The organism is Amycolatopsis ponsaeliensis, from assembly GCF_030182635.1.
Classification (GTDB): domain Bacteria; phylum Actinomycetota; class Actinomycetes; order Mycobacteriales; family Pseudonocardiaceae; genus Amycolatopsis; species Amycolatopsis ponsaeliensis.
In genome coordinates this window covers 1-115343 of the sequence record NZ_JAPZLD010000020.1, presented here as the reverse complement: position 1 = coordinate 115343, position 115343 = coordinate 1, and the positions used below count along the sequence as shown (strand labels likewise).

96 protein-coding genes (1 of these 96 running past the window's edge) are annotated in these 115343 nt (G+C 71.2%); 41 read left to right on the top strand and 55 right to left on the bottom strand.

The window, feature by feature from the left end:
* Together QQ657_RS28190 and QQ657_RS28185 are read left to right on the top strand one after the other, a co-directional pair.
* A protein-coding gene (locus QQ657_RS28190; RefSeq protein ID WP_434056787.1) for an HRDC domain-containing protein crosses the window boundary here: on the top strand, positions 1 to 832 show its 3' portion. Its footprint begins 389 nt before the window's first position; only the last 832 of its 1221 coding nucleotides appear in the window; its start codon lies beyond the left edge, outside the window; it ends in the stop codon at positions 830 to 832.
* Positions 833 to 958: 126 nt separating this feature from the next.
* Positions 959 to 2098: a toll/interleukin-1 receptor domain-containing protein gene (locus QQ657_RS28185; RefSeq protein ID WP_284745278.1), complete on the top strand. Its 1140-nt coding sequence runs from the start codon at positions 959 to 961 to the stop codon at positions 2096 to 2098.
* Here the strand turns inward: QQ657_RS28185 and QQ657_RS28180 are convergent.
* Positions 2095 to 2799 (bottom strand): TetR/AcrR family transcriptional regulator, encoded by a 705-nt coding sequence (locus QQ657_RS28180; protein WP_284745277.1) that lies wholly within the window; start codon positions 2797 to 2799, stop codon positions 2095 to 2097. The two genes, QQ657_RS28185 and QQ657_RS28180, sit on opposite strands and share 4 nt — an antisense overlap.
* Positions 2800 to 2939: 140 nt before the next feature.
* Between QQ657_RS28180 and QQ657_RS28175 the strand changes: the two genes are divergently transcribed.
* The 9 genes from QQ657_RS28175 (at position 2940) to QQ657_RS28135 (ending at position 16393) form a co-directional block, all read left to right on the top strand.
* Complete coding sequence (locus QQ657_RS28175) at positions 2940 to 4424, top strand: amino acid permease (RefSeq protein ID WP_284745276.1); 1485 nt, start codon at positions 2940 to 2942, stop codon at positions 4422 to 4424.
* A complete protein-coding gene (locus QQ657_RS28170; RefSeq protein ID WP_284745275.1) occupies positions 4421 to 5254 on the top strand; it encodes an urea amidolyase associated protein UAAP1 in 834 nt (277 codons plus the stop codon). Before QQ657_RS28175 ends, QQ657_RS28170 begins: the two co-directional genes overlap by 4 nt.
* Complete coding sequence (locus tag QQ657_RS28165; RefSeq protein ID WP_284745274.1) at positions 5251 to 5886, top strand: urea amidolyase associated protein UAAP2; 636 nt, start codon at positions 5251 to 5253, stop codon at positions 5884 to 5886. The genes QQ657_RS28170 and QQ657_RS28165 overlap by 4 nt, the downstream gene beginning before the upstream one ends.
* Complete coding sequence (uca, locus tag QQ657_RS28160; RefSeq protein ID WP_284745273.1) at positions 5883 to 9410, top strand: urea carboxylase; 3528 nt, start codon at positions 5883 to 5885, stop codon at positions 9408 to 9410. Before QQ657_RS28165 ends, uca begins: the two co-directional genes overlap by 4 nt.
* Entirely contained in the window at positions 9407 to 10996 is a 1590-nt protein-coding gene (locus QQ657_RS28155; RefSeq protein ID WP_284745272.1) for an allophanate hydrolase, read from the top strand. Before uca ends, QQ657_RS28155 begins: the two co-directional genes overlap by 4 nt.
* Before the next feature lie 145 nt (positions 10997 to 11141).
* Positions 11142 to 12269 carry a hypothetical protein gene (locus QQ657_RS28150; protein WP_284745271.1) on the top strand — a complete coding sequence of 376 codons (1128 nt, stop codon included), beginning with the start codon at positions 11142 to 11144 and terminating at the stop codon, positions 12267 to 12269.
* Between the two features lie 64 nt (positions 12270 to 12333).
* Positions 12334 to 12963: a DUF998 domain-containing protein gene (locus tag QQ657_RS28145; RefSeq protein WP_284745270.1), complete on the top strand. Its 630-nt coding sequence runs from the start codon at positions 12334 to 12336 to the stop codon at positions 12961 to 12963.
* An 85-nt stretch (positions 12964 to 13048) separates the two neighbouring features.
* Positions 13049 to 14281, top strand: coding sequence for a thiolase family protein (locus QQ657_RS28140; RefSeq protein ID WP_284745269.1), 1233 nt, complete (start codon positions 13049 to 13051; stop codon positions 14279 to 14281).
* Positions 14282 to 16393 carry a 3-hydroxyacyl-CoA dehydrogenase NAD-binding domain-containing protein gene (locus tag QQ657_RS28135; protein WP_284745268.1) on the top strand — a complete coding sequence of 704 codons (2112 nt, stop codon included), beginning with the start codon at positions 14282 to 14284 and terminating at the stop codon, positions 16391 to 16393. It begins immediately after the preceding gene.
* Here QQ657_RS28135 and QQ657_RS28130 read toward each other — a convergent pair.
* Positions 16390 to 16818, bottom strand: a complete 429-nt coding sequence (locus QQ657_RS28130; RefSeq protein ID WP_284745267.1) for a hypothetical protein — start codon at positions 16816 to 16818, stop codon at positions 16390 to 16392. The two genes, QQ657_RS28135 and QQ657_RS28130, sit on opposite strands and share 4 nt — an antisense overlap.
* A 115-nt stretch (positions 16819 to 16933) precedes the next feature.
* Here QQ657_RS28130 and QQ657_RS28125 point away from each other — a divergent pair, with 115 nt between their 5' ends.
* Positions 16934 to 18004 (top strand): alpha/beta hydrolase, encoded by a 1071-nt coding sequence (locus QQ657_RS28125; RefSeq protein WP_284745266.1) that lies wholly within the window; start codon positions 16934 to 16936, stop codon positions 18002 to 18004.
* Positions 18005 to 18148: 144 nt separating this feature from the next.
* On the opposite strand, the gene QQ657_RS28120 is transcribed toward QQ657_RS28125, so the two are convergent.
* Genes QQ657_RS28120 through QQ657_RS28110 form a run of 3 tightly spaced genes read right to left on the bottom strand, consistent with a single transcriptional unit; the run spans position 18149 to position 21488 of the window.
* On the bottom strand, positions 18149 to 19273 hold the full coding sequence (locus QQ657_RS28120; RefSeq protein ID WP_284745265.1) for a sensor histidine kinase: 1125 nt from the start codon (positions 19271 to 19273) through the stop codon (positions 18149 to 18151).
* Positions 19270 to 19947 carry a response regulator transcription factor gene (locus QQ657_RS28115; RefSeq protein WP_163046732.1) on the bottom strand — a complete coding sequence of 226 codons (678 nt, stop codon included), beginning with the start codon at positions 19945 to 19947 and terminating at the stop codon, positions 19270 to 19272. Before QQ657_RS28115 ends, QQ657_RS28120 begins: the two co-directional genes overlap by 4 nt.
* Before the next feature lie 35 nt (positions 19948 to 19982).
* Complete coding sequence (locus tag QQ657_RS28110) at positions 19983 to 21488, bottom strand: PucR family transcriptional regulator (RefSeq protein ID WP_284745264.1); 1506 nt, start codon at positions 21486 to 21488, stop codon at positions 19983 to 19985.
* 102 nt (positions 21489 to 21590) lie between these two features.
* On the opposite strand from QQ657_RS28110, the gene QQ657_RS28105 reads away from it, so the two are divergent.
* From QQ657_RS28105 to QQ657_RS28085, 5 genes are read left to right on the top strand one after another with little or no spacing between them, the layout of a single operon-like run.
* Positions 21591 to 23039: a sodium:solute symporter family protein gene (locus tag QQ657_RS28105; RefSeq protein ID WP_284745263.1), complete on the top strand. Its 1449-nt coding sequence runs from the start codon at positions 21591 to 21593 to the stop codon at positions 23037 to 23039.
* A 38-nt stretch (positions 23040 to 23077) separates the two neighbouring features.
* Positions 23078 to 24022, top strand: a complete 945-nt coding sequence (speB, locus tag QQ657_RS28100; RefSeq protein WP_284745366.1) for an agmatinase — start codon at positions 23078 to 23080, stop codon at positions 24020 to 24022.
* Positions 24019 to 25671 (top strand): thiamine pyrophosphate-binding protein, encoded by a 1653-nt coding sequence (locus tag QQ657_RS28095; RefSeq protein ID WP_284745262.1) that lies wholly within the window; start codon positions 24019 to 24021, stop codon positions 25669 to 25671. Before speB ends, QQ657_RS28095 begins: the two co-directional genes overlap by 4 nt.
* A complete protein-coding gene (locus QQ657_RS28090) occupies positions 25668 to 27026 on the top strand; it encodes an aminobutyraldehyde dehydrogenase (RefSeq protein ID WP_284745261.1) in 1359 nt (452 codons plus the stop codon). Before QQ657_RS28095 ends, QQ657_RS28090 begins: the two co-directional genes overlap by 4 nt.
* Positions 27023 to 28474, top strand: coding sequence for a purine-cytosine permease family protein (locus QQ657_RS28085; RefSeq protein ID WP_284745260.1), 1452 nt, complete (start codon positions 27023 to 27025; stop codon positions 28472 to 28474). Before QQ657_RS28090 ends, QQ657_RS28085 begins: the two co-directional genes overlap by 4 nt.
* Before the next feature lie 301 nt (positions 28475 to 28775).
* Here QQ657_RS28085 and QQ657_RS28080 read toward each other — a convergent pair whose 3' ends face one another.
* From QQ657_RS28080 to dxs, 3 genes are all read right to left on the bottom strand, one after another.
* On the bottom strand, positions 28776 to 29426 hold the full coding sequence (locus tag QQ657_RS28080; protein ID WP_284745259.1) for a class I SAM-dependent methyltransferase: 651 nt from the start codon (positions 29424 to 29426) through the stop codon (positions 28776 to 28778).
* Positions 29423 to 30628, bottom strand: coding sequence for a hypothetical protein (locus tag QQ657_RS28075; protein ID WP_284745258.1), 1206 nt, complete (start codon positions 30626 to 30628; stop codon positions 29423 to 29425). The genes QQ657_RS28080 and QQ657_RS28075 overlap by 4 nt, the downstream gene beginning before the upstream one ends.
* Positions 30629 to 31135: 507 nt before the next feature.
* A complete protein-coding gene (gene dxs, locus QQ657_RS28070) occupies positions 31136 to 33052 on the bottom strand; it encodes a 1-deoxy-D-xylulose-5-phosphate synthase (protein WP_284745257.1) in 1917 nt (638 codons plus the stop codon).
* 184 nt (positions 33053 to 33236) lie between these two features.
* On the opposite strand from dxs, the gene QQ657_RS28065 reads away from it, so the two are divergent.
* Both QQ657_RS28065 and QQ657_RS28060 read left to right on the top strand, forming a co-directional pair.
* Positions 33237 to 34706 carry an aldehyde dehydrogenase family protein gene (locus QQ657_RS28065; RefSeq protein ID WP_284745256.1) on the top strand — a complete coding sequence of 490 codons (1470 nt, stop codon included), beginning with the start codon at positions 33237 to 33239 and terminating at the stop codon, positions 34704 to 34706.
* 109 nt (positions 34707 to 34815) lie between these two features.
* On the top strand, positions 34816 to 35253 hold the full coding sequence (locus tag QQ657_RS28060) for a hypothetical protein (protein ID WP_284745255.1): 438 nt from the start codon (positions 34816 to 34818) through the stop codon (positions 35251 to 35253).
* A gap of 303 nt (positions 35254 to 35556) precedes the next feature.
* Here the strand turns inward: QQ657_RS28060 and QQ657_RS28055 are convergent, their stop codons facing one another.
* The 3 genes from QQ657_RS28055 to QQ657_RS28045 all read right to left on the bottom strand — a co-directional run bounded on the left by QQ657_RS28055 (position 35557) and on the right by QQ657_RS28045 (position 39369).
* Entirely contained in the window at positions 35557 to 36081 is a 525-nt protein-coding gene (locus tag QQ657_RS28055) for a TIGR03086 family metal-binding protein (RefSeq protein WP_284745254.1), read from the bottom strand.
* Positions 36082 to 36151: 70 nt separating this feature from the next.
* Positions 36152 to 37339 (bottom strand): class I SAM-dependent RNA methyltransferase, encoded by a 1188-nt coding sequence (locus QQ657_RS28050; RefSeq protein WP_284745253.1) that lies wholly within the window; start codon positions 37337 to 37339, stop codon positions 36152 to 36154.
* Positions 37336 to 39369 (bottom strand): APC family permease, encoded by a 2034-nt coding sequence (locus tag QQ657_RS28045; RefSeq protein WP_284745252.1) that lies wholly within the window; start codon positions 39367 to 39369, stop codon positions 37336 to 37338. The genes QQ657_RS28050 and QQ657_RS28045 overlap by 4 nt, the downstream gene beginning before the upstream one ends.
* 94 nt (positions 39370 to 39463) lie before the next feature.
* On the opposite strand from QQ657_RS28045, the gene QQ657_RS28040 reads away from it, so the two are divergent.
* Complete coding sequence (locus tag QQ657_RS28040; protein ID WP_434056784.1) at positions 39464 to 40129, top strand: potassium channel family protein; 666 nt, start codon at positions 39464 to 39466, stop codon at positions 40127 to 40129.
* On the top strand, positions 40126 to 40782 hold the full coding sequence (locus QQ657_RS28035; RefSeq protein ID WP_284745251.1) for a potassium channel family protein: 657 nt from the start codon (positions 40126 to 40128) through the stop codon (positions 40780 to 40782). Before QQ657_RS28040 ends, QQ657_RS28035 begins: the two co-directional genes overlap by 4 nt.
* 171 nt (positions 40783 to 40953) lie before the next feature.
* On the opposite strand, the gene QQ657_RS28030 is transcribed toward QQ657_RS28035, so the two are convergent.
* On the bottom strand, positions 40954 to 41679 hold the full coding sequence (locus QQ657_RS28030) for a DUF3159 domain-containing protein (RefSeq protein ID WP_284745250.1): 726 nt from the start codon (positions 41677 to 41679) through the stop codon (positions 40954 to 40956).
* Positions 41680 to 41688: 9 nt separating this feature from the next.
* Entirely contained in the window at positions 41689 to 42069 is a 381-nt protein-coding gene (locus QQ657_RS28025; RefSeq protein ID WP_072480405.1) for an OB-fold nucleic acid binding domain-containing protein, read from the bottom strand.
* A gap of 135 nt (positions 42070 to 42204) precedes the next feature.
* Between QQ657_RS28025 and QQ657_RS28020 the strand changes: the two genes are divergently transcribed.
* Positions 42205 to 42888: an alpha/beta hydrolase gene (locus tag QQ657_RS28020; RefSeq protein ID WP_284745364.1), complete on the top strand. Its 684-nt coding sequence runs from the start codon at positions 42205 to 42207 to the stop codon at positions 42886 to 42888.
* Positions 42889 to 42939: 51 nt separating this feature from the next.
* Here QQ657_RS28020 and QQ657_RS28015 read toward each other — a convergent pair whose 3' ends face one another.
* Both QQ657_RS28015 and dut read right to left on the bottom strand, forming a co-directional pair.
* Positions 42940 to 43602, bottom strand: a complete 663-nt coding sequence (locus QQ657_RS28015; RefSeq protein ID WP_284745249.1) for a DUF3710 domain-containing protein — start codon at positions 43600 to 43602, stop codon at positions 42940 to 42942.
* Positions 43602 to 44105, bottom strand: coding sequence for a dUTP diphosphatase (dut, locus tag QQ657_RS28010; protein ID WP_284745248.1), 504 nt, complete (start codon positions 44103 to 44105; stop codon positions 43602 to 43604). Before dut ends, QQ657_RS28015 begins: the two co-directional genes overlap by 1 nt.
* A 24-nt stretch (positions 44106 to 44129) precedes the next feature.
* Between dut and QQ657_RS28005 the strand changes: the two genes are divergently transcribed.
* Positions 44130 to 44612, top strand: a complete 483-nt coding sequence (locus QQ657_RS28005; protein WP_284745247.1) for a DUF3093 domain-containing protein — start codon at positions 44130 to 44132, stop codon at positions 44610 to 44612.
* A 137-nt stretch (positions 44613 to 44749) separates the two neighbouring features.
* On the opposite strand, the gene QQ657_RS28000 is transcribed toward QQ657_RS28005, so the two are convergent.
* Positions 44750 to 45058, bottom strand: a complete 309-nt coding sequence (locus QQ657_RS28000; RefSeq protein ID WP_086676737.1) for a DUF4193 domain-containing protein — start codon at positions 45056 to 45058, stop codon at positions 44750 to 44752.
* Between the two features lie 515 nt (positions 45059 to 45573).
* On the opposite strand from QQ657_RS28000, the gene cei reads away from it, so the two are divergent.
* Positions 45574 to 46257: an envelope integrity protein Cei gene (gene cei / locus QQ657_RS27995; protein WP_284745246.1), complete on the top strand. Its 684-nt coding sequence runs from the start codon at positions 45574 to 45576 to the stop codon at positions 46255 to 46257.
* Positions 46258 to 46339: 82 nt separating this feature from the next.
* Here the strand turns inward: cei and QQ657_RS27990 are convergent, their stop codons facing one another.
* Positions 46340 to 47158, bottom strand: a complete 819-nt coding sequence (locus QQ657_RS27990) for an inositol monophosphatase family protein (RefSeq protein ID WP_284745245.1) — start codon at positions 47156 to 47158, stop codon at positions 46340 to 46342.
* A gap of 64 nt (positions 47159 to 47222) precedes the next feature.
* Between QQ657_RS27990 and ppgK the strand changes: the two genes are divergently transcribed.
* Entirely contained in the window at positions 47223 to 47990 is a 768-nt protein-coding gene (gene ppgK, locus QQ657_RS27985; protein ID WP_434056786.1) for a polyphosphate--glucose phosphotransferase, read from the top strand.
* A 197-nt stretch (positions 47991 to 48187) separates the two neighbouring features.
* A complete protein-coding gene (locus QQ657_RS27980) occupies positions 48188 to 49591 on the top strand; it encodes an RNA polymerase sigma factor (protein WP_284745244.1) in 1404 nt (467 codons plus the stop codon).
* 57 nt (positions 49592 to 49648) lie between these two features.
* Here the strand turns inward: QQ657_RS27980 and QQ657_RS27975 are convergent, their stop codons facing one another.
* From QQ657_RS27975 to malQ, 11 genes are all read right to left on the bottom strand, one after another.
* Positions 49649 to 50842 (bottom strand): hypothetical protein, encoded by a 1194-nt coding sequence (locus tag QQ657_RS27975; RefSeq protein ID WP_284745243.1) that lies wholly within the window; start codon positions 50840 to 50842, stop codon positions 49649 to 49651.
* Between the two features lie 40 nt (positions 50843 to 50882).
* Entirely contained in the window at positions 50883 to 51275 is a 393-nt protein-coding gene (locus tag QQ657_RS27970) for a hypothetical protein (RefSeq protein WP_284745242.1), read from the bottom strand.
* 176 nt (positions 51276 to 51451) lie between these two features.
* On the bottom strand, positions 51452 to 53659 hold the full coding sequence (glgB, locus tag QQ657_RS27965) for a 1,4-alpha-glucan branching protein GlgB (protein ID WP_284745241.1): 2208 nt from the start codon (positions 53657 to 53659) through the stop codon (positions 51452 to 51454).
* 4 nt (positions 53660 to 53663) lie between these two features.
* Positions 53664 to 55037 carry a maltokinase N-terminal cap-like domain-containing protein gene (locus tag QQ657_RS27960; protein WP_284745240.1) on the bottom strand — a complete coding sequence of 458 codons (1374 nt, stop codon included), beginning with the start codon at positions 55035 to 55037 and terminating at the stop codon, positions 53664 to 53666.
* 5 nt (positions 55038 to 55042) lie between these two features.
* Positions 55043 to 56851 carry a maltose alpha-D-glucosyltransferase gene (treS, locus tag QQ657_RS27955; protein ID WP_284745239.1) on the bottom strand — a complete coding sequence of 603 codons (1809 nt, stop codon included), beginning with the start codon at positions 56849 to 56851 and terminating at the stop codon, positions 55043 to 55045.
* A 40-nt stretch (positions 56852 to 56891) separates the two neighbouring features.
* Positions 56892 to 58874 carry a maltotransferase domain-containing protein gene (locus QQ657_RS27950; RefSeq protein WP_284745238.1) on the bottom strand — a complete coding sequence of 661 codons (1983 nt, stop codon included), beginning with the start codon at positions 58872 to 58874 and terminating at the stop codon, positions 56892 to 56894.
* A gap of 231 nt (positions 58875 to 59105) precedes the next feature.
* Positions 59106 to 61253, bottom strand: a complete 2148-nt coding sequence (gene glgX / locus QQ657_RS27945) for a glycogen debranching protein GlgX (RefSeq protein WP_284745237.1) — start codon at positions 61251 to 61253, stop codon at positions 59106 to 59108.
* 50 nt (positions 61254 to 61303) lie between these two features.
* On the bottom strand, positions 61304 to 63016 hold the full coding sequence (gene treZ / locus QQ657_RS27940; RefSeq protein WP_284745236.1) for a malto-oligosyltrehalose trehalohydrolase: 1713 nt from the start codon (positions 63014 to 63016) through the stop codon (positions 61304 to 61306).
* Entirely contained in the window at positions 63013 to 65289 is a 2277-nt protein-coding gene (treY, locus tag QQ657_RS27935; RefSeq protein WP_284745235.1) for a malto-oligosyltrehalose synthase, read from the bottom strand. The genes treZ and treY overlap by 4 nt, the downstream gene beginning before the upstream one ends.
* Positions 65286 to 67406: a glycogen debranching protein GlgX gene (glgX, locus tag QQ657_RS27930; protein ID WP_284745234.1), complete on the bottom strand. Its 2121-nt coding sequence runs from the start codon at positions 67404 to 67406 to the stop codon at positions 65286 to 65288. The genes treY and glgX (QQ657_RS27930) overlap by 4 nt, the downstream gene beginning before the upstream one ends.
* A gap of 78 nt (positions 67407 to 67484) precedes the next feature.
* Complete coding sequence (gene malQ / locus QQ657_RS27925) at positions 67485 to 69437, bottom strand: 4-alpha-glucanotransferase (protein WP_284745233.1); 1953 nt, start codon at positions 69435 to 69437, stop codon at positions 67485 to 67487.
* A gap of 126 nt (positions 69438 to 69563) precedes the next feature.
* Here malQ and QQ657_RS27920 point away from each other — a divergent pair, with 126 nt between their 5' ends.
* Positions 69564 to 71006 carry an amino acid permease gene (locus QQ657_RS27920; RefSeq protein WP_434056785.1) on the top strand — a complete coding sequence of 481 codons (1443 nt, stop codon included), beginning with the start codon at positions 69564 to 69566 and terminating at the stop codon, positions 71004 to 71006.
* Here the strand turns inward: QQ657_RS27920 and QQ657_RS27915 are convergent.
* The 3 genes from QQ657_RS27915 to QQ657_RS27905 all read right to left on the bottom strand — a co-directional run bounded on the left by QQ657_RS27915 (position 70984) and on the right by QQ657_RS27905 (position 74710).
* Positions 70984 to 71766: a DUF6885 family protein gene (locus tag QQ657_RS27915; protein WP_284745231.1), complete on the bottom strand. Its 783-nt coding sequence runs from the start codon at positions 71764 to 71766 to the stop codon at positions 70984 to 70986. The genes QQ657_RS27920 and QQ657_RS27915 overlap by 23 nt on opposite strands.
* Before the next feature lie 48 nt (positions 71767 to 71814).
* Positions 71815 to 73173, bottom strand: a complete 1359-nt coding sequence (locus QQ657_RS27910; protein WP_284745230.1) for a type I glutamate--ammonia ligase — start codon at positions 73171 to 73173, stop codon at positions 71815 to 71817.
* Between the two features lie 730 nt (positions 73174 to 73903).
* Positions 73904 to 74710, bottom strand: a complete 807-nt coding sequence (locus QQ657_RS27905) for an EamA family transporter (protein ID WP_284745362.1) — start codon at positions 74708 to 74710, stop codon at positions 73904 to 73906.
* 342 nt (positions 74711 to 75052) lie between these two features.
* Between QQ657_RS27905 and QQ657_RS27900 the strand changes: the two genes are divergently transcribed.
* Positions 75053 to 75229: a DUF7455 domain-containing protein gene (locus QQ657_RS27900; RefSeq protein WP_284745229.1), complete on the top strand. Its 177-nt coding sequence runs from the start codon at positions 75053 to 75055 to the stop codon at positions 75227 to 75229.
* Between the two features lie 137 nt (positions 75230 to 75366).
* On the opposite strand, the gene QQ657_RS27895 is transcribed toward QQ657_RS27900, so the two are convergent.
* The 5 genes from QQ657_RS27895 to QQ657_RS27875 all read right to left on the bottom strand — a co-directional run bounded on the left by QQ657_RS27895 (position 75367) and on the right by QQ657_RS27875 (position 82739).
* The gene (locus QQ657_RS27895) at positions 75367 to 76548 is read right to left on the bottom strand and encodes an ROK family transcriptional regulator (RefSeq protein ID WP_284745228.1); all 1182 of its coding nucleotides are present in this window, start codon (positions 76546 to 76548) and stop codon (positions 75367 to 75369) included.
* A gap of 11 nt (positions 76549 to 76559) precedes the next feature.
* Positions 76560 to 78026: a sugar ABC transporter permease gene (locus QQ657_RS27890; protein ID WP_284745227.1), complete on the bottom strand. Its 1467-nt coding sequence runs from the start codon at positions 78024 to 78026 to the stop codon at positions 76560 to 76562.
* A 20-nt stretch (positions 78027 to 78046) separates the two neighbouring features.
* Positions 78047 to 78820 (bottom strand): ATP-binding cassette domain-containing protein, encoded by a 774-nt coding sequence (locus QQ657_RS27885; protein ID WP_247063508.1) that lies wholly within the window; start codon positions 78818 to 78820, stop codon positions 78047 to 78049.
* Between the two features lie 143 nt (positions 78821 to 78963).
* Positions 78964 to 80103, bottom strand: a complete 1140-nt coding sequence (locus QQ657_RS27880) for a sugar ABC transporter substrate-binding protein (protein WP_284745226.1) — start codon at positions 80101 to 80103, stop codon at positions 78964 to 78966.
* Positions 80104 to 81005: 902 nt separating this feature from the next.
* Entirely contained in the window at positions 81006 to 82739 is a 1734-nt protein-coding gene (locus QQ657_RS27875) for a DEAD/DEAH box helicase (protein WP_284745225.1), read from the bottom strand.
* 223 nt (positions 82740 to 82962) lie between these two features.
* Here QQ657_RS27875 and QQ657_RS27870 point away from each other — a divergent pair, with 223 nt between their 5' ends.
* Both QQ657_RS27870 and QQ657_RS27865 read left to right on the top strand, forming a co-directional pair.
* Entirely contained in the window at positions 82963 to 84126 is a 1164-nt protein-coding gene (locus QQ657_RS27870) for a YihY/virulence factor BrkB family protein (RefSeq protein WP_284745224.1), read from the top strand.
* A gap of 89 nt (positions 84127 to 84215) precedes the next feature.
* Positions 84216 to 87368, top strand: a complete 3153-nt coding sequence (locus QQ657_RS27865) for an efflux RND transporter permease subunit (RefSeq protein ID WP_284745223.1) — start codon at positions 84216 to 84218, stop codon at positions 87366 to 87368.
* Between the two features lie 106 nt (positions 87369 to 87474).
* Here the strand turns inward: QQ657_RS27865 and QQ657_RS27860 are convergent, their stop codons facing one another.
* Both QQ657_RS27860 and QQ657_RS27855 read right to left on the bottom strand, forming a co-directional pair.
* The gene (locus QQ657_RS27860; RefSeq protein WP_284745222.1) at positions 87475 to 88311 is read right to left on the bottom strand and encodes a hypothetical protein; all 837 of its coding nucleotides are present in this window, start codon (positions 88309 to 88311) and stop codon (positions 87475 to 87477) included.
* 167 nt (positions 88312 to 88478) lie between these two features.
* On the bottom strand, positions 88479 to 88721 hold the full coding sequence (locus QQ657_RS27855) for a DUF3039 domain-containing protein (RefSeq protein WP_284745221.1): 243 nt from the start codon (positions 88719 to 88721) through the stop codon (positions 88479 to 88481).
* 67 nt (positions 88722 to 88788) lie between these two features.
* On the opposite strand from QQ657_RS27855, the gene QQ657_RS27850 reads away from it, so the two are divergent.
* From QQ657_RS27850 to QQ657_RS27830, 5 genes are read left to right on the top strand one after another with little or no spacing between them, the layout of a single operon-like run.
* Positions 88789 to 89577, top strand: coding sequence for a sporulation protein (locus QQ657_RS27850; protein ID WP_284745220.1), 789 nt, complete (start codon positions 88789 to 88791; stop codon positions 89575 to 89577).
* Positions 89577 to 90068: a PPOX class F420-dependent oxidoreductase gene (locus tag QQ657_RS27845; RefSeq protein ID WP_284745219.1), complete on the top strand. Its 492-nt coding sequence runs from the start codon at positions 89577 to 89579 to the stop codon at positions 90066 to 90068. The genes QQ657_RS27850 and QQ657_RS27845 overlap by 1 nt, the downstream gene beginning before the upstream one ends.
* Entirely contained in the window at positions 90065 to 90682 is a 618-nt protein-coding gene (locus QQ657_RS27840; protein ID WP_284745218.1) for an HD domain-containing protein, read from the top strand. The genes QQ657_RS27845 and QQ657_RS27840 overlap by 4 nt, the downstream gene beginning before the upstream one ends.
* Positions 90683 to 90691: 9 nt before the next feature.
* Positions 90692 to 91597 (top strand): pseudouridine-5'-phosphate glycosidase, encoded by a 906-nt coding sequence (locus QQ657_RS27835; RefSeq protein ID WP_284745217.1) that lies wholly within the window; start codon positions 90692 to 90694, stop codon positions 91595 to 91597.
* The gene (locus QQ657_RS27830) at positions 91594 to 92466 is read left to right on the top strand and encodes a carbohydrate kinase family protein (protein WP_284745216.1); all 873 of its coding nucleotides are present in this window, start codon (positions 91594 to 91596) and stop codon (positions 92464 to 92466) included. The genes QQ657_RS27835 and QQ657_RS27830 overlap by 4 nt, the downstream gene beginning before the upstream one ends.
* Positions 92467 to 92477: 11 nt before the next feature.
* Here QQ657_RS27830 and QQ657_RS27825 read toward each other — a convergent pair whose 3' ends face one another.
* Positions 92478 to 92813, bottom strand: coding sequence for a DUF3099 domain-containing protein (locus tag QQ657_RS27825; protein ID WP_434056783.1), 336 nt, complete (start codon positions 92811 to 92813; stop codon positions 92478 to 92480).
* 17 nt (positions 92814 to 92830) lie between these two features.
* Positions 92831 to 94096, bottom strand: coding sequence for an amidohydrolase (locus QQ657_RS27820; RefSeq protein WP_284745361.1), 1266 nt, complete (start codon positions 94094 to 94096; stop codon positions 92831 to 92833).
* A 28-nt stretch (positions 94097 to 94124) separates the two neighbouring features.
* Between QQ657_RS27820 and QQ657_RS27815 the strand changes: the two genes are divergently transcribed.
* From QQ657_RS27815 to QQ657_RS27800, 4 genes are all read left to right on the top strand, one after another.
* Positions 94125 to 95627 (top strand): DUF7782 domain-containing protein, encoded by a 1503-nt coding sequence (locus tag QQ657_RS27815; protein ID WP_284745214.1) that lies wholly within the window; start codon positions 94125 to 94127, stop codon positions 95625 to 95627.
* Entirely contained in the window at positions 95624 to 96049 is a 426-nt protein-coding gene (gene dtd / locus QQ657_RS27810) for a D-aminoacyl-tRNA deacylase (protein ID WP_284745213.1), read from the top strand. Before QQ657_RS27815 ends, dtd begins: the two co-directional genes overlap by 4 nt.
* 289 nt (positions 96050 to 96338) lie before the next feature.
* Positions 96339 to 97367: a sigma-70 family RNA polymerase sigma factor gene (locus tag QQ657_RS27805; RefSeq protein ID WP_284745212.1), complete on the top strand. Its 1029-nt coding sequence runs from the start codon at positions 96339 to 96341 to the stop codon at positions 97365 to 97367.
* 550 nt (positions 97368 to 97917) lie between these two features.
* Positions 97918 to 99579 carry a fumarate hydratase gene (locus QQ657_RS27800; RefSeq protein ID WP_284745211.1) on the top strand — a complete coding sequence of 554 codons (1662 nt, stop codon included), beginning with the start codon at positions 97918 to 97920 and terminating at the stop codon, positions 99577 to 99579.
* Positions 99580 to 99636: 57 nt separating this feature from the next.
* Here QQ657_RS27800 and QQ657_RS27795 read toward each other — a convergent pair whose 3' ends face one another.
* From QQ657_RS27795 to QQ657_RS27735, 13 genes are all read right to left on the bottom strand, one after another.
* Positions 99637 to 100329 carry an SCO2207 family protein gene (locus tag QQ657_RS27795; RefSeq protein ID WP_284745210.1) on the bottom strand — a complete coding sequence of 231 codons (693 nt, stop codon included), beginning with the start codon at positions 100327 to 100329 and terminating at the stop codon, positions 99637 to 99639.
* A 164-nt stretch (positions 100330 to 100493) separates the two neighbouring features.
* On the bottom strand, positions 100494 to 101897 hold the full coding sequence (locus QQ657_RS27790; protein ID WP_284745209.1) for an MFS transporter: 1404 nt from the start codon (positions 101895 to 101897) through the stop codon (positions 100494 to 100496).
* A 66-nt stretch (positions 101898 to 101963) separates the two neighbouring features.
* Positions 101964 to 102401: an SRPBCC family protein gene (locus tag QQ657_RS27785; RefSeq protein ID WP_284745208.1), complete on the bottom strand. Its 438-nt coding sequence runs from the start codon at positions 102399 to 102401 to the stop codon at positions 101964 to 101966.
* A 14-nt stretch (positions 102402 to 102415) separates the two neighbouring features.
* Complete coding sequence (locus tag QQ657_RS27780) at positions 102416 to 102931, bottom strand: hypothetical protein (protein ID WP_284745207.1); 516 nt, start codon at positions 102929 to 102931, stop codon at positions 102416 to 102418.
* Between the two features lie 194 nt (positions 102932 to 103125).
* Entirely contained in the window at positions 103126 to 103635 is a 510-nt protein-coding gene (locus tag QQ657_RS27775; RefSeq protein WP_284745206.1) for a hypothetical protein, read from the bottom strand.
* Positions 103636 to 103675: 40 nt separating this feature from the next.
* A complete protein-coding gene (locus QQ657_RS27770) occupies positions 103676 to 104473 on the bottom strand; it encodes an ABC transporter permease (protein WP_284745205.1) in 798 nt (265 codons plus the stop codon).
* A complete protein-coding gene (locus QQ657_RS27765; protein WP_284745204.1) occupies positions 104451 to 105302 on the bottom strand; it encodes a 2-aminoethylphosphonate ABC transporter permease subunit in 852 nt (283 codons plus the stop codon). The genes QQ657_RS27770 and QQ657_RS27765 overlap by 23 nt, the downstream gene beginning before the upstream one ends.
* Positions 105299 to 106348, bottom strand: coding sequence for an ABC transporter ATP-binding protein (locus QQ657_RS27760; protein ID WP_284745203.1), 1050 nt, complete (start codon positions 106346 to 106348; stop codon positions 105299 to 105301). Before QQ657_RS27760 ends, QQ657_RS27765 begins: the two co-directional genes overlap by 4 nt.
* Positions 106345 to 107352 carry a 2-aminoethylphosphonate ABC transporter substrate-binding protein gene (locus tag QQ657_RS27755; RefSeq protein WP_284745202.1) on the bottom strand — a complete coding sequence of 336 codons (1008 nt, stop codon included), beginning with the start codon at positions 107350 to 107352 and terminating at the stop codon, positions 106345 to 106347. The genes QQ657_RS27760 and QQ657_RS27755 overlap by 4 nt, the downstream gene beginning before the upstream one ends.
* The gene (locus QQ657_RS27750) at positions 107349 to 108017 is read right to left on the bottom strand and encodes a phosphonatase-like hydrolase (RefSeq protein WP_284745201.1); all 669 of its coding nucleotides are present in this window, start codon (positions 108015 to 108017) and stop codon (positions 107349 to 107351) included. The genes QQ657_RS27755 and QQ657_RS27750 overlap by 4 nt, the downstream gene beginning before the upstream one ends.
* Positions 108014 to 109132, bottom strand: coding sequence for a TIGR03364 family FAD-dependent oxidoreductase (locus tag QQ657_RS27745; protein WP_284745200.1), 1119 nt, complete (start codon positions 109130 to 109132; stop codon positions 108014 to 108016). Before QQ657_RS27745 ends, QQ657_RS27750 begins: the two co-directional genes overlap by 4 nt.
* A gap of 105 nt (positions 109133 to 109237) precedes the next feature.
* Entirely contained in the window at positions 109238 to 109618 is a 381-nt protein-coding gene (locus tag QQ657_RS27740) for a DoxX family protein (RefSeq protein ID WP_284745199.1), read from the bottom strand.
* A 58-nt stretch (positions 109619 to 109676) separates the two neighbouring features.
* Positions 109677 to 110450, bottom strand: coding sequence for a GntR family transcriptional regulator (locus QQ657_RS27735; RefSeq protein ID WP_086681579.1), 774 nt, complete (start codon positions 110448 to 110450; stop codon positions 109677 to 109679).
* Positions 110451 to 110753: 303 nt separating this feature from the next.
* On the opposite strand from QQ657_RS27735, the gene QQ657_RS27730 reads away from it, so the two are divergent.
* Complete coding sequence (locus QQ657_RS27730; RefSeq protein WP_284745198.1) at positions 110754 to 111554, top strand: S1 family peptidase; 801 nt, start codon at positions 110754 to 110756, stop codon at positions 111552 to 111554.
* A 63-nt stretch (positions 111555 to 111617) separates the two neighbouring features.
* On the opposite strand, the gene QQ657_RS27725 is transcribed toward QQ657_RS27730, so the two are convergent.
* Both QQ657_RS27725 and QQ657_RS27720 read right to left on the bottom strand, forming a co-directional pair.
* A complete protein-coding gene (locus tag QQ657_RS27725; RefSeq protein ID WP_284745197.1) occupies positions 111618 to 112718 on the bottom strand; it encodes an NAD(P)H-dependent flavin oxidoreductase in 1101 nt (366 codons plus the stop codon).
* Between the two features lie 13 nt (positions 112719 to 112731).
* Positions 112732 to 114348, bottom strand: coding sequence for an acyl-CoA synthetase (locus QQ657_RS27720; protein WP_284745196.1), 1617 nt, complete (start codon positions 114346 to 114348; stop codon positions 112732 to 112734).
* 61 nt (positions 114349 to 114409) lie between these two features.
* Between QQ657_RS27720 and QQ657_RS27715 the strand changes: the two genes are divergently transcribed.
* The gene (locus tag QQ657_RS27715) at positions 114410 to 115198 is read left to right on the top strand and encodes a crotonase/enoyl-CoA hydratase family protein (RefSeq protein WP_284745195.1); all 789 of its coding nucleotides are present in this window, start codon (positions 114410 to 114412) and stop codon (positions 115196 to 115198) included.
* Positions 115199 to 115343 lie beyond the last annotated feature (145 nt).

The following is a 115343-nucleotide window of genomic DNA, read 5'->3' as shown; positions in this document are numbered from 1 at the left end:
GGTCGCACTGGGAACCCTGGTCGAGCTGCTGCTGGGCTACACCCTCGAGAAGGGGCACAGCGCCGCCGACTGGTCGAAGCGGCCGTTGCCGGTCGACTGGCTCAACTACGCGGCCCTCGACGTCGAGCTGCTCATCCAGCTGCGCGAAAAGCTGGAGGCGGAGCTGGGCGCCCAGGGCAAGCTGGAGTGGGCGCAGCAGGAGTTCGAGTTCGTGCGCACGGCACCGCCGCCGGGCCCGCGGGCCGAGCCGTGGCGCCGGACGTCCGGCGTGCACAAGATCCGCAACCCCCGCGGCCTGGCGGCGGTCCGCGAGCTGTGGCAGGCCCGCGACGAGCTGGCCCGCAAACGCGACCGCGCGCCGAGCCGCATCCTGCCGGACAGCGCGATCATCAACGCGGTGACGGCCGACCCGAAGACGGTCGAGGAGCTCCAGGCGCTGCCGGTGTTCAGCGGCCGGGTCCAGCGCAAGTACACGGCGAGCTGGCTGCGCCACCTGCAGGCGGCTCGCGCACTTCCCGCTTCCGAGCTGCCATCGCCGTCGCAGCCGACGGACGGCCCGCCCCCGGTCAACCGCTGGGCGGACAAGGACCCGGACGCGGCGGCCCGGCTGTCGGCCGCGCGCACGGCCCTGTCGGCGATCGCGGAGGACCGGCGGCTGCCGGTGGAGAACCTGCTGCTGCCGGATCTTCTCCGCCGCACGTGCTGGCGTCCCCCGGCGGAGACGGACGAGGAGTCGGTGGCCGCGGTGCTCCGCGCGGGCGGCGCGCGGCCGTGGCAGGTCGGGTTGACGGCCACGGCGTTGAGCAAGGCCCTCCAGACCACGGCTTCCTGACGCGGGTCGCCTTCCGAGCGGACAGATCCAGGACAGTTCCGGAGCACTCGCCGGAACTGCCCGGACCCGGTCCCGTGCCTGCTCTAGGCTGCGCCGGAAAACGCCGCGACGCCGCCGAAGGTACCGATGACCGATTTCCTGGGCGACCAGCCCGCTGTCCAGTGCTTCCTCAGTTTCACCCACGAAGACGACAGTTTCCTCAATTTCGTCACGCCCCTGAAGAATTCGCTGGAGAAGTTCTGCGCCTCGGCGCACGGGCGCAAGATCGAAGTGTTCGTGGATCGCGAGAGCATCGGCTGGGGTGAGGACTGGCGGACCAAGATCCAGGACGGCATCAACGCCGCGATGGTGTTCATCCCGGTCATCTCGATGAACTACTTCTACGAGAGCGGTGACTGCCGCGAAGAGCTCAACGCGTTCTACGCCAAAGCCAACGAACTCGGCCTGACCCAGCTGATCCTGCCCCTGATCGTGCTGGGGCACGAGCTCATCACCGCGCAGAGCGACGACGCCAACATCCGGATCATCGAGAAGCTGCAGTACGTCGACATCAAGGACGCCGTGCTCGCCGGTTCCGGGACCGCCGAGTGGCGCCGGACCATGGCCGTGGTCGCGGACAAGCTGATCCTGGCGATCCGTTCCGCGGAAGCCGCGCTGGAAAAGCTGAAGAAATGCGACCAGCTCCTCCTCGACGGTTTCGCGCCGGAAAAGGACGGGCCCGGACTCCAGGAATACAAGGAGAACCTGACGAAGATCGGCGAGCTCCTGGAACGGCAGTTCGACGCGATCAGCTACTCGCTGGACGAACTGGCGGAGGAAATGCGGCAGGTGACCGGGGAGGTCGCCGGGATGACCCCCGAAGCCATCAAGGCACGGGTCGTCCGGGCGGCCGACACCATCAAGCCGCCGGCGGTCACCATCCAGCAGGCCGGCACCGACTTCGAAGCCACCGTCGCCGAAACCGACTCCACGATCCGCTCGTACATGCGCCTGATGGACTCGCACATGACGCCGGAACTGCTGGACCGGGCCCGCCGGGAGTACGACGAGTTCGTGGAGATGCTGACCGGCATGATGGAGCTGGAAGCCCGGATCACCGAGTTCCTCACCCAGATCCGGCCCCTGGAAGCGTTCAACGCGCCCCTGCGCGCGGCGATCCGGCCGCTGCGCATCGGCGCCCAGTCGATCCAGCTGGGGATGCGCACGATGCGCGAGCTCTCCCGGATCATCAGCAACCTGCTGGAGCCCGTCGGCGGGCGCTTCTAGTCAGTGAGCGTCGCCAGCAGGGTGTGCGCCTCGGCGCGCAGCCCGTCCGTCGGCTCCGGCAGCCCCGCCAAGCGGACCACGCCATCCGCCCCCTCGCGCACGTGCGCCTCGACGTCCAGCTCCGGGTCGTCCCGGCGGATCACCGCGATGCTCTCCACCAGCCCGAACACCAGGTCGGTCCGGATCCCGACCGCTTCCGGTGAGACCCCGGAGGCCGCCACCAGCTGCCCGTACGCCGCCTTCAGGTCCGCGCGCTCGGCGCGGAAGCGGGCCAGGTTCGGGGAAGCCACCTCCGGCAGCAGGTACAGCGCGCCCAGGTTGTGGCGGGCGCTGCCGAGGAGGCGGATGTCCGCGTACGCCAGCGCCCACAACCGGACCGCCGCCGGGGACGGGCCCGCGACGAGCCGGGCCGCCAGGTCCAGTGACGGGCGGACCGTCTCGGCCAGCAGGGCCGCGAGGATGTCTTCCTTGGCCGGGAAGTGGTAGTAGAGCGACGCCTGGCGCAGCCCCGCGCGCTCGGCGATCGCCCGGGTCGTCGTCGCCGCGTAGCCGGCTCCGGTGAACAGCTCGCCCGCCGCGTCGAGCACGGCCTGGCGCGCGTCCGGGCGGTTCGCCGCCGCGCCGCTCGCCCTGGGTCTGCCGACCCCCGCCCCTTTGACCACGCCGTGATCTTGCCAGGTCCGCGCCACGAGCACCCGCACCGAGGTGCGGTTACGCCCGCATGTCGCTGTTGACGCGCGGTCGGCGCGGCCGTTAACGAGCCACTAACGCACCGGAGATCATCCCGACGTGCCCGGAACCTAGTTTCTGTCAAGCGATCGAAACCAGGTCAGGAGCGCCCATGTCCCCACCCGACGACCTCGCCGCCTTCGGCTACCGCCAGGAACTCCGCCGGTCCTTGGGCGGGTTTTCCGCCTTCGCCGCCGGCTTTTCGTTCGTCTCGATCCTCACGACAGTCTTCCAGCTCTTCGGCTTCGGCTACACCTTCGGCGGCCCGCTCTTCTTCTGGACGTGGCCGGTGGTGCTCGCCGGCCAGCTGCTCGTGGCCCTGACCTTCGCGGAGCTCGCCGCGCGCTTCCCGCTCGCCGGATCCGTGTACCAGTGGGCGAAACAGCTCACCAAGGGCTTCCTCGGCTGGCTCGCCGGCTGGATGATGCTGCTCGGCTGCGTCGTCGCGCTCGCCGCCGCGGCCATCGCGCTGCAGGTCGTGCTGCCGTCGGTGTGGAGCGGCTTCCAGCTCGTCGGCGGCGACCCCGCGGTGACGTCGCCGTCGGGCGCGGCCAACGCCGTCCTGCTCGGCACTGCGCTACTCGTCTTCACCACCGCCGTCAACGCCGGCGGCGTACGGCTGATCGCGCGGATCAACGACGTCGGCGTCGCGGCCGAACTGCTCGGCGTCGTGGTGCTGGTGATCGGCCTCGGCTTGTTCGCGGTCCGCGGGCCGCAGGTGGTCGCGCACGACGCTCCCGGCACGAGCGCCGGAATCGGCGGCGTGCTCGCGTCGGCGCTCATGGCCGCCTACGTCCTCTACGGCTTCGACACCGCCGCGTCGGTCGCGGAGGAGACGAAGAACGCGCGACGGGCCGCTCCACGCGCGGTGCTGCGAGCGGTCCTCGTGTCCGGGATCGGCGGGCTGGCCGTGGTGGTCACCGCGCTGATGGCCGCGCCGAGCCTCACCGACGGGCAGCTCGCCGGCCGCGGCCTGCCGTACGTGATCACCGCCGTCTTCGGCGATACCCTCGGCCGGGTCTTCCTCGCCGACGTCGCGATCGCCGTGGTCGTCTGCACGCTGACGATCCAGACCGGCACCGTCCGGCTGATCTACGCGATGGCCCGCGACGGCGCGCTCCCCGCGTCCACCCGACTTTCGTCGGTGAGTTCGCGCACGGGCACCCCGGTCGCGCCCGCCCTGGTGTCCGGTGGGTTCGCGATCGGGCTGCTGCTGCTCAACTTCGGCAACCCGACGCTGTTCAGCACGATCACCGGGACGTCGGTGGTGGTCGTCTACCTGGCGTATCTGCTGGTCACCGGCCCCTTGCTGGTGCATCGGCTGCGCGGGCGCTTCCCCGCCGAGCCCGGGCTGTTCTCCCTCGGCCGCTGGGGTGTCCCGGTGAACGGGGCGGCCGTTCTCTACGGCGTCGCGATGATCGTGAACATCGCCTGGCCGCGCCCGGAGATCTACGACGTGACCGGTTCGGGCGCCCCCTGGATGCTCTTGTTCCCGATAGAGTTCGTCGGCGGCGCACTGGTGATCGGCTGGCTCTGCCGGCCGCGCCCACGTCCCGCTCCCGCCCTCGAACCCGCGCTTGAGAGAGGACGTCCATGAGCACGACCGCCACCCCCTACGGCGCCCGCGACCACGCCCGCGCCCAGGCCGGCACCGTGGTCGAAACGATGCCGTCGATCCCGGCGAGCACGTGGCCGGCACCGCCACCCGAAGTCGCACCCGAGGCGCTGACCTGGGCCGAGACGGTGACCGGGGGCGGCTACACGCACAAGGTCCTCGCCCGGGGCACGCGGTTGCGGCTGACCGACGTCGACGGCGACGCCTGCGCGCACCTGCTGCTGTTCAACGCCGAGGGGCCGTGGGAACGGCTGAACGTCGCGGACACGGTGAAGGTGCAGTGGAACGCCTACCTCGGCGCGAAGGTGGCGCTGCTGTCGGACCAGGCGCGGGTGCTCGCGACGATCGTCGCGGATTCGAGCGAGCGGCACGACGCCCTGTGCGGGACGTCCACTGTGGACGGCAACACCGTGCGCTACGGCGACGGCGCCCCGCAGGGCCCCTCCCCCGCAGGGCTGCCACTGTTCACCTTGGCGGCGGCCAAGAACGGCCTCGGGCCGCGGGACCTGCCGCCGAGCCTGTCGTTCTTCCAGGGCGTGCGCGTCCGGCCGGACGGCGGCCTGGACTTCACCGGGTCCGCGGGCGCGGGCCGGTCCGTCGAGCTCCGGATCGAGCTGCCGGCGATCGTGCTGATCGCCAACGTGGCGCACCCGGTCGACCCGCGCCCGGACTACACCGTGACGAACCTCGAAGTGCTCGCCTGGCGCGACCGGCCGTCCACTCCGGACAGTCCGGAATGGACGCACTCGCCGGAGGCGCAGCGAGCCTTCGAGAACACCGCCGACTACCTGACCGCCCGGGGGATCGCATGAGCACGGCGTACCAGTCCCAGCTGGAGCTGACGTCCGACGTCGCCGCGCGCGCCCCGTTCTCGACCGTGCTGAAGCGCGGCAGCGAGCTGGCGATCATCGACCTGGGCGGCAACCAGGCCGTCGACTTCCTTTGCTACGACGCGAACGACACGGCGAAGCGTTACAGCGCGGCCGCGACGATCGCCGCGCAGCGCAACATCTTCCTGACCACGGGCAGCGTGCTGCGCACCCAGGAAGGGGCGCCGCTGCTGACCGTCGTCGCCGACACGTGCGGCCGACACGACACGCTCGGCGGCGCGTGCAGCAAGGAGTCCAACAGCCTCCGCTACGGCCAGCACACCCGCTTCCAGCACGCCTGCGTCGAGAACTTCCTCAGCGAGGGCGCGAAGTGGGGGCTGGGCAAGCGCGACCTGGTCAGCAACGTCAATTGGTACATGAACGTGCCGGTCGAAGAAGACGGCGCGCTCGGCATCGTCGACGGGATCTCCGCACCGGGGCTGGAAGTCCGGCTGCGCGCCGAGACCGACGTCCTCGTGCTCGTGTCGAACTGCCCGCAGATCAACAACCCCTGCAACGGGTTCGACCCGACGCCGGTCCGCCTGATCGTCACGTCTCCCGGAGGCGGCGAGTGAGGCTGCTCGTCGCCAACCGCGGCGAGATCGCGGTCCGGATCCTGCGCACCGCCAAGGAACTCGGCCTCGAGACCGTCGCCGTTTACTCCGACGCCGACCGCCTCGCCCCGCACGTGCGCCTCGCCGACCGGGCGGTGCGGCTCGGCCCGGCACCCGCCGCGGAAAGCTACCTGCGGGCCGGCGCGATCGTCGAGGCCGCGCTCGAAACCAGCTGCGACGCGGTCCACCCCGGTTACGGGTTCCTGTCCGAGGACGCGGCGTTCGCGCGAGCGTGCGAGGACGCCGGGCTCGCGTTCGCCGGGCCTTCACCCGAGCACCTGGAGGTGTTCGGCAGCAAGCACACCGCGCGCGAGGCGGCGATCGCCGCGGGCGTCCCGCTGCTCGCCGGCACCGGCCTGCTGTCCGATGTGGACGAGGCGGTCGCCCGCGCCGAGGAAATCGGTTACCCGGTGATGCTCAAGGCGACCGGGGGCGGCGGCGGGATCGGGATGCGCGCGTGCGCGACGCCCGGGGAGCTGCGCGAGGCGTGGGAGACCGTGCGGAGCATCGCGGCCAAGAGCTTCGCGAGCTCCGGGGTGTTCCTGGAGCGGCTGGTGCGCCGCGCCCGCCACGTCGAGGTCCAGGTGTTCGGCGACGGCCTCGGCGAGGTCCTGGCCCTGGGTACCCGCGACTGCTCCCTGCAGCGGCGCAACCAGAAGGTCGTCGAGGAGTGCCCGGCGCCGGACCTGCCGGACGCGGTCCGGAAGCAGCTCGTCGACTCGGCAGTCGCCCTGTGCTCGTCGGTGCGGTACCGCTCGGCGGGCACGGTCGAGTACGTCTACGACCCCGAACGCGAAGAAGCCGCGTTCCTCGAAGTCAACACGCGGCTGCAGGTCGAACACCCGGTCACCGAAGCGGTGTACGGCGTCGACCTGGTCGCCTGGATGCTGTGGCTCGCGCAGGGCGACCGCGCGATGTTCCGCGCGGTGCCGGTCGCGCGCGGGCACGCCGTGGAAGCACGGGTGTACGCCGAAGACCCCAGCGCCGGGCACCGGCCGAGCGCGGGGCTCGTCACGCACGTCGCGTTTCCGGCGGAGGCACGCGTGGACACGTGGGTCGAACCGGGCACGACCGTCACCACGCACTACGACCCGTTGCTGGCCAAGGTGATCTGCACCGGCACCGACCGCGCCGGCGCGCTGGGCCACCTGCGGGAAGCGCTCGCCGTGACCCGGGTCGACGGCGTGCGCACCAACCTCGGGCAGCTGCGCGCGGCGGCCGCCGACGCGGCGTTCGGCACGACCGCCCACGACACGTCCACTTTGGACGGCATCGAGGATGGCGAGCCCCGCGTCGACGTCGTGCGCGGCGGGACGATGACGACCGTGCAGGACTGGCCGGGCCGCACCGGCTTCTGGCACGTCGGGGTGCCGCCGAGCGGGCCGATGGACGACCGCTCGCTGCGGCTGGGCAACCTCGCCCTCGGCAACCCCGAAGGCGCGCCCGGCCTGGAGTGCACTGTGGACGGCGTGACCCTGCGGTTCTCCCACGCCGCGCAGGTGTGCGTCACCGGTGCGCCGACGACCGTGCTCGTCGACGGCGCCGAAGTTCCCTTGTGGACACCCGTCGAGGTACCCGCCGGCTCGACGCTCGACGTCCGCGCGTGCACGGCCGGGCTGCGCAGCTACGTGCTCGTCCGCGGCGGCGTCGACGTCCCGGCGTTCCTCGGCAGCGCGGCGACGTTCACCCTGGGCCGGTTCGGCGGGCACGGCGGCCGCGCGCTGGCCGCGGGCGACGTCCTGCGCACCGGGCCCGCCCCCGCGGACCCGGTCGTCGGGCCGGTGACCGACCGCCCGGGCTTCGGGTCGCACTGGACGATCGGGGCACTCGAAGGACCCCACGCGGCACCGGAGTTCTTCACCCCCGACGACGTCGACACGTTCTACGCCACCGACTGGCAGGTGCACTTCAACTCCGCCCGCACCGGCGTCCGCCTCGTCGGGCCGCGGCCACAGTGGACCCGGGCGGACGGCGGCGAGGCGGGCCTGCACCCGTCGAACATCCACGACACGCCGTACGCGATCGGCGCCGTCGACTACACCGGCGACCTGCCGATCCTGCTCGGCCCGGACGGGCCCAGCCTGGGCGGGTTCGTGTGCCCGGCGACGGTCGCCACCGGCGAACGGTGGAAGCTCGGGCAGCTGCGCCCGGGCGACACCGTGCGGTTCGTGCCGATCGACCCCGACCACGCGGCGGTGCTGCGGCAGCGCCCGGCCACCGCGGTGACCCCGACCAGGACGGCCCGGCACGACGGCGGTGTCCTCGGGCGGCTGTCCTCTTCGGACGACGAGCCGTCGGTCACCTACCGCCGCAGCGGGGACGACAACCTGCTCGTCGAGTACGGCGAGATGAAGCTCGACCTGGCCCTGCGGATGCGGGTGCACGCGCTCGGGGAACGGCTCGCGGCCGAGGGCGTGCCGGGGATCGTCGACCTGACACCGGGCATCCGGTCGCTGCAGGTGCACGTCGACCCGGACGCGCTGCCGGTCGGCAAGGCGCTCGGGCTGGTGCGGGAGCTGGAACGCGACCTGCCGCCGACGCACGCCCTCGAGGTGCCGAGCCGCAGCGTCCGGCTGCCGCTGTCGTGGGACGACCCGGCCACGCGCGAGGCGATCGAGCGGTACATGACCGGGGTGCGCGACGACGCGCCGTGGTGCCCGTGGAACATCGAGTTCATCCGGCGGGTGAACGGACTGTCCAGTGTGGACGACGTCTACCGGACGGTGTTCGACGCGGAGTACCTGGTGCTCGGCCTCGGCGACGTCTACCTGGGCGCGCCGGTGGCGACGCCGCTGGACCCGCGCCACCGGCTGGTGACGACGAAGTACAACCCGGCCCGGACGTGGACCGCGGAGAACTCCGTCGGCATCGGCGGTGCGTACCTGTGCATCTACGGCATGGAGGGGCCGGGCGGCTACCAGTTCGTCGGCCGGACCACGCAGGTGTGGAACAGCTGGCACGGCGGGGAACAGCCGTGGTGCCTGCGGTTCTTCGACCGGATCTCCTGGTACCCGGTGTCCGCGGACGAACTTCTCGACCTGCGCGCGCAAAGCGCGTCCGGGCAGCTGCCGCTGGACGCCACCGACGGCACCTTCAAGCTCGCCGAGTACCAGAAGTTCCTGGCGGACAACGCCGAAAGCATCGCCGGTTTCCGCGCGACGCAGGCGGCGGCGTTCGAGGCGGAACGACGTGCGTGGGCCGCGGCGGGCGAGTTCGACCCGAAGCCGGAACCGGTGGCGCGGCCGCCGAAGCGGGTCGAGGCGCCGCCGGGTGGCCACGTCGTCGAGGCGCCGTTCGCGGCAACGGTGTGGCGGGTGGACGTCGCGGCCGGCGAGCGCGTCGAGGACGCGCAGTCGCTGGTGACGCTGGAAGCGATGAAGACGGAGGCGCGGATCCCCGCGCCGGCCGGCGGTGAGGTGGTCGAAGTGCTCGTGTCCCCCGGTGACCAGGTCGCCCCCGGAACTCCCCTGGTGGTGCTCGGATGAGCATCCTCGAACGAGTGCGGGCCGCATACCGGCGGATCGAACAGGTCGACCGGCCGGAGATCTGGATCGACCTGCGGCCGGAAGCCGAGGTGCTGGCCGAGGCCGCCGCGCTGGACGAACGCGGGCTGCCGCTGTACGGCAAGCTCGTCGCGGTCAAGGGCAACATCGACGTCGCGGGGCTGCCGACGACCGCGGGCTGCCCGGCGTACGCGTACAAGCCCGAGGCCGACGCGCCGGTCGTCGCGCGGTTGCGGGCGGCCGGGGCGCTGGTGCTCGGCACGACCAACCTCGACCAGTTCGCGACCGGGCTGGTCGGGACGCGCAGCCCGTACGGCGCGGTGCGGGGCGCCGTCGACCCGGCGTACGTGTCGGGCGGGTCCAGCTCGGGGTCGGCGGTGGCCGTCGCGCTGGGCATCGTGGACCTGGCGCTGGGCACCGACACCGCGGGGTCCGGACGGGTGCCGGCGGCGTTCAACGGGATCGTCGGGCTCAAGCCGACGCCCGGGCTGCTGCCGACCGAGGGCGTCGTCCCCGCCTGCGCGAGCATCGACTGCGTGTCGCTGTTCGCGCGGACGGTCGAGGAGGCGGCGTTCGCGTTGACCTGCCTGGCCGAACCCGCGCAGGTCCACACGGGACGGTTCCGCATCGGCGTGCCCGATCGGCTCGGCCCGCTGGACCCGGGCTGGGCGGAGGCGTTCGAGGCCACCGTCGAGGAGTACGCGGCGGCCGGCGCCGAAGTGACCACTGTGGACATGTCGGCTTTCCTGGAGGCGGCGCGGCTGCTGTACGGCGGCGCGTTCGTCGCCGAGCGCTACACCGCCGTCGGCGAGTTCCTGGAGGCGCATCCGGACGCCGTGGACCCGGTGGTGCACGGCATCATCACCGGCGCCCGCGACATCCCGGCGCACCGGCTGTTCGCCGACCAGCGGACCCTGGCCGGGCTGCGCGCCGAGGCCCTCGCGGTGCTGGCCGGCGTCGACGCGCTCCTGACGCCGACGACGACCGAGCACCCCACGATCGCCGCGGTGGCCGCGGATCCGGTCGCGGTCAACGCGCGGCTGGGCCGGTTCACCAACTCGACCAACCTGTTCGGGCTGTCGGCGCTGGCGGTCCCGGCGGGGACGGTGGCCGGGCGCCCGTTCGGCGTGATGCTGGTCGGCGCCCCGCACGACGACCTGAAACTGGCCGCGCTGGCGGCGTTGCGCGGCGAGCGGGTCCCGATCGTGGTGGTCGGCGCCCACCTGCGGGGTCAGCCGCTGAACCACGAGCTGACGTCCCGCGGCGGCCGGTTCGTCTCGGCGGTTTCCACGTCGGAGTCCTACCGGTTGTACGCGCTGGACGCGGTGCCACCAAAACCGGGACTCGTGCGGGTCGCGTCCGACGGCGTCGCGATCGCGGCGGAGGTGTGGGACCTGCCGGTGCGGGGCTTCGGCGAGTTCGTCTCGCGGATTCCCGCGCCGCTGACGATCGGCAAGGTCGAACTGGCCGACGGTTCGCGCGTGTCCGGGTTCCTGTGCGAGCCGGCGGCGACCGAGGGCGCGGAGGACATCTCGGCGAAGGGCGGATGGCTGGCGCACCGGGGATAAATCGGGTGCGGGCCGGTGCGGCGCCACGCACACTGAGGTCGTGAACACCCTGCCTTGCGGCCATCCGGGCCGCATCGGCACCTTGCGTCTCTGCCCGCACTTGGCTGTCGAAGAACCTCCCCCGTCCGCGCGTCACTTGACCGGCGTGGGCACGCACTACGACCTGGCCTGCGCTCTCTGCACACCGGCCGCACTGGTCGAGGTCTGCGAGAGCTGCGCCGAGCGGGCCGACCAGCGGAGCTTTCCCTCGGGCTGGTACGGCGAGCCCGAGATCCTGATGCGGGACAAGGAACTCGCGGGGAGCTGGACGACCCGCCCCTGCCCGGTGCGGCCGCTGAACGACGGCTGCCTCGCCCCGATGCCGGACGGCTGGCTCGCGCTCACCGAGGAGGGGTTCGTCCGGATCGACGGCGACGACCAGTGGCTCGTCGGGCCGGTCGAGCTGCCGGAGGAGACCTACGAGGACATCCGGGACATCCCCGACCGGCCGCGCCGCTCCCTGCGCACCTCGCGCGACGGCCGGTACGCGGCCGTCGTCTCGGACTACGGCCAGTTCGCCACCGTCGTCGATCTGCTCGAGTGGTCGACGGTCCTCGACCTCGACCGGGACTGGAACGACAACGAGTTCACCCGGTTCCCGCTCGCCTTCCTCGGCGAAGGCGAGACGGCGAAGGTCGTCGCGGGCACCGACTGGAACCGCTTGGACGTCTTCACCCTGCCCGGCGGTGAGTTGCTGACCGGTCGCGAAACCGCGGCGCCGGACCACGAGCACTACCTCGACTACTTCCAGGGCGCGCTGCATGTGAGCCCGTCCGAGCGAGCGCTGGTCGTGGACGGCTGGGTCTGGATGCCGGTGGGCGCGCCGGTGGTTGTCGACGTCGCGGCGTGGCTCGACGGCGACCCGCACGCGGCCGAGCACGGGCGGAGCCTCACCTCGCGTGACTGGGTGTGGGACCGGCCGATCGCGTGGCTCGGCGACACGACCGTCGCTGTCCAGGGCATGGGCGAGAGCGACGACCGGATGCTCGACGGCGTCGAACTGTACGACGTCACGACCGGCCGCCGGACGGGGATGTTCGCCGGACCCGCCGGCCCGATGTGGGCGCACGACGGGCTGTTGTACGTGCGGGCCGAAGCGGGGCTGGAGGTCTGGGACCCGGCCGAAGGCGCCCGGATCGGGCTGCTGGCGGGATTCCACCCCGTCGCCCACGGCTCGGGCGCGTTCGCCGAACTGCGTAACGATCGGCTGAGGATCTGGGCACCCGTCGGGTAACGGCCCTCGCCCCGGGGCAGTGGACCGCCGATGACCTTGGTGAGGAACCCTCCCGGAGGCGGTCATGACCACGGCGACGAAATCCCCGCAGAGCACGCTCGTCCACTCCTACCTCTACCTGCGGCGCGCGATCGGGCTCATCGGCCTGGCGCTGCCCGTCGTGCTGATCCTGGGCCAGCAGCTCGTCCAGGGCGGCGACCTCATCGGGTCGCTCAGCGGCTACTACTACACCGATCTCGGGAACGTCTTCGTCGGCGCGATGTGCGCGGTGGGCGTGTTCCTGCTCGCCTACTACGGCCACGACTTCGTCGACAACGTGGCGAGCACGGTGGCGGGCCTCGGCGCGATCGGGCTGGCGCTGTTCCCGACGACCCCGGACCACGATGTGTCGTCGTGGGACCGCACCTCCGGTGTGCTGCACCTGGTGTTCGCGGCGGTGTTCTTCCTGATGCTGGCCTACTTCTGCCTGCGCCTGTTCCCGCACGACGGCGAGCAGCCGCCCGGGACCGGGGTCGTCTACCGCGTCTGCGGGGCCGTGATCCTGGCGTGCCTGGTGCTGATCGCGCTGACCAGCTGGCTGCGGCTGGTGCCCGAATGGCACCCCGCGCTGTGGCTGGAGAGCGTCGCGGTGTGGGCGTTCGGTGCCGCGTGGCTGCTGAAGGGGCAGACCCTGACGCCCAAGAGTGTGCCGTAGCCCACTCGACCGGGCCACAGCACTGGTTACCCACCGGTAACAAGGGCTATCGTGCGGCTATCACCGTCTACTTACTGGAGCATTCGTGGCCGCACCAGCAACGCCGCTTGCGCCGAACGCGCGAGGGGTACGCACCGTCGCCTTCGTCGAGGGGGTACGGACCCCCTTCGGCAAGGCCGGCGACAAGGGCATCTACGCCGGGACCCGCGCCGACGACCTCGTCGTCAACGCCATCCGTGAGCTGCTGCGGCGGCACCCGGAGCTGCCGCCCGAGCGCGTCGACGAGGTGGCCATCGCCGCCACCACCCAGATCGGCGACCAGGGCCTGACCATCGGCCGCACCGCCGCGCTGCTCGCCGGCCTGCCGAAGTCGGTCCCCGGCTTCGCCATCGACCGCATGTGCGCCGGTGCCATGACCGCCGTCACGACCACCGCGTCCGGCATCGGCTTCGGCGCCTACGACATCGCGATCGCCGGCGGCGTCGAGCACATGGGCCGGCACCCGATGGGCGAGGGCGTCGACCCGAACCCGCGGATCATCGCCGACAAGCTCGTCGACCCGACCGCGCTCGTCATGGGCCAGACCGCCGAGAACCTGCACGACCGGTTCCCCGCGATCACCAAGCTGCGCACCGACACCTACGCCGCGCGCAGCCAGGAGCGCTACGCCGAAGCCGTCAAGACCGGCAAGATCGGCCCCGAGCTGGTCCCGGTCGCCACCCGGTCGAAGGAACTGGGCTGGGGCCTGGCCACCGAGGACGAGCCGCCGCGCCCGGGCACCACGCTGGAGACCCTGGCCGGGCTGAAGACGCCGTTCCGCCCGCACGGCCGGATCACCGCGGGCAACGCGGCCGGCCTCAACGACGGCGCGACCGCCTCGATCCTGGCCGACGAGGACACCGCCCGCGAGCTGGGCCTGCCGGTCGCGATGCGGCTGGTCGGCTACTCCTTCGCCGGCGTCGAGCCCGAGGTCATGGGCATCGGCCCGGTGCCGGCCACCGAGAAGCTGTTCAAGCGCACCGGCCTGTCGATCGACGACATCGGCCTGTTCGAGATCAACGAGGCCTTCGCCGTGCAGGTGCTGGCCTTCCTCGACCACTTCGGCATCGCCGACGACGACCCGCGCGTGAACCAGTGGGGCGGCGCCATCGCCTGCGGCCACCCGCTGGCTTCCTCCGGCGTCCGGCTGATGACGCAGCTCGCGCGCCAGTTCGCCGAGCGGCCCGACGTGCGGTACGGCATGACGACGATGTGCATCGGCATCGGCATCGGCGGCACCGTGATCTGGGAGAACCCGGCGTTCGAGGGGGCGAAGTAAATGACTTTCACCGCTGAAGAGGCGAAGGCCGCGTTCCCCGACGAGGTCGTCACGAACGCCGTCACGCGGCTCGTGAAGGTACCCGGGCTCGAGAAGCCCGTCGCCCTGATCACGCTCGACAACGGCCACGACCACACCCGGCCGAACACCTTCGGCCCGCAGGGTCTGGTGTCGCTCAACGCCGCGCTGGACAAGGCTTTCGAGGCCGAGCCGGCCGCGATCGCCGTCACCGGCAAGCCGTTCATCTTCGCCGTCGGCGCGGACCTCTCGGGTGTCGAGTCCGTGAGCGATCCGAAGCTGGCGCGCGAGATCGCCCAGACCGGGCACGACGTGTTCCGCCGCCTCACCGAGACGAAGATCCCGACGTTCGGGTTCATCAACGGCGCGGTCATGGGCGGCGGCCTCGAACTGGCGCTGTCCTGCCACTACCGGACGCTCTCGGAGAACACCGCCGCGATCGCGTTCCCCGAGGTCTTCCTCGGCCTGTTCCCGGGCTGGGGCGGCACGCAGCTGCTGCCGAACCTCATCGGCGCGGACGCCGCCGTCACGGTGATCATCGAGAACGCCCTGGCGCAGAACAAGATGCTCAACGTCAAGCAGACGGCGGAGCTCGGCATCGTCGACGCCGTCTTCGGCTCGGCGGACTACCTCGAGCAGTCGCTGCTGTGGCTGGCTCGCGTGGTCAACGGCGAGATCACCCCGGCGCGGCCCGAGATCGACCGCGGTTCGGGATGGGACGCCGCGATCGCCCGCGCCAAGTCCCTTGTGGACGGCCGGACGCACGGTGCGTCGCCGGGCGCCACCAAGGCCGTCGAGCTGCTGGAGCTGGCCCGCGAGAACGATCTCGACCGCGGCTACGCGGCCGAGACGGACGGCCTCGCCGAGCTGCTCATGTCCGACGTCCTGCGCGCCGGGCTGTACTCGTTCAACCTGGTCAACAAGCGGGCCAAACGCCCTGCCGGTGCGCCGGACAAGTCCTTGGCGCGCAAGGTGAACAAGGTCGGCATCGTCGGCGCCGGCCTGATGGCCAGCCAGCTCGCGCTGCTGTTCGTGCGCCGCCTCAAGGTGCCGGTCGTGCTGACCGACGTCGACCAGGAGCGCGTCGACAAGGGTGTCGGGTACGTCCACGCCGAGATCGACAAGCTCCTGGCCAAGAGGCGGCTGTCGTCTGATGGCGCCAACCGGCTCAAGGCGCTCGTCTCCGGCTCGCTCGACAAGGCCGCGTTCTCCGACGCCGACTTCGTCATCGAGGCCGTGTTCGAGGAGCTGGGCGTCAAGCAGCAGGTGTTCGCCGAGCTGGAGCAGCACGTCTCCCCCGAGGCGATCCTCGCGACGAACACCTCGTCGCTGTCGATCACCGCGATGGCGTCGAAGCTGCAGCACCCCGAGCGGGTCGTCGGCTTCCACTTCTTCAACCCGGTGGCCGTGCTGCCGCTGCTGGAGATCGTCCGCGGCGAGCAGACCGACGACGCCTCCCTCGCGACGGCGTTCTCGGTCGGCAAGCAGCTGAAGAAGTCCAGCGTGCTGGTGAAGGACGCTTCGGCGTTCGTCGTCAACCGGCTCCTGCTGCGCTTCCTCGGCGAGGTGCTGGTGGCGGTCGACGAGGGCACGCCGTTCGAGGTCGCCGATGGCGCGCTCGAGCCGCTGGGCCTGCCGATGTCGCCGCTGACGCTGATGCAGCTCGTCGGCCCGGCCATCGCGCTGCACGTCGGCGAGACGCTGCACGAGGCGTTCCCGGACCGGTTCACCGTGTCCGACAACCTCGCGAAGTTCGTCAAGGCGGGCAAGAAGGGCGTCTGGGTCTGGGACTCCCAGGGGAACCAGTCGCCGGACCCGGAAGTCGTCGAACTGTGGACGCAGGGCGACAAGCCGTCGACCTCGGAGCAGGTGCGTGAGCGCGCTCTCGCGGCGATCGCCGAGGAGATCCGGATCATGCTCGACGAGGGCGTGGTCGCCGAGGCGCAGGACATCGACCTGTGCCTGATCCTCGGCGCCGGCTGGCCGTTCTGGAACGGCGGCATCACGCCGTACCTGGACCGCTCCGGCGTGTCCGAGCGCGTGAACGGCAAGCCGTTCCTCGCCCCGGGCGTCGCCTCGGTCCCGGCTTCCTAGTACTCGCCCTCACGAGGGCACTTCGGCGGCGGCGCGGTGAGTTTCAGCTGCGCCGCCGTCGCGTCGGCGTCGATGACCGTCACCCGCTCGGCGGTCCGGAACCGGGCGTGCAGCTCCTGCGCCCAGGCCTTCAGGTCGGTGCCCGGGACGGCGAGCAGGGAGATCGACGGCGGGTCCACGAACACCCGCCGTGCCGTGGGGTCGTCGTGGAAGGACGGCACGGCCGCCCGCATCTCCGCGTCGGAGGGGAAGACCAGGACGACCGCGGCGCACAGCGTGTGCCCGGACAGGGGTGCCGGGTTGGTGTCCACCGGCAGGTCCGGCGGGCGCTTCAGGGCCGCGACGCCGAAGGCCAGACCCACCCCGGCGGCCAGTGCCAGCGCGAAGACCGGGACCACCACGCGGACCAGCGGCTTTTCCGTCACGCCGAAGATCACAGCACAGGTTGGCCGCCGGGACACCGCCCGAACGTGCATGATCGGGCGGGCAAACCCGGTCGAGGACTTGTGCTTGTGCGCGACCCCCCATTGGGTGGGACGTGTGCTGAACGGAAGAGTGCTGCTCGTACGGGCGGTCATGGTCGGGTTGCGGTGGCTGCTGCGGCTGCCTTCGCCGGTGCTGCGCGTGCTGGCCGGCCACCCGGTGGTGGTGGACGGGCGGCAGCCGGTGCTCTCGGCCCGCGTGCTGATGCGGGTGTCGCGCCTGGCGCCGTTCGACGCGCCGCACCGGAACGGCAGCCTTTCCCGGGCCCGGGCCGAGCTGAACCTGGCGGGCGCGCTCGCCGGCGCCGGGATCTGCCGGGGCGTGCGGACGCGGGACTCGTCGTGGCCCGGGCCCGGCGGGCCGCTGCCGCTGCGGCTCTACGATCCGGCCGGGATCCCGGCGCCCGGGCCGGCGCTGGTGTACTTCCACGGCGGCGGGTTCGTGCTCGGCAGCCTGGACACGCACGAGGGCGCGTGCCGGCTGCTGGCCGAGGAGGCCGGCGTACGGGTGGTGTCGATCGGCTACCGGCTGGCGCCGGAGCACCCGTTCCCGGCGGCGGCATCGGACGCGGTGGCGGCGTTCGCGTACGTGTCTTCCCACGCGGCCGAGTTCGGCATCGACCCGGCACGGCTCGCGGTGGGCGGCGACAGCAGCGGCGGCAACCTCGCGGCGGTGGTGGCCCACGCGGCCGCCCGCGGCGAGCTGCCCCGGCCGGCGTTCAGCCTGCTGCTGACCCCGGCGACGGACGCACTCGGGGAATCGTTGTCACACCGGCAGTTCGGCTCGGGTTTCCGCCTCGACCGCGACGAATGGGCGTGGTACCGCTCGCAATACGTGCGTGATCCGGAGCTGTACCGGGACCCGCGGGCGTCGGTGCTGTACGACGACGCCCTCGACGGCCTCCCGCCGACGTACGTGGCCACGTGCGGCTTCGACCTGCTCCGCGACGAAGGCGAGGCCTACGCGGCCCGCCTGGCTTCGGCGGGAGTCCCGCTGGTGCACCGACGGCACGAAGGCCAGCTCCACGGCTTCGCCAACCGCGTCGGCATCGACCCGGACGCCCGAGCGGCGATGATCCACACGGCCGGGGTCCTCCGAGCCGGCCTCGCCCTCGGTCCTCACCCGTGATCAGAGGGACGACACGCGTGATTGAAGGGTCGACACTCGTGATCGGAGGGACGACACGGCGAAACTCGCTCGATCCGGCGTGTCGACCCCGCAATCACGCGAGTCGACTCTCCAATCACGCGTGTCGGCTGCTCGATCACGCCGTCAGCGCACGGGGAGGTGGACCGTCACGCCCAGGCCGCCGCCCACGATCGGTTCCGCCGCCACGCTTCCGCCGTGCGCCGCGACCGCCGCCCGGACGATCGAGAGCCCCAGACCCGCGCCGGACCGAGCCGTGCGCGCCACGCCCGCGCGGCGGAACGGCTCGAACAGCTCCGCCACCGTCGCCGGGTCCACCAGGCCGCCGGACGAGCGCACCCGCAGCATCGACCACTGCGGGCCCGGCTGCGTCACGACCTCCAGCCAGCCGCCCTCGACGTTGTGGCGGACCGCGTTCTCCAGCAGGTTGCCCGCGATCCGCTCCAGCAGCGCCGGGTCGCCGAACGCCGGCGCCGGCACCACCGCGAACGTCGCCCGGATCCCGCGTTGCTGGGCTTCCGCGCGCGCCGCGCGCCAGGCGCGGTCGATGACCGCCGCCAGGTCGACCGGCTCGCGGACCCCGAGCCCGGCGCCGTCGGTGCGGGCCAGCAGCAGCAGCGAGTTCACCAGCTGCCCGGCGCGCTCGGTCGCGTCGCGGACCACCCCGCCCATCCGGCGCAGCTCGGCTTCGTCGGCGTCGTCGTCGGCGAGGGTGACGTCGAGCTCGGTGCGGATCACCGCCAGCGGCGTCCGCAGCTCGTGGCTCGCGTTAGCGACGAAGTGGCGCTGCGCGTCGAACGCGGACTGGAGCCGGTCGAGCATGTCGTCGAACGTGCCGGCGAGCTCGGCCAGCTCGTCGCGCGAGCGCACTTCGCCGATCCGCTCGCCCAGCGACTCGATCGACAGCCGCCGGGCCGCCCCGGTGATCTCGCGCAGCGGCAGCAGCACGCGCGAGGTGAACGTCCAGGCGAGGATCGCCGCGGCCGCGACCACCAGCAGGAACGCGATCGACCCGAACAGCAGCATCCGGTTGCGGGCGTGCACGCGCAGGTGGTCCGCGAGCGTGGACGCGTCGACCTGGGCGCCGTCGACGACGACCGTGCTGCCCGGCGGCATCTGCGGGACCGCGTCGAGCGAGTCCCGGACGAGCGTCCAGGCCAGCCAGAGCAGCAGCAGGCTGACGGCGGCGACGAGCACGGTCGCCAGCAGGGTGATCCGGGCGCGGAGGCTGCGGGTGCCCGGCAGGTTCACGCGCGTGGCGCGCCGGGCTCCGGCACCCGGTACCCGGAGCCGACGACGGTCTCGATGATCCCGGGCTCGCCGAGCTTCTTGCGCAGCGTCATGACGGTGACCCGGACGGTCGTGGTGAACGGGTCGGCGTTCTCGTCCCACACGCGTTCGAGCAGCTCTTCACTGCTGACGACCGAACCGGCGGCCGAGAGCAGCACCTCGAGGACGCCGAACTCCTTGCGCGTCAGCTCGACCGGCCCGCTCGCCCGGCGCACGGTGCGCTTCGCCGGGTCCAGCTCGACGTCACCCGCGGTCAGCAGCGGCGGCGCGGCCGGGGTGGCGCGCCGGCCCAGCGCCCGCACCCGGGCGACCAGCTCGGGGAAGGCGAAGGGTTTGGCGAGGTAGTCGTCGGCGCCGAGGGACAGCCCCTCGACGCGGTCGGACACCGAGCTGCTCGCGGTCAGCATCAGCACCCGGGTGAGCTCCCCGGACGCGACGATCTCCCGGCACAGCTCGTCCCCGGACATCCCGGGCAGGTCCCGGTCCAGCAACACGACGTCGTACCGCGTGACGGCGGCCTTTTCGTGCCCGTCGTCACCCGTGAGCGCGACGTCCACCGCCATGCCTTCGCGGCGCAGGCCACGGGCGATCGCGTCGGCCAGGGGTTCTTCGTCCTCGACTACCAAAACTCGCACGAGACCACAATTCCATATTTTCCTGAGAGTGCCCTTTAAGGACCGTGTGCGTCCGGTGTGGCCCACCGCAGCGCGAACCACAGCCGCATGCGGACCTCCGGGTCCGCCAGGTCCACGTCCAGGGCCTTCTCCACCTGGGCGATCCGGTGCCGGACGCTGTTGCGGTGCACGCCCAGCTCCGCGGCCGTCGGTTCCCAGCCGCCGTGGTGGGACAGCCAGGCGCGCAAGGTCCGGACCAGCTCGCGATCCGTCCGGTCCCGGGAGACCAGCGGCGCCAGCAGCTTCGTCGCGTATCCGCGGGAGGCGCCCGGGTCGAGCAGCGTGTCGAAGTCGGGCGGCCCGCTCCCGGCGACGACCGGCCGGCCGAGCACCTGCGCCCGCGAAAGCAGCAGCTCCGCCTCCGCCACCGCCGTGGCCGGCCGCGCGACCGGCACCGGTGAACCCGCCGCCGCGAGCCAGCCGTGCGCGCGCAGGTCCTCCAGCTCCGGCACCGCGGGACCGACGATCGCCACGAACCGCGGTCCCGGCAGCACCTGGACCAGCGGGGTGTCGAGCCGGGCCCGCAGCCAGTCCGGCCGCTGCGCCACCTCGTCCGGGCCGCGCCGGTAGGAGGACCCCACGACCAGGCGGCAGCGGTCCGAGCCGAGCAGCTCGCGCGCCACCTCGCCGGCCGAAACCCGTTCGAGGAGCAGGCCGGTCGCCGCCGCGCCCAGCTCGGCCGCGTCCGAACCGGCGCGCCCGACCAGGCCCAGCAGCGCCGCGCCGACCGCTAGGATCGCCCGGTCGGCGCCGTCGAACCGCCGGGTGCGCCCGACGACCACCAGGTGCGACGCCGTCGCCTGCGGGTACACCGGCTGGACCACCACGAACTCGTCGCCGGCCTCGGTGGTCGCGCTGCGGATCCCGCTGCCCGCCCGCACGGTCGCCATCAGTTCCGCCACCTGGGGCGGCAGCGGCGTGGGCGCATCGTGCGCCGAGGCCAGGACGTCCCCGGCGCCGACCAGCGCGACCCACGACCGCAGCCGCGCCGCGAGCGACGACGTCAGCTCGCCCAGCCCGCCGCCCGCGGCCCGGGTCAGCGCCTCCCGCGCCGCCGTGATCCGCCGCTGCTCGCGCTGCCCCGCCTCGGTCAGCGCCACCGACACCGCCTGGTTGACCGCCAGGAACGGCGTCCGCGACGGCACCACCAGCAACGGCAGCCCGTGCCGCGCGCACGCCCGGCGCAGCGGTTCCGGCAGCGTCTCGTGCACCGTCGGGGTGAGCCCGAACCCCAGCGCCGTCACGCCGGCGTCGCGCAGCCCGCGCACGTACCGGTCGATCCGCTCCGGCAGGTTCACGCCCGCGGTGAGGATCAGCTCGCCGCCCACCAGGTAGGGCACGGGGTCCTGCAGCTCGCTCACGTGGGCCCAGCGCACGGGAAGGTCCAGTGCGCCCGGCCGCAGCGTCTCGCGGACGGCGTGCAGCGCCAGCTCCCGGTTGCCGACAACTGCCCGTAACGGGACATTCACTTCCGTGGACAACGGATCGACGTTCTGGGTCATCTCATCCCCGACTGTGTCGACTTGTGGACGAATCATCCCATGCCGCCGGGGTGGCGGCCGAACCTACGGTGACCCGAACACCACCGAGGCAAGGAGGACGCCGTGACCGGGGACTACGCCGTGATCGCGTTGTACATCGCGGGGATGCTCGGAGTCGGCTGGTACGGCCTCCGGCTCGCGAAGACGAAGTCCGACTACCTCGTCGCCGGGCGGCGGCTGGGCTGGTTCATGTACTCCGGCACGATGTCGGCCGTCGTGCTCGGCGGCGCGTCCACCGTCGGCGGCGTGAAGCTCGGCTACACCTACGGCATCTCCGGCATGTGGCTGGTCGTCAGCATCGGCGTCGGCATCCTCGTGCTGCACGCGCTGTTCGCGCGGCGGCTGGTGCGGCTGAAGGTCTACACCGTCGGCGAGATGCTCGACCTGCGCTACGGCGGCCGCACCAGCGCGGTGTCCGGCGTCGTCATGTGGGGCTACACCCTGATGCTCACGGTCACCTCGACGCTGGCCTTCGCGACCATCTTCAAGGTGCTCTTCGACCTGCCGAACTGGGCGGGCATCGCGATCGGCGGCTCGATCGTGGTCCTCTACTCGGTGCTCGGCGGCATGTGGTCGATCACCCTCACCGACATCGCCCAGTTCGTCATCAAGACCATCGGCATCCTGGCGATCCTGCTGCCGGTCGCGATCAGCTCCGCCGGCGGCTTCTCCGGCATGAGCGAAAAGCTCGACGCGAGCTTCTTCAGCTTCACCTCGATCGGCACCGACACGATCATCACGTACTTCGTCATCTACACCTTCGGCCTGCTGATCGGCCAGGACATCTGGCAGCGCGTGTTCACCGCCCGCACCCCGGCGATCGCGACGTCCGGCGGCATCACCTCCGGCGTCTACTGCCTGGTCTACGGCCTGGCCGGCGCCCTGATCGGCACCGCGGCGCACACGTTGTACCCGGATCTGGCCAGCGCGCAGGACGCCTTCGCGACGATCGTCGAACGCCTGCTGCCGACCGGCGTCCGCGGCCTGGTGCTGGCCGCCGCGCTCTCGGCGATGATGTCGACCGCGAGCGGCGCGCTCATCGCCTGCTCCACCACCACGACGTCGGACCTGCTCACCAAGATCGGCCTGAAGAAGGGCGGCGAGGTCCGCCGCAACCGGATCGCGACGCTGGTGCTGGGGCTGATCGCGATCGGCATCGCGATGGTCGTCGACGACGTCGTCAACGCCCTCACCATCGCCTACGACATCCTGGTCGGCGGCCTGCTGGTCGCGATCGTCGGCGCGCTGTTCTGGAAGCGCGGCACGCGGCAGGGCGCGTACGCGTCGATGATCGCCGGCACGGTGTCCGTGATCGCCTTCATGATCATCGACGGCGTCGACGCCAACACCCCGATCTACTGGGGCCTCGGCGCGAGCCTGGTCGTCTACCTGGCGGTCAGCTTCGCCACGCCCCGCACGGCCGACTCGATCCTCGCCGTCTGGACCCGCCGCCTGAACGGCGCCGGGACCGAAGAGCCGGAAGCGGCCACCCCCGCACCGGTCGAAGCCTGAACCCACCCCGAGAACAGGAGCGCCCAGCAGTGAACGACATGCCCCCGGTCGGCCCGCTCGACTCGTCCCGGGTCCCCCGGTTCGCCGGCTTCGCGACCTTCGCGCGGCTCCCGCGGATCGACCAGGTCACCCACGCCGACATCGCCGTCGTCGGAGTGCCCTTCGACTCCGGCGTGTCCTACCGGCCCGGCGCGCGGTTCGGCCCGGCGGCGGTGCGCGAGGCGAGCCGGCTGCTGCGGCCGTACCACCCGGACCTGGACGTCTCGCCGTTCGCCGAGAAACAGGTCGTCGACGCCGGCGACATCGCGGTCAACCCGTTCAACATCGGCGAAGCGATCGAAACGCTGCAACAGGAAGCCGAAGCGCTGCAAGCGAACGGGACGCGGCTGGTGACGGTCGGCGGCGACCACACCATCGCGCTCCCGCTGCTGCGGGCCGCGGCGAAGCAGCACGGACCGGTCGCCCTGCTGCACTTCGACGCGCACCTCGACACCTGGGACACCTACTTCGGCGAGCCGTACACCCACGGCACCCCGTTCCGGCGGGCGTCCGAAGAGGGCATCCTCGACACGAGCGCGCTGTCGCACGTCGGCACGCGCGGGCCGCTGTACGGCAAGCGGGACCTCGAAGAAGACCGGCGGCTCGGCTTCGGCATCGTCACCTCCGGCGACGTCCTGCGCCGCGGGGTCGCCGAGACAGTCGACGCGCTGCGGCAGCGCATCGGCGACCGGCCGCTCTACGTGTCGGTCGACATCGACGTGCTCGACCCGGCCCACGCACCCGGCACCGGCACCCCCGAAGCGGGCGGGATGACCAGCCGCGAGCTCCTCGAAATCCTGCGCGGGCTGCGCGATCTCAACCTGGTCGGGGCCGACGTCGTCGAGCTGGCCCCCGCTTACGATCACGCCGAGATCACCGCCATCGCGGCCTCCCACGTCGCCTACGACCTGGTGAGCCTGCTGTCCTTGGGAAAGAGCGAATGACCGATACCCGACGCATCGGCGGCGACGTCGTCGTGGAGACCCTGCGCGCGCTGGGCGCCGACACGGTGTTCGGCCTGCCGGGCCAGCACGCGCTGGGCCTGTTCGAGGCACTGCGGCGCGCCGGCGACCTGCGCGTGATCAGCGGGCGTGTGGAGAACAACCTCGCCTTCGCCGCCGACGGGCACGCCCGCGCCCGGCTCGCGGCCGACCCCGACGGCCCGGTGCCGGTGACGCCCCTGGTCGTCTCGACCGGCCCGGGCGCGCTGCTGACGTTGGCTTCCCTGCAGGAGTCCCGGGCCGCGTCGGTGCCGGTGCTCGGGATCTCCAGCCAGATCCCGGTCGCCGGGCTCGGCGGCGGACGGCACGGCTACCTGCACGAGCTGCCCGACCAGCAGGCGAGCTTCCGGGACGTCGTGAAGTCGGTGCACGTCGTGCGCCGCGCGAGCCAGATACCGACCGCGCTGCGCGAGGCCTGGACGTCGGCCGCGACCGCGCCGTACGGCCCCGTGTGGGTCGAGATCCCGCAGGACGTGCTGCTCGGCCCGGCCGGGATCCCGCCGATCACGTCGGTGGCGGCCACTCCCCCACTCCTGGAGCCACTGCCGGAGCTGGTCACCGAGGCCGCCGACCTGCTGGCCGCGGCTTCGAACCCGGTGATCCTGGCGGGCGGCGGCGCGCTGCGGTCCGGCGCGCACGCCGAGCTGACGGCCCTGGCCGAGGCGCTGCGCGCGCCGGTGATCTCGACCTTCGGCGGCAAGGGCGTCTTCGGCTGGGACCACGAGCTGTCCGGGCGGTCGTGGATGGAGGACTGGCACACGACGGAGTTCCTCGCGGACGCCGACGTGCTGCTCGTGCTCGGCTCCGGGCTCGGCGAGCTGTCCAGCAACTACCGCGAGTTCGCCCCGCGCGGCCGGGTGATCCAGGTCGAGGCCGACCTGGGCAAGCTGGAGTCGAACTACCCCGGCCTGGGCATCCACGCCGACGTCCGGCTCACGCTGCAGGCGCTGCTGGAGTGGGTGCCGATGCGGGCGTCCGACGGCCGGGCCGAAGCCGCCGTTTCGGGGTTGCTGTCCCGCGTCGAGTCGCGGTTGGCCGGTCAGGACCTGGCCGTCGAGCGCAAGCTGATCGACGACATCCGCGCGGCGCTCCCCGACGGCACGCAGACGTTCTGGGACATGACGATCGCCGCGTACTGGGCCTGGTCGGCGTGGAACCCCGAAGGCGCGCCGATCCACACCGCCCAGGGTGCGGGCGGGCTGGGCTACGGCCTGCCGGGCGCGCTCGGCGGCGCGGCCGCCGGGGCACCCACGCTCGCCGTGTCCGGCGACGGCGGTGCGATGTACGGCGTCGCCGAGCTGGCGACCGCGGTGCAGCACGGCCTCGACGTCACGTGGCTGGTCGTCGACGACGGCGGCTACGGCGTCCTGCGCGAGTACCTGACCGACGCGTTCGGCCACACCACGGCCACCGAGCTGGCCCGGCCCGACTTCGTGGCCTTGGCGTCGTCGTTCGGCGTGTCCGCGAGGTTGTCCTCTTTGGACACCGTGGGTGCGGACCTGGCGGCGGCGCTGCGCACGCCGGGGCCGTCCGTGGTCGTCCTCCCCGCCCTGCTGAAGCTGTTCGCGCCGACCCACCTGGAGCAGGCATGACCCGCACCCTCGACCTGACCGACCCCGCGACCGGCGAGGTGTTCGGCACCAGCGTCATCGCCGGGCAGTCCGATGTGGACCACGCGCTCGAATCCGCCGCGCAAGCGTTTGCGGTGTGGCGTCGCAGCACTCCGGCGCAGCGGCAGCTGGCCCTGCTGAAGATCGCCGACGCCCTCGAAGCGCGGGCCGCGGAGTTCGCCGACCTCGAAGTGCGCGAGACGGGCAAGATCCGGTCGGTCGTGCTGGAGGAGGAGATCCCGGAGTGCGTGAGCGCGCTGCGGTTCTTCGCCGGCGCCGCGCGGAACCTGGAAGGCACCGCGGCCGGGGAGTACACCCCGGGCCACACGTCGGTGATCCGCCGTGAGCCGGTGGGCGTCTGCGCGCAGATCGCGCCGTGGAACTACCCGCTGATGATGGCGGTCTGGAAGATCGCGCCGGCGCTGGCGGCGGGCAACACCGTGGTGCTCAAGCCGGCCGAGACGACGCCGTCGACCGCCGTGCTGCTGGCCGAGGTGGCCGCCGAGTTCCTGCCGGAGGGTGCGTTCACCGTGCTGACCGGCGACCGCGACACCGGCCGCGCACTGGTGCGCCACCCGATCACGGAGCTCGTCTCGATCACCGGGTCGACGCGCGCGGGCATCGACGTCGCCACCGTGGCGGCCGCCGACCTCAAGCGCACCCACCTGGAGCTGGGTGGCAACGCGCCGCTGCTGGTGTTCCCGGACGTCGATCTCGCGGCGACGGCGGAAGGCATCGTCGGCGCGGCCTTCTACAACGCGGGCCAAGACTGCACCGCGGGTAGCCGGGTGCTGGTGCACGCGTCGATCCACGACGACTTCGTCCGCGAGCTGACGAAGGTCGCGGCGACGCAGACGCCCGGCGTCGACTTCGGGCCGCTCAACAGCGCGGCGCAGTTCTCGCGCGTCGAAGGCCTGGTTGAACGCCTGCCGTCGCACGCCCGCCTCGAAACCGGCGGGACGCGGTTCGGCTCGACGGGGTTCTACTTCTCCCCCACCGTGGTTTCCGGGCTGCGCCAAGACGACGAGATCGTCCAGGAGGAGATCTTCGGGCCGGTCATCACCGTGCAGTCCTTTTCGGACGAAGGTTCGGCCGTGGAGCTGGCCAACGGCGTCCCGTACGGGCTGGCGTCGTCGGTCTGGACGAACGACCTCGGCGTTGCCGCGCGGGTGTCGGCCGGCCTGGACTTCGGCTGTGTGTGGGGCAACACGCACGGGCCGCTGGTCGCCGAGATGCCGCACGGCGGGTTCGGCCACTCCGGCCACGGCAAGGACCTTTCCGCGTACGCCTTCGCCGAGTACACCCGCGTCAAGCACGTGATGACGAGGTTCGCATGAGCGACAAGATCACCGAGGTCGAGCAGCACGGGATCGCGCCGATCCCGCCGGACGAACAGACGTCGCGCCCGCGTGACCTGTTCCGGATGGCGTTCGGCGGCGCGAACACGTTCGCCACGATCATCCTCGGCACGCTGCCGATCGCGTACGGCCTCAGCTTCCGCGACGCCGCGCTGGCGACGGCGCTCGGCGTCGTCGTCGGCGGCCTGGTCCTGGCGCCGATGGCGTTGTTCGGGCCGCGCACGCGGACCAACAACGCGGTGTCGTCCGGCGCGCACTTCGGCGTCGTCGGGCGCTGCGTCGGGTCGTTCCTGTCGCTGCTGACGGCGATCACGTTCTTCGCGATCTCGGTCTGGGTCAGCGGCGACGCGGTGGCCGGCGCGGCGCAACGGCTTTTCGGCTTCGACGGCGGCGCGACGCTGCGCGGGATCGCGTACGGCCTGATCGCGATCGCGACGCTCGTCGTCTGCATCTACGGCTACCGGTTCATGCTGCTGGTCAACCGGATCGCGGTGGTGCTCGGCACGGCGATCATGCTGCTGGGCATAGTCGCGTACGGCGGCTCGTTCGACCCGGGGTACGCGGGCACCGGGACGTACGCGCTGGGCACGTTCTGGCCGACGTTCACCCTGGCGGCCTTGACGGCCCTGGCCAACCCGATCTCGTTCGGCGCGTTCCTCGGCGACTGGGCCCGCTACATCCCTTCTTCGTTCAGCAAGCGCTCTCTGCTTGCGGCGCCGTTCCTCGCCCAGGTGGCGACGCTGCTGCCGTTCGGCTTCGGCATCGCGACGGCGACGCTGGTCGCCGACCCGGCCGACTACATCACCGGCCTGACGGCGGTTTCCCCGCTCTGGTACGCGATCCCGCTGATCGTGGTGGCCCTGATCGGCGGCCTGTCGACGGGCACGACGTCGCTGTACGGGACGGGCCTGGATTTCAGCTCGATCTTCCCGCGCCTGTCCCGCGTCCAGGCGACGCTGCTGATCGGGACGCTGAGCGTGGCGTTCATCTTCGTCGGCAACTTCGTGCTGGACATGGTGTCGAGCATCAACGCGTTCGCGACGCTGATCGTGCTGTGCACGTCCCCGTGGATGGTGATCATGATGATCGGCTTCCTCCAGCGGCGCGGGTTCTACGACGTGGCGGACCTGCAGGTGTTCAACGAAGGCCGCCGAGGTGGCCGGTACTGGTTCACCCGCGGGGTCAACTGGCGCGCGATGGCGGCGTGGATCCCGGCGACGACGCTCGGGTTGCTGTGCGCGAACACGCCGATGATCGCCGGGCCGCTGCGAGATGTGGCGGGTGGGGTGGACGTCAGCCTGCTGGTGACTTTGGTGACGGCGGCGGTGACGTATCCGGTGCTGGTGAAGCTGTTCCCGGAGCCCCCGGAGGTCTTCGGCTCCGTGCCGGCGCCCGCGGCCGTCCTCACGGTGCCCGCGGAGGCGTAAACGGCCGATCGTCTTGGGCTCCTACGACCGGTAGACAAGGCGCCAGAGACGGGCGGGCTGGAGAGGATCAGGGCCCAGAGGACCAGCGACGGAAGGTGATCGAAGGGTCGGCGCGCACCCTCGGCAAAGTACGGAAGACGGGCTGTCGATATCCGCAGTGCCAGAGAGAGCGGTTCCGGCGGCCGCGTGACCTAGAAAGTTGATCGAGTTGGGCGAGCGAGGGTTCAAGGTCCACTCGGCGCACGGCCAGCGAGCCTTGACCAGCCCAAATGACCGGCTCACCAGATGAGTGGCTAGTAAATTACGTCGGGCGTCTGGCTGAAATCCAGATCGCTTCATGGCGATGTGGCCCAACTAGCGGTGGATGTGATCCATCAAATTTCTCCACACTCCGCTCAAGGATGGTAAACCCTTGAAGATGCTCATCAACCTCTTTCACTGACGGAAGTTCGATACCCGGGGTGCAATGCTCGTCACCCATTGGCACGCCGTCCGTAAGAGAGCAAAACAAGAGAGTTCCACCTGGTCGTATGAGGTTCAGCAGGTGTTCATGCGTTGCGCGATCATTTTGCGGCAGGCAATGATAGAGGCCATATGAAACGAGGACATCGACTTCCAGACCGACTGGCCGCCAGGTTCGTACGTCTGCCACCGAGTAGCTTCCAAGCACCGGCCGACCATTCGAATGAAACCGTTCATGAAGAAGCTTAATGGCAACATCAGAATGGTCTATTCCTATAACGTCAAAGCCGAGACGCTCCAGATGGATTGCGTTTTTCCCATCTCCACAACCTGCATCCAGGGCGATCTTAGATTGACCTTGATAAGACAACCCGCCAACCAGACGCCCCGGCGAATCACCCCACAGCGGAAGCCCAGCTCGACTAAGATACAATCGATCATACGGACGCTGGGGCAGGCCAGCGCCCGAGGACGCTTCAGTAATGCTCATTGCTCTAGACCGAGCATCATTTGTGTTGCTCCAAGTACAAGAGGACGATTCAACTTGGGGTGAGCTGCGTGAGCCAAGGTCATTAGACACAGGCAGCTCCTATAGTGATCGAAACTAATCCCTGACTCCTCAGCAAAACGGCGAACTTCTTGCACGCCCTCAAGGACGCTTTTAACAACTGTCGCATAGGGCATATTGGAAGGCACTCGCACACCTTGGTAACTATTGCACAATTGCCATTCCAGACGAAGCATTTCACGAAGGTCTGCCTGCATAGGGATGGATAGATTCTTCAAAGAAACTTCAAGCATTACCAAGTCTACAACGAGACTGCCATCATCGCGGCACCAAGCGAAGTCAATAGGCCAGCACTCCCGACTCGTACTGTCGACAAGAACATTTTGCGAGTGCAGGTCGCCGTGCGAAATCGATAACGGGACATCAATGGAACGCTCGCGCATCACGGCAACTTGGTCGCCAGGTTCGCGCCACGGAACTTGACATATTTCCTCCACCCAATCCTGAAGATCACTCCACTCAGGCGGAAATATGGACGACGAGGCCCCCTTGGCAAGGTATGGATCAAGTAGCTTGCCAAGTTTTATTGGATGCAGCCCTCCTTGTATTCCCGGCTCATACCAGGGCGCAAGCCTCTCCCTGACAAGCCGAGCAATAATCTTGCTACCAGTTCGCGTGCTACGAATATAGTTCCGCAAACTCTCGACATTGGCATGTATCGAAAGTCCCCTTAACTCCTGCGCAATCAACCCGAGATGACTGCCGCGGCGACGAACTGGAAACTCGATTCCCGGCAAGTAAGGCGAACACAGTCTTTCAACCGCATCCGCCTCTCGGTCGATTTTCCTTGCAATATCAACTTTAACGACGAACTGCTTCGAAAAGCGTCCCGCTTCGTCCGAATACCTCGCCCGGAGAACCTTGGCGCCACTCAAGCCCTTATCCATTGGCGCCAACCATATCTGAGAAGCAGTTCTCGGCAATATGGACAGAATTAAGAGTGCTTCCTCTTCTCCAAGACCATCAAGTAGTATGGGGCCTTCCAACTGCTGCCGGACATCTGCAGGACGTCCGCCCGCACCGGGAAGAAAGCCTCGATGGTTATCGAATATATCCGAGATGATCAAATCGGTGAGCGCAGCAATATCACTTCTACCCATAGGAGGCTGATTTGCCACGATCACCCCTCGCCATCCCTCGCTGTTCGCTTATACGATGAAGCAATAGTAAACTGCTCGGGTGCCACTTGAAAAGCATCCACCATCATAAGGTTGGCGGCGTAAGTGCACCACGTCCATCGCCAGTACTCCAACCGTTCGACATCGATCAATTCGGCGAGTTCGACAGGCTCCTCCTGCCTGAGCTCGGCTGCCAGACGCCGGGTGATTCCTATAGCCCGCTCAACCGTCGTCTGCTCACGCTTGGCCTACCATGCCGGATTCAAAGCCCTCTGGCTAGCACGCGGCCGACAGTCACGCGGATATCCGCTGCGGTAGCCGCGTCGGTTGCGAAGGCAGCCGCAAGAGGAGGACGACAGACGGAGCTGCGCCGGCCCTCCCAGGCAGGCCGATGGTGGACTCGCCTTGCTCATAGGACGGACTACGAGCCACCTAGTCCCACATGGGACATGCTTCGGCGCACAGAGCCCGTCACAAGTAGGTAGCCAAATATGAGATCGCCTTCATCGCCGGTCAGCTGCGGTTCGCGTCCTTCTTTTCGGACGCGGGTTCCGAAACCGAGCCCAGTCGGGAAGCCCACTCCGTCACCCGGCGGGCCACATCCTGAGCCGTCAGCCCGATGCGCCCCAGAACCTCGTCCCGGCTTCCCAAGTCATGGAACGTCTGCGGCACCGCCAAATCCCGCAGCGGGACATCACACTCGGCGTCACGGAACATCGCCGCCAGCGCCGAGCCGAAGCCGCCGTGGCGCCCACTGTCCTCGACCGTCACCACCAGCTTGTGCTGGGACGCCAGGGCCACCAGCTCGGCCGGGACCGGCAGGACCCAGCGGGGGTCGACCACCGTCACGCCGATGCCCTGGTCGGCGAGCCGGTCGGCCGCCGCCAGGCCCAAGGTCGCGAACGGGCCCACCGTCACCAGCAGCACGTCGGCACCTTCGACCGGGCGCCGCAGCACGTCGACCGTGCCCAGCCGCTCGACCGCCGTGACGTCCGTGCCGACCTTGCCCTTCGAGAAGCGCAGCGCCGTCGGGCCGTCGGACACCGCCACGGCCTCGCGCAGCTCCTCGCGCAGCGTCGCCGGGTCGCGCGGGGCCGCCACGCGCATGCCCGGCACCATGCCCAGCAGCGACAGGTCCCACATGCCGTGGTGGCTCGGGCCGTCCGGGCCGGTGATGCCGGCGCGGTCCAGCACCAGCGTCACCGGCTGGCGGTGCAGCGCGACGTCCATCAGCACCTGGTCGAACGCGCGGTTGAGGAACGTCGAGTAGATCGCGACGACCGGGTGCAGCCCGCCCATCGCCAGCCCGGCGGCCGACGTGACCGCGTGCTGTTCGGCGATGCCGACGTCGTACCAGCGGTCCGGGAACGCCTCGGCGAACTTGTCGAGGCCGGTCGAGCGCAGCATCGCCGCCGTGATCGCGACGACGTCCTCGCGCTCGGCGCCGATCTTCGCCAGCTCGTCGCCGAACACACCGGTCCAGCTCGGGCCCTTCACCGGCGGCAGGCCGGTCTCGGGGTCGATCGGGTCGGTCTGGTGCATCTGGTCGTGCTCGTTGTTCACCGCGGGCGCGTAGCCGTGGCCCTTCTCGGTCACCACGTGCACGATCACCGCGCCGCCGAACGTCTTCGCGCTGTGCAGGGCCTTCTCCAGCGCCACCTGGTCGTGACCGTCGACCGGGCCGAGGTACTTCAGGCCGAGGTCGGAGAACATCGCCTGCGGGCTCAGCGCGTCCTTCAGCCCGGCCTTCGCGGCGTGCAGCGCGGCGTAGATCGGCTTGCCGACGACCGGGGTGTGCCTGAGGAGCTCGCGGCCGCCGTCGAGCAGCCGCTCGTAGCCCGGCTGCAGGCGCAGCGCGGCGAGGTGGTCGGCCAGGCCGCCGATGGTCGGCGAGTAGGAGCGGCCGTTGTCGTTGATGACGACGACGACCGGGCGCTCGCGGTGCGCGGCGAGGTTGTTGAGCGCCTCCCAGCACATGCCGCCGGTGAGCGCGCCGTCCCCGACGACGGCGACCGCGTGCCGCTCGCCACCGTCCAGGGCGAACGCCTTCGCCAGACCGTCCACATAGGACAGTGCGGAGGACGCGTGGCTGCTCTCGACCCAGTCGTGGTCACTCTCCGCGCGCGACGGGTAACCGGTGACGCCGCCGGTCTGGCGCAGCCGGTCGAAGCCGTCCGCACGGCCGGTGACGATCTTGTGCACGTAGGCCTGGTGCCCGACGTCCCAGACGATCGCGTCGCGCGGCGAGTCGAACACGCGGTGCAGCGCGAGGGTCAGCTCGACGACGCCGAGGTTCGGCCCCAGGTGCCCGCCGGCGCGGCGGACCTTGTCGACGAGGAAGTCCCGGATCTCGGCGGACAGTTCGCCGAGGTCCTCGACACTCATGCGCTTCAGGTCCGCCGGTCCGCTCACGGACTCCAGCAACGTCACTCGTCTCCACCTCACTTGGTCACCACGCCTCGTTCCGGCCAGTCTACGGAGGACGGCCACCGGCCTTCCGCCCGCCGCGTCCGGCGTCACAGGCGGAGTGCGATCGCCCGTCATCTCCCGGGGTGAACCTCGTCTCCCCGCCGTGCTGTGGCGGTCACGCGGCGTGGCCACGAGAATGGGACGCATGGCGGACTTCTTCATCGGCGGCGACTGGGTGGACGCGATCGGCGGCGGCCGGCGGGAGATCCGCTGCCCGGCCGACGGTTCCCTGGTCGCGACGGTCGCCGAGGGCACCGCCAAGGACACCGAGGCCGCCATCGCGGCGGCGCGCCGGGCGTTCGACACCGGCCCGTGGCCCGGCACGCCCGCGCACCTGCGCGGTGACCTGCTGCTGCGCACCGCGGACCTGCTGGACCGCGACGCGGAGGCGTTCGCCCGCGCCGAGTCGCTCGACACCGGCAAGCGCCTGGTCGAGAGCCGCTACGACATGGCCGACATCGCCGCCTGCCTGCGCTACTTCGGCAAGCTCGCGGCGCAGGACGCGGGCCGCGTCGTCGACACCGGCAACCCGGACGCGTTCAGCCGGATCGTGCACGAACCGGTCGGCGTCTGCGGGCTGATCACGCCCTGGAACTACCCGCTGCTGCAGACCGTGTGGAAGATCGCACCGGCGCTGGCCGCGGGCAACACGTTCGTGCTCAAGCCCAGCGAGCTGACGCCGCACACGTCGATCCTGTTCCTGAAGCTGCTCACCGAGGCGGGCCTGCCGCCCGGCGTCGCGAACCTGGTGCTCGGGGCCGGCGCCGAGGTCGGCGCGCCGCTGGCCGAGCACCCGGACGTCGACCTCGTGTCGTTCACCGGCGGGCTGGCCACGGGCAAGGTGATCGCCGCCGCGGCCGCCGGGACGGTCAAGAAAGTGGCCCTGGAGCTGGGCGGGAAGAACCCCAACGTGGTCTTCGCCGACGCCGATTTCGAGACGGCGGTCGACTACGCGCTGACGGCGGTGTTCCTGCACTCGGGCCAGGTGTGCTCGGCGGGCGCGCGGCTGATCGTGCAGCGGGAGTGGCACGACGAGTTCGTCGCCGAGCTGGTGCGCCGGGCCGAGCGGATCCGCCTGGGCGGGCCGTTCGACGAGCGCGCCGAGACCGGGCCGCTGATTTCGGCGGCGCACCGCGCCAAGATCGAGCGGTACGTGGCGGCGGCGCTGGCCGAGGGCGCGGTGCTCCGGACGGGCGGCCGCCGGCCGGACGACCCGGCGCTGGCCGACGGCTTCTACTACCTGCCCACCATCCTGGACCAGGTGAAACAGGGGGCGTCGGCGGTCGTCGACGAGTCGTTCGGGCCGGTGCTGACGGTCGAGACGTTCACCGACGAGGACGACGCGGTCCGCATCGCCAACGACACCCACTACGGCCTGGCCGGGGCGGTGTTCACGAACGACGCTTCGCGGGCGCAGCGCGTGGCCGGGCGGCTGCGCCACGGCACGATCTGGATCAACGACTTCCACCCGTACCTGCCGCAGGCCGAGTGGGGCGGCTACAAGCAGTCCGGCTTCGGCCGCGAGCTGGGCCCGACCGGCCTCGGCGAGTACACCGAGGCCAAGCACATCTACCAGAACCTGCGGCCGGCCCCGCAGCGCTGGTTCGCCGGCTGAGCCGGGTCCCCCGATCGGGATCCACCGAACGGCCCAGCGCCGGAAACGTGCTCGGAAAGCCGTTTCCGGCGTCTTATGCTGCGTCCACCCGCGACGCAGGGAGGCCGGAGTGGACCAGCACCGACCGGGGAAGCGGCTCCGCGGCCCGCGCGCCGTGGCGGTGGGGATCGCGGGGCTCGGCGTGATCGCGGGCCTGACCCTGCGCACGGCGGACTACGCCGGGATGCTGCCGCCGGGGACACCGGATCCGGAGCTGGACCTGGGCTTGCGTCTGGTCTGCGCGGCGGCGGTGCTGATCGCGGGCACGCTGGCGTACTTGACGTTCGCCCGCCACCAGGACGAGCCGCTGGCGATGGCATCCCTCCCGGGGTTGGTGGTGACGGGGGTGGTCCTGCGCCACCTGGTGGTGACGCTCCCGGGCGTGACGAGGATCCAACCGGCGGCGCGGGTGGTGCCGGGGGCGGGGTCCTGGGTGCTGCTGGCATCGGGAGTGGCGATGACGGCGGCCGGGTTGGCGGCGGCTTTCGCGGTGCGCCGGGCAGCCTGACTCGGGCACCGCAGCTGGACGCCACGACCGCAAGCGCGCCCGCCCAGCAGCGCAACACCGCGAACCCGGCGGCCGCTGAGTCGGACCCACGACCCGGACAACCGGCTCACAGTGCACCGGGCAGCCTGCCCCTGGGCGCCTGGCGACCACCCCGCCGAACCCCACGACCGCAGGCGGCTCGCCTGGCAAAAGTGTTCACGGTGCGCCGAGCAATCCGCCCCAGGCACCCCGGCGGCCGAGCCGGATCCTCCGCCGCGAGCTACCGAGCAGCACCCTGGCTCCCCCGAACCACGCCGCAGCCTCTCAGCCGCTCACCGCCTTCCGGCCCAGGAACGCCGCCAGCCGGTCCGCCGCCGTCGCCCCCGGACCCGCCTCCACCTCAGGCCCGAACGGCCCGCCCGGCGGCCGGGGCGCCGATCCGAACCGGGACCGCCACTGCTCCAGCGCCCCCTCCGCCAAGTCCGGCAGCAGGTCGGTCGAAGCACCGGTCGCGTCCGCGAGGTCCCAGCCGTGGGCCAGGTACTCGTTCACTCGCATGTGGACCAGGAACACGCCCGGCAGCTCCCCCAGCGGCGTCGACACCTTCCGCTCGAACAACCCCGGCTCGGCCAGCACCGCCCGCGCCGCCGCGACCGATGCCGCGAACGCCGGGACCGGAGCAGCACCCAGGTAGTCGTCGTCCGGAGCCGGTGGTCCCGAACCCGCCCAGAACGCCACCTTCGCGTTGCCGTGCGCCAGGTGGTTGACCACCGCGCGCACGTCCCAGTCCGCGCACGCCGTCGGCAGCGTCCACTGATCGTCGCCGATCGACGAGACCAGGCCGGTCACCGTCGAAGCCGCGGTCGAAGTCCTCGAGAGGAGTCATGCCGGCAGTGTGACGGCCACCACCGACAAAAATTCACGACAGCAGCGCCACGCACTCCACGTGGTGGGTCATCGGGAACGCGTCGAACGCCCGAAGGTCCGTCAGGCCATAGCCGTGCGAAGCGAAAGTCGCCAGGTCACGGGCCAGGGCCGCCGGGTCGCACGCCACGTAGACGATCCGATCGGGTGAACCCGCCACGATCGACTCCACCACCGGCCTGCCCGCGCCCTTGCGCGGCGGGTCCAGCACCACGACGTCCACCGGCTTCGGGGCCGACTCCAGCACGTGCTCGACGCGCCCGGCCTGCCAGGACACCTGCGGCAGGTCGGCCAGGTTCTTCTCGCCGTCGGCGACCGCGCGCCGGCCGGACTCGATCGCCAGCACCCGGCCCGACGAGCCGACCTGCGTGGCCAGCACCGACGCGAACAGCCCGACCCCGGCGTAGAGGTCCCAGGCCGACCCGCCCGCAGGCGCCTCTGCCCACTCGGCCACGACGGCGGCCAGCGTCGACGCCGCCGCCGGGTGGACCTGCCAGAAGCCGTGCGCGTCGAGGTGCCAGTCGCGCCCGGCCGCGTGCTGCACCGCCACGCCGCCGGCCAGCTGCCGGGCGCGGACCTTGCCGCGGACCGTCGACAGCTCGCGCACGTGGACACCGCCGTCGCCGTCGCTGGTGACCTCGAGCTCGCTGCCCGGCCGCCAGCGCCGCGCCAGGACGTCGTCGAGCTCGCCCGGGACCGCGATCGGGCAGTCTTCGAGGGCCACCACCCGGTGGCTGTGGTGGGCGCGCAGGCCCGCGCGCCCCTCGCGGTCGGCGACCAGCCGGACGCGGCTGCGCCAGTCCAGCGGACCGCCGTCGAGGGCCTCCACGACGACCTCGCGCTCGATGCCGGCCAGCCGCTGGAGCTGCTCCGCCACCACCGAAGCCTTCAACGAACGTTGGTACGCGGGCGAAGCGTGCTGCCAGTCGCAGCCACCGCAGCCGCCCGGCACGGCCTGCGGGCACGGCGGCTCGACGCGGGACCCCGAGGCCGACAGGACCTCGATCGCGTCGCCGCGGCAGAACGAACCGCCGTTGTCCTCGGTGACCTCGACGCGGACCTGCTCGCCCGGCAGCGCGTGCCGGACGAACACGACGCGGCCGTCGGCGCGCGCGACGCAGTGGCCGCCGTGCGCCACCGCGCCGACCTCGACCTCGAGGACCCGGCCCAGCCAGCTGGTCATTCGGCGGGCTCCTTGGGTTTCGGTGCGGACACCGGCTTGCCGTTGGGCGAGAAGCCGCGGCGGACGTCGCCGGCCGCGGGCCGCTCGTTGCGGACGCGTGCGGCCGCCTTGGCCGAGGACTCCAGCTGCCACGGCACGCTCGCCACGATCACGCCGGACTGGAACAGCAAGCGGCCCTTGAGCCGCAGCGCGCTCTGGTTGTGCAGCACCTGTTCCCACCAGTGCCCGACCACGTACTCGGGGATGAACACCGTGACCACGTTGCGCGGGTTGTCGCCGCGCACGCGCTTCACGTAGTCGAGGACCGGTTTCGTGATCTCGCGGTAGGGCGACTCGACGACCTTGAGCGGCACCTTGAAGTTGTGCGCGTCCCACTCGGCGGTCAACCGGCGCGTGTCCGCATCGTCCACATTGACCGTCACGGCTTCGAGGACGTCCGGGCGCATCGCCTTGGCGTAGGCCAGCGCGCGCAGCGTCGGCCGGTGCAGTTTGGACACCAGCACGATCGCGTGGTTGCGCGACGGCAGCACGGTCGGGGTGTCGCCCAGGTCCTTCAGCTCGTCGGCGACGCGGTCGTAGTGCCGCCGGATCGCGGTCATCAGCACGAAGATGGCGATCATCGCCGCGATCGCGATCCACGCGCCGAGCAGGAACTTGGTGATGAGCACGATCACCAGCACGACGCCGGTGCAGGTGAGGCCGACCGCGTTGACCGTCTGCGAGCGCCGCATCCGCCGCCGCACGCCGGGGTCGGTTTCCTTGGCCAGCAACCGGTTCCAGTGCCGGATCATGCCCGCCTGGCTCACCGTGAACGACACGAACACGCCCACGATGTAGAGCTGGATGAGCCGGGTGACCTCGGCGTCGAACGCGATGATCAGCACCAGCGCGAACGCCGACAGGAACAGGATCCCGTTGGAGAACGCCAGCCGGTCGCCGCGCGTGTGCAGCTGCCGCGGCAGGTAGCGGTCCTGCGCCAGGATCGAGCCCAGCACCGGGAAGCCGTTGAACGCGGTGTTCGCGGCCAGCAGCAGGATGATGCCGGTGGAGAAGGAGATGTAGTAGAACGCCGGCGGGAAGTCGGCGAACACGGCGTGCGCGATCTGCGCGACGATCGTCTTCTGCTCGTAGCCGGCCGGCGCGCCGGCGAGCTGCTCCGCCGGGTCCTCGGCGAACTTGACGTCGGTGATCGTCGCCAGCGTGATGATGCCGACCAGCATGGTCACCGCGAGCAGGCCCATCATCAGCAGCGTCGTCGCCGCGTTCTTCGACTTGGGTTTCTGGAACGCCGGGACGCCGTTGCTGATCGCCTCGACCCCGGTCAGCGCCGCCGCGCCGGAGGAGAACGCCCGCAGCACCAAGAACGCGTACGCCACCCCCGCGAAGGTCCCTTCGGCGTTCAGCGTGAACCCGGCGCTCTCGGCCTTCATCTCGGTGCCGGTGGCCGCCTGCACCAGGCCCCACACGACCATGACCAGGATGCCCAGGATGAACCCGTATGTCGGGATCGCGAAGGCCTTCCCCGACTCCCGGATGCCGCGCAGGTTCAACGACGTCAGCACGACCACGATGACGATCGAGGCCAGCACCTTGTGCTGCGCCACCCACGGCACCGCCGACCCGATGTTGGCCACACCGGACGAAGTGGACACCGCGACCGTCAGCACGTAGTCGACGAGCAGCGCGCTCGCCACGGTCAGGCCGAACTTCCCGCCCAGGTTCGTGTTGGCGACCTCGTAGTCGCCACCGCCGCTCGGGTACGCGTGCACGTTCTGCCGGTAGGACGCGACGACGACCAGCATGACCAGGGCGACCATGATGCCGATCCACGGCGCCAGCGCGTAGGCGGAGAGACCCGCGACGCTCAGCGTCAGGAAGATCTCTTCCGGCGCGTACGCCACGCTCGAGAGCGCGTCGGACGCGAAGATGGGCAGCGCGATGCGCTTCGGCAGGAGCGTGTGAGCGAGCCTGTCACTGCGGAACGGACGTCCGAGGACCAGGCGTTTCAGCACGGTCGGGAACTTCGACACCACGGAAGACTAACCGGCCGGGCGCACGGTAGGTTCGGCGCTGGCATGTCGGGGTAGGTACGGACGGGTCAACCCGCCGAAGAGGAGGCAGGGCGTGCACGTGGTGATCATGGGATGCGGCCGGGTAGGCGCGTCCCTGGCCGCTGCGCTGGAGCGGCTCGGCCACGAGGTGGCCGTCATCGACAAGAGCCAGCAGGCGTTCCGCCGGCTCGGCAGCGACTTCCACGGCCAGCAGGTCGTCGGGGTCGGGTTCGACCGCAAGGTGCTGATCGAAGCGGGCATCGAGCGGGCCGGCGCGTTCGCCGCGGTGTCCAGCGGCGACAACTCGAACATCATCTCCGCGCGGGTCGCCCGCGAGAACTTCGGCATCGAGCACGTCGTCGCGCGGATCTACGACCACAAGCGCGCGGCGGTGTACGAACGGCTGGGGATCCCGACGGTGGCGACCGTGCCGTGGACCACCGACCGGTTCCTGCGCACGCTCCTGCCGGACGGCGTCGCGTCGGCGTGGCGGGACCCGTCGGGCAACGTCGCGCTGCTGCAGCTCCCGCTGCACGAGGGCTGGGTCGGGCACTCCGTCCGGTCGCTGCAGGAGGCCTCCGGCGCGCGGGTGGCGTTCATCATGCGCTTCGGCACGCCGGTGCTGCCGGACACCAAGACCGTGGTGCAGGACGGCGACGACGTGTGGGTGGCCGCGCGCTCGGGCACCGTCAGCGACGTGTCCAGCGTGGCCAACCGCGAACCGGAGGACGAGGCATGAGGGTCGCGATTGCCGGTGCGGGCGCCGTGGGCCGCTCCATCGCCACCGAGCTGATCGACGGCAGGCACCAGGTGATGCTCATCGAGCGGGAGGCCGACCAGTTCGAGCCGCAGACCGTCGAGCAGGCCGACTGGGTGCTGGGCGACGCCTGCGAGGTGTCGATCCTGGAGGAGTCCGGGATCGAGCAGTGCGACGTCGTGATCGCCGCGACCGGCGACGACAAGGCGAACCTGGTCGTGTCGCTGCTGGCCAAGACGGAGTTCGCGGTGCGGCGCGTGGTGGCGCGGGTGAACAACCCGGCCAACGAGTGGCTGTTCACCGACGCCTGGGGTGTCGACGTCGCCGTGTCGACTCCGCGGATGCTCGCGGCGATGGTCGAAGAGGCGGTCAGCGTCGGCGACCTGGTGCGGCTGATGACGTTCCGGCAGAGCAACGCGAACCTCGTCGAGCTGACACTGCCAGCGGAGACGCCGCTGGCGGGCAAGCCGGTGAGCGACCTGGCGCTGCCGCGGGACGCGGCGCTGGTGACGATCCTGCGGGGCGACCGCGTGATCGTGCCGCAGCCGGAGGACCCCCTGGAGCCGGGCGACGAGCTCCTGTTCGTCGCGACGGCGGACGTCGAGCCGGAGATCCGGACGGCGCTCGGTTACTGAGATCACGAAGAAGGCCCCCGACGCGCGTCGGGGGCCTTTCTCGTGCCGGGCGGGTGCCGCTGGCGCCGCAGCGAACCCGCGACCGTCCCCACCCGCCGGTCAAAGGTCTTGAATGAGTCATTCAGGTCTTCGGAGGTCCTGAATGACTCATTCAAGACATCCGAGCGGGGGTCAGGCTTCGGGAGCCTGGGCGTACTTCTCGCGCAGCCGAGCCTCGACCTCGGCGTCGGTCTCCGGCTTCGGCGCGGTCTCCTCGAGGGCCTTGAGCCGCTTGTCCGAGCGACGCACCGCCCAGACCACCACCAGCAGGCCCAGCCCGTACAGCGGGTACCCCATCGCGATCTTCGCGAAGGCCAGCCAGCCGGTGTAGTCCTCCTGGTAGAGCCACCGCTGGACGACGAACCGGGCGGCGAACACCAGCGCCAAGGCCAGCGTCGCGATGTCGTAGGCGTAGCGGGACGGCTTGTCCTTGCGCCACGCCTGGCCGGTGCCGTTGAGCACGTTCCAGACGACGCCCGCGATCGGCCAGCGCACCACCACCGACAGCGCGAAGATGCCGCAGTAGACCAGGCTCGCGTAGATCCCGAAGAGGAAGAACCCCTTCGCGGACCCGGTGCGGTAGGCGATGAACGCCGCGATCGCGACGCCGAAGAACCCGGAGATCGCCGGCTGCAGGGGCTCCTTGCGGACCACCCTCAGCACGGTGATCGCCACCGCGCTGCCGACCGACGTCCAGATGGCCGCGGTCAGGCCGAAGAACGCGTTCGCCAGGACGAAGACGATCACCGGCACCGACGAGTAGATCAGGCCGGACACGCCGCCCATCTGCTCGAGCAGGGTCGGCTGCGGTTCTTCTTCCGCGTCGGTCTTCTTCTCGCTCGGGGCGGGTTCAGTCACGATAGGTGATCAACTCACTGGGCTCTGGAGCTCGTAATAGGGGTTGTACAGCACCTTCTGGCCGTCACGCTCGGCCATCCGGCCGCGCACCTTGATCGTCCGGCCAGGCTCGATGCCCGGGATCCGGCGGCGGCCGAGCCAGATTAGCGTCACGCCCTGTGTCCCGTCGAACAGCTCCGCCTCCAGCGTGGCGGCCTCGTTCGTCGGGCAGAGCTCCACGCTGCGGAGTCTCCCCATCACGGTGACCTCTTCGCCGGAACGGCAGTCACAGGCCCGCTGCGCGCCCTCGGCGCCGGACCTCATCGACATCTCGTCGGCGTCGAGCTCATCGACGTCGCTGGTCAGCTTGCGTACCAACCGGCTGAAGTAGCCGCCGTCTTTGGCGGACATAGGTGCTCCTGTGCTCCGGGGCCCCCGACAAACTGCTTGCGGCCCGTGCGATTCCAGCGTACTGCGGTCCCCGCCAGGGAAACGCCTTTGCGCAAAGATCGCAACGTGACGTCCGCGATCAGAGTTCCCGCCGCGGTGCTGCTGCCCGGCACCGGCTCGGACGAGGTGTTCGTCCGGGCGGTCTTCGCCGGCCCGCTGCGCGCCCTCGGTGTCCCGCTCATCGCGCCACCGCCGCCGCCCGGTGCGGCCCTGGCGGACGGCTACCTGGCGACGCTGGACGCGCTGGCGGACGAACACGGCGAACTGCTCGTAGGCGGCATTTCGTTCGGCGCCCACCTCGCCGCGGAGTGGGCCGTGGCCAATCCGGGCCGTTGCGGGGGCCTGCTGGCCGCGCTCCCGGCCTGGAACGGCGCTCCCGGCTCAGCACCCGCATCGCTGGCCGCGACGCTGTCCGCGGATCTGGTGGCCGGATCCGGGGTCGACGCCGCCCTGGCGCAGACGGCGGGCAGCCCGGACTGGCTGCGGGCGGAACTCGACCGGGCGTGGCGCCGGCACGGCGCCGGGCTGGCGGCGGGCCTGCGCGTCGCCGCGGGCCGCCCGTCCCCAACGCTCGGCGAGCTCTCCGCGCTGGCCGTCCCGGCCGGGATCGGCACCTGCACCGACGACCCGATCCACCCGACGAAAGTCGCATCGGAGTGGGCCGGCGCACTCCCCCGCGCGGCGCTCGGCGAGACGACGCTCACGGCGCTGGGCGCGGATCGCGAGTCCCTCGGCCGGGCGACCGTCCTCGCCTTCCTGCGAGCCCTCCGGACGCCATGAGGGGCACCTTCATGGCCTTAAGAGCCATGAAGGTGCCCCTCATGGAGCGAGTCAGCCCTGTTGCTGCTGGGCCGCGATGTGCTCGGCGACGGCGTCGGGCAGCGTGATGGTCAGCGGGGTGCGGACCGGCATCGGCGCGTCGCCGCGGTCGACGATCGTGCGGCGCACGATCCCCCGCAGCACCTCCACCGCCGCCGCGGCCTCCGACTGCGGCCCGGCGATGACGCCGCGCAGCATCCAGCGCGGCCGGTCGATGCCCACGAAGCGCAGCGAGACGTCGCCGACGATCGCCGAGATCTCCAGGCCCCACACGCCGCGGCCGATGTTGACCTTGGCGCCGTCGGCCCGCAGCTGCTCGGCCAGCTCGGTGCTGACCTCCCGCCAGAGCCCGCCGGTGCGCGGCGCGGCGTAGGCGCTGACCGTGATCTGGCCCTGCTCGGTGACGACGTGCACGGCACGCACGCCCCCGGTCTCCGGGTCCATCTCGACCTGGACCTGGGACCCGTCGGGCACCGGCACCTTCACCGAGCCGAGGTCGATCCGCGGGACGCCGTCGTCCTCGAAGTCCGCGACGTCGAACGGGCCGTCGGAGACGTCCGACAGCTCGTCGTCCTCGTCGTACGCCTCGTCCTCGATCGTGTCGTCGGCCTCGGGCGCGCCGTGCCTTCCGCCGGACCCGCCCTCGGTCCGCCGCTTGCGTCCGAAAATCCCCACTACTTCTCCGTTCCTTCCCCCGCGCCGGCGCTCGCGCCGGGCACGTCTGCTCCCAGTGTGGCGTGTCCGCCCGTGGAGCCGTAGCCTCCGGCGCCCCGTTCGGTGGCGTCGAGCTCGGCGACCTCGACGAACTCGGCGTGCTCGACCCGCTGCACGACCAGCTGGGCGATGCGGTCGCCGCGCGCGAGCTTCACCGGGTGCACCGGGTCGTGGTTGATCAGGCAGACCTTGATCTCCCCGCGGTAGCCCGCGTCGATCGTGCCCGGCGTGTTCACCACCGAGAGGCCGACCCGGGCGGCCAGGCCCGACCGCGGGTGGACGAACCCCGCGTACCCGGGTGGGAGGGCGATCGCGACGCCGGTGCCGACGACGCCGCGTTCCCCGGGTTTCAGCACGATATCCGAGGTCGTGACGAGATCGGCCCCCGCGTCGCCCGGCCGGGCGTAGGCGGGCAGCGGGACATCCGGGTCGAGCCGGGAGAGGAGTACCTGAACGCTGGACACGGGCGGCGAGATTACTCTCTACCCGTGGGTGAATCTGCGAAGACGGCCGCGAGTGCCGCGGTCCGGCACTCCGAGCGGCTCTACGTGCCGTGGTGGGGCTGGCCGCTGCCGGTGCTGGGCGCGATCCTGCTCGCGGCCGAGGTCGACATGGGCTACCCGGGCGTCCGGGCGTGGCTGCCGTACGTGATCGCGCTGCCGGTCGTCGTGGGGCTGATGCTGTCGCTGGGCCGGTCGAAGGTCCGCGTCACCGGCGGTGACGAGCCGGAGCTGTGGGTGGGCGACGCGCACCTGCCGCTGCGCTACGTCGGGCAGGTCGAGATCTTCGACAAGGACGCCAAGCGCAAGGCGCTGGGCCGCGACGGCGACCCGGCCGCCTACGTGCTGCACCGCGGCTGGGTCGGCCCGGTCGTGCGCGTCACGCTCACCGATCCGGCCGACCCGACGCCGTACTGGCTGTTCAGCACCCGGCGCCCCGAGCGCGTCGCCGAGCTGGTCAAGGGCGCCTGACCCGAGACATGGGAAGGGGGCCGGCCTGCCGGCCGGCCCCCTTGTCCCCAGCGCGCTTCGAGCCTCCCCAAGATGTCCCTCGAGGCTCTCCGCCGCGTCTGTTCGTCCCCTGAACCCTGTTCCGAGATCCCGCGCGGTCAGGCGCAGTCGCGGCAGATCAGGCGTCCGCCGCTCTCCTCGGCCAGCCGGCTGCGGTGGTGCACCAGGAAGCACACGGAGCAGGTGAATTCATCCGCCTGCTTCGGCACCACCTTCACGGTCATGTCCTCCCCGGAAAGCCCGGAAAGGTCGGCACCCGGCAGCTCGAAGTTCTCGGCGGTCGCGTCCTCGTCGACGTCGACGACGCCGGACTGGTTCTCGTTCCGCCGGGCCTTGAGCTCCTCCAACGAGTCTTCGGCCAGCTCGTCGGCTTCGCTGCGGCGCGGAGCGTCGTAGTCGGTAGCCATGTGTCCCTCACCCCTGCGATCAGCTTGTGTAGTCGTTTTCCCGGACTCCCGGATGCGCCCGTGAGTCCGCCGTGCCGCTGGTCAACGTTCCAGGGCCCTCGTTTGTGCCCGACGGCCGAAGTGACCGAGGTCTCTTCTTTATGGGCCTCTTCCTGCGGCCGGAGCCCGGGAAGGGTAGCTCACGCCCGCGACGGTTCTGCAACGAGTCAGACATTGCCCGGGAATCGTCACCCGACAGGGGGAACCCGCAGGTAAGACGCGTTGTCGTCCATTCGGGTTGCCCGCGGGTGGAGAACTTCACCGGCGGCCCGTGTCCGCTTGCCCCGCCCGTCCCCGCCGTGGTGCGATCGCCGCACGGGGATCGGTCGCGGGCGGGGTCCGCGGACCACCGGCGCGGGAGGAATCCGGCAGGGTGACCCGGGACGCCGGGCGCGGGCCGCGGCGCCTAGGCTGATCGGCCACGACGGTGCCGGGTTCGCACCGGTCGGTTCGGATGTTCGGGAAGGGACGGGCAGGTGGCGTCGGGGAACGGCATCGGGGACCGTGGGGCGCGGCCGTATCGCAAGCACAAGCCGCTGCCGGCGCTGATCGTCATCGGTGTGCTCGCGCTCGGCGCGATCATCGTCTGGATCAACGCGGCGGTCGGCAAGGGCGACGTCGACGCCGCGGTCAGGTGTGACCCGGCCGCGAGCCCGCCGCCGGGCGTCACGTTCAGCACCCTCCCCCACAACGCCCTCGACGACCGCGCGCCGGTGCCGCCGGACAAGGTCGCCGTGAAGGTGCTCAACGCCTCCAGCACCCGCGGCCAGGGCGGCATCGCCACCACCGCGCTGAAGGAGCTCGGCTTCACCGGCACCGGCGATCCGGCCAACGACCCCGCCTACGAGGGCCGCGAGGCCAAGTGCCGCGGCCAGATCCGCTTCGGCGAAAACGGCATCACCGCGGCCCGGACGCTCAGCCTCGTGGTGCCGTGCGCCGAGCTGGTCCAGGACAACCGCAAGGACGCGAGCGTCGACCTGGTCACGGGCACGCTCTTCGGGGACCTCCGGCCCCGCGCGGAGGCCCGCCAGATCCTCACGCAGCTCGCCGACTGGTCCAAGGCCCACCAGGGCGGCGGCTCGAACGAGCAGTCGGCCGGTGCGAAGGCCCCGGTCATCGACCAGACGCTGCTGGCTTCGGCCCGCGACGTCGGCTGCTGACCCGCCGCCGACCTGCTTCACCCCTTGCCATGAGGGGCACCTTCATGGCCTTTAACGCCATGAAGGTGCCCCTCATGGCAAGTCAGACCTCCGCCGCGCCGCAGTCCGCCAGCACCTTCCACAGCGGGTCGGCGATGGACGGCGCCGCCGCGTACGTCGCGTCCGCGCCCAGCTCCGGTGCCGATCCCGGCAGGTGCACCGCCGCGCCCGCCTCCGCCGCGATCAGCGCCCCGGCCGCCCAGTCCCAGCGGTGCAGCCCGTGCTCCACGTACGCGTCGAGCCAACCCGCCGCCACCGCGCACAGGTCGAGCGACGCCGCCCCGTTGCGCCGGATGTCCCGGACCCGGCCCAGCAGCTCCGCCGCGAAGCGCGACTGCCGCGTCCGCCGCTCCGCCGAATACGCGAATCCGGTCCCGACCAGCGTCAGCTCCAGCCGTGCGGGTGCCGACACCGCCAGCCGCCGGTCGCCCAGGAACGCGCCCTGCCCGCGCGCGGCCGACCAGACGCGGCCGCTCGCGGGCTCCACCACCGCGCCGGCCACCGACTCGCCGCCGACCTGCGCCGCCACCGACACCGCGAACCACGGCAGCCCGTAGAGGAAGTTGACCGTCCCGTCGATCGGGTCGACGACCCAGGTCACGCCGTCGCCGGCGGCCCCGCCGCCCTCCTCGCCGAGCACCGGTTCCCCCGGCCGCAGCGAAGCCAGCCGGGCGCGCACCAGCCGCTCCGACTCGTGGTCCACCGCGGTCACCACGTCGGTGTCCGCGGACTTCGTGTCCACGGCCACCGAACGTCCCCGCGCCATGCCCTCCCAGGCCTCGCGGACCAGTTCGGCGGCGTCCGTCGCGACCTGCACCGCGACGCTTTTCAGCAACGACTCGTCAACTCCCACGTCCGACATGTCACCACATCCGGTTAAAGTCTCCGAGGCAGGCTTCTGAATCGTGCGAGAAGGGACCACGTCCGTGGTGGAGGCGACCCGCCGAGGTTTCGGCATCGACATCGGCGGCAGCGGGATCAAGGGTGCCTTGGTCGACCTGGACAAGGGGCAGCTCATCGGCGACCGGATCCGGATCGAGACGCCGAAGCCGTCGACGCCGTCGGCGGTGGCCGACGTCGTCGCCGAGATCGTGGCGCAGGCGGGCTGGGACGGCCCGGTCGGCGTGACGCTCCCGGCGGTCGTCAAGAAGGGCGTCGCGCACACCGCGGCCAACATCGACAAGCAGTGGATCGGCACCGACGCCGACGCGCTCTTCGCCAAGCGGCTCGGCGTCGGTGTCGACCAGGTCGCGATGCTCAACGACGCCGACGCGGCGGGCATGGCCGAGATCCGCTTCGGCGACCCGGTCGCGCGCAAGGGCGTCACCGCCCTGCTCACCTTCGGCACCGGCATCGGCAGTGCGGTGTTCCAGGACGGCAAGCTCGTCCCGAACACCGAGTTCGGCCACCTGGAGATCGACGGCCACGACGCGGAGAAGCGCGCGGCCGCGTCGGTGAAGGACAACGAGGGCCTGTCGTACCCCGAATGGTCCAAGCGCGTGCACCGTTATCTGACCGTGCTCGAAAACCTGATCTGGCCGGATCTGTTCATCGTCGGCGGCGGGGTCAGCAAGAAGGCCGAGAAATGGGTGCCGCTGCTCGACATCCGCACTCCGGTGCTGGTGGCGACGCTGCAGAACAACGCCGGGATCGTAGGTGCCGCGGCGGCCGCGAGCGAAGGCATCCAGCACTAGATCCGGAGCCGATCCGGGCGCCGGAGCGGGCCGGAGGGTGATCGCTTCGCGACGCATGCGCGTACCGTCGTTACAATGGAACACGGCCCACGGCTGCGGAGGCGAAAACCGCAGGCCGAGGCGTGTTCCCCGAATGTGAGGCAGCAGTGGCCCCCGTGCCGTTGCTCGTCATGATCGACCGCTGCGAAAGGGCGTAAGTGGCAGCCGCAAGAACCGCAACCCGAGGCGGGACGAAGACCGCGACCGCAGCCGGCGAGCCGGCCGAAGAGGCAGCCACCGGGACGGCGAAGCCTGCGGCCCGCAAGACCACCACCGCGAAGAAGGCTCCGGCCAAGAAGGCTCCGGCGAAGAAGCCCGCGACCAAGGGCGCGAAGACCGAAGACGGCGACCCGGACGGTCCCGGCGAGATCGACGAAGCCGAACTCGACACGCCCGACCTCTCGGACCTGGAAGAGGTCGAGGTCGACGTCGTCGACGAAACGGTGAACGACGAGCCGGACACCGACTCGGCCGACGACGATGACGACGAGGAGTCGGACGAGGAGACCCCGGCGCAGCGCCGTCGTGGTGCCGCGGCCGACAAGGCGGCGGCCGCCAAGAGCTCCGACAACCCGGACTTCGTCTGGGACGAGGAGGAGTCCGAGGCGCTGCGTCAGGCGCGCAAGGACGCCGAGCTCACCGCGTCGGCCGACTCCGTGCGTGCCTACCTCAAGCAGATCGGCAAGGTCGCGCTGCTGAACGCGGAGGAGGAGGTGGAGCTGGCCAAGCGGATCGAGGCCGGGCTCTACTCCGCCGAGCGCGTGCGCACCGCCGAGGAGGAGGGCGAGAAGCTCGTCACCCAGATGCGCCGCGATCTCAAGTGGATCGTGCGTGACGGCGAGCGCGCCAAGAACCACCTGCTCGAGGCGAACCTCCGGCTCGTGGTGTCGCTGGCCAAGCGCTACACCGGCCGCGGCATGGCGTTCCTGGACCTGATCCAGGAGGGCAACCTCGGCCTGATCCGCGCGGTGGAGAAGTTCGACTACACCAAGGGCTACAAGTTCTCGACGTACGCCACGTGGTGGATCCGCCAGGCGATCACCCGCGCGATGGCCGACCAGGCCCGCACCATCCGCATCCCGGTGCACATGGTCGAGGTCATCAACAAGCTCGGCCGCATACAGCGTGAGCTGCTCCAGGACCTCGGCCGCGAGCCGACCCCGGAAGAGCTGGCCAAGGAAATGGACATCTCCCCGGAGAAGGTCCTGGAGATCCAGCAGTACGCGCGTGAGCCGATCTCGCTCGACCAGACGATCGGCGACGAGGGCGACTCGCAGCTCGGTGACTTCATCGAAGACTCCGAAGCGGTCGTCGCGGTGGACGCGGTGTCGTTCACGCTGCTGCAGGACCAGCTCCAGTCGGTGCTGCAGACGCTGTCCGAGCGCGAGGCGGGCGTGGTCCGGCTGCGCTTCGGCCTCACCGACGGCCAGCCGCGCACGCTCGACGAGATCGGCCAGGTGTACGGGGTGACCCGCGAGCGCATCCGGCAGATCGAGTCGAAGACGATGTCGAAGCTGCGTCACCCGTCGCGGTCCCAGGTCCTGCGCGACTACCTGGACTGAGTTTCCTTCGGTACCACGGAAGAACCCCGTCACGATCGTGGCGGGGTTCTTCCGCGTTCAGGCCCGGCCGGTGAGCGCCGTCCACGGGACGTGCACCGTGACGCGCTCACGCAGCTGCTCGTTGATCAGCCACAGCTCGCCCGTCGCCGGCCAGTAGGACAGGTTCTGGCTGTTCACCGGCGCCTGGCCGGCCAGCCTCGACGTCGAGACACCGCCGATCCCGCCGTGGAGGCAGGACGGGTGGTCGCCGGCCACCCCGGCGTACTCCGGGCAGACGCCGGTGAGCACGAAGTAGCCGCCCCGCGACACCGCGCCCTGCATCCCCCACACCGGCGAGGAGAAGCCTTCGACGGCGTGCACCAGGCCGTCCGCCGACGTCTTCAGCCGACCGGAAGCCGTGTCGAACGGCCAGCGCAGGATCCGGCCGCCCGCCGCCGCCGGGACGTGCTCGGCCGTGACGAACGTGGAATCGGTGTGGTCGAAGGAAAGCGTCGACAGGCACGGCCGCGCGCCGGTCGCCGTGGTGCACGCGCCGCCGCCCGGGTACCAGTAGGCGCCGACCTGCGGCATCGCGTAGTCGTAGTAGGCGGCGTGGTACTTGCCGTCAGTGCCGAGGCCGACGGTCGCGGAGCTGTCGTCGACCTTCCAGAAGTGCGTCGTGTCGAAGACGCGGATCAGGCCGCCGGTGGTCGCCACGAAGAGCAGGTTGCCCGACCACGTCATGCCGTGCCCGTGCCCGGCGACGACCGCGAAGTTCGTGTCCGACGTCGGTTCCACCAGCAGGACGTGCCGGTAGCCGAGACCGCTGGCGTCCACAAAGGACAGCCGGACCATGGTGTCGCCCGGCGTGTGCCACGACGTCGCCACGACGCGCTTGCCGCCGACAGTCCCCGTCGCCGGGTCGGCGTCGCCGGAGCCGGTGAGGCCCTGCGGGATCCAGTCGTTGGTCTTGTCGTCTCCGGCGTCCTCCCAGCAGAACCCGGCCGGCTTCAGCGCGGCGGCGAGGTACGTGCCGTGGCAGAGCGGGCGGGCCGTGCGGTTCGTGTCCCCGAGCAACGCCGGGAGCCCGCGCGGCGGGAGCTTCCGGTCCAGCGCGGCGATCCGGCTGCCGTAGGTGGCGAAGGTGTCGCCGGCGGTGAGCCGGTAGCCGTCGACGCTCGCCGCGTCGAGCCGGGGGAAATTCGCGGCGGCCTGGGCCGTCGCCGGGAGGCCGAGCAGCAGCAGCGCCACGAGGCCGAGCAGGAATCGCATGCCGGCAGCGTGCCCGGCGCGCGTACACGGCCCGTACAAGTCAGGGCACGGCCAGGCCTCGCTCCCGCAGCGACTCCTCGACGCGCAGGCGTTCGATCTCGCGGTCCATGCCCTCCGGTAGCTCGGCGAGCCGGTGCGGGACACCGACCTGGCGGCAGGCTTGGGTGAGGAGCTCGTCGTACGCCTGGCGCGTCCCGAACCGCCGCGCGGCCGGGGTGCCGGACGGGTAGCCGGCCAGCAGGCGGTGCACCCGCCGCAGATCCGCCGCGACTCGTTCGATCGGCGGCCCCGCCGGTTGTGGCTTCGCACGCTTCTCGAGAAGCCGGCGAAGCAGCTTCGGGGCGCGCAGCGCGCACCAGAAGAGCACCGTGGGAGCAATGCAGACCACGGCGAACAGGATCAGGTTCGCGAGGACGCCGCCGGCGCCGGCCATGCACTGATGGTAAGCCCGCGACACCCGCCCGGCGCAGTCTTTTTCGCCCGCCCCGCGTGATCGAAGACGTAACTCGCGTGATTGAGCACGTGACTCGCGTGATCAGAGCCGGAACTCGCGAGTTCCGGCTTCGATCACGCCGGATCCGGCTTCGATCACGCGAGTTCCGGTCTCGATCACGGGAGGGTCGAGGTCTCCGGGGTCTCTTCGGTGAGCCAGAGGACTCCGGCCGGGGGGAGCTGGAGGACTGCCGAGGCCGGCTGGCCGTGCCAGGGCGAGTCGGTCGCTTCCACGAGACCCAGGTTTCCGACGCCCGAGCCGCCGTAGGCCTCCGCGTCCGTGTTGACCACCTCGCGCCAGCGGCCGGCCGAAGGCAGGCCGACCCGATAGTCGTGGTGCGGCACGCCCGCGAAGTTCGCGACGCAGGCCAGCCGCGAACCGTCGGACCCGATGCGCAGGAAGCTCAGCACGTTGCCGCCGGAGTCGTTCGCGTCGATCCAGCGGAAGCCGTCCGGTGACGTGTCCTGGCTGAACAACGCCGGAGTCGACTTGTACACCGAGTTCAGCGACCGCAGCAGGTCCTGGACGCCGCGGTGCAGCGGCTCGTCCAGCAGGTGCCAGTCCAGGGACCGCTGCTCCGACCACTCCGCGGGCTGCCCGAACTCGCCGCCCATGAACAGCAGCTGCTTGCCCGGGTGCGCCCACATGAACGCCAGCAGCGAACGCAGCCCGGCCGCCTTGTTCCAGGCGTCGCCCGGCATGCGGCCCCACAGGGATCCCTTGCCGTGCACCACTTCGTCGTGCGAGAGCGGCAGCACGAAGTTCTCGCTCCACGCGTACACGAGCGAGAACGTCATCTCGTTGTGGTGGTACGCGCGGTGGATCGGCTCGTGCGACAGGTACCGGAGCGTGTCGTGCATCCAGCCCATGTTCCACTTGAAGCCGAACCCGAGACCGCCCAGGTGCGTCGGGCGCGTGACGCCCGGCCACGCCGTCGACTCCTCGGCCACCATCACGACGCCCGGGTGTCGCTTGTAGACGGTCGCGTTCAGCTCCTGCAGGAACTTCACCGCGTCCAGGTTCTCGCGACCGCCGTACTGGTTCGGCAGCCACTCCCCTTCCTTGCGGGAGTAGTCGAGGTAGAGCATCGAGGCGACGGCGTCGACGCGCAGGCCGTCGAGGTGGAACTCCTCGATCCAGTACAGCGCGTTGGCCACGAGGAAGTTGCGGACCTCGTTGCGGCCGAAGTCGAACACGAGCGTGCCCCAGTCGGGCTGCTCGCCGCGGCGCGGGTCCGCGTGCTCGTACAGCGCGGTGCCGTCGAACTTCGCCAGCGCCCAGCTGTCCTTCGGGAAGTGCGCCGGCACCCAGTCCACGAGCACGCCGATCCCCCGCTGGTGCAGGCGGTCGACGAAGTAGCGGAAGTCGTCCGGGGAGCCGAAGCGGGACGTCGGCGCGTAGTACGACGTCACCTGGTAGCCCCACGAACCGCCGAACGGGTGCTCCGACACCGGCAGCAGCTCGACGTGGGTGAAGCCGGTCTCGAGGACGTAGTCGCCGAGCTGGTCGGCCAGCTCCCGGTAGTCGAGCCCCGGCCGCCACGAGCCGAGGTGGACCTCGTAGACGCTCATCGGCGCCGCGGCCCACTCGGTCGCCTCGCGCTGGGCGACCCACACGTCGTCGTCCCACACGTGCCCGGACGTCGTCACGACCGACGCCGTCGCGGGCGGCTGCTCCGTGCCGAACGCCATCGGGTCGGCCTTCTCGTGCCAGTTGCCGTCGGCGCCGAGGATCCGGAACTTGTAGCAGGAGCCGGCGCCGACCCCCGGCACGAACAGCTCCCAGACGCCCGACGAGCCGAGCGAGCGCATCGCGTGCCCGCGCCCGTCCCAGCCGTTGAAGTCGCCGATCACGCGGATGCCGCGGGCGTTCGGCGCCCAGACCGCGAACGACGTCCCGTCGACGACGCCTCGCGGCGTCTCGTACGACCGGACGCGCGCCCCGAGCACCTCCCAGAGCCGCTCGTGCCGGCCCTCGCCGATCAGGTGCAGGTCCAGCTCGCCGACCGTGGGCAGCCAGCGGTACGGGTCGTCGGCGGTGACGGAGTGCCCGTCGTAGTCGATCTCCAGCCGGTAGTCGCCGGGGTGCTCGGGCACCGCCACGGCGAACAGGGCGTCGATGACCGGCTCCATCGGGTGCCGGTCCTCGCCGGTGATCAGGGCGACGGCCTTGGCGCCGGGCAGCAGCGCCCGGGCCGCGAAGCCCTTGCCGACCGCGTGCACGCCCAGCACCGAGTGCGGGTCGTGGTGCGAGCCGGCCAGCAGCCGGTCGATGTCCGCGGCCGCCGGGGCCGCGGCCGGGAGGCCTTCCGGAACCGCGTTCACGGCGTCATCCCTCTCCGTCGGTGATCCGGGCGATCGAGGCGAGCGGCACGCCCAGCCAGTCGGGCCGGTTCGCGTACTCGTAGCTCACTTCGTAGACCGCCTTGTCCAGTTCGAAGGCGCGCAGCAGCTCGCCCTGTTCGCGCGGGTCCGCCGCGATCGCGGCGTAGCCCTCGCAGAACGCCGCCCGGTTGCGCTGCGACCACTCCATGGCCCGCTGGGCCAGCGCCGGTTCGTCCGGCTGCCCGACCAGCATCTGCTGGGCCGCGTAGTCGAACGACCTCAGCATGCCCGCCACGTCGCGCAACGGCGAGCGCAGCGCGTGGCGCTCTTCCACCGGGGCCGCCGGTTCGCCCTCGAAGTCGATCAAGAGCCAGCCGGTGACCGTCCGCAGCACCTGGCCCAGGTGCAGGTCGCCGTGGATGTACTGCATGGTCACGGAGTCGGCGGGCAGCGTGCGCAGCGTCTCGAACGCCGTCCGCAGCCCCGGGGCGTGCTCGGCCAGCTCCGGCACCTGCCCGGCGACCGTGTCGAGCCGGTCGACCATCGCCTTCATCGAGCGCTCCAGCTCGTCGGCGTCGACCGGCTCGGTGCCGAGGGCCTCGGCCAGGTCCGCGTGGACCTCGGCCACCGCCCGCCCGAGCCGCTCGGCCTCGCCGGCGAAGTCGCCGCCGACCTCCTCGGCGTGCAGCTCCGGCGCGGCCATCAGGTCGCGGACGCTGGTGGTGGCCATCGCCCAGCCGTCGACCGCGTCCGCGACGAACTGCTGGAGCATGCCGACCGTGGTCGGCTCGCCGTCGAGGTCGCCGGTGATCGAGCCGAGCACCTGCGCGATGTGCTTGCTGCCCACGCCCTGCAGCGCCCGGTGCAGCAGCAGGTCCTTGTTCTTGCCCGGCGTCAGCTTCCGGAACAGCTTGAGGATGTACTGCCCGCCGTAGACCAGGGACGTGTTGCTCTGCTCCGAGGTGATCGGCCGCGCCCGCAGGCCGGTGTCCAGCTCGACGCCGGGCTCGTGCTCGAACACGAGCGAGCCCACGCTGTCCTCCCGCGCCATCAGGTCCAGCAGCACGCCGGTGACGTCGAGGTCACCCGACGCCTCGTAGGCGTTGAGGTCGCCGACCGCCCCGATCCAGCTGGTGGACGAGATCTCCGGCGGGTGCGTCCGCCGGCCGACGAGCAGCTGGTACGGCTCGCGCCGGTCGTCCTGGACGACCTCGACGACCACGTGCAGCAGCTGCGGGTCGCCGACGACCAGCTCGGTCACGCCGAGCGGCCGGACACCGGTCACCGGCCGGTCCTTGCCGGCGAACCAGCGCTGCTCCGGCAGCCAGCGCTTCAGGTCGTCGGTCAGGTCGTCGACCAGCTCGCGCGGGTCGGACAAGGGACTCACCTCGTTTCGCCTTCGTCTCCCGGGCTCGTCAGCTGGAACCAGTAGAAGCCGTGCCCCGGCAGCGTCAGCAGGTACGACAGGTCCCCGATGCTGGGGAACCGCACGCCACCGGTGAGCTCCACCGGCGTGCACCCGCGGTGCGCGGACAGGTCCAGCTCCACCGGCTGCGGGAACCGGGACAGGTTGTTCACGCAGAGCACGACGTCCTCGCCGCCGTCCGGGCGCCGCCACTGGCGCTTGTACGCCAGCACGCTCGGGTTCGACCCGCCGAGGTCGACGAACTCGCCTTCGGCGAACGCGTGGTGCTCCTTGCGCACCTCGATCATCCGCCGGGTCCAGTTCAGCAGCGAGGACGCGTTGTTCGACTGCGCCTCGACGTTCAGGCCCTGGTAGCCGTACACCGGGTCCATGATCACCGGCAGGTAGATCCGGCCGGGGTCGCAGGAGGAGAAGCCGGCGTTGCGGTCCGGGGTCCACTGCATGGGGGTGCGGACCGCGTCGCGGTCGCCGAGCCAGATGTTGTCTCCCATGCCGATCTCGTCACCGTAGTACAGAACGGGCGAGCCCGGCAGGGACAGCAGCATCGCGGTGAAGAGCTCCTGCTGGTTGCGGTCGTTGTCCAGCAGCGGGGCCAGGCGACGGCGGATGCCGATGTTGGCCTTCATGCGCGGGTCCTTGGCGTACTCCGCGTACATGTAGTCGCGCTCGTCGTCGGTGACCATCTCGAGGGTCAGCTCGTCGTGGTTGCGCAGGAAGATGCCCCACTGGCTGCCGCTGGGGATCTCCGGGGTCTGGGTCATGATCTCCGAGATCGGGAACCGCGACTCGCGACGCACCGCCATGAAGATCCGCGGCATCAGCGGGAAGTGGAACGCCATGTGGCACTCGTCGCCGCCGACCGCCGGGTCGCCGAAGTACTCGACCACGTCCGAGGGCCACTGGTTCGCCTCGGCCAGCAGGATCCGGCCCGGGTACTCGTCGTCGACGACCTTGCGGCAGCGCTTGAGGAACTCGTGCGTGCGCGGCAGGTTCTCGCAGTTGGTGCCCTCCTGCTCGAACAGGTACGGCACGGCGTCGAGACGGAACCCGTCGATCCCCAGGTCCAGCCAGAACCGCAGGGTGTCGATCATCGCGTCCTGGACGTCGACGTTCTCGAAGTTCAGGTCGGGCTGGTGGGAGAAGAACCGGTGCCAGTAGAACTGGCCGCGGACCGGGTCGTAGGTCCAGTTCGACGTCTCGGTGTCGACGAAGATGATCCGCGCGTCGGCGTAGCGGGAGTCGTCGTCGCTCCACACGTAGTAGTCGCCGTACGGGCCGTCGGGGTCCTGACGGGACTGCTGGAACCACGGGTGCGCGTCCGAGGTGTGGTTGAGCACCAGGTCGGTGATCACCCGGATGCCCCGCCGGTGCGCTTCGTTCAGCAGGAACACGAAGTCCTCGACGCTGCCGAACTCCGGCAGCACCGCGCGGAAGTCGCTGATGTCGTACCCGCCGTCGCGCAGCGGCGACGCGTAGAACGGCGGCAGCCAGAGGCAGTCGATGCCGAGCCAGGCCAGGTAGTCCAGCCGGCCGGCCAGGCCGCGCAGGTCGCCGGTGCCGTCGCCGTTCGAGTCGGCGAAGGCGCGCACCAGCACCTCGTAGAACACCGCGCCCTTGAACCACTCCGGGTTGCTCGGCGCCTGCTGCGCCGAGCGGAAGTCGCCGGCCTGGGGCTCGACGAGCATGCCGTCGGCGGTCATCGCCTCACCGGTGTGCGGCACGCCTTCCAGCCCGAGCGCCGCGTCGGGGCGGGCTTCCTCCGCCATGTGTTCCACCTCAGTCCTCGATTCGTTCTTCCTTCCCCTGCTAACCGGCCAGCCGCCGCCGGACGGACACCACGTGCGCCACGGCCCGCCAGGGCTCGAGCCGCACGAAGTTCGCCGGGCCCCAGTCCCAGGTGTCGCCGGTGACCTCGTCGTGGGCGATCAGCCGCTCGTGCGCCTCGAACCCGAGGGCCGCCGTGTCGAGCCACAGCGTGCCTTCCTGCGGCCCGTACGGATCGAGCGTGACGACCGTGACCACGGTGTCGCCGGTGGCCGGGTCCTGTTTGGAGTACGCCAGCAGCGCGTCGTTGTCGACGTGGTGGAAGTGCAGGGTGCGCATCTGCTGCAGCGCCGGGTGCGCGCGGCGGACGGCGTTCAGCTTCGCGATCCACGGCTCCAGCGAGCGTCCTTCGGCGAGCGCGCGCTCGAAGTCGCGCGGGCGCAGCTGGTACTTCTCGGAGTCGAGGTACTCCTCGCTGCCCTCGCGGACCGGGACGTGCTCGAACAGCTCGTACCCCGAGTAGACGCCCCACGTCGGCGAGATCGTCGCGGCCAGCGCGGCCCGCAGCGCGAACATGCCGGGCCCGCCGCGCTGCAGCGACTCGTGGAGGATGTCCGGGGTGTTGACGAACAGGTTCGGCCGGCCCTCGTTCCAGTGGTCCCGCAGGTCCACGGCGAAGTCGATCAGTTCCTGCTTGCCGGTCCGCCACGTGAAGTACGTGTAGCTCTGGGTGAAGCCGAGCCGGGCCAGGCCCCACAGCCGCGCCGGGCGGGTGAACGCCTCGGCCAGGAACAGGACGTCCGGGTGGGCGTCCTTCACCGACTGGATCAGCCAGGCCCAGAAGTCCGGCGGCTTGGTGTGCGGGTTGTCGACCCGGAAGATCTTCACCCCGTGCTCGACCCAGACCAGGATGACCCGCAGCATCTCCTCGTAGACGCCCTTGGGGTCGTTGTCGAAGTTGATCGGGTAGATGTCCTGGTACTTCTTCGGCGGGTTCTCCGCGTAGGCGATCGAGCCGTCCGGGCGGGTGGTGAAGAACTCCTGGTTCTTGAGCACCCACGGGTGGTCCGGCGCGGCCTGCAGCGCGAAGTCCAGCGCCACCTCCATGCCCAGCTCCTCCGAGCGGGCGACGAAGGCGTCGAAGTCGTCAAAGGTGCCGAGGTCCGGGTGGATGGCGTCGTGCCCGCCCTCGTCGGCGCCGATGGCCCACGGCGAGCCGACGTCGTCGGGCTTGGCGTCGAGGGTGTTGTTGGGGCCCTTGCGGTTCACGCGGCCGATCGGGTGGATCGGCGGCAGGTAGACGACGTCGAAGCCCATCTTCGCGACCCGGTCGAGCGCGGCCGAGGCGGTGGTGAAGGTGCCGTGCACCGCCTTGCCCTCGGCGTCGAGCCCGCCGGTGGAGCGGGGGAACAGCTCGTACCAGGAGCCGTACGCGGCCCGGCGGCGGTCGACCCACAGCTTGTGCGGCTTGCCCTTGGTGATCAGCTCCCGCACCGGGAACTCGTGCATGAGCTGGCGGATCTCGGGCGAGAGCGCGGGCCCGACCCGCTCGGCGAGGCTGCGCTCCCCGTCGCGCAACGCGGTCAGCGCGCCGGTCAGCAGCGCCTTTTCCGCGCGGCGGTCCGGGCGGCGCGAGACGCGCTCCAGCAGTCGGGCGCCGTTCTCGAGGTCGTTGGCGAGGTCTTCGGGACCCTGCCCGGCGGCGACCTTCACCTCGACGTTGTGCTCCCACGTCGCCCAGGGGTCGCCCCACGCGTCGATCCGGTAGGTCCACGTGCCGGTGGTGTCCGGGACGACCACCGCGGCGAACTCGTCGGGGTGGTCGGGTCCGCGCGGCACCATCCGCGTCTGGCGGGTCAGCCGGTCGCCGGGGCCGCGCCACGCGACGGTGGCCGCGACGGCGTCGTGCCCCTCGCGCCAGACGGTCGCGGTGACCGGGATGTGTTCCCCCACAACGGCTTTGGCCGGATAGCGGCCACAGCTCACGCTGGGGGAGACGTCGTCGATGCCGAGCCGGCCGGTCATGGGCAACGCCCCTCGGGAGTGTCGGTTTGTGCGCAGGCGTCGTCAGTCTGCCCGACTCGATCACGCACGATCGAGGCAGGTCTCCCTTGTTCTGTACCCACCCGCGTGCGGCTGAAACGCTTCCCCCGCAACGAATTTCCGGCAGATGTCCGGCAGGTTAAGCGCGCGCCGCGGCCCGCCGCCGGGCCCCGCCGGTGAACACCCGTACCCGAATGGACGACAGGCGGGTGATCAGTAGCCCTCCGGCGCGGGGTCCGCGGCCAGGCGCGGGGCACGCAGCAGGAGCAGTGACCGCGACTGCAGCGTCAGCCGGCTCTTGGCCTCCAGCGGGCCCGGGTTGGCCGGGCTGCCGTCCGAGGTGCTCGTGTCGAGCGTCGGCTTGAACGTCTCGCCGTACTCGCGGCCCGGCAGGACCACCTCGGCCGGCCCGTCCCCCGCGTGCAGCCACATCAGCCACGAGTGGTCGGGCACCAGCTCGCCGTCGCGGTTGCGGGCCTGGCTGTTCGAGCCGTCGACCCACATGCCGAGCGTGTGCCGGTCCTCGAACCAGTCGGTCTCGCCGAACTCCTCGCCGTCCGGGCGGAACCAGACCAGGTCCGGCTTGCCGGTCGGCGTCGTCCGGCCTTCGAAGAACTCCGGCTGCCGCAGCGCCGGGCTGTTCGCCCGCAGCCGCACGACCCGGCGGGCGAAGGTCAACATGGCCTCGGCCTCGGGCTCCTCCGGCGTCCAGTCCAGCCAGGACGTCTCGTCGTCGAGGCAGTACGCGTTGTTGTTGCCGCGCTGGGTCCGCCAGAACTCGTCGCCCGCGGTGATCATCGGGGTGCCGGTGGACAGCAGCAGCGTGGCGAACATGTTCCGCACCTGCCGCACGCGCAGCTCGCGGATCTCCGGGTCGGCCGTGTCGCCCTCGGCGCCGTGGTTCCACGAGCGGTTGTCGTTGCCGCCGTCGCGGTTGTCCTCGCCGTTGGCGTCGTTGTGCTTTTCGTTGTAGGACACCAGGTCCCGCAGCGTGAAGCCGTCGTGGGCGGTGACGAAGTTGATCGACTGCCACGGCCGGCGCAGGTTGTGGTCGTAGAGGTCCGACGAACCGGACAGCCGGTAGGCGAGGTCGCGCACGCCGGTCGCGCCGCGCCAGAAGTCGCGCACGGTGTCGCGGTAGCGGCCGTTCCACTCCGCCCACTGGGCGCCGAAGCCGCCCACGCGGTAGCCCTCGCCGGTCGCGTCCCACGGCTCGGCGATGAGCTTGCAGCGGGTGAGCACCGGATCGGTGGTGATCGCGGTGAGCAGCGTCGACGTGGGATCGAACACCCCGCCGCGGGCCCGGCCGAGCGTGCTGGCCAGGTCGAACCGGAAGCCGTCGACGCCCAGCTCCTGCGTCCAGTACCGCAGCGAGTCGGTGACCAGCCGGACCACGGTCGGCGAGCCGGCCTCCAGGGTGTTGCCGCAGCCGGTGATGTCGGCCATGTGGCCGCGCTCGGTGTGCAGGTAGTACACCGGCGCGTTCAGCCCGCGGAAGCTCAGCGTCGGCCCGTCGGGCCCGCCCTCGCAGGTGTGGTTGAACACGACGTCGACGATCACCTCGATGCCGGCCCCGTGCAGGGCGGCCACCATCAGCCGGAACTCCTCGACCTCGTGGCCGGGCTCGCTGGCGTAGCCGGCGTGCGGCGCGAAGAAGCCGAGCGGCGAGTACCCCCAGTAGTTGTGCCGCCCGGCGCGGACCAGCGACGGCTCGTCGAGGAACGAGTGCACCGGCAGCAGCTCCACCGACGTGACGCCGAGCCGGGTCAGGTACTCGATGGCCACCGGGTGGGCCAGGCCGAGGTAGGTGCCGCGCAGCGCCTCCGGGATGAACGGGTGCTGCTGGGTGAACCCCTTGACGTGCAGCTCGTAGACCACCGCCTCCTCGAACGGGACCTCCGGCTTGACCCCGGTGTCCGGCCCGCCCGGCGAGGACACCACCGACAGCGGCACGCTGCCCAGGGAGTCCACTGTGGACATCGGCCCGCGCTCGGGGTCGCCGGTGAAGCCCTGGGCCGCGCGCAGGTCGGTCAGCCCGCCGGTGATCTGCCGGGCGTACGGGTCGAGCAGCAGCTTGTGCGGGTTGCAGCGCAGGCCGCGGGCCGGGTCGTACGGGCCGTGGATCCGGTAGCCGTAGCGCTGCCCCGGCGTCACCCCGGGCACCAGGCCGTGCCAGACGCCGAAGGTGCGCTCGGTGAGCGCGATCCGTCGTTCGGACCCGTCGGCGTCGATCAGGCACAGGTCGACCGCGTCCGCGACGGCTGAGGTGATCGCGAACCGCACTCCGCCCGCCTCGGGGTGGGCGCCGAGCGGGAACGGGCGTCCGGCGAGGACGTGGTCGGCGGAGGGTCGTGTGGCCATTCCTGAATCGTCCCAGATCCGGGTCGCTTCGCGCGCGATGTGCGATCCGGTTATCGGGTTTCGACCAGAACGAAACCATCCGGCGGCAGCTCGGCGGCGCCCCCGTCCACGGTGGCTCCGGCCCAGGTCAGCAGGGTCGCCGTGGCGCCGAGCGGGAGCGTGACCGGACCGGGACCGAAGTTGACGGCCAGCCGGAGCCCGCCGCGGTGCAGCACGAGCCACGAGCCGTCCGGCGCGGTGTCCACCCGCAGGTCGGCGACCCACGGGCCGGCCAGCTCGGGGTGTTCGCGGCGCAGCCGGATGAGCGTCCGGTACAGCTCGAGCATCTCCCGGTGGCCGGGCGTGTCCGCTTCGGCCCAGTCGAGCCGGGAGCGCTCGGCCGTCGCCGGGTCCATCGGGTCGGGCACGTCGGCCTCGCCCCAGCCGTGCCGGCCGAACTCGCGACGGCGGCCCGTGCGGACCGCCTCGGCCAGCTCCGGGTCCGGGAAGGAGGCGAAGAACTGCCACGGCGTGCTCGCCGCCCACTCCTCCCCCATGAACACCATCGGCGTGAACGGCGAGCAGAACAGGATCGCCGCGCCGCAGGCCAGCCGGTCTTGCGAGACGGTCGCGGACAGCCGGTCGCCGGTCGCGCGGTTGCCGATCTGGTCGTGGTTCTGCAGGTAGGCGAGGAAGCGGTGGCCCGGCACGGTCCGGGTGTCGACCGGGCGGCCGTGGGTCCGCTCGCGGAACGACGACCAGGTCCCGGCGTGGAAGAACACCTCGCGCAGGACCTTGGCCAGCGCGTCCGGCGCGGCGAAGTCGGTGTAGTAGCCGGACGTCTCGCCGGTGAGCGTGACGTGCAGGACGTGGTGGAAGTCGTCCGACCACTGGGCGTGCAGGCCGTGGCCGCCGCGCTCGCGGGGCGTGACCAGCTTCGGGTCGTTGAGGTCGGACTCGGCGATCAGCGTCAGCGGCCGGTTCAGCGCCGCCGACAGCGCCCCGGTCTCGACGGCGAGCTGCTCGAGCAGGTGGATCGCCCGCCGGTCGAGCAGCGCGTGCACGGCGTCCAGGCGTAGCGCGTCGACGTGGAAGTCGCGGAACCAGCTCAGCGCGTTGTCCACGACGTACCGGCGGACCTCGTCCGAGCCGGCGCCGTCGAGGTTCAGGCCGGGGCCCCAGTCGTTCTGCCCGGCGAAGTACGGCCCGAACCGGTCGAGGTAGGCACCCGAGGGCCCGAGGTGGTTGTAGACGACGTCGAGCACGACGGCCAGCCCGCGCGCGTGGGCCGCGTCGACGAACCGCTTGAAGCCGTCCGGGCCGCCGTAGGGCTCGTGGACCGCGCCCCAGAGGACGCCGTCGTAGCCCCAGCCCGCGGTGCCGTCGAAGGAGTTGACCGGCAGCAGCTCGACGTGGGTGATGCCGAGCTCGACGAGGTGGTCGAGCCGGTCGATCGCCGCGTCGAAGGTGCCGCCCTCGGTGAACGTGCCGACGTGCAGCTCGTAGACGACCCCGCCGGGCAGCTGACGGCCGTGCCAGGCGTCGTCGGTCCACTCGAACTCGGCGTGGTCGTAGACGCGCGATTCGTGGTGGACGCCGTGGGGCTGCCACCGCGACCGCGGGTCGGGCACCGGCTTTTCGTCGTCGTCGAGCAGGAAGGCGTAGTTGATGCCGTCGGCCTCGGCGTGCCACCAGCCGCCGTCGCCGGCGGTCATCTCGTGCACCCCGGCGTCGACGCTCACCCGGACCCGGCGGGCCGCCGGGGCCCACACGCTGAACCTCATGCGTCTCCTCGCACCAGCAACGCCACGGGGTACCGCTCGAACAGGGTGGCCACGTCGCCGGTGACCTCGCGGCCGGTCAGGACGTCGGTCCAGACGCCGGCCGGCAGCGGGAGCACGGTGCCGCGCCAGCCGCCGGCGGCTTCGAGGCCGACCGGCAGCCGGGTCACCGCCACGGCGAGATCCGCGCTGCGCGTGTACGCCAGGACGTGCTCGGCGGCCGCGCCCTCGGCCCGCAGCGGCCGGTAGCCGCGGAACAGCGCCGGGTGCTCGCGGCGCAGCCGCAGCGCCTTGTGCACGACGAGCAGCTTCGCCGCGCCCGACGCGTCGATCTCCGGCAGCTCGCCGTCGATGACCCGCGCCAGGATTTCGCGCCGGACCGCGTAGTCGACCGGGCGGCGGTTGTCCGGGTCGACCAGCGAGAAGTCCCACAGCTCGGTGCCCTGGTAGACGTCCGGGACACCGGGTGCGGTCAGCTGCACGAGCTTCTGGCCGAGGGAGTTGGCGTACCCGGGCCGCTCGATCCGCGCGACGAACGCCTCGACGTCCGACGCCAGTTCGGCGTCGCCCATGACGTCTTCCGGCCAGGCGGCGACGTCGGCCTCGAACGCCTCGTCGTGGCTGGTCCAGCTGGTCCGGAGCTTGGCCTCCTTGGCCGCCTTGTCGAGGTAGTCCCGCAGCCGGGCGGGCTCGATCGGCCAGGTCGCGACCAGCGTCTGCCACGCGAGGAGGTTCAGCGACGGCTCGTCGATCCCGCGCCGCGCGGTCCACCGGCGGACGGCCTCGGCGAACTCGCCGGGCACCTCCGCGAGCACCGCCATCCGCGCGCGGGTGTCCTCCGAGCGCTTGGTGTCGTGCGTGGTCAGCGTCGTCATCGCGGCCGGGTAGCCGGCTTCGCGCTCGGCGGCCAGGCGATGGAACTCCTCGACGCCGAGGCCGAACCGGTCCGGGTTGCCGCCGACCTCGTTGAGCGCGGCGAAGCGCGTGTAGCGGTAGAACGTCGTGTCCTCGGTGCCCTTGGCCACGACCATGCCGGACGTCTGCTGGATCCGGGTGGCCAGCTCGCTCCCGGGATCGGCGCGCACGAAGGCATCGAGGATGGTCAGCGCCTCGGCCAGGTCGGGCCGGGCCCGGCGGGCCCCGTCGATCGCGGCCGTCCAGTTCGCCGCGCCTTCGGGGAGGTAGGAGCGGTAGACGGGGAAGGCGACCATCGTCTCGGCCACCGCCTGCCGCGCCGTTTCGGCGTCGACGTGGGGCAGCAGCGCCGCGATCCGCCGGACTTCGGCGACCAGGATGTGGTCGGTGACCAGGCGCCGGGCCTCCGCTTCGACGCGGTGGTAGCCGGTCTTCACGCCCAGCTCCGTGGCCAGCGCCGTGAAGTCTGGCTCGGCCGCCGAGTCGACGAAGACGCCGGCGATCTCGCGCAGGGCGTCGTAGCCGGTGGTGCCGTCGACCGGCCAGCTCTGCGGCAGCGGCTCGCCCGGGTGCAGGATCTTCTCCGCGACGATCCACGCGTCCGGCGCGTTCTCCCGCAGGCGCCGGAAGTAGCCGCCCGGGTCGGCGAGGCCGTCCGGGTGGTCGACGCGCAGGCCGGTGACGTCGCCGTCGGCGACCCAGCGCAGGACCTCCCCGTGCGTCTCGGCGAACACCGTCGGGTCCTCGACGCGGACCGCGGCGAGGTTCGTGATGTCGAAGAACCGGCGGTAGGTCAGCTCCGCGTTGCCGCGGCGCCAGCCGACCAGGCGGTAGTGCTGGCGCTCGTGGATCTCTTGCGGCGTCCCGCTTTCCGTGCCAGGTGCGAGCGGGAAGCGGTGGTCGTAGTAGACCAGCTCGTCACCCTCGACGGTCAGCTCCGAGACGGCGTCATCGTCGCCGAGCACCGGCAGCAGGAGCGGGCCACGGTCCCAGTCGACGTCGAAGAAGGACGCGAACTCCGAGTCGCGGCCGTGGGTGAGCACGTCCCACCACCACCGGTTGACCTTCGGCACCTCGACCGACATGTGGTTCGGCACGATGTCGACGACCAGGCCGAGCCCCAGTTCCTTCAGCTTCTCGCTCAGCGCCACCCGGGCGGTTTCGCCGCCCAGCTCGGGCCGTGCGCGCGTCGGGTCGACGACGTCGTAGCCGTGGGTCGAGCCGGGTGCCGCGTCGAGCACCGGTGACGCGTAGAGCGCGCCGATGCCCAGGTCACGCAGGTAGCCGGCGATGCCGGCGGCGTCGCTGAAGGGGAACTCCGGGCGCAGCTGCACCCGGTAGGTCGACTCCGGCACCGTCATGCGGGCTCCGTCCGCTGCAGCACGATCAGGGACCGGGCGGGCAGGGAGAACTGGCCGCCGCCTTCGAGGGGTTTCGCGTCGTGGGGCTCCACCTCGCCCGCCGCCGTGTCGATGACGACGGTCCAGGCTTGGCCGTAGCCGTTGCCCGGGAGCTTGGCGTCGATGTCCTCGTAGTGCGCGTTGAACGCGAGCAGGAACGAGTCGTCCTCGACGTGCATCCCGCGCGGGTCGAGGTCCGGGATCGCCTGGCCGTTGAGGAAGACGACGACCGCCTTGCCGAAGCCGTCGTCCCAGTTCTGCTCGGTCATCTCCTCGCCGGCCGGGGTGAACCAGGCGATGTCGCCGAGCTTCTCGCCCTTGCCGACCGGCCCGCCCTGGAAGAAGCGGCGGCGGCGGAACACCGGGTGCTGCTTGCGGAACGCGCTCAGCCCGCCGGTGAACCGGACCAGGTCGACGTGCTCGGTGGCCAGCGCCCAGTCCATCCAGGACAGTTCGGAGTCCTGGCAGTAGACGTTGTTGTTGCCCTGCTGGGTACGGCCGAACTCGTCGCCGTGCAGGATCATCGGCACGCCCTGCGACAGCATCACCGTGGCCAGCATGTTGCGCTGCTGCCGGATGCGCAGCTCGTTCACCTGCGGGTCGTCGGTGTCGCCCTCGACCCCGCAGTTCCACGACCGGTTGTCGTCGGCGCCGTCGCGGCCGTCTTCGCCGTTGGCCTCGTTGTGCTTTTCGTTGTAGGACACCAGGTCCCGCAGCGTGAAGCCGTCGTGGGCGGTGACGAAGTTGATCGACGCGAACGGGCGGCGGCCGTCGTCCTGGTAGAGGTCCGACGAGCCGGTGATCCGCGACGCGAACTCGCCGAGCGTCGAGGGCTCGCCGCGCCAGAAGTCGCGGACGGTGTCGCGGTACTGCCCGTTCCACTCCGTCCACAGCGGCGGGAAGTTGCCGACCTGGTAGCCACCGGGCCCGACGTCCCACGGCTCGGCGATCAGCTTCACCTGGCTCACGATCGGGTCCTGCTGCACGAGGTCGAAGAACGTGGACAGCCGGTCGACGTCGTAGAACTCGCGCGCCAGCGCGGAGGCGAGGTCGAAGCGGAAGCCGTCGACGTGCATCTCCGTCACCCAGTAGCGCAGCGAGTCCATGATCAGCTGCAGGGTGTGCGGGTTGCGGACGTTGAGGGAGTTCCCGGTGCCGGTGTAGTCCATGTAGTACTCGGGCTCTCCCTCCACCAGGCGGTAGTAGGCCTCGTTGTCGATGCCGCGCATCGACAGGGTCGGCCCGAGGTGGTTGCCCTCCGCGGTGTGGTTGTAAACCACGTCGAGGATGACTTCGATGCCGGCCTCGTGGAGGGCCTTCACCATGCCCTTGAACTCCTGGACCTGGCCGCCCTCACCGGGCATCGCGGCGTAGGAGTCGTGCGGGGCGAAGTAGCCGATCGTGTTGTAGCCCCAGTAGTTCGTGAGCCCCTTCTCCTCCAGGCCGTGGTCGGAGACGAACTGGTGCACCGGCATCAGCTCCACCGCCGTCACGCCGAGTTTCTGCAGGTGCTCGACGACGGCGGGGTGCGCCAGGCCGGCGTAGGTGCCCCGCAGCGCTTCGGGCACGAACGGGTGGTTCACCGTCATGCCCTTGACGTGGGCTTCGTAGATCACCGTTTCGTTGTACGGCCGCTTCGGCTGGCGGTCGTTGCCCCAGTCGAAGAACGGGTTCGCCACCAGCGAGTACGGCACCCGGCCGGCGGAGTCGGCGTCGTTGCGCTCGTCCGGGTTGGCGAACTGGTAGCCGAACAGCGACTCGTCCCACTTCACGCCGTGGGAAACGGCCTTCGCGTACGGGTCGATGAGCAGCTTGTTCGGGTTGCAGCGCAGGCCGCGGGCCGGGTCGTACGGGCCGTGCACCCGGAACCCGTAGCGCTGGCCGGGCTGGACGTTGAGCAGGTAGCCGTGGTGGACGAACCCGTCCACCTCTTCCAGGGCGTACCGCGTTTCGTTGCCGTCGTCGTCGAAGAGGCACAGCTCGACCCGCTCGGCCACCTCGGAGAAGAGGGCGAAGTTCGTCCCCACCCCGTCGTAGGTGGCGCCGAGCGGGTAGGGCGTTCCGGGCCAGGGCCGCACTGGGTTCTCCTCGAGCTTTCGCAGGTTGTGCCGGGTGTCCGTGCTGACGGACGGGAATCGCGCGCCGTGGGGTACCCGTTACCCGGGCAAGGGACGCGCCGCCGCCAGCGGCGCGATCGCGGCGCGCACCCCCTTCGCGGTGAAGAAGCCGTCGACACTGACGGGAAGGGGGATCCGCCAGTTAGGGTACTGGTCGACGGTCCCGGGCAGATTCGGCTGCCGCACCTGGCCCGAAACGTCGGCCGGCGAGGTCAGCACCAGCCGCGACGCGGCTCGCGCGAGGAGACTGTGCAGCGCGACGACCATGTCGTCGGCCGGGATCCCTTCCCGGGCAAGGAGTTCTCGCAGCGCTTGACGTTCCGCGGCGGCCGCGTTCTCTTCGGCTTCGACGCCCCGGTCCAGCAGGCCCAGCTCGGCGCGAACCCGGACGTGCTCGCCCCGCAGCCAGCCGGTGACGGTCGGCAGGTCGTGCGTGGAGATGCTGGCCATGGCCTCCGGATCCCACCCGTCCGGGCGGGTGAACGGCTTGCCCGGCGCGTCCCAGTCGCGTTCGAACCACAGGACGGCCGAGCTGAGCATGCCGCGCTCGTGCATGGTCTCGGTGACGGTGTCCTCGACGGTGCCGAGGTCCTCCCCCACGACGACCGCGCCGGCCCGGTGCGCCTCCAGCGCGAGCACGCCGACCATGGCCTCGGCGTCGTAGTGGACGTAGGTGCCGCGGTGCGCGGGCTCGCCCGGCGGGATCCACCACAGCCGCCAGAGCCCGGCGATGTGGTCGACGCGGATGCCGTCGGCGTAGCGCAGGACGCCGCGGATGACGTCGCGGAACGGCGCGTACCCGGCCTCGGCGAGCTTGTCCGGCCGCCACGGCGGCAGGTTCCAGTCCTGTCCCTGCTGGTTGAAGGCGTCCGGCGGCGCGCCGACGCGGACGTCGGCGGCGAAGACGTCCCGCACCGCCCAGGTGTCGGCCCCGCCGGGGTGCACGCCGACGGGCAGGTCGTGCACGATCCCGACGGTCATCCCGGCGTCGCGGGCGGCTTTGCGGGCCGTTTCCAGCTGCTCGCGGCAGAGGTGCTGCAGCCAGGCGTGGAAGCCGACGCGCTCTTCGAGCTCTTCACGGGCCTTTTCGACCTCGGGCCCGGCGGGGTCTTGGAGCGGCGCAGGCCACTCCCGCCAGTCGGCGCCGTGCTGTTCGGCGAGGGCGCAGAAGAGGGCGAAGTCTTCGAGGTCGGCGTCGTCCGGCAGGTCTTCGACCCGGTGCGGCCACAGCAGCTCGAGCGCGGCGCGTTTCGCCGTCCAGACGGCGTCGTAGTCGATGAGCTCGCCGTCGCGGTCCGGAGCCAGGGACCGCACGGCCTCCTGCGTCGCGGCATCGGCCTGCGCGTAGGTCTCGGTGGCGGTGACGCGCAGGTAGAGGGGGTTGGCGAACCGCCGGCTCGCGGGCGAGTAGGGCGACCGCTCGACGGGGTGGGCGGGGCTGAAGGCCTGCACGGGGTTGACCAGCAGCACGCCGGCGTCCAGCTCCGAGGCCGAGCGGGCGGCGAAGGTCGCGAGGTCCGCGTAGTCGCCGATACCCCAGGAGCCGGCCGAGTGCAGAGAGTAGAGCTGCAGCATCCAGCCCCAGGCGGGCGGGACGGCCGGCAGTGCCGCGGGCACGACGGCGAGCACGACGTCCTGCTCGGCGGTGACGACCCGGTGCCAGCCGAGCGGCAGGTCGTCCGGCAGTTCGCCGGTGACGGGCCGCCGGCTCCCGTCTTCGAGGACGACCTCGGCGTCGACGCCGAGCGCCCGGGTGCTGCCTTCTTTGACGACGATGGTGGGCGGCAGCTTCGCCGTGGTCTCGCGGGCGCCGAGGGCCCGGGCGATGGAGTCGTCGCTGGTGGCGTCGACCCCGAACTGCCCCAGAACGGCGACGACGACCTCGTCTTCGACTTCGACCCGGACCTGGTCGGCGTTCTCGTACCGGGTGGCGACGCCGTAGCGGTCGGCGAGCTGGTGCAGGGCGCTGCGGGCGGGGATCTCGTCGGGCACGGGCCCAGCATTCCGGTGCGGGGCCGTTCCCGCCATCCGCACGGCCCGACATCACCCCGGAGCCGTTCTGCGGAAACTTCCGTGACCTTTTAACTTCTTCTCATGGGTGTGCGGAGAACCTTGAACGTGGACGACGTCCTGAAGCGCCAGGAGTCCGGGGAGCTCAAGCGGCGGCTGCGCGGGCGGGACCTGGTCGGGTTCGGTGTCGGGATCATCATCGGCACCGGCATCTTCACCCTCGCGGGCGTGGAGGCGAAGACGCACGCCGGGCCCGCGGTGACGCTGTCGTTCGTGCTCGGCGCGGTCGTCGCGGGGCTCGCGGCGCTCTGCTACGCCGAGCTCGCGTCCAGCGTCCCGACGGCCGGAAGTGCCTACACGTACGCCTTCGCCACCCTCGGCGAGGTCTTCGCCTGGATCATCGGCTGGGACCTGCTGCTGGAGTTCGCGCTCGGCGCGGCCGTGGTGTCGCGCGGCTGGTCCGGCTACCTGGCCAACCTGCTCGGGCTGTCGCCGGAGTGGTTCGGCGAGGACGCGAAGGTGAACGTCGGGGCGGTGCTGATCATCGCGGTACTGACCGTCGTCGCCGTGCTGGGCATCAAGGAGTCCGCCTGGCTGACCAACGTGCTCGTCTGCGTGAAGGTCGCCGTCTGCGTGCTCGTGCTGGCGGTCGGCTTGTTCTTCGTCAAGGGCGCGAACCTGACGCCGTTCATCCCGCCGGCCCAGCCTCCCGCGAACGGCACGACGGTGCTGGAGCAGCCGATCGTCCAGGCCGCGCTCGGCCTGGAGCAGTCGGTCTACGGCATCGCCGGGATGGTCACCGCCGCCGCGATCGTCTTCTTCGCCTACACCGGTTTCGAAGCGCTCGCGAACCTCGGCGAAGAGACGCTGAACCCGCGCAAGGACCTCCGGGTCGGCATCCTCGGCGCGCTCGGCGTGTGCGCGCTGCTCTACATCGGGGTGTCGATCGTGCTGACCGGCATGATCCCGTTCACCGACATCGACACCGGCGCGCCGCTGGCCGACGCGTTCGACCGGGTCGGCCAGCACTGGGTCGGCGCGCTCATCTCGCTCGGCGCGGTGACCGGGCTGACGTCGGTGATGATGGTCGAGCTGGTCACGATCGGGCGGATCGGCTTCGCCATGGGTCGCGACGGCCTGCTGCCGAAGGCGCTCGGCGCCACGCACCCGCGCTGGGGCACCCCGCACCGGATGACCATCGGCGGTGCCGTGCTGATCGCCGTGCTGGCCGCGTTCATCCCGATCTCCGAGCTGGCCGACATGGTGAGCATCGGCGCGCTGTCGGCGATGATCATCGTGGCCGTCGCGGTGCCGGTGCTGCGCCGCCGCCGGCCCGACCTGGACCGGCCGTTCCGGGTGCCGTTCTCGCCGGTGGTCCCGATCCTGGCGGCGCTGGCGTGCCTGTACCTGATGCTCAACCTCAACGTGCTCACCTGGATCCGGTTCGCCGTGTGGCTGGTGATCGGCCTGGTCATCTACTTCGCCTACGGCCGCCGCCATTCGCGGTTCGCCCCCGAGAACGCCGAGGTCAGTCCCACAACGACGGAGTGAGGCCGGCGACGCGGGCCGCCTCGCGGGCCGTGGCGGCCTGGTCCGCGTCGACGACCACCAGCACGCCCAGCCCGGCCAGCGCCGCGGCGACCCACTCGACGGGCTGGTCGTGGATCCCGTTGTCCCCGAAGGACGAATAAGTGTCCACAACGGACAGCAGGGTGCCTTCGGCGCCGATGCGGACGCCCGCGACGAGCACGAAGTGGCCGCCCGGCGGACGCCAGCGGGACGTCCACAATGGCGGGACGCCGGTGTCGAGGTAGTCGAGCAGCGCGCGTTCCGGGGTGTCGTGGGCACCGAGCTCGGCGCCGTCGATCCGGGCGATCACCGCGACGCGCGGCACGTCCCAGAGTCCGAGCAGCAGGTCGAAGAGCGTCTCGGTCGTCCACTCCCCCGTCACCGGCACCGCCGCGAGGGCGCCGCCCGACAGCGCACCGATGGCAGTCGCCAGCCCGGAAACCCGCGTCCCCGCGGCGGCCGGGTCGTCGACGAGCGGCACGGGCAACCGGAACTCGGGACGGCCGGCCTCGCCCGGCGGGCGCACGACCGGCCCGCGCACGGTCCCCGCGGCCATCGCGACGGCGTCCTGGTCGGGCACGTCGAGCCCGGCCGCGCGCAGCGCCGCGAGCCCGCAGAACGCGGCGGCCAGGCCGTCTTTCTGGGGCAGCTCCGCCTGGGCGACCGCGGCCAGCCGGGCCCCGCCCGGCAGCCACCGCACCCCGGACAGGTCGAGCTGCCCGCCGTCGATCCCCGAAGACATCGGTCCTCTCAGTGGCTTCCCGGATTCGCTGAGGTCATCTTCCCAGCCTCAATAACGCCACAGGTGGGCTGCGACGATTTCGTCGGCCGTGCGGTCGGCCGCCCACGCGGCGTCGGACGCCCGGACCGCGCGGAAGGCCCCGAGCAGGTCATCGCCGAGCACGCCGGCGACGCGGGGCGAGGCCGTCAGGGCGGCGTCCTGTCCGGCGGTGTCCGCGGGCAGCCGGCGCACGCCGCGCGTCTCCCGCTCGCCTTCGGTCCAGCCGCCCGGGTCGTCGGCGATCGGCTCGGGCAGCGCGGCCGCGTCTTCGATGCCAGCCATCCCCGCGGCGAGCACCACGGCCAGGGCGAGGTAGGGGTTGGCGGCGGCGTCCGACGTCTTGAGCTCGACGTTCGCGTGGTCGGCGCCCAGCAGCGGCGAGCCCGGGACGTACCGCAGCGGCGCCTCCCGGTTCTCGACGCCCCAGAATGCGTAGGCGCCCGCGAAGTAGCCGGGACGCAGCCGCAGGGTGGACGGGACGCTCGGCGCCGTGATCGCGGTCAGCGCCGGGAGATCGCGCAGCAGGCCGGCGAGGTAGGCGGCGCCGTCGGCGGTGGGGACGCCGTCGCCGTTGTCGTCGAGGAGGTTGCGGCCCTTGCGGCGGACGGAGGTGTGCAGGTGCCAGCCGTTGCCGGCCGCGCCGAGCCCGATCAGCGGCGCGAAGCTGACGACGAGGCCGTGCGCGTGGGCGGCGGCGTGGATGGTCTGCCGGGCCAGCAGCTGATCATCGGCGGCGGCGACCGGATCGGTGGCGGCCAGCGAGAGTTCGACCTGCGCGACGCCGTACTCGGCGTGCAGCTGGCCGATCCGCAGGCCGTTGGCGGCGAAGTCGTGCAGGAGGGCGGCGACGAAGGCGTCGAGCCCGACGAGGGCGTGCGGGCTGTAGGCGGGCCCGGGGTGCCCGGGCGAGCTGACGACGTCCGTGCTGCCCGCGGGCGCGACGGCGAACTCGAGCTCATAGCCGGCGCGGAACTCCAGCCCCCGCCGCGCACCCTCGGCGACCTGCGCTTCGAGGACGGCGCGCTGGCAGTAGGGCCACGGATCGCCGTTTCGGGTGAGCTGCCGGACGGGCGCCCAGGCGAGCGCGGGCTGCCCGGCGAGCCGCCGCAGCCGGTCGACGACGGGCACGAGCCGGATGTCCCCAGAGGGCGTGGCGAGGCCGGCGTGCCCGTAGGTGATGGCGTCGTGGCTGTCGAAGACGGCGAAGAGCGAGGTGGCCCCGACGCCCCGCGAGGCGGCATCGGCAAGCCCCCCGATGGGCACGATGCGCGAGCGCGGGATGCCGTTGTTGTCCGCCCAGGCGAGGTGCACCCCACCCACCCCGGCCGCGGCGAAGTCCTTCGCCGCGGCAGACGCCGCCTTGGTCATGGCACCCACCTCCTCCGGCCCCGAGCAGACCCCACCCATCCCGGGGGACGAGCCCCGCTCCAGCGTATCGGGCGGGTCCGACGGAACCGCCGGGGAAAGCGGCCGGTGGGCCGGGTTGTCCACATCACGGTCGGCCTGTGGGTAACCCGGCAACGGTTGGACCGGCGGCCCCGCGGTTCCGGTAGCTCGGCAGCTCGAGAACCCGGGAGCTCGGCGGCCAGACAGCTCAGCTGGGCCGGCAACCTGGCAACTCGGCGGTCCGGCAGCTCCGGCGGCCCGGCAGCCCGGCAGCTCGGCGGGGCCCGGCGGGGCTCGGCGGCCCAGCAATTCGGCAGCTCGGAGGCCCGGCAGCTCTGGCGGCTCGGCAGCTGGCGACCTGGCGGCCTGAGAGTTCGCCTGCTCGGCGCTAGGCAACCCGGTAGCCACACAACCCGGCAGCTCAGCAGCTCAGCAGCTCAGCAGCTCAGCGGCTCGGCGGCTCGGCGGGGCTCGGAGGGCTCAGCAATTCGGCAGCTCTGCGACCAAACAGCTCGGCAATTCGGCGGCTCCGCAGCCCGGCATCCCGGCAAGCCAGCGGCGGCCCCGCACAGCGGCCATCAGCCCAGCAGCTCCTGGCACCAGCCAGCGGCTCCATAACCGAACCACAGACCGCCACCGAGCCCGACCACCAAGCACCCCAGTCAGCCCGCAACCAAAGCCACAGACCACCAACGACCCACCCCGGCCACCATCACCCAGGCGGCTCCGGCACCGGCCGCACCGCCTCATCCCGGCTCCGCAAAGCCACCCCGCCCACCACCGCCAACGTCCCCAGCGCCTCCGGCCACGAAGGCACCTGACCCAGCAGCACGAACCCCATCACCCCCGCCGTCACCGGCAGCAACGCCAGCAGCACCGCGAACCGCGCCTGCCCCAGCCGCCTCAGCACCACCTGGTCCAGCGCATACGGCACCACCGTCGACAGCACCCCCACACCGACCCCCAGCAGCAGCATCCGTGGCGAAGACCACACCTCGCCCGTTCCGAAGGCCAGCGGGGACAGCACCACCGTCGCCGCCGCGAAGCCGATCGCCAGGCTGTCGATCCCCGATCCCTCCGCCGAAGCCACCCTCTTGCCCAGGAGGATGTAGCCCGCCCAGGCCGCCGCCGCGCCCAGCGCGAACACCACTCCGAGCACCGACCCGGACAGCTGGACGTCCGCGATCGCCACCACCCCGCAGGCCACCAGGACCACCGCCAGCACGTCCCGCGGCGTCCGGGAGCCGAACGCCGCCACCAGGACCGGGCCGATGAACTCCATCGCCACCACCGTCCCCAGCGGCAAGCGGGCGATCGCCTCGTAGAAGAGCACGTTCATGCCCGCCGTCACGACCCCGAAGGCGATCGCCAGCGCCAGCCGGTGGCCTCGCCACGCCGCCCGCCCGGGGCGGCGCCAGGCCAGGAGCACCACCGCCGCGCCGAGGCAGCGCAGCCACGCCACTCCGGCGGGGGTCGCGTGGCCGAATAGGCCGACCGCGATGGCCGCTCCGGCGTACATGGAAATTCCGCTGAGAACGAACAACAGCGGGGCGGGTACCGCGGAAAGCCTCCTCGGCGAAGTCAACGTGCTCACGACCCCATGGTGCCTGACCACGGAAAACGTAACTCTCCGGGTAATCGTCTCCTGCAATGCGGGATGCGGTTACGGCATCCGGGGTAAATCGGCGTGACTCAGGTCCCACCGGCGCGGGAACACTTGCGAGCCGCGAAACGTCTGGAAGAGTGGAAGCACGAACACCGCGGAGCCGAAGGCGATCGCCGCCACCGGCATCAGTCCCGAAGTGGGCGTAGCTGGATCGATGGCACCGGGCAACCGGTGCCGGGACGGAGGGAGACCCCCATGACAACGCCGACGCTCACCCGCCCCGAACTGACCGCCGCCGACCGCTGTGACCGGTGCGGAGCAGCAGCTCAGGTACGAGCCATCCTCAAGGGTGGCGAACTGCTCTTCTGCGGGCACCACGCCCGCGAGCACGAGGCCAAGCTCAAGGAACTGTCCGCCGACATCCAGCGGTAACGACCCCGAAACGCCGAAGGCGGCCGGTGCGCACAGGCACCGGCCGCCTTCGTTTTCTGCAACTTGCAAAGTGCGTGGCGGTTATCACGGCAAGGCCACGGAAGATACCTATTCCGGACACGAAACCGGACAGGAAATCAGACAGAATCCAGCACGACTTCGAACGCCACTTCCGCGGCGCCCAGCAGCTTCACGTCGGCCCCCAGCGCCGAGCTGATGATCCGGGTGCCGCCGACCGCGCGGCTCACCAGGCTGCGCCGGCGGACCTCCGTGCCGACGTGCCGCAGCACCGCCTCCGGCAGCACCGTCAGCAGGTCGCCGAGGATCACCAGCTGCGGCCCGAGCAGGTTGACGACGTTGATCAGCCCCAGGGTCAGCCACTCGGCGAACTCCGCCAGCCGCGACAGCGCCAACTCCGGGTTCCGGCCCAGCTCGCGCAGCTCGAACAGGATCGCCCCGCGCGGGGTGTCCTCCGGCAGGCCGAGCGCCCGGCACAGCGCCGCCTCGCCGACCTCGGTCTCCCAGCAGCCGCTGCTGCCGCAGTAGCAGTCGCGCCCGTCCGGGCGGATCACCATGTGCCCGATCTCGCCGACGTAGCCGGAGCCGCCGCGCAGCGCCGACCCCTCGGCGATGACGCCGCCGCCGACCCCGACGTCCGCCGAGATGTACACCACGTCGGACGCCCCGCGGGCCGCGCCGCGCAGATGCTCGGCGACCGCGCCGAACTCGGCGTCGTTGCCGACCATGATCGGGATCTGCAGCACCCCGCCGAGCCGCTCGCCGAGGGCGACGTCGGTCCAGCGCAGGTTCGGGGCCTCGTGCACGTGCCCGTCCGACCGCCGGACGACGCCGGGCACCGACACCCCGGCCGCCACCGGGGTCACGTCGAGGTCGCCGGCCAGGATCGCCGTCGACTCGATGACGTGCGTGATGACCTCGTCGGGCTGCCCCATCCGGCCACGCAGGTTCCAGCTGTTGCGGCCGAGGATCTGGCCACCCAGCCCGACCAGGGCGATCGCGACGTGCTCGACCTGCAGGTCGACCGCCAGCACGACCGCCGCGTGCGGCTGGGGCAGGACCAGGAGCGAGGGGCGGCCCGCCCCTCGTCCCGGCCTCGGCACCTTCTCCTCGACGACGCCGGCTTCGGCGAGCCCGTCGACGAGGGTCTTGATCGTGCTCCGGTTGAGCCCCAGCTCGGCGGCCAGGGTCGCCCGGGTGCTCGGCCCGCCGACGTGCAGCAGGCGGAGCAGGGTCGTGCGGTTGTGCCGGCGCACCTCGTCCGGACGTGCAACGGGTGTGCTGGTCACGGGCCTGATCATTCCATGCTGGTTCAGCGAGTCGACGCAGCCGCGCGGCGCCGGGACAGCGCGTCGACCGTGGCGGCGAGCAGCAGGACCAGACCGGTGACGATGTTGACCACCGCGGCCGGCTGCTTGAGCAGGCCCAGGCCGTTGATGACCACGGCGATCACGAGGCCACCGACGACGGCGTCGGCCACGCGGCCCTTGCCGCCGAACAGCGACGTGCCGCCGATGACGGCCGCACCGACCGAGTACAGCAGCGTGTTGAGGCCACCGGACTGCGGGCTGACCGAGCCGACCTTCGACGCGGCGACGATGCCGCCGATGGCCGCGACCGCCGAACCGATGACGAACACGCTCGCCCGGATCTTCGGCACGTCGATACCGGCACGGCGGGCGGCTTCCTTGTTGCCGCCGACCGCGTAGACGTACCGGCCGTACTTGGTCCGGTTGAGCACGTAGGTCCCGGCCACCAGCAGCACCAGCATGATCGGGATGACGTACGGGATGCCCTGGATCGTGACGACCGCCTTGTTCGGCGAGCGGTTGACCGTCAGCAGCCAGGTGCCCAGCGCCGACAGCACCACGAGCGCGGCGACCTTGACGGCCACCAGCGCCGTCGGCTGGACGACCAGGCCGCGCTGGAGCCGCCGGAAGTGGCTGACCAGCGTGATCACCGCGAACCCGCCGGCGGCGACCAGGAAGAAGATCCAGCTGCCGAGGACGTTCAGGTTGCCGTTGGCGATCTTGTACAGGACGTCGGAGTTGGTGATGCCGATCGTGCCGCCCTCACCGATGAACTGCAGCAGGACGCCCTGCCACACGATGAACAGCGCCAGCGTCACGACGAAGGACGGCATGCCGATCTTCGACACCAGGAAGCCGGTGATGCAGCCGATCGCGGTGCCCACGCAGATGGCCAGCAGGATCTCCAGCCAGGCGTTGGCGGGGACGCCGATCGCCACGAGCAGCAGGCCGACCAGCGACAGCGCGGCACCGGCCCAGATCCGCTGGTAGGCCGACAGCAGCATGGCCGCGGCGAGGACCGCGATGAACGTGATGAACACGCCGGATCCCAAGGTGCCCAGCAAATTGCCCGCATGGACGTAGTGCAGGGCCATCACCGACGCGGCGGTGCCGGAGGCCACACCGGCGGCGAGGTCGATCTCGCCGAGCAGCAGCACGAAGACGATGCCCATCGCGATGATGATCACGCCCGCGCCCTGCGGGAAGACGTTGGCGATGTTGGCCAGCGTGAAGAAGTTGTCCGACAGCGCGCTGAACAGGATGACGAGCACGAGCAGGCCGAACAGCGACGGCAGCGAGCCGAGCTCGCCGGCCCGCAGGCGGGCGAAGTAGTCGCGGAGGGCTTCACCGGTTGACATCGATGTCGTGTCGATGCCGAAGTCGGTGATCGCCGCGGTGGGGTTCTGGGTCTGCGCGAGCGCTTCCGCGGCCGGGGTGTCGACCTCGTGCTTGGCAGGGGTTTCAGTCATTTCCGGTTCTTTCTTCCCGCTCACAGGACCACGGCTTCGGGCCGGGCCAGGCCGAGGTCACCGGAGCGCCCGGCGGTGATCAGCTCCACGATCTGGCCGTGGGAAACGTCCTTCGTGTGCACCTCGGCGACGAGCCGGCCGAGGTACAGCACCGAGATGCGGTCGGCGACCTCGAACACGTCGGCCATGTTGTGGCTGATCAGCACGACCCCGAGGCCCTGCTCGGCCAGCCGGCGGACCAGGTCGAGCACCTGCCGGGTCTGCGCGACACCGAGGGCGGCGGTCGGCTCGTCCAGCACGACGACCTTGCTGTTCCACAGCACCGACTTGGCGATCGCCACGGTCTGGCGCTGACCACCGGACAGCGAGGAGACCGGCGTCCGGACCGACTTCACGGTCCGCACCGACAGGGAGGCCAGCGTCTCGCGAGCGGCCTTCTCCATGCTGGCTTCGTCCAGCTTCCACGAGTTTCCGCGCTCGCGGCCGAGGAACATGTTCTGCACGATGTCGAGGTTGTCGGCCAGGGCGAGGTCCTGGTAGACGACCTCGATGCCGAGGTCGGCCGCGTCCTTCGGCCCGCGGATGTGGGCGTCCTGCCCGTTGAACCGCACGGCCCCCGAGTCGTACGGGTGGATGCCGGCGATGCACTTGACGAGGGTCGACTTGCCGGCGCCGTTGTCGCCGACCAGGGCGGTCACTTCGCCCGCACGCACGTCGAAGTCCACGTCGTGGAGGACGTGGACGGGGCCGAAGCTCTTGTTCAGGCCCTTGATCTCGAGGATGGGCTCACTCATGGATGGCAGTTCTCCGAATTTTCCGATGCCCTTTGCCGCCGCTAGGGCCAGGCGATCCCCGCGGGCGGGGAGTGGGGACCGGGCCGGGGCGCGCCGTCGGGGTGCGCGTCCCGGCCCGGCTGTTCATGGGTGCTGCGTGCGGCTCAGGAGATGCCGAGCGAGCTGCACTTGGCGGCGAGGTCGCCACCGCAGATCTCGGCGGCCTTCACGTAGCCCTGGGTGACGACGGTCTTGACGTCCTTCTCGAGGATCGTCGTCGGCGTGAGCAGCACCGACTTGATGTCGCGGTTGCCCTTCGGGTCGTGCAGCTTGCCGGTCGCGATGGCGTCGGCACCGGCGGTGTCACCCTTGGCCAGGGCGGCGGCCAGCTTGGCGGTGGCTTCGGCCTCTTCCTTGATCGGCTTGAAGACCGTCATGTACTGGTCGCCGCGCATGACCGCCATCAGGCCGTCGGCGGTGGCGTCCTGGCCGGTGACCGGGACCTTCCCGTTGAGGCCGTTCTTCTTGAGGATGGTGATGACCGCGCCGGCCAGGCCGTCGTTCGCCGCGACGACGCCGTCGACCTTGCCGCCGTTGGCGGTGAAGATCTGCTCGAACGTCGTGCCGCCGAGCTGGTTGTCCCAGTCGTTGATCGGCTGCTTCTGGATCCGCTTGAGCGTGCCCGCCGAGGCCAGCGAGTCGAGGACGGAGTCCTGGCCCTTGGTGAACAGCGTGGCGTTGTTGTCGGTCGGGGCGCCCTCGATCTGGACGAAACCCGCGCCCGGCTTGCTCTTCAGCGCGTCGGCCATGGCCTGGCCCTGCAGCTGGCCGACCTTCTCGTTGTCGAACGAGACGTAGTAGTCGGCGGATCCGCCGAGGCTCGGGCGGTCGTAGTCGATGACCGGGATGCCCGCGGTCTTCGCCTTGGCCTCGACCGCGGCACCGACGGCCGGGTCACCGGGGGCGATGACCAGGACCTTGACGCCGGAGCTGATGAAGCCGTCGGCCAGGGTGGCGAACTTCTGGTTGTCGCCCTGGGCGTTCTGGACGTCGACCTCGAAGCCCTGGGCCGTCAGCGCGGCCTGCAGCATCGGCTTGTCGAACGCTTCCCAGCGCGCCGAGGTGGCGGTCTCCGGGAGGATGACGCCGACCTTGCCGCTGGCGCCGCCGGCGGCGGCCGGGGCGGAGGAGGAGGCGGAGTTGCTCCCCGTGCCCCCGCTGTCTGAACTGTTGGCACCGCAAGCGGTCAGCACCAGGCCGGTGCTCACCGTGGCGGCGAGGAGGGTAAGGGTTCTGCTGCGCATCCTCGTTCCTTCCGGATCCAAGCATTGGTGACGAGTGGGCCGTCGACGTCGTCTCGGGCCCTGCGAGGCGGTGATCCGGAGGGTCCCGGCGCACCGTCGCGCATATGTTGTGGGCGACAACATATGCCGCTGAGCGGCTGCGGGGAAGATAGCTGGATCGATTAAATGACACCAATTGGACACGGTTCGGCAACACAGGCTGAGCGTCGCCCGGAAAGAGTAGATCCGCTGACGATGTGATCGCCAGCACTTACCGTGTGTTACATCCAGGTTTCTTGCGAAGGTGAAGATACTCCGCCGGTGTACACCGAGTGCGATCCGCCGCGAAGTGGTGGTGAACCCACGGCAAACGCGCGGGATTGGTCGCCGACTTGCGAACTTCGCACCCGAACGTGCCCGAAGCACCACCCGTCGGGGGACGCCCGGGCAGCCGGGAGACGACCGATCGGGCACGTAACGTCACGAAGTTGTGGAAGGTCCGGCGGAGCTCCGGCGGAACGGACGGTGACCGGCGGTTCAGCCTCCTGGGCGACACCGGTGGGTGGGACAAGCCCGGGGCGGGCGGGGTCGCGCGGGGCACGGTAAGGCGGGCTCGGCGGGCTGCTCGCGGCATCCGGTGGGCGAGGTTTGCGCGACTTCGCGACTTAGCCGGACGACCGCCGACCACGCGCGGGCTCCGCTGCGCACGCCGCCTTCGGCCCCACCGGGCTTAGTCCGAGCCAGCGAGGCAGTCCACGCACCTCGACCGGCCACCCACTTCGGCCCCACCAGGCTAGGTCCGAGCCAGCAGGCTGCCCACGCACCTCGACCGGCCGCCCACTTCGGCCCCACCGGGCCTGGTCCGACCGGGCTCTCCACACACCTCGGCCGACCGGCCCATCAACCCCTCGGGCCGCGGCGCCTCACCAGGTCCGCAGCGTGACGATCCGTTCCTCGAGCTGCTCCACGGTCGCCATGGCGGTCACCGGCCCACCACACACCCGCCGAAGCTCGTTGTGGATCGCTCCATGCGGCTTCTTCGTGCGGTGGTGGTACATCCCCACCAGCGCGTTCAGCTCCTTGCGCAGCGCGCCGAGCCGCTCGCTCACCGACTGGGGACGAGCCTGCGGGGCCGGCTCCTCCTTCGCGGGCTTGCGGCGCTTCTCGTCCGAGATCTGCTCTTCCTGCCGCTTCCGCAGCAGCGCGCGGACCTGGTCGGGCTCCAGCAGCCCCGGCAGGCCGAGGTACTCCTGCTCCTCGTCCGACCCCGAGAACACCGCCGTGCCGAACGAGTTGCCGTCGTAGATGACCTGGTCGAGCTCGGCCGAGGCGCCCAGCGACGTGAACGCCTTCTCTTCCTCGCCCGGCTCGTCCTCGGTGCGGTTGGCCTGGGCGAGGAGCTCGTCCTCCCAGCCTTCCTTCTCGCGGTGCGGCTTGCCCAGCACGTGGTCGCGCTGCGCTTCCAGCTCGCTGGCCAGCTCCAGCAGCACCGGCACCGACGGCAGGAACACGCTCGCCGTCTCGCCCTTCTTCCGGGCGCGCACGTACCGGCCGATCGCCTGGGCGAAGAACAGCGGGGTCGACGCGCTCGTCGCGTACACGCCCACCGCGAGCCGCGGGACGTCGACGCCTTCCGAGACCATCCGGACCGCCACGATCCAGCGCTCGTTCGTCTCGGAGAACTCCTTGATCCGGCCCGAGGCCTTCGGGTCGTCCGACAGCACCAGCGTCGGCATCTCGCCCGAGATGCGCTCCAGGATCTTCGCGTACGCCCGCGCCGACTCCTGGTCGGTGGCGATCACCAGGCCGCCCGCGTCCGGCACGCTCTGGCGCACCTGCGACAGCCGGGTGTCCGCGGCGTGCAGGACCGCCGGGATCCACTCGCCCGACGGGTCGAGCGCCGTGCGCCACGCCCGGGCGTTCTGCTCCGCGGTCAGCGGCTCGCCGAGGCGCGCGGTGAACTCCTCCCCTGCGCTCGTGCGCCAGGAGGCCTCGCCCGAGTACGCCAGGAAGACGACCGGCCGGACCACGCCGTCGGCCAGCGCGTCCGCGTAGCCGTACGAGTGGTCGGCCTTGCTGCGCTGGAAGCCGCCCGAGTCCGGCTCGTAGGTGACGAACGGGATGGCCGAGTCGTCGGACCGGAACGGCGTCCCGGTCAGCGACAGCCGCCGGACGGCCGGGGTGAAGGCCTCGCGGATCGCGTCGCCCCAGGACTTCGCGTCACCGCCGTGGTGGATCTCGTCGAGGATGACCAGCGTCTTGCGGTTCTCCGTGCGCACCCGGTGCAGCGTGGGGTGCGCCGCGACCTGCGCGTACGTCAGCGCGACACCGTTGTAGTCCGACGAGGTGACGCCGGTGGTGTTGCGGAAGTTCGAGTCGATCTGGATGCCGGCCGTGGCGGCCGCCGAAGCCCACTGGTGCTTGAGGTGCTCGGTCGGCGTGACGATCGTGACCGCCTCGATCGTGCGGTCGCTCAGCAGTTCGGCCGCGATCCGCAGGCCGAACACGGTCTTGCCGGCGCCGGGCGTCGCCACCGCGAGGAAGTCCTTCGGCCGGCGCGTCAGGTACTTGGTGAGCGCCCGCCGCTGCCACGCACGCAGCGGGCGCGCGGTCGAGTCCTTCTCCGCGGGAGGCGCCCCGAGCTGCGTCTCCGTCATGCCGGTCCCCCCTCGCTCAAGTGCCGCTCAAGTGCTTTGACGTGCGAAAACCCTCACTGTGGTACCGACTTCGGCGTCGATGACTGCGGTGAGGGCACTGGAGCGAGTCTACCGGCCGGGTCCGACACTTCCCGGCACCGGCACGGGTGATGTCCCCCGACACGCCCGGGTGCAGGCAGGGTGACGAGCCAAATCTGCACGGATGGACCATGCTGGACACGTCATGGGTGAGGTGCAGCCGTCGGGAGCGACGAAGGTGGCCCGCAAGGGGCCGTGGCGCCTCCTCACGCGCACGCTCGGCAAGGCCTGGGAGGGCAACATCTTCTCGGAGGCCGCCGAAGCGGCCTTCTGGCAGACGCTGTCGCTGCCCCCTCTGCTGCTGGGACTGCTCGGCAGCCTGGGCTTCGTCGGCGAGTGGTTCGGCCAAGATGTCGTCGCCCAGGTGCACGACCGGATCATCGGCTTCTGCAAGACGGTGTTCAGCAGCAACGCCGTCCAGGACATCATCGAGCCGACCGTGAACAGCATCCTCACCGTCGGCAAGGGCGAGATCGTCTCGGTCGGCTTCCTGATCTCGCTGTGGGCGGGTTCGTCGGCGATGTCGTCGTTCGTGGACGCGATCACCGTCGCCCACGACCAGTACGGCGTCCGCAACGACGTCTGGCAGCGGATCTTCGCGCTGCTGCTGTACCTGTGCGGCCTGGTCATCCTGGTGGTCGGGCTGCCGCTGCTGGCGATCGGCCCCGACCTGCTGCCGGAGTTCTTCCCCGCCGACTGGCGCCCGACGGTCACGTCGTGGGTGAGCGCGCTGTACTTCCCGACCCTCGGGGTGATGATCACCCTCGCGCTGACCACGCTGTACAAGCTCGCCCTGCCGCGGAAGCTGCCGTGGCACCGCGGGCTGCCCGGCGCGGGGCTCGCGATGGTCGTGTTCCTGCTCTCCTCGGTCGGCCTGCGCGTCTACCTGAACTGGATCACCAAAACGGGTTACACCTACGGCGCGCTGGCCGCCCCGATCGCGTTCCTGCTGCTGATGTTCTTCATCGGGCTGGCCGTGGTCGGCGGCGCGTACTTCAACAGCGCGATCCAGGAGCTGTGGCCGGCGAAGGCGACCCGGCGGCAGCGGCGCAAGTGGCGGCGGCTGGAGATGGAACGCGCTTCCGAGCGGCTGCGCACCGAAGAGGGCCGCAAGCTGTGGGAGCGCACGACCACGCCGCTGCGCCGCCCGCGTCCGGAAGACGTCTCCCCCAACGGTGACGCGCCGGAGGAGGCCACCGGACCGTCCGAAGAGGACGAGCCGTCACCGAGCGCGCCCGATCCGGCACCCAGCGCTGCTCAGGGTCGCGTCTCCTCCCAGGGGACGACCCGGAATCCACCCACAGACTGAGTCGCCCCTCAGGTCGGACATGGGAAGCTCCTCGGGTCACTGACGCAGGCGTCGGTCGCCGCGTCGTTCCCGAGGGGGTTCCCAGAGTCATGTCCGTGCTGGCCAGATTGAGCCTGCGCAACCGAAGCCTGATCGGCCTGCTCGCGCTCGTGGTCGTCGGTTTCGGTGCTTTCGCGCTGCCGCAGATCAAACAGCAGCTGTTCCCGTCGCTGCAGTTCCCGCAGGCCCAGATCGTCACCGCATACGCGGGCGCGTCGCCCGACGCGGTCGATCGGCAGGTCACCGAGCCCCTCGAAGGCGCGCTGCAGGGGATCAAGGGCCTCGAAGAGATCAACTCGACGTCGTCGGACGGTGTTTCGCGGGTCGTCACGCAGTTCGAGTTCGGCACCGACCTCGACGCGGCGGTCTCGCAGATCCAGCAGGCGGTGAACCAGGTCCGGCCCCGGCTGCCGCAGAACTCCGACCCGTCGGTGTCCGCCGGCAGCACCGACGACCTGCCGGTGGTGCTGGTCGCCGCGGGCACGGCCGGCGACCCGCAGAAGCTCGCTCCCGCGCTGACCGACCAGGTCGCGCCGGAGCTGCGGAAGATCGACGGCGTCCGCACGGTGACCGTCACGGGCGTGCAGCAGCCGCGCGTCACGATCACGCTGGACTACGCGAAGCTGGCCGCCGCCGGGGTCGATCCGGCGTCGATCGCGACCACGCTGCAGACGGCCGGCGCCGCCGTGCCGGCCGGCACGCTGACCGAAGGCGACAAGACGCTGAGCGTCCAGGTCGGCGGCGGGCAGACCACTGTGGACACCCTCCGCAACCTGTACCTCACGCCGAGCGCCGCTTCCGCCGCGTCCCGGCCGGGCACACCTGCGCGCGGGCCGGTGAAGCTGGGTGACGTCGCCGACGTCCAGACCGGCTTCGCGCCGGCGACGTCGATCACGCGCACCAACGGCAAGCCGAGCCTCGGCCTCTCGATCACCATGGTGGACAACGGGAACGCCGTCGCGATCTCCGACGCGGTCCGCGCCAAGCTGCCGGACCTGGCGAAGAAGACCGGCGCCGAGATGAGCGTCGTGTTCGACCAGGGCACGCCGGTGAAGGACGCGATCAGCGGCCTGACCACCGAAGGCCTGCTGGGCCTGGCGTTCGCCGTCATCGTGATCCTGCTGTTCCTGCTGTCGGTGCGCTCGACGCTGGTGACCGCGGTGTCGATCCCGCTGTCGGTGGTGGTCGCGCTGATCGCGCTGTGGACCGGCGACCTGTCGCTCAACCTGCTCACCCTCGGCGCGCTGACCATCGCGATCGGCCGGGTGGTCGACGACTCCATTGTGGTGCTGGAGAACATCAAGCGGCACCTGGGTTACGGCGAGGAGAAGCAGCGGGCGGTGCTCGACGGCGTCCGCGAGGTGGCCGGCGCGGTGACGTCGTCCACGCTGACGACCGTCGCGGTGTTCCTGCCGATCGCGTTCGTCGGCGGTTTCGTCGGCGAACTGTTCTCGCCATTCGCGATCACCGTCACGGTGGCGCTGCTGGCTTCGCTGCTCGTGTCGCTGACCGTGGTTCCGGTGCTGGCGTACTGGTTCCTGAAGCAGCCGGAGATCCCGGCGGACGCCATCGAGGCCGAGCGGGCGCGCGAAGCGGCCGTCGAGAAGGAGCGTCGCAGCTTCCTGCAGCGGGCGTACCTGCCGGTGATCCGGTTCGCGACCAAGCGGCGGCTGACCGTCGTGCTGCTGGCGCTGCTGATCTTCGCCGGCACCGTCGGGCTCGCGACGCGGCTGAACACGAACTTCCTCGACCAGTCCGGCGGCACCACGCTGAACATGACGCAGAAGCTGCCCGCGGGCACGAGCGTCGAGGCGAAGGAGAAGGCGGCGACGGCGGTCGAGCAGGCCCTGGCCGCCGAGCCCGCGGTGCAGACCTACCAGGTCAGCGTCGGCGGCGGAGGCGCGTTCGGCTTCGGCGGTGGCGGTACCTCGACGAGCATCTCCGTCACCGTCGCGAAGGACACCGACCTCAACGCGCTGTCGGACCGGCTGCGGTCGAAGCTGACCTCCCGGCCGGAGCTGGGCGAGATCAAGATCGGCGCGGACGCGTCCGGGTTCAACTCCGACCAGGTCTCGGTGACGGTGACCGCGCCGACGGAGGCCGCGCTGAAGCCCGCGTCCGACCAGGTCGTGCAGGCGCTGGGCGGGGTGTCCGGGCTGACCGAGGTGAGCAGCGACCTCGCCGTCGGCTCGCCGCGGGTGCAGGTCGAGGTGGACGACGCCGCGGCCGCCGCGCACGGGCTGTCGGCGAGCACCATCGGCCAGGTCGCCAACCAGGCGATCGCCGGCCGCACCGTGACGCAGCTGCCGGTCGGCGGCCAGCGCACCGACGTCGTGCTGCGCGCCGGCACCGCGCCGGTCACGGTCGACCAGGTGAAGGGCCTGCCGATCCCGGGTCCCGCGGGCGTCGTCCGGCTCGACGAGGTCGCGAAGGTGTCCACTGTGGACGGCCCGGCGTCGGTGCACCGCACCGGCGGCGACCTGAGCACCACGGTCACGGCCAAGAACACCGGCGACAACCTGAGCAAGACGACCGCGGACATCCAGTCCAAGCTGGACGGGCTGACGTTCACCGGCGGCGCGTCCTACTCGCTCGGCGGCGTGAGCCAGGACCAGCAGGAGGCGTTCTCGAACCTGTTCCTGGCGCTGCTGGCCGCGATCGCGATCGTGTTCCTGATCATGGTGGCGACGTTCCGCAGCCTGATCCAGCCGCTGATCCTGCTGGTGTCGATCCCGTTCGCGGCGACCGGCGCGATCGGGCTGCTGCTGGCCACCGGCACGGCGCTCGGGCTGCCGGCGCTGATCGGCATGCTGATGCTGGTCGGGATCGTGGTGACCAACGCGATCGTGCTGATCGACCTGATCAACCAGTACCGCGCCGAGGGGATGAGCGTCGCGGACGCGGTCACCGAGGGCGGCCGGCGCCGGCTGCGGCCGATCCTGATGACCGCGGCGGCGACGATCTTCGCGCTGGTCCCGATGGCGCTGGGCATCACCGGCCAGGGCGGGTTCATCGGCCAGCCACTGGCGATCGTGGTGATCGGCGGCCTGGTCAGCTCGACGCTGCTGACGCTCGTGCTGGTCCCGACCCTGTACACGATGGTCGAGACCCGCAAGGAGCGCCGGAAGGCTCGCCGCGAAGCGAAGCGACACCCGGTCGAAGCGCCGGAGTCGGAGTCCCTGGACCCCGCCACCACCGCCTGACCACGTAACTCGCGTGATCCGAGCCGGATCTCGCGTGATTGGGGCCGTAACTCGCGAGTTACGGCCCCAATCACGTGAGTCACGGGTCTGATCACGCGAGTTACGGCTACTGCTTGAAGCGGTAGGTCATGCTGTCGAAGAGGATGCAGATGCTCGGCGACATCACGATCACGCGCAGGGTGTTGTCCCGCTCGTCGAAGTCGATGCCCTCGACCTCGAAGTTGCCGCTGCAGCCGCTGCGCAGCGGCAGCTGACCCAGCGACGTCACGTGCCCCGCGACGTCCGAGCCGGACAGCGGACCCGCGAGGTCGACCTGCAGCAGCGGCTTCGTCGTGCCGAAGAGGCTGCCGTCCGGGTCGTCGGACGCGCAGAGCAGGCGGGTCGCCGTCTGGAAGTCGCAGCCCTGGACGTCGCGGACCTGGTGGTCGAGGCGGATCGTGCCCGCCAGGGGCAGGTTCTGCGCCGGGTCGGTGGCCGCCACGCCGGGCATCGGGTGGACCAGGAGGCGGTCCATCGTGCCCCACTCCCCCGCCACCAGCCAGCGCGCGTCCGGCGACACCGCGGCGAACGAGTTGTTGTTCGCCTCCCACGACTCGAGGTTGTGCTTGTAGTTCGCCCACGAGCCGTCCGGGGCCTGGACGCGGAAGAGCTTCGCGCCCCGGTCGTCACGCTGGTAGGGCTCGACGTACCAGCCCTGGGCCGAGCCCGGGTCGCCGACGTGGTTCCAGCCCTGCGAGTTGAGGTCCGCCGGGATGGTGCTGATCCCGGTGTAGCGGATGGTGGTGCCCGACGGGCGGACGATCGTGGCGAGCCCCTGGCTCTCGTCCAGGGCGCGGGCTTGGTCCCGGCCGACCTCCGACCAGCCCGTGACGGCTTGCGCCAGCGCAGGGGCGAACACGGTCAGCAGGGCGGCTACGGCGACGACGATCCCGGTTCTGCGCATGTGCGACTCCGGTGGGTGAGGGAACCTGGCCCGCTGGATTTACCAGGTGTCCTGCCCCGCGCGCACCCGTCTTATGAAGGGTTTTCACGTTTGTCCCGGTGATCTGTCCCTTTCCGGACAGCACGGAACCCCGGCCGACGGTCGTCAGCCGGGGTCCGGGGCCGGGGTCACTCCCCCGGGCGCAGCCCGTCGAAGATCTTCTTGCAGTCCGGGCAGACCGGCGACCCGGGCTTCGGCGACTTCGTCACCGGGAAGACCTCGCCGCAGAGCGCCACCACGAAGTTGCCCATGACCGCGCTTTCGGCGATCTTGTTCTTCTTCACGTAGTGGAACATCTTCGGTGTGTCGTCGTCGGCGGTCTCCGTGCCCTCGGGCGTGGTTTCCGGCTTCGTCAGCGTCTCGGTGCTCACCCGGCCATTGTGCCCCAGTCCCGCGGAAGCTCGTACGAAAGCCCCTCGACCTGGCAGGATCGGCGGCATGTTCCAGAAGGTGCTCGCGACGTTCGGCTCGGGCGGGGCGAAGATCGACGCCCGCCTGCTCGACCGGACCGCATCCCCCGGCCGTCCCCTGCACGGCGAGGTGCTGCTGGCCGGCGGCGAGGTCGACCAGGAGATCAAGGGCCTCGCGGTGACGCTGCTGGCCCGCGTCCAGGTCCCCGGCACGGACAAGACCGAAGACCTCCCGTTCGGCACCCAGCACCTGGTCGGCGCCGAGACGATCCGGGCCGGCCAGCAGGTGCGCCTGCCGTTCGAGGTGCCGCTGCCGTGGGAGACGCCGGTCACGAGCGTCTACGCCAAGCCGCTGACCGGGATGGCGGTCGGCGTGCGGGCCGAGCTGGACCTGGCCGCGGCCGTGTCCGACCCCTTCGACGCCGACGCCGTCGCGATCGAGCCGCTCCCCGCGCAGAAGCGGGTCCTCGACGCGCTGAGCCGGACCGGCTTCACCTTCCGCGAGGCGATCCTCGAGCAGGGCCGGATCAACGGCGCCCAGCAGCAGCTGCCCTTCTTCCAGGAGATCCGCTTCACGCCTTCGCCGCGCTTCGCGAGCGCGTTCTCCCAGCTCGCGGTGACGTTCCTGGCGTCGTCGAGCCGCACGGACGTCGTCCTGGAGGTCACCAAGCGGGTCCGGGTCAGCAAGACCGGCGGCTTCGGCGGGCGCGGGCAGGACTTCCTCGGGATGTTCACGATGAAGCCGGACGTGAACTGGGAGAAGCAACTCGAAGACTGGCTCGACCAGGTCGCCCGCCCACGCGGCATCTTCGACTGATGCCCACGCCCCGCGCGGAGCGCCCGCACATGCCCGGCTACGGGATCGCGGCCGATCCCTCGGGGCTGCTGCCCTGGTCGTGGGCCGAGACGCGGCTGCGGGAGTCGCACGACTTCTGGCTGGCGACCGTCACGCCGGCGGGGCGCCCGCACCTGATGCCGGTCTGGGCGGTGTGGACCGGCGAGGTGCTGTGGTTCTCGTCGTCGCTTCGATCGGCCAAGGCGCGGAACGTCGCCGCGGGCTCGGCCGTGTCGATCGCGACGGACGACCCGTACGAACCCGTCGTCGTCGAAGGGACGGCCGAGATCGTCACCGACCCGGCGGCATTGCGCTCGTTCCTCGACGCGATGAACGAGAAGTACTCGACGGCGTACGAAGAAGACTTCCTCGACCCCGCCGCCAACGCCTCGATGCGGCTGCGGCCGGAGAAGGCGTTCGGGTTGCGGGAGAAGGACTTCACGGGCACGCCGACGCGCTGGACGTTCCCGTGAAGTGGGACGAAGCGATCGCCGTGCTGGGCGGCGTGCCCGATGCCTGGCCGCGGCTCGAAGCCCGCTACGGCGAACCGCACCGCCGCTACCACACGCTCGACCACGCGGCCGCCGTCGCGCGCGACTCCGCCTGGCTGGCCGAAGGCCTCGGCGACGTCGACCGCGCGATCGTCGCCGTCGCGGCCTGGACGCACGACGTCGTGTACGACGCGAAGCCCGGCGAAGACGAACGCGCCAGCGCGGACTGGGCCCGCGAAGCGCTGGCGGGGGTCGCCGAGCCGCACATCGAGCGCGTCGAAGGCCTGGTCCTCGCCACGATCAAGCACGACGCCCCGGCCGGCGACGCCCTCGCCACCGCGCTGCTCGACGCCGATCTCGCCATCCTCGGCGCGCCGGAACCGAAGTACGCCGTGTACGCCAAGGCCGTGCGCGAGGAGTACGCGAAGTACCCCGACGACGTCTGGCGCGAAGGCCGCATCGCCGTCCTCGAAGGCATGCTGACCAGGACGCTCTACCGCAGCGAAGCCGCGCGGACACGCTGGGCGACCGCCGCGGCGGAGAACCTCACCGCCGAGCTGACCCACTGGCGCCGGGAGCAACCCGATCACCGATGATGGTTCCTCGTGACCACCCCACTCACCCTGCACGAAGAGGTCGCCTCGGCGCTGCGTGACGGGCACCCCGTCGTCGCGCTGGAGAGCACCATCCTGTCCCACGGCCTGCCGCCGGGCCGCAACCTCGCCGTCGCCCACCGCCTCGAGCGCGTGGTGCGCGACGGCGGCGCCGTCCCGGCCACCATCGCGGTGCTCGACGGCCGCGTCGTCATCGGCCTCTCCCCCGCCGAACTCGAGCGCGTCTGCGCGCCGGACGCCGGCCTGGACAAGCTGTCGCTGCGCGACCTCGGCCCGGCCGTCGGCCTCGGCCGCTCGGGCGCGACGACCGTGGCGAGCACGTCGGCGCTGGCCGCCGCGGCCGGCATCGGGATGTTCGCCACCGGCGGGCTCGGCGGCGTGCACGTCGGCGCCGCGCAGTCGTGGGACATCTCCGCGGACCTCGGCGTGCTCGCGAAGGTGCCGACCGTGGTCGTCTGCTCCGGCGTGAAGTCGGTCCTCGACATCCCGGCGACGCTCGAGGTGCTGGAGACGAACTCGGTGCCGGTGCTCGGGTACCGCACCGACGACTTCCCGGCGTTCTACCTCCGCTCGTCCGGCCACGCGGTCGGCTGGCGGGTCGACGACCCGAAGCAGGCCGCCGCCGTGGTCACCGCGCACCGCGCGTACGCGGATTCCGGTGTCCTGCTGGCGAACCCGATCCCCGAAGCGTCCGAAATGGACAAAGAACTGCACGACCGGCTGCTCGCCGAAGGCCTCGCGCTGGTCGCCGAGCGGGGCGTGCACGGCGCCGACGTCACGCCGGTGCTGCTGGAGCACTTCCACACCGCGAGCGCGGGCGTGAGCATCGACGCGAACGAAGCACTGGTGCTGAACAACGCGAAGCTGGCGACCGAGGTGGCGGTGGCGCTGGCATGAACGGCATCGTGGTGGTCGGCGACGCCGCCCTGGACGTGATCGCCCGGCACGACAAGCCGTTGCCGCACGGCGGCGACGCCCGCGCGAAGATCCGGTTCACCGGCGGCGGCTCGGGCGCCAACACGGCGCTGTGGCTGCGGCACCTCGGCGCGGAGACGACGTTGCTCGCGCGGATCGGCGACGACCCGGGCGGCCGGCTGATCCGGGCCGAACTGGAGGCGGCGGGCGTGCGGTGCGCGTTCGCGGTCGACCCCGAGGCGCCGACGTGCTGCGTCGTGGTGATGGTCGACGGTTCCGGGCAGCGGAGCATGCTCGCCGACCGCGGTGCGAACCAGCGCTTCGCCCCCGAGGACGTCACTCCCGAGTCCCTGTCCGGGGCGGGCCACCTGCACCTGTCCGGTTACGTGCTGCTGGACCCGCCGTCGCGCGCGGCCGGGCTGGCCGCGCTGGCGGCGGCTCGCGAACAAGGGCTGACGACGTCGGTCGACCCGCAGGCGGCCGCGCACATCACCGACCCGGCCGCGTTCCTCGACGACGTCCGCGGCGTCGACCTGCTGATGCCGAACACCGAAGAGCTGGTGGCGCTGACCGGTTCAGCGGACCCGACGTCGGCGAAGGAACTGCTCGGCACGGTCGGCGCGGTGGTCGTGACCGCCGGCCTGGACGGCGCCAGCTGGGTCGACGACGGCGGTGTCACGAGCGTGCCCGCGGTGGCGGCCGAGTGCCTCGACTCGACCGGCGCGGGCGACGCGTTCGACGCCGGGGTGCTCACCGGCTGGCTGGCCGGCGAGTCCACTGTGGACGTCCTGCGCCGCGGGACGCGGCTCGGCGCGCTGGCCGTCGGGAAGGTGGGCCCGCAGCCGGGGTGAGCCGGAGCTTGTCAACCGTCGATGACGCGGTGGCTGGTGCTTTCGATCGCCTTCGCCTCGTGCTGGTAGGTCGAGACGTTCTCGGACTTGCGGGGCGGGCGGTCGTTCGCGATCAGGACCGCGATCCACGGCAGCGGCACCGAGATCGCGAGGAACCCCAGCGCCAGCCACCACGTGTGGTAGGTCAGCCCGGCGAGGATCAGGCACGGGATGCGGCACGCCATCATGATCACGTACTTGCGCTTGCGCGCCTTGAACTGCTCTTCGTACGACGGGGCCGCCCCGGTGATCAGCACCGGGTCCGAGTCGTTGGCGGGCATGGTCACTGCACCACCTCCGTTCCCCATCGTCCCACCTGTGGCGCTCATGCGTCACCTGGGTGGGACAACCGGCTGAGCGCCGCCGTCACGAGCGTTTCGATGCCCGTGCGCAGGGTCGGGTGCAGCACCGGGGCGAAGCGCGGCGAATGGTTGGACGGGATGTCGCGCTCGAACCGGCCCTCGGTCATCGCCGTGATGACCGTCTGCGGGTCGAAGCCGCCGACCAGCCAGAACACCGACGGGACGCCGGCCGCGCGGCCGAACTCGCTGAAGTCCTCGCTGCCGGTGACCAGCGGCGCCGGCAGCACGACGTCGGCGCCGAAGTGGCCGCGGAAGACCTCGGTGAGCGCGTCGTTGGCGGCTTCGTCGTTCTCGGTGATCGGGTAGGAGCCGGACCGGACGATCTCGGGCGGCTTCGGCGCGCCGGCCGTCGCGGCCTCGCCGTTCACGATCCGCTCCACCGCGGCGAGCACGCGCTCGCGGACGGCCTGGTCGAACGACCGGACGTTCACCTCGAGCACGGCGTCGTCGGCGATGACATTGCTCGCGGTGCCCACGTGCAGCGAGCCGACGGTGACCACCGCCGAGTCGGTGGCGGCGATCTCGCGCGAGACGATCGTCTGCAGCTTGAGCACCACGCACGCGGCCAGCACGGCCGGGTCGACGGTCGTCTCCGGGCGCGAGCCGTGGCCGCCGCGGCCGTGCAGGGTGATGCGCAGGGTGTCGGTCGCGGCCATGATCACGCCGGGCCGGGTGAGCACCCAGCCGGCGGGGCCGGGCACCAGGTGCTGGCCGAACACGACGTCCGGCGTGCCGGCGCGGTCGAAGAGGCCGTCGCGGACCATCCGGACGGCGCCGCCCGCGCCCTCCTCCCCCGGCTGGAAGACCACCTGCAGCGTGCCGGACCAGGTGTCGCGGCCCTTCGCGAGCAGCGCCGCGGCGCCGGAGAGCCAGGTGGCGTGCATGTCGTGCCCGCACGCGTGCATGACCGGGACGTCCGTGCCGTGCTCGTCGGTGCCGCGGGCGGTGCTCGCGTACGACAGCCCGGTCTTCTCCTCGACCGGCAGCGCGTCGATGTCGGCGCGCAGGAGCACCGTCGGGCCCTCGCCGTTGCGCAGGACGCCCAGCACGCCGGTACCGGCGATGCCGGTGTGCACCTCGTAGCCGTCGTGCTCCAGCCGCCGGGCCAGCTCGGCCGCCGTCCGGGTCTCGGCGAAGGACAGCTCGGGATGGCGATGGAGGTCGATGTAGAGCGCTTCGAGCTCGGGCAGCGCCGCGTCGAGCGGGGTGAGGACGTCTTCGAGGGTCACAGGGGCCATCGTGGCAGCATTACCCACCGTGAGCACGCGAAGCGTACTGCCCGACCTGTCCGACGACGTCTGCGCGCGGCTGCGCGAGGCCTTCCGGCGCACCTCCTACGACGCCGACGGCGTGGTGGCCGCCCTCGGCGGGGCCGCGCACGCGGCGCTGGGCCGCGGCGAGCCGGTGCCGGCCGAGCGCGCGAGCCGGGACGCGGGCGACCTGGGCACGCTGATCCGGCTGTTCCTGCTGGGCGGCGTCGAGCCGGAGACCGCGGTCAAGGCCGCCTTCGCCCCGCTGACGCCGGAAGACGCCGTCGCCGCGGGCGTGCTGAGCGCGGCCCAGGACGGCTACCGCGCCGCGCTCGACATCCGCCCCCACGGTGACGAAGAAGGCTCCTGGTGGGTCGTCTCCGACCTCGACGCCGACGTGCTCGGCACCACCGTGCCCGAGGACCACGTGCTCGGCGTCGGCCACGCGTCGCTGTCGCTGATCCGCGCGACCAGCCGCCGCCCGGTCGGCACCCTGCTCGACCTGGGCACCGGCAACGGCGTCCAGGCGCTGCACGCGACCCGGCACGCGCAGCGCGTGACCGCCACCGACGTCTCCGCACGGGCGCTGGCCCTGGCCGCGGCGACGTTCCGGCTCAACGAGCTGGACGTCGAGCTCGTGCGCGGCGAGTGGTTCGCGCCGGTCGCGCGGCGGAAGTTCGACCAGGTCGTCTGCAACCCGCCGTTTGTGGTCGGCCCCGCCCGGGTGGACTACACCTACCGCGACTCCGGGCTGGCCGGCGACGACGCGAGCGCGCTCGTCATCCGGCAGCTGCCCGGCTTCCTCAACGAGGACGGCGTCGGCCAGCTGCTGGCCTCCTGGCTGCACACCGGCCGCGAAGACTGGGCCGACCGGGTGAGCCGCTGGCTGCCCGCCGAGACCGACGCCTGGTTCGTCCAGCGCGACGTCGCCGACCCGGCGCTCTACGTCGGCACCTGGCTGCGGGACGCGGGCCTCGACCCGCGTTCGCCGGAGGGCCGAGCGAAGGCGGCGGCATGGCTCGACTGGTTCGCCGCCCACGACGTCCGGGGCATCGGCTTCGGCTTCGTGACGCTGCGGCGCGCGGCCGGGCGCACGCCGACCGTGGTGTGCGAGGACCTGCGGCAGGCCTACGACGACCCGCTGGGCCCGGAAGCGGCCGGCTGGCTCGACCGCGTGGAATGGCTGCGGGAATCGGGAGATTCGTTACTTGATGTCCGTTTTGTGGTCCCGGACACGGTTTTGCTGGAAAGCATCGAGGAACCCGGTGACGAAGGCTGGGCGACGACCGTCCGGCGGCTGCACCGCACCGACGGGCCGGGCTGGCAGCACGAGGTCGACGACCTGGCCGCGCGGCTGCTCGCCGGCTGCCGCGGCGCGTTGCCGCTGGAGGACCTGATCGAGCTCCTGGCGGCCGCGCAGGGCATGGAGGCCGCGGAGCTGGCGGCCGCCGCGCTGCCCGTCGTCCGGGAGCTCGTCCGGCACGGCATGCTCGTCCCGGCGGGCCGGTGAGGGCGGTCGCGGCCCGCGTCACGCGGGCGGACGTGACGGTCGACGGCGAGGTCGTCGGGGCGATCGACGGACCGGGTTTGCTGGTGCTGCTGGGAATCCACGTCGGCGACGACGCGGCGAAGGCCGCCGTGATGGCGCGCAAATTGCACGAGCTGCGCGTGTTGCGTGACGAGGAATCATGCGCCACGGCGAATGCGCCGCTGCTCGTGGTGAGCCAGTTCACGCTCTACGGCGAGACGAAGAAAGGGCGCCGGCCGTCGTGGACGCAGGCCGCCCGGCCCGAGGTCGCCGAGCCGTTGGTGGACGCCGTCGTGGCCGAGCTGCGTGGTCGTGGCGCGACCGTCGCGACGGGCCGTTTCGGGGCGATGATGGCGGTCTCGAGCGTCAACGACGGTCCTTTCACTGTTCTCGTGGAGGTCTAGACCATGCTGGGACGGTTCACTTCCTGACCCGATTCACATGGGATTCTCAGGTTCTCCGGTCACGGACCGTTCTCAGCAAAAGCTCAGCAATGGTGGAGCAACCGGAGCGCGCCGGCAGCCGTCTCCTTTTCAGGCGAGCCGGGAACGTTTTGGGAACCCGGAGCGTTGTGCCAGATGTCCAGCCAAGCCGGCCGGACCGGCGTACCGGGCTCCACAGGCCCCGGTCCGCGGGTACGCACCCGGTGGGACGACCGCAGCAACACGTTCAGCCCGTGACCGGGGAGGCAGAATGTCAGTCCAGACTCTCGAACGCGAGTCGCGCGGGATTCGCGAGCGCATCCCGGCTCAGGTGTCCGAGGAGCCGGTGAGCGTGGGGACGCTCGCCGACGGCGACCTCGACGCCCCGAGCCCCGCCGCCGACCTCGTGCGCGTCTACCTCAACGGCATCGGCAAGACGGCGCTGCTGTCCGCAGCCGACGAGGTCGAGCTCGCGAAGCGCATCGAAGCCGGCGTCTTCGCCCAGCACATGCTGGACACCGGGGAGAACCTCACCCCGAAGCGCCGCAAGGAGCTGTCCGCCCTGGTCCGTGACGGGCACGTGGCCAAGAACCACCTGCTGGAGGCCAACCTCCGCCTGGTGGTCTCGCTGGCCAAGCGCTACACCGGCCGGGGGATGCCGCTGCTCGACCTGATCCAGGAGGGGAACCTGGGTCTGATCCGCGCGGTGGAGAAGTTCGACTACTCCAAGGGGTTCAAGTTCTCGACCTACGCGACCTGGTGGATCCGCCAGGCCATCACCAGGGGGATGGCCGACCAGGGGCGCACCATCCGGCTCCCGGTCCACCTGGTGGAACAGGTCAACAAGCTGGCCCGCATCAAGCGCGACCTGCACCAGCAGCTCGGGCGTGACGCGACGCACGAGGAGCTGGCGGCCGAGTCGGGCATCCCGGCGCACAAGATCTCGGACCTGCTCGACCACTCGCGTGACCCGGTAAGCCTGGACATGCCGGTCGGCACCGAGGAGGACGCCCCGCTGGGCGACTTCATCGAGGACTCCGAGGCGACGGACGCCGAGAGCGCCGTGATCTCGAGCCTCCTGCAGGACGACCTGCGCCGGGTCCTGTCGACGCTGGACGACCGCGAGCAGCAGGTCATCCGGCTCCGCTACGGCCTCGACGACGGCCAGCCCCGCACGCTCGACCAGATCGGCAAGCACTTCGGGCTGTCCCGCGAGCGCGTCCGCCAGATCGAGCGCGAGGTCATGTCGAAGCTCCGCCAGGGCGAGCGCGCGGACCGGCTCCGCGCTTACGCCAGCTGATAACTCTCTGCCGAAGGGGCGGGTGCGTTGCGCACCCGCCCCTTTCGCATGCCCACGACCAGCAGTTCCGCGGTTCGCGGGGCAGTCCTGGAAAATTCTCCACGAAAAAGGGGTTTCGCCGGTGAAGGGCCGGGGTAGCAACCTCTCGCCGACACCCGTTCGGCCGCGTTGACTTATGACCTTCGTCACGCCACATTCGTGGAGCGGCTTTTACGGCGCCGGCACTGACCACGCGATCGGGTGTGCACGCACCCGGCCGCTCTCCCCGGGAGGTCGGGTCCGTCGGGGTGGACCCGGCCTCCCGACCATTTGTGCCGCGAGGGTCGGCTCGCGTACCCAGACAGTCGGCTCACGTACCTAGACAGTCGACTCGCGTACCCAGACGGTCGGCTCGTCAGCCGACTCTCCAGGTACGCGAACCGACCCTCCAGGCACTCGGGCCTCCCCGGAACCCGCGTGGGGTGGCCCACAGTGATCGGGTGCATATGTCCGGTGCCCGGACAGCGTGCGTAGGGTGGACCGATCCCGGAGCTGGCAAAGGAGCCTGGCAGTGCCGTCCACCACCACGTTTCAGCACACCGAAGTCCTCCCCCTCGGCAAAGACACCACCACCGAGTACCGGCTGGTCACCGACGAGGGCGTCGAGACCGTCGAAGCCGCCGGGCGGAAGTTCCTGAAGGTCGATCCCGCCGCGCTGACCACCCTCGCGCGCACCGCCATCAAGGACATCCAGCACCTGTTGCGCACGTCACACCTCGAGCAGCTGCGCGCGATCGTGGACGACCCCGAAGCCAGCGGCAACGACCGCTTCGTCGCCATGGACCTGCTGCGCAACGCCGCCATCTCCGCCGGTGGCGTCCTCCCCATGTGCCAGGACACCGGGACCGCCATCGTGATCGGCAAGCGCGGCGAGGGCGTTCTCACCGGCGGTGACGACGAGCGCGCGCTCTCGCAGGGCATCTTCGACGCCTACCAGCAGCTGAACCTGCGGTACTCGCAGATGGCGCCGGTCAACTTCTGGGACGAGCGCAACACGGGCACCAACCTGCCGGCCCAGATCGAGCTCTACCACAAGGACGGCCAGGACGACCCGGCCTACGAATTCCTCTTCATGGCCAAGGGCGGCGGCAGCGCCAACAAGACGTTCCTCTACCAGGAAACGAAAGCCGTCCTGAACCCGAAGCGGCTCGCGCGCTTCCTCGACGAGAAGCTGCGCAGCCTCGGCACCGCCGCGTGCCCGCCCTACCACCTCGCGATCGTCGTCGGCGGCATGTCGGCCGAATTCAACTTGAAGGTCGCAAAACTCGCTTCCGCGCGTTACCTCGACAACCTGCCGACCGAGGGATCCGAGCTGGGCCACGCCTTCCGCGACCGGGACCTCGAGCAGCAGGTCCTCGAGATGACCCGGCAGTTCGGCATCGGCGCGCAGTTCGGCGGCAAGTACTTCTGCCACGACGTCCGCGTCATCCGGCTCCCCCGCCACGGCGCGAGCTGCCCGGTCGGCGTCGCCGTGAGCTGCTCCGCCGACCGCCAGGCCAAGGCGAAGATCACCGCCGACGGCGTCTTCATCGAGCAGCTCGAGCGCGACCCGGCCCGCTTCCTCCCCGACGTCACCGAGGAGGACCTCTCCGACGACGTCGTGAGCGTCGACCTCAACCGGCCGATGGCCGAGATCCGCGCACAGCTCTCGCAGCTGCCGGTCAAGACGCGGCTTTCGCTCACCGGGCCGCTGGTCGTCGCCCGCGACATCGCGCACGCGAAGATCGCCGAGCGCCTCGACGCCGGCGAGGAGATGCCGGACTACCTGAAGAACCACCCGGTGTACTACGCCGGTCCCGCGAAGACGCCGGAGGGCTACGCGTCCGGGTCGTTCGGGCCGACGACGGCCGGGCGGATGGACTCCTACGTCGAGCAGTTCCAGGCCGCCGGCGGCTCACTCGTCATGCTGGCCAAGGGAAACCGCTCGAAGCAGGTCACCAGCGCGTGCCAGTCGCACGGCGGGTTCTACCTCGGTTCGATCGGCGGCCCGGCCGCGCGGCTCGCGCAGGACTGCATCAAGAAGGTCGACGTCCTCGAGTACGCCGAGCTCGGCATGGAAGCCGTCTGGAAGATCGAGGTCGAGGACTTCCCGGCGTTCATCGTCATCGACGACAAGGGCAACGACTTCTTCGCCAGCACCGGCGACCCGGTGCTGCAGATCAGCTTCCGTTAGCACGCAAGGGAAGGGGACACCGGCCCGCCGCCGGTGCCCCCTTTCTTCCCTGCTCCCTCAGCCGACGCGCTCGATCCGTGCGCGCCGGATGAGGAACTTTCCGGGTTCCCGAACCTGTTCGAAGGCCGCGTTGTTGAGCAGCGTGCAGCTGCCCGACACCGAGGTCACCTCGACCGTCGTGGACTTCGAGTTGTCCAGGTTGGTCACCTTCAGCTTCGTCCCCGCCGGGAACTGGTTGCTCGACGCGGCCGGGGCGCCGCCCTCGCCCGAGAGCGTCACGGTGGAGCCGGCGCACACGACGTCGCCGGTCGCGCCCGTGTCCCCCGCGTTGGCCTGATCGCCCGCGGCGGCGCCGTTCTGGTCCTGCTGGGCCGGCGCCTGCTGCGCCGGAGCTTGCTGGGCCGGGGCCTGCTGGGCCGGCGCTTGCGCGGCCTGGCCGGTGTTCGCGGCGACGTTCGCCGTGCAGCCGGCGACCTGCCGCCGCTGCTGGATCAGGTCGACGACCGCCTGCCGGTTGGCGATCCGCGCGGCCGACTGCGCGTCCGGGTTCGCCTGCTGGCCCGCGATGAAGTTCAGGTTGTTCTGCAGGGCGGTGTCGAGCCCTCCGCAGTTCTCCTTCGGCGCTTCGGCCGCGTTGCCCGCGGGACTGCTCAGCGCGATGGCGGTCGCGGTGACGCCGGCGACCCCCAGCAACGCGGCCAGGCCGACCGTCGCCTGCTTGCGGTGCCGACCACTGCTCAACCGGGGCATGGGCCCCTCCTTTCTGATCACCACCTCACTCATGGATACGGCTCGGTAACAGCGGTGGTTCACCGGAATCCGGACGAGTTTTCGACGGCTTCGACCGCGGAGTGGTCGCACTGGTCCGGACCACTGGCCGCACGGGTGGCGCTCAGCAGGGAGTTCCGCCGAGGTCAGCTCACCGGGGCGTCGTCATGGTCCGGACCATTCACGCGCGCCGCGGTCGCCATGGCCCAGCGGCCCGTCGTCACCAGGCCCAGCACGAACACCAGCACACCGCAGCCCGCGACGATCAGCCACACCACCCGGCCCGTGCCCGGCGGCGTCCCGACGCTCCCCGCCACGACCGCGCCGACGACCGCCACGCCCAGCGACGTCCCGACCTGGCGGCTCGTCGACGCCACCGCCGCCGCCAGGCCGGCCTGCTCGCGCGGCATCCCGGACACCGCCGCGTTCGTGATCGGCGCGTTGAGCAGGCCGTAACCGATGCCGAAGCACACGAAACCCACCACCAGCACTGAAATCGGCGTCTCCGGGCCGATCCCGGCCAGCACGACGCCGGACGCGGCGATCCCCGCGCCGGCCACCAGCAGGGGCAGCCGCGGCCCGCGCGCCCCGGTCATCCGGCCCGACAACGGCGCACCCACCGCGGTCAGCACCGCCATCGGCAAGGTCAGCAATCCCGCGTGCAGCACTGAAAAGCCGCGGGTCTCCTGGAGGTAGAGGGTACTGAGGAACAGGAACCCCGACAGCGCCGCGAAGCCGGCGACCGCGGTGAGCGTCGCACCCGAGAACGGCACGCTGCGGAAGAACCTGAGTTCCAGCAACGGATCCCGGCGCCGGCGCTCGTACGGCAGCAGCACCGCCAGCGCCGCCGCGGCGATCGCGAAGCAGCCCACCATCACCGGCGCACCCGAACCGCGGCCTTCGATGATCCCGTACGTCAGCGAGGCCAGCAGGACGATCACCAGCAGCTGCCCCACCGGATCGAGGCGGCGCGGCCGCGGGGCGCGGGACTCCGGGACGAACAGCGCCGTCAGCACGATCGCGGCCACGCCGACCGGGACGTTGATCCAGAAGATCGAGCGCCAGCCCGCCCAGGCGACGAGCACGCCGCCGAGCACCGGCCCCACCGCCAGGCTCAGCCCGTTCACCCCCGCCCAGACGCCGATCGCGCGGGCGCGGTCGCGGGGGTCGGTGAAGACGTTGGCGACGATGGACAGCGCGACCGGGTTGAGCATCGACCCGCCGATCGCCTGCAGCGCCCGGAAAGCGACCAGCAGCCCGATGTTCGGCGCGAGCCCGCACAGCAGCGAACCGAGGCTGAACAACGCGAGCCCGGTCTGGAACGTCCGGCGCCGGCCGATCCGGTCCGCGGTCGAGCCGGATAGCATGAGCAGACTGGCCAGCACGAGCGTGTACGCGTCGATCGTCCACTGCAGACTCGAGACCGACGCGCCGAACTCACGGCGGATCGACGGCAGCGCGAGGTTCACGATCGTGTTGTCGAGCCCGACGATGAACAGGCTCAGGCAGCAGATGGCCAGGACCAGCTGCCGCCGCACCGGCTGCGGCACCGCACTCCCAAACCAGTTGCACGGACAATATTAAGCACTGTACAACTAATTCGGGTGGGGCCCTCGTCAGGCCGGGAACAGCTCCCCGAGCCGCGCCAGGGTCTTCTCGATGCCGTCGGCGTTCTTGCGCGGGAACGGGCTGAGGCTGATGGCGAGCGGGAACTTCGCCGTCGACCAGTCGAACGTCTCGGTGACCTCGGTGCGGCCGTCGTCGAGGGGCTCGAGGCGCCAGCGCCAGCGGTGCCCGTTGAAGTGGCGCCAGGCGATCAGCCTGCCCTCTTCGAACTCGACCACGGTGTTGAGGATCTTGTACGACGCGCCCATCTTCATGTCCATGCCGAACTTCGCGCCGAGCGTGAGCCGGTCCGGGCCGCCGGACTGGGCGGCCCGGACCGTGCCGGATCCGTCGATGAGCGGGTGCTGGGCCGGATCGGCCAGGAGCCCGAAGATCTTCTCCGGGGTAGTGGCGACGATCGCGGTGCGTGAGACCTGGCGGCTTCCCATCACCCGACCCTAGATCATTTGGTCGTCTTCAACACGACGGTGCGCTGGTCCAGCGGCGCGGCCAGCGCGACCGAGATCACCGGGTACCGGATGTCCATGGTGCACATCTGGCCGGTCTGTGCCTTGGTCTCGCTCAGGTTGACCACGACGCGGTCGCCCGCCTGCTCGGTCGCCTCGCCGAGCGCGTGACCGCAGCCACCTTCCTGGGCGCGGATGTTGAGGATGGTGCCGCCGTTGGCCGTCCAGACCTCGTGCGGGTAGTTGGCGGGCAGCGCGGCGGCGTCGACCTTGTCCGGCGGCACCGGGGTACTGCCCTCGGGCACGGTCAGCCGGGGTTTGCCCGGCGGGTTGGCCGACGGCGTCCCCGGCAGCACCGACTCACTCGGCGACGGCGACGTCGAAACGCTGCCGGTCGGTGCCGCGGAGGTCCCTCCGGCGGCGGGCTGGCTGATGGGCACGTTCTGGCCGGCGCAGGCTGTCGCCATCAGCAGCATCGCGCCTGTCCCGACCACCTTCGCTAAGTACCTCATGTCCCGAAGACGGAACGGGGGCGGCGAGGGGTTGCACGAAAGATCGATTCGCCGGGAGAGGGTTCCCGAGCGGCACTTTCACGTGAAAGTGCCGGGGTCACGCGAGCGGCACTTTCACGTGAAAGTGCGAAACGTGGTCTGGGAGGGCGGCTCCGGGCATCCCGGAGCGGCCCTCCCAGCGTCCTCGAGGCGGGTCAGCCCTGGCGGAGGACGACCGTGCGCGTCCCGAGCGGCTCCGCCAGCGCCAGGGGGATCGTGATCTCCCTGATGTAGTCCGGGCACATCTGGCCCTTCTTCGCCGCGGTGACCGCGATCAGCACGGACACCTGCTGCGCCGTCTGCTCGCCGACGTGGGCGGAGACGCGGCGGCAGCCGCCTTCCTCGGCCTGCAGGGTCAGCGTCTTGCCGTCCACGCTCCGGACCAGGGTGCGCGGGTAGCCCTCCGGCAGCGTGCGGGCGTCGATCTGCGTCTCGGCGATGGCGTCGTCGCCCGGGGCGATGCCCTGCGTCGGGCGGCCGACCGTCTGGGACGGCGGCGGCGCGATCGTGGGCGAACCGGACACCGGCGGCGAAGCCGACGTAGTCGGCGTCTCCGGTCCCGTACTGCTCGCGGCCGGAGCCCCCGCGCCGCTCGTCGCGGCCCCGCAGGCCGTCACCGCGAGCAGCAGCAGGCCCGTTCCCAGCAGTTTCACCGTCGTGCGCATACCTGCCAGACGGAGCGGACCCCCACCAGGTTGCATCCCGCTAGCGATGGGCCGCCCGGCCGCGCACCAGGCCCAGCAGCACCACGCCCGCGAGGGTGACCCCGAGCAGCACGACCGTCGCCGCCGACGCGAGGAACACCTGGCCGCGGTCGGTCAGCGCGAAGATGCTCGCCGGCAGCGTGCGCCAGTCCGGCGGGTACAGCATCATCGTCGCGCCGAGCTCCCCCATCGACATCGCCAGCGCGAGGCTCGCCGACGCCGTCATCGCCGGGAGCAGCACCGGAACGCGGACCCGCAGCATCACCCGCGCGGGGGACGCCCCGAGCGAAGCCGCCGCCTGCGCGAGCTGCGGGTCGACGCGGGCGAGCGCCGCCGTCACGGTGCTGTAGGCGAACGGCAGCAGGATCAGCAGGTGCCCGAGCAGCACGATCCAGCGCGTCCCGTTGAACGCCAGCGGCGGCCGGCTGAACGCCACCAGCAGGGCCAGCCCCAGCACCACCGACGGCACCGCGATCGGCAGGTGGAACAGCGTGTCGGCGACGTGGCGCACCCGCCGCGGCGCGGTCTCGGCCGCCAGCGCCGCCCAGGTGCCGAGCAGCACCGCAGCCGTACCCGCGAGCACGCCGGTCTGGATGCTGACGGACAAGCTGGCGAACGTCTCCCCCGACAGCGCGTCCGCGTAGTGGCCGAACGTCGGCCCGCCGGGCAGCACCCCGGTCCAGTGCCCGGCGAACGACGCGAGCACGATCATCACCAGCGGCGCCGCGACGACGACGGCGAACACCACGCCGAACACCAGCCACAGCAGCACCTTGCTACGCCGCGTCCACAGCAGCACCGCGCCCCCTCCCCGCCAGCACCCGGTAACTCCCGTACAACAGCAGCGAAATCGCGACGTCGACCAGCGCGACGACGCTCGCCGCCGGGAAGTCGAACGTGACGATCCCCTTGCCGTACACCAGCATCGGCAACGTCGTGACGCCTTTCGCGCCGAGGAACAGCACGATGCCGAACTCGTTCAGCGCGAGCAGCAGTGTCAGGCACGCGCCCGAGGCCAGCGACGGCAGCGCCGCGGGCAGCACGACCCGCCCCAGCACCCGCCAGGGACGCGCGCCCAGCGACGCCGCGACGTCCAGGTGCACCCCCGGGACCTGGCCGAACGCCGCGAGCGCCGGGCGCATCACGAACGGCGTGTAGAACGTGATCTCGGCCAGCAGCACGCCCCACGGCGAGTACAGGAACCCGCCCGCGCCGAAGACGCCCGCGCTGCCGTAGAGGAACGTGAAGGCCAGCGCGATGAGGAACGACGGGAACGCGAGCACCGTGTCGACCAGCCGCGACAGCGTCCGCGCGCCCGGGAACGGGACGAACGCGATCACCAGCGCCAGGAACGTGCCGAGCAGCACGCACCCGGCCGTGGCGCCCAGCGCGAGCAGCACCGTCTGCCCGGCCGCGTCGCGGAACTCGGCCGAGCCGAGCACCTCCGCCCACACCGCCAGGCCGAACCCGGTGTCCGTGGTCAGGGACTGCCCGGCCACCAGGACCAGCGGATACCCGAAGAACACGGCCACGACCACCACCGGAGGAAGCAGCCAGACCAGACCCCGTCGTGAGTGGGAAACAGGGTTAGAACGCGGCTCACTCACGACGGCCGGTGCGACGCTCATGTGCCGACCCCGACCAGCGGGCAGCCGTCCGGGATCGACACGCCCACCGCCGCCCCGACGGCGAAGGTCTCGGACACCTCGGCCCGGATCGTCGCGCCCCCGGCCAGCTCGAGGTCCAGGCGGTAGCCGGTGCCGCGCCACTGCACGGCCCGGACCAGCGCCGGGAGGGTGTCCGCGCCGGGCGCGCCGACCCCGACGCGGTGCGGGCGGACGCCGAGGGCGACCGGCCCCGGGCCGAGGGCCCCGGTCGGCTCGGCCGTCAGCACGTGCTCGCCGAGCCGGACCGTCGCCGGTGTCCCGTGGCTGACGAGGTCGACCGGGATGAGGTTGGCCGCGCCGAGGAAGCTCGCGGTGAACTCCGACGCAGGACGCCGGTAAAGCTGCTCGCACGAGCCCGCCTCGACCAGCCGCGCGTCGCGCATGACGGCGATGCGGTCGGCCAGCGCCAGGGCCTCGCCCTGGTCGTGGGTGACGTAGACGAGCGTCGTGTCCGGCAGTTCGGCGCGCAGCCGCAGCAGCTCGGCGATCATGTCCTCGCGCAGCGCGGCGTCCAAAGCGGACAGTGGCTCGTCGAGCAGCAGCACGCCGGGCCGGATGGCGAGCGCCCGGGCGAGCGCGACCCGCTGCTGCTGCCCGCCGGACAGCTCGCGCGGGAACCGCCGGGCGTAGGCGCCCATGCCGACCAGCTCCAGGACTTCGGCGACGCGAGAAGCCACCTCGGCCCGCGGCACCCGGCGGGCCTTGAGCCCGAACGCGACGTTGGCGTCGACGCGCATGTGCGGGAACAGCGCGTAGCTCTGCACGACCACGCCGAGGCCACGGCGGTGCGGCGGCAGGTCCGTGACGTCCTCGCCGTCGAGGAACACCCGGCCCGCGTTCGGCCGGACGAACCCGGCGAGGGCCTTGAGCGCCGTCGACTTACCGGAGCCGGACGGCCCGAGCAGGGCGAGGGTTTCGCCGCGGGCCACCGTGAGGTCCAGGGATTCCAGGGCCCTCGTCCGTCCGAAGTGGACGGAGACGCCGCGGAACTCGACGGCCGGGGTCATCGGCCGACGGCCTTCTTGTACGCGGCCAGGTCGGCGTCCAGCTTGCCGAGCACGGCGGTCCAGTCCGGCTGCCAGATCTCGACGCCGTCGAGTGCGGCCTTGATCTTCGCCGCGTTCGGCCCGGTGGCCGTCACGTCGGCGCGGGCCGGGATGCCGAACGCGTCGGCGGCTTTGCCCTGGACCTGGGGCGAGAACAGGAAGTCGAGCAGCTTCTTCGCGTCGTCGGCGTGCGGCGCGTTCGTCACGAGCCCGGCGTAGTAGGGCAACGCGAACGTCGAGCGCTTGCCGCGGGAGTCGGCCGGGAAGAAGACGTCGAAACCACCGCTCTTGGCGATTTCGGCGAGGTTCATCTGGACGTCGCCGTTGGCCACCAGCAGCTCGCCCTTGGCCACCTTGGGCTGCAGCTTGCCGGTCGACGACGACGGCCCGGCGTTGTTGGCCTCCAGCTTGCCGAGGTAGCCGAGCGCGCCCTGCTCGCCGAGCACGTGCTGCAGCTGCAGGAGGACCGCCGTGCCGTCGCCGGCCTCACCCGGCGTCGAGTACTGGACCTTGCCCTTGAGCTTCGGGTCGAGCAGGTCGTCCCAGGTCTTCGGGGTGGCGCCCGGGTTGCGGATGAAGCTGAGGTAGTTGTTCATCATCGCGAAGTAGCGGCCCTGCGCGTCCTTGTCGGGCACCTGGTCACCGCCCGCCGGGGTGTAGGGCTGCAGCAGGCCGGCGACGCGCTGGATGAACGGCGGCAGCGTGACGAGGACGTCGGCCTGGGTGTTGGCCTTCTCCTTCTCGACGCGGGAGGCGACCTCGCCGGAGCCGGCCGTCACGGCCTGGACGGTGATGCCCGTCTGCTGCTCGAACTCCGCGAACCGGGCGGTGTACCAGTCTTCCAGTCCGTCCACTGTGTACACGGTGACGGTCTTGCCGCCGGCCGACGCGGCGCCGGTGCCACCACAGGCGGACAGCAGGGCGATCAGCGCCACGGCGAACGCGGTGGCCAGGGTCTTCTTCAACGGGGTTCTCCTTCGAGCACGGCGGGGAGTTCGGAGACGGAGCCGAGCAGGTGGGTGGCTTCGAGGAGGTCTTCGCGGCGCCCGGCGCCGGTGAGGACGCCCGCGACGACGGACGCGCCGGCGCGAAGCCCGCACAGGACGTCCGAAGCGGTGTCGCCGACGACGGCGATCCGCCGCACGTCGGTGACTTCGAGCCGCAGTGCGGCGGTGAGCACGAGGTCGGGGAACGGCCGGCCGCGGACGCCGTCGCCGGGCGCGAGCGCGAGGTCGGCGAGGCCGCGCCAGCCGAGCGCGTCGAGGATGGCCTGCTGGGTGGCGGGCGCGAAACCGGTGGTGAAGGCGACCTTGACGCCGTTCTCGCGCAGGCCGCGGACGACGTCCTCGGCGCCGGGGACCGGCGTGCACTCCCCCGCCTCCACGAGCTTCCCGTAGGCGGCTTCGAACGCGGAATTGGCTTGCTGCGCCCGGGTTTCGTCCTCGATGAGGGCGCGGAAGACGGTGATCTTCGACTGGCCCATGGTGTCGGTGACGTACCGGAGCATCTCCGGGTACCGGTCCTCGGGCACGCCGGCGGTCTCGATGGCGGCGGTGAAGGCCCGCACGACGAGGCCGTCGTCGGCGACGGTCGTGCCGGCCATGTCGAGGACGACGAGTTCGGTGGTCACAGGCCCAGCTCCCCGGCGGTGTCTTCGGCGATGGCGGGTGCGCAGGTCATGCCGCGGCCGCCGGGTCCGGTGACTAGCCACGCGTTGTCGGCGACGCGGGCGCGGTGCACGATCCGGCCGGTGTCGGCGGTCTGCACGTAGACGCCGGCCCAGCGGCGGCGGATGCGCGGCAGCGGACGGCCGAGCAACCCTTCGGCGACGTCGGCAAGGTGGTCGTAGGGGTCTTCGGTGACGTCGAAAGCGAAGGGCTCGTCGTACTCGTGGGTGTCGCCGATGGTGAGCGAGCCGTCGAGCCGCTGGACCAGCAGCAGCTGCATGCGATGCGCCGCGGCGACGTCGGCCTGGGGCTGCCCGGTGTTCAACGAGTCGAGGGCTTCTCCGCGGTAGGCGGGGTAGTAGCGGAAGCTGTCGCCGTCGGCGACGCTCGTGGTGAGCTCTTCGCCCAGAGGCTCGGTCTGGGCCATCTGCAGCCGGACGCGCCGCACCGGTGGGTCGCCGGCGAGTTCGCGGACCAGGCCGCCGGTCCGGGCGCCGGTGCAGAAGACGACGACGTCGCCGTCGTGCCGCTCGCCGTGGTCGTCGACGACGCCGGTGGCGGTGAGGTGCCGGACCTCGCGGCCGGGTCGCCAGGTGTAGCGGCCGGTCCTGGCCAGTTCTGCGCGCAGGGCGGGCTGGGCGGTGCGCGGCTCGACGGCGGCGTCGCGCTCGCACCAGAGGGCGCCGAGGAAATCGCCGTTGAGCGCGGGGTTCAGCTCACGAGTCTCGGTGGCGTCGAGGAGCTTGTAACCGCGTTCGGACGCTTCGCCGCCTTCGCTGACTTCGCGCGCGACGGCGAGTTCGCCTTCGGTCCGGACGACGGTCAGCGAGCCGTTGGCGCGGAAGCCGAGGCCCGGGACGCGCTCGCCGACCCGCTCCCAGAGCGTCCGCGCCCGCTGGGCGGTGGCCAGTTCGATCCCGGAGGCGCGGCCACCGACCCAGACCAGCCCGAAGTTGCGCACGGACGCGCCGCGGGCCTCGGGTTCGCGTTCGAGCTGGACGACGTCGTGGCCGCGTTCGACGGCCTGCCAGGCGTGCAGCGTGCCGAGCACGCCACCGCCCACGATGAGGATTCGCACGCCGCCCACGCTCTCCGGAGCGCGTCAACAGCCGCTGGCCCCTCGGCGAACGCCGGGTGAAGGCCCATCGAATATTGGACCGGATGAGTTACCGGCTCGTTACCTTCACAGGCGACCGACGGCGACGAACAGGCACACCGCGAAGATCACCCCGTTGATCCCGACGTTCCGCCACTCCGCCGGCTTGTGCTGCACGACCGCCAGCCGGCCGTGCATCGCCATCGCGCCCACCATCACCACGGCCAGGCCCACCGCCGCCCAGCCCGTCAGCACCGGGGCGATGCCCAGCAGCACCGGCAGGATCAGCCCCACCACGGCGAACAGTTCACAGATCGCGGTGAACCGCACCACCGGCAGCGGGTACGCCGCCGCCCCCGTCTGGCCGGTTTCGAGCATCCGCTGCCGCGACATCGTCGACTTCAGCGCGCCCGACAGGGCGAAGATCGCGGCCAGCAGCACCTGACCGACCCACAAAGCGGTGTTCATGACGTCCTCCCTTTCAGTTCGTGAGGGAGGAACGAGAACGCTCGGGAGAACGTGACAGTCAGGCGCGGCCGAGACGGGTCATGAAGCTGAGCCGGTCGCCGCGGTACAACGACCGCACCCGCTCGAACGGCGCGCCGTCCGGGCCCCACGAGATGCGGTGCATGAGCAGCATCGGCAGGGCCGGGTTGGTGCCGATGAGCAGGGCTTCGCGCGGGGTCGCCAGCACCGTCTCGACGCGCTCCTCGGCGCCGTCGAACACCACGCCGAGCTGCTCGCTCAGGCACGCGTACAGCGACTGCTCGGGGTTGAACACCTCCAGGAGCGTCGGGAACCGCTCGGCGAGGAGATATGTCGACTCCAGGCCGACGCGCTCCTCGTCGGCCAGCAGCACGCGCTCGATGTGGATCACTTCGGCGTCGGACGTGACCTGCAGGTCGGCGGCCAGCGCGCTGCCGGCCAAGCGCCGCTCCAGCGTGATCACGGTGCGGCCCGGCCGGATGCCCTGCCGCCGCAGTCCTTCGGTGTAGCTCACCAGGGCCAGCGGCTGCACGAGCTTCGGGCCGGCGACGAACGTGCCGCTCCCCTGCCGCCGGCTGAGCCTGCCCTCGAGCACCAGCTCGCCGACCGCCTGCCGCACGGTCGCCCTCGACACCTCGAACCGCTCGCACAGTTCCCGTTCCGTGGGCAGCACCGATCCTTCGCCGAGTTCCGCGATCACCGCCAGCAGCTCGACCTTGACCGCGTAGTAGCGCGGGACGCGGCCGTGCTCGGGGATCCCGTCGAGCACGGGACCGTCGGCGGACAGGCGGGAATGACGTGAAGGGGCGGGCACGGAATCGACCCTATTCGCTTCCCGGTGCGCCGCGGTTCGCTGTGGCGCGTAACACGGCTGTCACACAGAGGATCACCCGGTTGCCCCCGGCCCTCGCCGACGCCAGCTTTACGGCCGGGAAAGGCTCGGTGAACTCCGGGCCACCTCGGCCTACGGCGTTCGCCGGGTCCGCCGGTGAGAAATCACCCAACCGCCCGAAACATCCGAAGAAAGTTGGTTGTCCCGGTATGTGAGCACCTGGTGTAGTCATGGGGCCGCTGACGGCAACGGCTTCCACTGTGGACACTGGAAGGACTGATCCCCTTGGCTCCCAAGCGCTGGTTCACCCTGCTCAGAAACGTCACCACCGCGGTGGCCGCGGTCGCCGCGGCCGCGTCGTTCGCCACCCCGGCGATCGCGGCCCAGCCGCCGTCCACCGACGTCGTCGGCGGGACCCGGGCCGCCCAGGGCGAGTTCCCGTTCATGGTCCGGCTGTCGATGGGCTGCGGCGGCGCGCTCTACACCAGCCAGATCGTCCTGACCGCCGCCCACTGCGTCAGCCGGACGGGCTCGAACACGTCGATCACGGCGACCGTCGGCGTGGTCGACCTCAACAGCACGAGCGCCAAGAAGATCAAGTCCACCTACGTCTACCAGTCCCCGACCTACGGCACCTCGACCGGCGGCGACTGGGCGCTGATCAAGCTCGCGAGCCCGGTCACCGGCCTCTCGACGCTGCCGATCGCGACGACGACGACCTACAACACCGGCACGTTCACCGTGGCCGGCTGGGGCGCGGCGACCGAGGGCGGCGCCCAGCAGCGCTACCTGCTGAAGGCGACGGTCCCGTTCGTCTCCGACAGCACCTGCCAGGCCCAGGGCGGCAGCTACCCCGACCTCATCCCGAGCGCCGAGATCTGCGCCGGCAACCTGAGCGCGGGCGGGGTCGACACCTGCCAGGGCGACTCGGGTGGCCCGATGTTCCGCCGGGACAACGCGAACGCGTGGATCCAGGTCGGCATCGTCTCCTGGGGTGACGGCTGCGCCCGGCCGCACGCCCCCGGCGTCTACACCGAGGTGAGCACGTTCGCGTCGAAGATCGCCGCGGCCGCCGCTTCGCTCTAGCCCGAATGCCATGAGGGGCACCTTCATGGACGTGATGTCCATGAAGGTGCCCCTCATGGCTTTTCAGCGGGTCTTGTCCAAACGGGACAGTGCCTCTTCGTAGCCGGCCACCAGATCCGCGACGACCTCGGCGACCGGGCGGACCGCGTTCATCCGGCCGACGATCTGCCCGACCGGCATCGACACCACGCTCGGGTCGTTCGCCGCGTGGATCCGGTTGTGGGCGTGGGAAACCAGCAGGTTCTGCAGCGGCATCGGCAGCGGCTCGGGCGCGTCCGCCGCGGCCCACGCCTCGGTCCAGCGGGTCTTGAGCAGCCGCGCGGGCTTGCCGGTGTAGATCCGCGTCCGGACCGTGTCCGACGACGTCGCGCCGACCAGCGCCTGCTGCATCGCCACGGACTCGCCCATGGTCTGCAGGTACTCCTCGGTGGCGAGCCACATCGAGCCCATCCAGACGCCGGACGCGCCGAGCGCGAGCGCCGCGGCCATCTGGCGCCCCGACCCGATCCCGCCCGCGGCGAGCACCGGCACGTCGACGGCATCGACGATCTCCGGCACCAGCACCATGGACGCGATCTCGCCGGTGTGCCCGCCGGCTTCGTAGCCCTGCGCGACCACGAAGTCGACGCCGTTCTCGACGTGCCGGACCGCGTGCACGGCCTTCCCGGCCAGTGCCGCCACCGGCACCCCGCGATCGTGGCACTGGCCGATGACGTCGGCCGGCGGCGAGCCGAGGGCGTTGGCGATCAGCTTGATCGGGTGGTTGAGCGCGACCTCCACGTGCGACCGCGCCACCGAGTGGAGCCAGCCGAGCACGCCCGCGCGTTCGTCGGTGTCGTCCGGCAGCGGCGGCACCGAAAGGTCGCGGAGCACCCGGTCGACGAACGCGCGGTGGCCCTCCGGGATGTGCTTCGAGAGGTCGACCTGGGTGCCCTCGGCGGGGATCTTCGCCGGCATCACGATGTCGACGCCGTAGGGCTTGCCGCCGGTGTTCTCGTCCATCCAGGTGAGCACCCGGTCGAGCTCGGCGGCGTCGTTGAACCGGACGCAGCCGAGCACGCCGAGCCCGCCGGCGCGGCTGAGTGCCGCGGCGACGTGCTCCGAGGGCGTGAACCCGATGATCGGCAGGTCGATGCCGAGCCGGTCGCACAGGGATGTCCGCACTCCGTAATCCTCCTCAGACAGGCTGGGCCGTGGCCGGTTCGTGGTCGGCGGCGTAGCGCTGGGCCCACGGGTAGTCCGGCTTGCCGCTGGGCGAGCGGCCGATCTCGTCGGCCAGCCAGACGGTGCGCGGCACCTTGTAGCCGGCGATCTCGCCCCGGACGTGCTGCTCGATCCCGGCGAAGTCGGCTTCGGCGCCTTCGCGCAGCTGGACGACGGCGGCGACGCGCTGGCCGGTCCGCTCGTCCGGGATGCCGATGACGAGCGCGTCGAAGACGTCCGGGTGCGACTTGAGCGCGCCCTCGACCTCCTCCGGGTAGACCTTCTCGCCGCCGGTGTTGACGCACTGGGAGCCGCGGCCGAGCAGGGTGACCGTGCCGTCCTCTTCGTAGCGGGCGTAGTCGCCCGGGACGACGTACCGGACGCCGTCGAGGTCGACGAAGATCGTCTTGCTCTTCTCGGGATCGCCGTAGTAGCCGAGCGGGACGTGCCCGCGGCGGCCGATCAGCCCGACCGCGCCTGCCTTCGGCTCGACCAGGTTGCCGTCGTCGTCCAGGAGGATGGCGTCCTTGCCGAAGCTGACCCGCGGGCCGGCGCTGTGGTCGGAGCCCTTGGCCACCATCCCGATCCCGGTGAAGCCGCTTTCCGACGAGCCGATCGCGTCGGTGATCACGGCGTTCGGCACGAGCGCGACGAACTCCTGCTTCACCGACTGCGAGAACAGCGCAGCGTGGCTCGACACCGCGACGAGCGACGAACCGTCGTAGTCGCCCTCGCGGAACGCCTCGATCAGCGGCCGCGCCATCGCGTCGCCGACGATCGTGAGGACCTGGACCTTGTGCTCCTGCACGGCCTTCCAGATCTCGTGGGCGTCGAAGCGGGGCACGAACACCACCGGGCTGCCGGTGAACAGGGCACCGAACGCGGCCCACTGCGCGGCGCCGTGGATCAGCGGTGCGGCGGGCAGCCGCGTCAGGCTGCCGGCCTTGCCCTGCTCGGCGAGCGTCCACTCGTCCGGGACGTACTCGCCGGTGACGAAGTTGATGCCGCCGCCGAGCGCGCGCCAGATGTCCTCGTGGCGCCAGAGCACGCCCTTCGGGTAGCCCGTGGTGCCGCCGGTGTAGAGGATGTAGAGGTCGTCGTTGCTGCGCTCGCCGAAGTCGCGCTCGGGCGACTGCGCTTCGAGCGCGGCTTCGTAGTCGACGCCGCCGTAGCTCGAGAAGTCGCCGTCGCTGCCGTCGTCGATCACGACAACGTGTTTCAGTTTCGGCGATTCCGGCAGCGCCGCCGCGACTTTGTCGGCGTAGCTTCTCTCGTGCACGAGCGCGACGAGGTCGGCGTCGTTGAAGAGGTACACGAGCTCGCCGTGCACGTAGCGGTAGTTGACGTTGACGGCGATCGCGCGCAGCTTGTACGCCGCGATCATCGCCTCCAAGGCCTCGATCGAGTTGCGGGAGTAGACCCCGATGTGGGATCCGCGTCCCACGCCGTGTGCGGCGAGGTGGTGGGCGAGCCGGTTGGCCCGCGCCTCCAGTCCGGCGAAGGTGACCTGCCGGTCGCCGCACACGACCGCGACGCGCTCCGGCACGGCGTCGACGGCGTGCTCCAGAAGATCCGCGATGTTGAGTGCCACGCCCTCAAAGTAGAACATGTTATCGTTCTGGGCAATGGCACTGCTCCTTCAGGAGGTTTCCGTGGGTGAACCGCACGCGCTGGTCTCACAGGAGGGCCAGACCCTCATCGTGACGATGAACCGGCCCGAGGCGCGCAACGCGATCACCGGCGAGATGATGTCGATCATGGTCGACGCGTGGGACCGCGTGGACTCCGACGACGGGATCCGCAGCTGCATCCTGACCGGCGCGGGCGGCGCGTTCTGCGCGGGCGCGGACCTGAAGTCGATGTCCCGGAACTCACCGTCGAAGGCGTTCGACGCGGGCAAGTTCGACCCGGCGCACATCCCGGGCCTCCTCAAGGGGCGCCGCCTGACGAAGCCGCTGATCGCGGCGGTCGAGGGACCGGCGATCGCGGGCGGGACGGAGATCCTCCAGGGAACGGACATCCGGGTCGCGGGCGCGGGGGCTCGCTTCGGGGTGTCGGAGGCACGGTGGGGGTTGTTCCCGATGGGTGGATCGGCGGTGCGGCTGCCGCGCCAGATCCCGTACACGGTGGCGGCGGACATCCTGCTGACGGGCCGTCACCTGTCGGCCGACGAGGCGCTGGCCATCGGCTTGATCGGCCACGTGGTCCCGGACGGCGAAGCCCTCTCGAAGGCTTTGGAGCTGGCTTCTTTGGTGAACGCCAACGGGCCGGTCGCGGTGCGGGCGATCCTGCGGACGATCCGGAACACCGAGGGGCTCCACGAAGAGGAGGCCTTCAAGCTCGACTCGCAGTACGGGATCGAGGTCTTCGCTTCGGAAGACGCGAAGGAAGGGCCGAAGGCGTTCTCGGAGAAGCGGAAGCCCGAGTTCCGCGGCCGCTGACCCACCCGCAGGATGTCGTGAGTGAGAAACAGTGGTAACTAGTCAGGTCCCCGGTCGTGTGGTGGTTGTCGTGGTGCGATGATCATCGTGTGACCGGGGATGGGCGTCCGTCGTATGACGAGCTTGCTGCTCTGGTGGTCGCGCA

Bases quoted from the DNA above. Each gene is read 5' to 3' on its own strand.
- QQ657_RS28025 (WP_072480405.1), bottom strand. From the start codon at position 42,069: ATGTCCGCCAAAGACGGCGGCTACTTCAGCCGGTTGGTACGCAAGCTG.
- QQ657_RS27850 (WP_284745220.1), top strand. From the start codon at position 88,789: ATGTTCCAGAAGGTGCTCGCGACGTTCGGCTCGGGCGGGGCGAAGATC.
- QQ657_RS27990 (WP_284745245.1), bottom strand. From the start codon at position 47,158: ATGTCGGACGTGGGAGTTGACGAGTCGTTGCTGAAAAGCGTCGCGGTG.
- QQ657_RS27970 (WP_284745242.1), bottom strand. From the start codon at position 51,275: ATGGCCGGCGCCGGCGGCGTCCTCGCGAACCTGATCCTGTTCGCCGTG.
- QQ657_RS27865 (WP_284745223.1), top strand. From the start codon at position 84,216: ATGTCCGTGCTGGCCAGATTGAGCCTGCGCAACCGAAGCCTGATCGGC.
- QQ657_RS27780 (WP_284745207.1), bottom strand. From the start codon at position 102,931: ATGAGGTACTTAGCGAAGGTGGTCGGGACAGGCGCGATGCTGCTGATG.
- QQ657_RS28165 (WP_284745274.1), top strand. From the start codon at position 5,251: ATGAGCACGGCGTACCAGTCCCAGCTGGAGCTGACGTCCGACGTCGCC.
- QQ657_RS28035 (WP_284745251.1), top strand. From the start codon at position 40,126: ATGAGGGTCGCGATTGCCGGTGCGGGCGCCGTGGGCCGCTCCATCGCC.
- QQ657_RS28000 (WP_086676737.1), bottom strand. From the start codon at position 45,058: ATGGCTACCGACTACGACGCTCCGCGCCGCAGCGAAGCCGACGAGCTG.
- QQ657_RS27765 (WP_284745204.1), bottom strand. From the start codon at position 105,302: ATGAGCGTCGCACCGGCCGTCGTGAGTGAGCCGCGTTCTAACCCTGTT.
- QQ657_RS28065 (WP_284745256.1), top strand. From the start codon at position 33,237: ATGGCGGACTTCTTCATCGGCGGCGACTGGGTGGACGCGATCGGCGGC.
- QQ657_RS28110 (WP_284745264.1), bottom strand. From the start codon at position 21,488: ATGACCCAGAACGTCGATCCGTTGTCCACGGAAGTGAATGTCCCGTTA.
- QQ657_RS27915 (WP_284745231.1), bottom strand. From the start codon at position 71,766: ATGTCTTCGGGGATCGACGGCGGGCAGCTCGACCTGTCCGGGGTGCGG.
- QQ657_RS27885 (WP_247063508.1), bottom strand. From the start codon at position 78,820: ATGAGTGAGCCCATCCTCGAGATCAAGGGCCTGAACAAGAGCTTCGGC.
- QQ657_RS27900 (WP_284745229.1), top strand. From the start codon at position 75,053: ATGACAACGCCGACGCTCACCCGCCCCGAACTGACCGCCGCCGACCGC.
- QQ657_RS27775 (WP_284745206.1), bottom strand. From the start codon at position 103,635: ATGCGCACGACGGTGAAACTGCTGGGAACGGGCCTGCTGCTGCTCGCG.
- treY (WP_284745235.1), bottom strand. From the start codon at position 65,289: ATGACGGTGCCGGAGTCGACCTACCGGGTGCAGCTGCGCCCGGAGTTC.
- QQ657_RS27845 (WP_284745219.1), top strand. From the start codon at position 89,577: ATGCCCACGCCCCGCGCGGAGCGCCCGCACATGCCCGGCTACGGGATC.
- QQ657_RS27890 (WP_284745227.1), bottom strand. From the start codon at position 78,026: ATGACTGAAACCCCTGCCAAGCACGAGGTCGACACCCCGGCCGCGGAA.
- QQ657_RS28145 (WP_284745270.1), top strand. From the start codon at position 12,334: ATGACCACGGCGACGAAATCCCCGCAGAGCACGCTCGTCCACTCCTAC.
- QQ657_RS27880 (WP_284745226.1), bottom strand. From the start codon at position 80,103: ATGCGCAGCAGAACCCTTACCCTCCTCGCCGCCACGGTGAGCACCGGC.
- QQ657_RS28155 (WP_284745272.1), top strand. From the start codon at position 9,407: ATGAGCATCCTCGAACGAGTGCGGGCCGCATACCGGCGGATCGAACAG.
- QQ657_RS27825 (WP_434056783.1), bottom strand. From the start codon at position 92,813: ATGGGGAACGGAGGTGGTGCAGTGACCATGCCCGCCAACGACTCGGAC.
- QQ657_RS28080 (WP_284745259.1), bottom strand. From the start codon at position 29,426: ATGAGCATTACTGAAGCGTCCTCGGGCGCTGGCCTGCCCCAGCGTCCG.
- speB (WP_284745366.1), top strand. From the start codon at position 23,078: ATGCCCCCGGTCGGCCCGCTCGACTCGTCCCGGGTCCCCCGGTTCGCC.
- QQ657_RS27740 (WP_284745199.1), bottom strand. From the start codon at position 109,618: ATGAACACCGCTTTGTGGGTCGGTCAGGTGCTGCTGGCCGCGATCTTC.
- QQ657_RS28095 (WP_284745262.1), top strand. From the start codon at position 24,019: ATGACCGATACCCGACGCATCGGCGGCGACGTCGTCGTGGAGACCCTG.
- glgX (WP_284745237.1), bottom strand. From the start codon at position 61,253: ATGGCCACACGACCCTCCGCCGACCACGTCCTCGCCGGACGCCCGTTC.
- QQ657_RS28135 (WP_284745268.1), top strand. From the start codon at position 14,282: ATGACTTTCACCGCTGAAGAGGCGAAGGCCGCGTTCCCCGACGAGGTC.
- QQ657_RS27905 (WP_284745362.1), bottom strand. From the start codon at position 74,710: ATGTACGCCGGAGCGGCCATCGCGGTCGGCCTATTCGGCCACGCGACC.
- treZ (WP_284745236.1), bottom strand. From the start codon at position 63,016: ATGAGGTTCAGCGTGTGGGCCCCGGCGGCCCGCCGGGTCCGGGTGAGC.
- QQ657_RS27975 (WP_284745243.1), bottom strand. From the start codon at position 50,842: ATGCGATTCCTGCTCGGCCTCGTGGCGCTGCTGCTGCTCGGCCTCCCG.
- QQ657_RS28170 (WP_284745275.1), top strand. From the start codon at position 4,421: ATGAGCACGACCGCCACCCCCTACGGCGCCCGCGACCACGCCCGCGCC.
- QQ657_RS27870 (WP_284745224.1), top strand. From the start codon at position 82,963: ATGGGTGAGGTGCAGCCGTCGGGAGCGACGAAGGTGGCCCGCAAGGGG.
- QQ657_RS28050 (WP_284745253.1), bottom strand. From the start codon at position 37,339: ATGACCAGCTGGCTGGGCCGGGTCCTCGAGGTCGAGGTCGGCGCGGTG.
- QQ657_RS27875 (WP_284745225.1), bottom strand. From the start codon at position 82,739: ATGACGGAGACGCAGCTCGGGGCGCCTCCCGCGGAGAAGGACTCGACC.
- QQ657_RS27860 (WP_284745222.1), bottom strand. From the start codon at position 88,311: ATGCGCAGAACCGGGATCGTCGTCGCCGTAGCCGCCCTGCTGACCGTG.
- QQ657_RS27785 (WP_284745208.1), bottom strand. From the start codon at position 102,401: ATGGGAAGCCGCCAGGTCTCACGCACCGCGATCGTCGCCACTACCCCG.
- QQ657_RS27760 (WP_284745203.1), bottom strand. From the start codon at position 106,348: ATGACCCCGGCCGTCGAGTTCCGCGGCGTCTCCGTCCACTTCGGACGG.
- QQ657_RS28085 (WP_284745260.1), top strand. From the start codon at position 27,023: ATGAGCGACAAGATCACCGAGGTCGAGCAGCACGGGATCGCGCCGATC.
- QQ657_RS28175 (WP_284745276.1), top strand. From the start codon at position 2,940: ATGTCCCCACCCGACGACCTCGCCGCCTTCGGCTACCGCCAGGAACTC.
- QQ657_RS27910 (WP_284745230.1), bottom strand. From the start codon at position 73,173: ATGACCAAGGCGGCGTCTGCCGCGGCGAAGGACTTCGCCGCGGCCGGG.
- QQ657_RS28185 (WP_284745278.1), top strand. From the start codon at position 959: ATGACCGATTTCCTGGGCGACCAGCCCGCTGTCCAGTGCTTCCTCAGT.
- QQ657_RS27830 (WP_284745216.1), top strand. From the start codon at position 91,594: ATGAACGGCATCGTGGTGGTCGGCGACGCCGCCCTGGACGTGATCGCC.
- treS (WP_284745239.1), bottom strand. From the start codon at position 56,851: ATGGCGGAGGAAGCCCGCCCCGACGCGGCGCTCGGGCTGGAAGGCGTG.
- QQ657_RS27895 (WP_284745228.1), bottom strand. From the start codon at position 76,548: ATGATCAGGCCCGTGACCAGCACACCCGTTGCACGTCCGGACGAGGTG.
- QQ657_RS27950 (WP_284745238.1), bottom strand. From the start codon at position 58,874: ATGACCGGCCGGCTCGGCATCGACGACGTCTCCCCCAGCGTGAGCTGT.
- QQ657_RS27795 (WP_284745210.1), bottom strand. From the start codon at position 100,329: ATGCCCCGGTTGAGCAGTGGTCGGCACCGCAAGCAGGCGACGGTCGGC.
- QQ657_RS28090 (WP_284745261.1), top strand. From the start codon at position 25,668: ATGACCCGCACCCTCGACCTGACCGACCCCGCGACCGGCGAGGTGTTC.
- QQ657_RS27805 (WP_284745212.1), top strand. From the start codon at position 96,339: ATGTCAGTCCAGACTCTCGAACGCGAGTCGCGCGGGATTCGCGAGCGC.